This window comes from Vogesella sp. XCS3 (assembly GCF_020616155.1).
Classification (GTDB): domain Bacteria; phylum Pseudomonadota; class Gammaproteobacteria; order Burkholderiales; family Chromobacteriaceae; genus Vogesella.
Map to the genome: position 1 here is coordinate 2,417,721 of NZ_CP085530.1, position 94,780 is coordinate 2,512,500.

The following is a 94,780-nucleotide window of genomic DNA, read 5'->3' on the forward strand; positions in this document are numbered from 1 at the left end:
CTGTGGGAATGCTGCGGCGACGACGAATTCGGTTTTGAAGTACTGGCCGCCGACTACTTTGGCCACGCGCCCAGCGCGCTGGAAAACGCAGCCATCCTGCTGCGCCTGTACGCCGCACCGATGTACTTCTACAAAAAGGCCAAGGGCCGCTTCAAGGCTGCACCGGAAGAAACCCTGAAAGCCGCGCTGGCCGGTATCGAGCGCAAGAAGCGCGAACAAGAGCAGATCGACGCCTGGGCCGTACAGTTGGCCGCAGGCACCCTGCCAGACGCCATCCGCAGCCACTTGATGGCCATTTTGTACCGCCCGGACAAGAACACGCTGGAATTCAAGGCCTTCGACCAGGCCAGCCGCGCCACCAGCCTGCCGCCGCTGCGCCTGGCCGACAAGGTGGGCGGTATTCCGTCGGTGCCGGACTACATGATGGCCGGCTTCCAGATGGAGCACTTCCCCAAAGGCCTGGGCTTTGGCCAGTACGCGCCGGCCACCCTGCCTGACGAGCTGCCGCTGGCCGAAGTACAGGCGTTTTCCATCGACGACGCCGCCACCACCGAGATCGACGATGCGCTGTCGGTACAATGGCTGGCCAATGGCAATATCCGCGTGGGTATCCATATTGCCGCCCCGACGCTGGGTATCGCGCCAGGTAGTGATCTGGAAAAGATCGTGCACCAGCGCCTGTCTACCGTGTATTTCCCCGGCAACAAGATCACCATGCTGCCGGACGACGTAGTGGCGCAGTTCACCCTGCAGGAAGGCCAGGCGTGCCCGGCACTGAGCCTGTACGTGGACGTGACCCCGTCGTTCGAGCTGGTGGACTTTGAAAACCGCGTGGAACGCGTACACATTGCGGCCAACCTGCGCCACGACCAGCTGGAACAGGTATTCAACGAAGACACCTTGGCCGCGCCCGGCTTTGGCCCCGACTACGCGTTCAAGCGCGAGCTGGTCTGGCTGTGGCAGTTTGCCAATGCCCGCGAAGCCTTCCGCGGCAAAACGCCGGACCCGAACCGCCCGCCGCAGGTGGACTACAACTTTGCCGTGGAAGACGGCAAGGTGCGCATCACCATCCGCAAGCGCGGCTCGCCAATGGACAAGCTGGTTTCCGAGCTGATGATCCTGGCCAACAGCGAATGGGGCCGCATGCTGGCCGAGGCCGACATCCCGGCCATGTACCGCGCACAAAGCATGGGCAAGGTACGCATGACCACCCGCCCCGAGCCGCACATCGGCCTGGGCGTGGCGCAATACGCGTGGAGCACCTCGCCACTGCGCCGTGCGTCCGACTTCGTCAACCAGCGCCAGCTGGTGGCGATGATACGTGGCGACGAGCCGCAGTACCCGCAAGGCGACGCCATGCTGTTTGCGCTGCTGCGTGACTTCGACGCGGCCTACAGCGCCTATCTGGGCTTCCAGGACAAGATGGAGTACTTCTGGTGCCTGCGCTGGTTCAGCCAGGAAGGTATCAGCGAGCCGACAGCGACTTTCATCAAGGAAGATCTGGTACGCATCGACGGCGTACCGGTACGCCTGCGCATCCCGGGCCTGCCGGAGCTGGAAAACGGCGACCGCATCCAGCTGCAGATCATCCGTATCGACGAGCTGATGCAAGAGCTGGAATGCCGCTTTGTGTCGGTGATTTCGCGCAAGACCCCGCCGGCAGACGCTGCCGAACAGCCGGCCTGAGGCCGCTAAACGCACAAGGCCCCGCATAGCGGGGCCTTGTTACATGTACGGCCGGATCGCCGCTACAGCAAGCTGTCGATCTGGGTACTCATCTCTTTCAGATGGCTAATCGCCCCCTCCAGCTGCTCGGCGCTGATATTCAAAGCCGACACCACGCGCTGCGGCACGGTTTCCAGCATGTCCTGTTCGCTCATGCCGCGGTTGAAGCCCGCCACAATATACGATGCCATGCCGATCAGCAGCGCATACGGCGACGCGTCAGCCGGCGGCACCAGATTGTGCTGGTTGCGGATGGCGTCCTGGATGGCGTCAGGGAAGTTCCAGCGCCGTGCCAGCTCGGCACCGACTTCGGTCAGGTCCATACCCAGCACCATGCGCTCGGTCGCCAGGCGGTCGGCCCCGCCATCTACCACACGATCGATCTGCACGGCTTTTTCCGGCTCGGCCACGTGTAACACCAGCTCACCGATATTGGACATCAGCCCGCAGGTATAGCCCAGCTGGGTGTCCAGCCCCGCCAGCTTGGCCAGCGCCTTGCTGGTATTGGCCATCTCGAAGCTGCGCCCCCAGAAGCTTTTCATGTCGAAACCGGGAATGTTGGCCGTGGCACCGCTGACACCCGAGGCAATCACCAGCACGCGCAGGTTGTCAAAGCCCAGCATCACCACCGCATCTTCCAGCGAGCCGATCTTGCGGCTGCCACCAAAACGCGCGGTATTGGCCAGGCGCAGTACACGCGCGCTCAGCACCTGGTCGTGCGCCACCTTGTTGGCCACGTCGTCCATATTGATGTTTTTGTCGTTGAAGCTGGCAATCAGCTCCTGGACCACTTTGGGCACCATGGGTAGTTTGCCGGATGCCTTGTCGAACAGCTCTGCCACTTGCATAGTCGGTCTCCTTGTCGTGAGCGCTGGCGCATAGAGTGAGCTTAGGCAAGGATCGATAAAAAAACAGCCGGTATTTTCCCTGCGGCAAAAAATGTCGTGAACATGGCCTGTGCCTATCCGGGCCCGCCCCACTTTTTGCTGCAGGGCCCATACCGGCCCAAGTACATAACAACTCAGCACAGCCTGCTGCTCTACTACCACTGGCCGGGCAGGCTCGGGCCCGGCCAATGTCTTACACCAGCGTGTCTATCGTGCCGCCTATTGCCTTGGCAATGGCTTCACCACCCAGTGAAATACCTTCCATCACCGCATCACCGGCTTCTTCGATACCGCTGGTAACACCGCTGGCTACCGTCACCACGCCGCTGGCGATGTCACTCACCCCCGACGCAATTTTGCCTGCCCCACTCCCTACGGTGCTAAAGCCACCGTAAATGGTAGAACCGGCTGCAGAAAGGCCTGAAATACTCATAGCGTGCACCTCCTTGCCATACCGGCACACCGCGTACCGGCAGCACAAGGCTAGCGCAGGCCATGCGGCAAAATGCAGTCAGTTTGTATCAGCATGGCATGCACCCTGATACATGCCGCCACTGCCATCGCAGCCACGCACCCTGCCCCGTGCTGCGCTACACTGGCGGCCACTGACTAGCCGAAGCCATCATGCAAACCACTGCTGCCCCACTACTGCTACACCGCTTTCACAGCCCGCTGGGGCCGATGTTCGTCTGCGCCAGCGAACAAGGCGTCTGCCTGCTGGAATTTGCCGTCAGCCAGCGTAACGAGCGCGAGTTTGCCGACCTGCAGCGGCTGCTGGGCTGCCGCATCGTGGCCGGCGAAAACGAGCACACGCGCCAGGCCGAGCGCGAAATCGGCGAATATTTTGACGGCAGCCGCCAGCGCTTCGACGTGGCGCTGCACCTGCCCGGCACGGCGTTCCAGCAGCAGGTATGGCAAGCGCTGCAGACCATCCCCTACGGCGACACCAGCAGCTACCAGCAGCAGGCCGACCGCCTGGGCAAACCGGCCGCCATCCGCGCCGTGGCCGGCGCCAACGGTGCCAACCGCGTGGCCATCATCGTGCCCTGCCACCGCGTCATCGGCAAAGACGGCAGCCTTACCGGCTACGGCGGTGGCTTGCAGCGCAAGGCCTGGCTGCTGGCGCACGAGCAGCGCAGCCGCTTTGGCGACACCCAGCCGCAGCTGTTCTGAGCCTGCGGCCAACCTTGGCCGCAACCCCGAGACAGACCCTTTGACGACCGGAGCCACGCGTATGATCAAGCAAGTAGGCGACACCCTGATCCAGCCGGTACACACAGCGCGCTGCCACTGCGGCGGTGTGGTACTGGCGCTGACGCTGCCCAACGGCATAGACCGCCCGCGCCGCTGTGATTGCTCGATCTGCCGCCGCAAAGGCGCCATCGTGGCCTCGGTAAAGCTGGACGGCGTGCGCATCGTGCAAGGCGCCGAGCTGCTGCGGCTGTACCAGTTCAACACCCACACCGCCAAACACTACTTCTGCTCGGTGTGCGGCATTTACACCCACCACCAGCGCCGCTCGCACCCGGACGAATACGGCTACAACGTCGGCTGCCTGGACGGCGTGAACCCCTACCTGCTAGGTGATGTCCCGGTGTTTGATGGCATCAACCACCCGGCCGACCGCCAGGGCTAGGCCTGCGGCCAACGTTGGCCGCACATGAAAACGCCGCCCAGAAGGGCGGCGTTTTGCTGGCTGCATCTACCAGGTCATAAGGTCACGCGGGCGGCAGCAGCCCGTCGGCGCGGAACATGGTCTTGATGCCGCGGATGGCCTGGCGGATACGGTTTTCGTTCTCGATCAGCGCAAAGCGCACGTACTCGTCACCGTAGTCGCCAAAGCCTACGCCGGGCGACACCGATACCTTGGCCTTGTCCAGCAGCAGGTTGGCAAACGCCAGCGAGCCCAGCGCGCGGTAGTGCTCGGGGATGCGCGCCCAGATGTACATCGACGCCTTGGGCAGGTCCACCTGCCAGCCTGCCTCCATCAGCCCCTTGTACAGCACGTCGCGGCGCTTCTGGTAGGTGGCGGCAATGTCGCGCACGCATTGCTGGTCACCTTCCAGCGCGGCGATGGCGGCAATCTGCAGCGGGGTAAAGGTGCCGTAGTCGTGGTAGCTCTTGATGCGCGCCAGCGCGGCTACCAGGTCCGGGTTGCCCACCATGAAACCGATGCGCCAGCCGGCCATGTTGTAGCTCTTGGACAGGGTGAAAAACTCCACCGCGATATCCTTGGCGCCCGGTACCTGCATGATGGATGGCGCTTTCCAGCCGTCGAACACGATGTCGGCGTAGGCCAGGTCGTGCACCACGAAGATGTCGTGCTTCTTGGCCAGCGCGATCACGCGCTCGAAAAAGTCCAGCTCCACGCACTGCGCTGTGGGGTTGGACGGAAAGCCGATCACGATCATCTTGGGCTTGGGGTAGCTGCCGCGAATGGTTTTTTCCAGCTCGGCAAAGAAGTCCACATCCGGCGCCATCGGCACGCTGCGGATATCGGCGCCGGCAATTACCGCGCCGTAGATGTGGATGGGGTAGCTCGGGTCCGGCACCAGCACGGTGTCGCCGCGGTCCAGCGTGGCCAGCATCAGGTGCGCCAGGCCTTCCTTGGAACCGATGGTGACGATGGCCTCGCTGTCCGGGTCGATATCCACTGCGTAGCGCTGCTGGTACCAGCGCGCGATGGCGCGGCGCAGGCGCGGTATGCCCTTGGACGCCGAGTAACCGTGGGTATCGGGCCGCTGTGCGGCTTCAGTGAGCTTGGCCACGATATGCGGCGGCGTGGCACCGTCCGGGTTGCCCATGCTCATGTCGACGATATCGTCGCCACGGCGGCGGGCAGCCATCTTGCGTTCGGCGGTGATGTTGAAAACGTAGGGGGGTAGACGATCGATGCGCGCAAAGCGGCGCTTGCCGGTAGACGACATGGGAAACCTTTCAACGTAAGCGCCCGGAACCGTCCGAGCGACGCTCCCCCGACTCAGGGGATGGGTCATCGTAAGCGGCTGGCATGGCGGCTGTCCAGCCCCTTACGCCAGCGGCCAAAAAGAAAGCCGCCCGGGCGGCGGCTTGGCATCATGCGGGTAGGCTTAGCCCAGGCGGTTGTCGGCAATGTGGTAGTGCGGGTCGGCAAAGCTGTCTACCTCGACCATGTCCTTGGCGCGGCCCAGCAGCGCCAGGCAGTCCGGGCTGAGGTGGCGCAGGTGCAGGGTCTTGCCTTCCTGCTGGTAACGCGCAGCCAGCGTGTCGATGGCCTCGATGGCGGACTGGTCGGCCACGCGGGCATGGCGGAATTCCACCACCACGTGCTGCGGGTCGCCCTTGGGGTCGAACAGGGCGGCAAAACTGGCACAAGAAGCGAAGAACAACGTGCCGTCCAGCTCGTACACTTTCCAGCCCTGGGCGTCGGTATGGCTGTGGGCCGTCATGCGCTTGGCGTGCTGCCAGGCAAACACCAACGCGGCAAATACCACGCCGCACAGCACGGCTACCGCCAGGTCGGTCAGCACAGTAATCACCGTCACACCCACCACGGTCAGGGCATCCTGGCGCGGAATCTTGCGCAGGGTTTGCAGGCTGCCCCAGGCAAAGGTTTTTTGCGACACCACAAACATCAGGCCCACCAGTGCGGCCAACGGTATCTGCTCGATCCACGGCGCCAGAAACAGGATGAAGCCCAGCAGGAACACCGCCGCCACCACACCGGACAAGCGGTGGCGCGCGCCGTTATTAATATTGATCATGCTCTGGCCTATCATGGCGCAGCCGCCCATGGTGGCAAAAAAGCCGGCCACCACGTTGGCCGCACCCTGTGCCAGCGACTCGCGATTGGGTTGGCCGCGCGTGTCGGTGATCTCGTCTACCAGGTTCAGTGTCAGCAGCGATTCGATCAGGCCGATAGCGGCCAGAATGGCGGCGTAAGGCAGCACGATGTACAGCGTTTCCAGCGTCAGCGGTACCTGTGGCACGTGAAAAGTAGGCAGCCCGCCAGCAATGGAGCCCATATCGCCTACCGTCTTGGTGTCCAGCCCCAGCAAGGCCACCAGGCCGCTTACCAGTAGAATGGCCGCCAAGGCTGACGGAATCAGCGTGGTGACACGCGGCAGCAAATAGATGATGGCCATGGTTAGTGCGATCAGCCCGCCCATGATGGCCAGCTGCTGGCTGCCCATCCAGACGCCGTCCAGCTTGAAGTGGCCGAACTGGGCCAGAAAAATCACGACAGCCAGGCCGTTGACGAAGCCCAGCATCACCGGGTGCGGCACCATGCGGATGAATTTTCCCAGCTTCAGCAGGCCGAACAGCAGCTGCAATACGCCCATCAACACTACGCTGGCAAACAGGTACTCCACACCATGCTGCACCACGATGGACACCATCACCACAGCCAGCGCGCCGGTAGCACCGGAAATCATGCCGGGGCGGCCACCGAACAGCGCGGTGATCAGGCAGATGAAGAACGCCGCGTACAGGCCGGTAAGCGGGCTGACATGGGCAATCAGGGCAAAGGCTATGGCTTCTGGCACCAGCGCCAGCGCGACGGTCAGGCCACTCAGCACATCGGTACGGGCGGCTGCGGGGCTTATCTTGGCAAACACATGCTCTCCTGCAAAAAAATATGCCCCGGCGACATCGACGGGGCGAGGACGGTATTTTGCCACAAAATCAATATCTTCTCGCCAGGCCGTGCCATGAAAGTACCTGCCAACAAAGCTGCCACGGCCCCCAGCGGAGACCTGTCATGAAAAAACCCCGCATTCGCGGGGCAAGGCTTACGACACACAATTTTGTATTGCCTTACATCGCATCGTCGTAAGAGGCATGCGGCTTGCGCACGAATTTGTATAGAAAAACCAATACCACCAGAAAAGGCAGGCCGAATTTCAGGGTCATGTTGAATTCGTCGGTAAACAGCGTCGTCACCATGGTGGCCAGCATCAACCCCAGCCCCAGCAGGCTGGTAAACGGGTACAGTTTCATACGGAAAGCCAGCGGCGGGTTGCCGGCGGATTCGTATTGGCGGCGGAAAAACAGGTGCGTGAGAAAAATCATCATCCACGTGAACATGGCGCCAAACATCGACAGCGAAATCATCAGGATGAAGGCATCCTGCGGGTAGAGCACGTACAGCAGCGTGGCCACGGCAATACCCATAGACGACAGCATCAGCGCGTTCAGCGGCACACCCTGGCTGTTGACCCGGCCTAGTGCTTTGGGTGCATCGCCCCCCCTGGCCAGGCTGAACATCATGCGGGTGGTAATGTAAAGCTGGCTATTCATGGCAGACAGCGCCGCCACGATCACGACAAAGTTCAGAATATCTGCCGCATACGGTATGCCCAGCACCTGCATTACCGTCACAAACGGGCTGCTGCCTTCTCCCACACGCTCCCACGGCACAATGGCCAGGATCAAGGCCAGCGAGAGCAGATAAAACACCAGCAAACGCACAATGGTAGCGCGAAAAGCCTGCTTGACCGCCCGCTCCGGGTCTTCCGCCTCCCCCGCTGCTACCGCAATCATTTCTACACTGAGGTAACTGAAGATAGAAATGATCACGGCCAACCACATACCCCACCAGCCATGCGGCAAAAAGCCGCTGCCTGCGGTGTACAGGTGCACGCCGAATTCGGGGCGGTTAGTCCCCCACACCACCATGCTGCCCAGAAAGATGAAGCCCAGAATGGCGGCGATCTTGATACTGGAAAAGCCGTACTCAACCGCGCCAAAAGCTTTGACACTACTGGCATTTACCAGGATCAACGCCCCGGAAAACAGTGATATCCACCACCACGATGGCACGCCGGGAAACCAGTACGCCATATAGTCGGCGATTGCGGTAACCTCGGTCCCCACGGCCAGCACAATCGCCGACCAGTAGGCGTAACGCACCAGGAAGCCCGCCAACGGGTTGATATAGTGTTCGGCATAGGCGCCAAACGAGCCTGACGTGGCGTGCGCTACGGTCATTTCTGCCAGGCAGCCCATCAACAGCAGGGTAATCACGCCGCCGATAGCATAGCTAAGCAGCACACTGGGGCCGGCAAAGCCGATAGCAAACTTGCTGCCCAGAAACAAGCCGGTGCCGATAGCGCCGCCAATGGCGATCATGCTCATTTGCCCCGCGGTCAGGCGGCGTTGCAGCCCCTGTTCGCGGTCTTTGATTTTCTGAAAACTTCTGCTCATGTTCTGCTCCAATACTCTCCATGCGTGACAGAGCCCTGCCTGTCTACGCAGGCATCGTTGCTTGGCTCAAGGGAATACCACCCGGACGGGTAGCGCGGTTCCGGCACCCTGGTGCAGGCTAGGCCGGTGAAAACAAATCGTTGGGTGCACGAACAGGCAGGTCGCGCAAAATGGCGCGTACCGGGCTGGCATCGCCATGCATCAGCTTCAGCGGCAGGGCAATCAGCTCGTAATCACCCGGCGCAACCGTGTCCAGCACCAGGTTTTCCAGAATCGCCATACCGTGGCGTGCTACCGCGTGGTGTGCCGCCAGGGTTTTGCTATGGGAAGGGTCGAGCGAGGCCGTATCGACGCCAATCAGCAGCACGCCCTGGCTCGCCAGCCAGTCAATGGCGGCCGGGTCGATGCCGGGAAAATCCGCATCCCAGCGCTCATGCGGAAACCGTTCATAGGTGCGCAACAGGATGCGCGGCGGCAGTGGCCCGGTGCCGGCTAGCGCGGCCTGCAGCAGGGCCAGGCTGACCTGCAGCCCGGGTAACAGGCAGTGCACCACGCGGCACACCCCCAGATAAGGCTGCAGCGCCACCTCACCGATAGGCATACCGTTGGCCAGATAATGGTAGGGCGCATCCGCATGCGCACCGCTATGCGGCGATAAGGTAAGGCAAGCCACATTGACCGGGCAGCCAGCCTCCAATACCCAGTGGGGACGGGACTGGAAGGGTGTATCGCCAGGCCAGACCGGCATGCCGGTCGTCAAGGAGGGGCTGATATCGTAGAGCATGGTGCGCCTCGCAGCGGAAGAACTGTCGAAAGCTTAGCACCGGCCTAATCGCTACTTATTGCGAAGAAATAGCCGCTTTACATGGGTTTCTTGCGCATTATTACGCCATGCTTGCCTATTTTCGCAGAAAATTCGCCACACCCCCCTATCACAACAAATGCATGAAAACCGCCACCTGGCCTGGGCGGTTGCGGCATAAAAAAAGCGGCCCGAAGGCCGCGCAAGCAACGTACAACACAACAACGAACATCACGTTACAACAGAGAAAATCAGGCGACCTCGTCACCCCGCGCCGCTTGCAGCAACGCAAACCATTGCTGGCGGCTGAGCTTGAGGCGGGTGGCTGCGGCGGCATCGTCCAGCGACGCCAGGCGGCGCGAGCCGATAATGGGCAGCGGCATGCTCGGGTGCTGTAGCAGCCAGGCCAGTACCACCGTGGCCACGCTGACATCCAGCTCGACAGCCAGCTGCTGCAAGGCTGCGTACAGGCCAGGGTTGGCCGCAGCATCCAGCAGGCGGCCGCCGGCCAGCGGCGACCACAGCATGGGGCGTACCCGCAGCTGCTGGCACTGGTCAAACGTACCGTCGAACAGCGGATCCAGGTGCAGCAGCGAGGCCTCAATCTGGTTGGTCACCAGCGGAAAACGGCTGGCCAGCAAGGCGTACTGCGACGGCGTAAAGTTCGATACCCCGAAGTGGCGCACCTTGCCGGACTCGAACAGGCGGCGAAAGGTATCGGCCACTTCATCCGCATCCAGCAGCGGGTCGGGGCGGTGGATCAACAGCAGGTCGAGGTAGTCGGTACCCAGCTGGCGCAGCGAAGCCTCGACACTGGCGGTGATGTGCGCCGCCGAAGTGTCGTAGTGCTTCACCTGCCAGCCGCGCTCGGCCAGCGGCGGCTTGATGCCGCACTTGCTCACCAGCTGCAGCTCGTCGCGCCGAGAGCGGTTGGCCTTCAGCCAGCGGCCGAACAGCGCTTCGCAGGTGAAGCCGCCGTACAGATCCGCATGGTCGAAGGTGGTGATACCCAGCGCCAGGGCGTGTTCCACCCAGGCAGCCAGCGCGGCGTCGTCAAATTCCCATTCGTCCAGACGCCAGACACCAGCAGCCACCGGTGAGAGCAATGGCCCCGATGCGGCCAACCTTTGCAGGGCCAGTGCTGCCATTACACGATCCGGGCTTCGGTTTTCGGGTCGAACAGCACGGCTTTGGACACATCAAACACCAGCTCCATACTGTGCCCCGGGCGCTTGGCCTCGGTGGGGTGGGTACGGCAGCACACCTTGGTGTTGTTCAGCGAGACAAACACCAGGGTATCCGGGCCGGTAGGCTCGATGACATCGATGTGGCAGCTCATCACCGGCAGGCCTTCACGGTGCGCGGTGCGCGCGTCGGTGATCTGCTCCGGGCGAATGCCGAAGATCACTTCCTCGCCGACAAACTGCGCCAGCTTGGTTTTATCGTGCGGCAAGGGCAACACCACACAGCCATTGTCGTCGCAGATCTTCACACCGATGCTGTCGCCAGTCTGAATCACCGTGGCCGGAATAAAGTTCATCGATGGCGAGCCGATGAAGCTGGCCACAAACAGGTTGGCCGGGTTGTCGTAGATGTCTTGCGGGCTGCCGAACTGCTGCACGATGCCGTCCTTCATCACCGCAATCTTGTCGCCCAGCGTCATGGCCTCGATCTGGTCGTGGGTCACGTACACGATGGTGGACTTCAGGCGCTGGTGCATCAGCTTGATTTCGGTACGCATCTCCACACGCAGCTTGGCGTCCAGGTTGGACAGCGGCTCGTCGAACAGGAAGATGGACGGGTTGCGTGCCAGCGCACGGCCCATGGCCACGCGCTGACGCTGGCCACCGGACATCTGGCCCGGCTTGCGGTCCAGCAGATGGGTGATCTGCAGCATCTCGGCCACGCGGTTTACCGTGGCGTCGATTTCGGCCTGCGCTACCTTGCGGATTTCCAGGCCAAAGCTGATGTTCTGGCGCACGGTCATCGACGGGTACAGCGCATAGCTCTGGAACACCATGGCAATGTCGCGGTCTTTGGGCGACAGGTCGTTCACGCGTTTGCCGCCGATTTCGATATCGCCACTGCTGATATCGTCCAGGCCGGCAATCATATTCAGCAGCGTGGATTTACCGCAGCCGGACGGGCCAACCAGAATCAGGAACTGGCCATCTTCGATGGCGATGTCGATGCCCTTGAGCACGTCGGTGCCGTTGGCGTAAGTCTTGTACACATTGTTGATGGAAAGAGCGGCCATCGCATTAACCTTTCACGGCACCGGCTGTCAGGCCACGCACGAAGTAGCGGCCAGCAACCATGTAAACAAACAGAGTCGGCAGCGCAGCAATAATGGCTGCGGCCATGTCCACGTTGTATTCCTTCACCCCGGTAGAGGTGTTCACCAGATTGTTCAGCGCCACGGTAATGGGCTGGGCTTCGCCGCTGGCGAATACCACGCCGAACAGGAAGTCGTTCCAGATCTGGGTGAACTGCCAGATGATGCACACCACGAAAATCGGGCCGGAGATCGGCAGCAGGATGCGCAGGAAAATCGTCCAGAAGCCGGCGCCGTCGATACGGGCGGCTTTCACCAGCTCGTCCGGTACGGTGATGTAAAAGTTACGGAAGAACAGCGTGGTAAACGCCGTGCCGTACACCACGTGCACCAGCACCAGGCCGGTGGTGGTATTGGCGATACCCAGCATGCCCAGTACCTGCGCCATCGGCAGCAGCACAACCTGGAAGGGAATAAAGCAGCCAACCAGCAACATGGTGAACAACGCGTCGGAGCCACGGAAACGCCACATCGATACCACGTAGCCGTTTACCGCCCCCAAGATGGTGGAGATAGCGACGGCTGGCAGTGTCATCTTGATGGAGTTCCAGAAGAAGCCCTGCATGCCGTTGCATTCCACCCCGGTGCAGGCCTCGGCCCAGGCTTTCACCCACGCCCCGCCCTGCCAGGCTTGCGGCAGCGACAGCATATTGCCGGCGCGGATATCGTCCAGGCTTTTGAACGAGGTGGTCAGCATCACGTACAGCGGCAGCAAGTAATAGATGGCCATCAGGAGCAGCGCGGCGTACACCAGCGCGCGGCCAACGGTGAGGTTCTTAAACACGTTTGGCACTCCTTGTTTCCATATACATCAGGGGCACGAGGACGGCGACGATAGTGAACAGCATCATCATGGCCGAGGCGGCACCCTGGCCCAGCTGGCCACGGGTAAAGGCAAACTGGTACATGAAGATGGCGGGTACATCGGACGAGGTACCGGGGCCGCCGCCGGTTAGCGCCATCACCAGGTCGAAGCTCTTGATGGCGATGTGCGACAGGATCAGCAACACGCTGAAGAATACCGGGCGCAGGCTGGGAATCAGGATGCGGCGGTAGATGGTAGGCAGGCTGGCACCGTCTACCTGGGCGGCTTTGATGATGGAGTCGTCAATGCCGCGCAGGCCGGCCAGGAACAGCGCCATCACGAAGCCCGAGCTTTGCCACACACCGGCGATCACCACGGTGTAGATGGACATGTCCGGGTTCACCAGCCAGTCGAAAGTAAAGTTGGCAAAACCCAGGTCGTTCATCACCTTTTGCAGGCCCATATCCGGGTTCAGCATCCATTTCCACGCGGTACCGGTCACCACGAAGGACAGCGCCATCGGGTACAGGTAGATGGTGCGCAGTGCGCCTTCGGCACGGATTTTCTGGTCCAGCAGGATGGCCATCAGCAGGCCCACCAGCAGACAGAACAGAATGAACAGGCTGCCAAAAATGCCCAGGTTGGCCGCAGCAGTCCACCAGCGCTCGTTTTCAAACAACGCCTGGTACTGCAGCAGGCCCGCCCAGTCGTAACGCGGCATCAGGCGGGATTCGGTAAAAGATAGCCACCCCGTCCAGGCAATAAAGCCATAGACGAAGATCAGGCTGGCGGCCAGCGTAGGCGACAGCACCAGCTTGGGTAGCCAGCGGTCGGCCAGCGCGCTGAGGCGGCCTTGAGAGGGGGAGGCAGACATGTGTATTCCTTGCTGTCTCGGTCGGTAAACACGCTCTCTGCCCAATAGTTGGCCGCAGGCTTCCCTGCCGCGGGGCGCAGCATGGTGGCTAGACGGATAAGGGGGCAGAAACAGGCCGGGCGCGCCGGCCTGTGCGCAACATCAGACAACAGCCCTGCCAATGGGCAGCAGGGCCGTAGGGCTTAGCGTACGGCGCCGGCCTTGGCCAGACGCTCGGTCGCTTGAGCCGGGGTCATGTTCGAGTTCATGAACTGCGAAATCACGTCCACCATGGCACCTTCGGTAGCGGAAGGCATGGCCATTTTGTGCGCGAAGCTCGGTACCAGCTTGTTGCTCTTGGCAGCGACGTTCATGTCGAAGCTGGATTTCTTGGCGCAGTCGTCAAACTTGGCCATCGGGGTATCCAGGCGCGCCGGGATGGAACCCTTGTTCAGGTTGAACACTTCCTGGAACGACGGGCTCATGATGGTGGCAGCCAGGTCAGCCTGGGCTTTCACCGCAGCAGGGGACTTCTGCTGGAACATGGCCATGGAGTCGATGTTGAAGGTGAAGGCGTTCTGGGTACCCGGGGCATCGGTACAGATGAAGTCTTTGCCCGGTACTTTGCCGGCGGCGGTGAATTCGCCTTTGGCCCAGTCACCCATGAACTGCATGCCGGCTTTGCCGTTGATCACCATGGCAGTCGCCAGGTTCCAGTCGCGGCCTGCAGCGCCTTTATCGATGTAGGTCTTGATCTTGGCCATGGTCTCGAACACCTTCACGGTAGTCGGGCCGGCCAGTGTGGCTTTGTCCAGTTTGACGAAAGCCTTGTTGTAGTAGTCGGCACCGCCCACACCCAGAGCTACCGATTCAAACAGGGTGGCATCCTGCCAAGGTTGGCCGCCGTGGGCTACCGGCTGGATACCAGCCTTTTGCAGCTTGTCGGCAGCGGCAAAGAATTCCGGCCAGGTTTTCGGTACGGTGGCGCCGGCTTTCTTGAAGGCTTCCGGGTTAACCCACAGCCAGTTCACACGGTGTACGTTTACCGGGGCGGCAACGTATTTGCCTTTGTACTTCATCACATTGCTGACTACGGTTGGCAGCTGCTTGTCCCAGTTGCCGGCTTTAGCTACGGAATCGATGTCAGCCAGTACGCCTTCTGCACCCCATTCCTGAATGGCCGGGCCCTTGATCTGGGCGGCGGTTGGCGGGTTACCGGATACAACGCGGGTTTTCAGTGCGGTCATGGCGTTGTCACCACCACCACCAGCTACTGCGAAATCTTTCCAGGCGTGACCTTTGGCGGTCATCATCTTTTTCAGCTCGGCTGCCGATTTGGCTTCGCCACCGGAAGTCCACCAGTGCAGTACTTCCACGTCGCCGGCAAAAGCGGCAGCAGGCAACAGGGTAGCGGCCATTACGGCCAGGGTCAGGCTTTTCAGCTTCATGTTCATCTCCATGATTGTGATGCGTCTTTCCGCCTTGCCGGCCAAGCCTGGCGGCGGATTATTGGCTTAACTGCGGGCGCTGTTCTCCTCAGCACCCGGGCAGTTGGCTGAACTATAGCTGCAAGCCGTAAGAATTGTGTAAGTTTTAAGTGCAGCAGCTGTAAGTTTTGCACCAGGTCGGCACGCAAGGCAGCATGACATTCAGGCAAATCAAGCAGATACAAGGCATGGCACGCCTGCTGCGGCGCACCATGAAGGGGAAATCTAGTGTGTCAACTACACGACTGTGGTGCCGGCACAACCGTCTAAAGCGGCGCTTAGCCCGCCACAAGTTCCAGCTGCAGGCTGGCACTTAACCCGCCACCGGGGGTGTCGCCCAGTACGAGCTGGCTGCCGTGACGACGGGCGATTTCCTGCACGATGGCTAGCCCCAAGCCACAGCCTTTGCCTTTACCCTCGGCACTGCCACGGTAAAAACGTTCGAACACACGCTCGCGCTCGGCTGCCGGTATACCCGGGCCATTATCCTGTACGGCAACGTACACCTGCGGGCCACGGCGCTGCAGCAGCACGGTAACTTCGCCGTCAGCCGGGGTGTACTGCACGGCGTTATCCAGCAGGTTGGCCAGCAGCTCGCGCAGCAAGCCGGCATGACCGCGGATCATCATGCTACCCGCCTCGGCTTCCAGCCCCAGGTCGATACGGGCGCTCAGGGCGCGGGGCACTGCCTCTGCCGTCACCTCGCGCACCAGCAGGGCCAAATCCAGCGTTTGCAAGGTCAGGCCCGCTTCGGGTTCGGCGCGCGCCAGCGCCAGTAGCTGGTTCACCAGCCGGATGGAGCGCGCCACGCTGGTTTCTACTTGCGCTAGCTGGCGACTCACGCGCGGCAGGTCGGGTTCGCGCTCCCGCAGCTCGGTACGTACCAGCTCGGTTTGCGACTTCAGGCCAGCCAGGGGGGTGCGCAGCTGGTGAGCCGCATCGGCGATAAAGCGCCGTTGCTGCGCTACCTGACTGTGTACCTCGTCCAGCAGGCTGTTAATGGCAGCGGTCAGCGAGCGCACTTCATTGGGGGCGTTTTCTACCTCGATCGGGGCAAGGTCGCGGGCGCTACAGTCCTCCACACGGCGGCGCAGGCTACGTAGCGGTGACAGGCCACGGCTGATACCGGCCCACACCAGCACGCTCGTCAGCAGCATCAGGCCCAACAGCGGCAGCCCCATGTCCACCAGAATCTTGCGCGCCAGCTCGGCATTCAGCGCGCGGCTTTTGGCTACCTGCACCAACATCAGCTGCGGCCGCTCTTCAGTACCCGCCAGCAAATACTGTGCGGCCACGCGGACTTCCACGCCCTTCATGCGGGCATTGTAAAAAAAACTGTCCCCCGCCTTGGCCGCCACCCCCGCCGGTGGGCGCGGCATGGCAGGCTCGCCCAGCAAGAATGCCTCGGGCGGCGAACTCACCATATAGTGCACGCGGTCATCCGGATCCTGCTCCAGGATATCGCGCGCCGCCCGCGGGAAATCGACATAGAAACCACCGCCGAACGGTTTGACCTGGCGTGCCAGTGCACTGCTGGATTTGGCCAAGGTACGATCGATGACTTCACTGGTGTATACCAGCGCCATGTTGTAAGCGAGAAATGCCGCAGACAGCCACAAGACCAGCTGTGGCAACAGCAGCCACATCAGTAGCTGGCGGCGCAGGGAAAGCTCGCGGGGGCGGGACATGGTAGCTCCAGGGTTGGCCGCAGCCGGCTCAGGCATCGTCGGTAGCGGCCAGCAGATAACCCAGGCCGCGCACGGCCCGAATGCCCACACCGCAGCCATCCAGCTTTTTACGCAGGCGGTGTACGTAAACCTCTACCGCGTTGACACCGACCTCCTCACCCTCGGTAGCCAACTCGCCGGCAATCTGCTCTTTGGTGACCACCCGTTCACCGTTGGCCATCAGGATGTCCATCAGTTGCAACTCGCGCGCTGACAAATCCAGCGCTTGCTCCCCGGCCCACACGCGCTGGCCGGCACGGTCCAGGCGCAAGCCGGCAAAATGCAGCTCGTCGCGCACTGCCTCGGCAACTCGATGCCGACGCAGCAAGGCACGGATGCGTGCTTCCAGCTCGGGGAACTCGAACGGCTTGACCAGATAGTCGTCAGCGCCCGCGTCCAGCCCGGCCACGCGGTCTTCCATGCTATCCAGCGCGGTCAAGATCAGAATAGGTAAAGCCGGTTTATGCACACGCACATTACGCAGCACCTGCAAACCGTCCAGACCCGGCAGGCCTATATCCAGAATCACGGCGTCAAAGGACTCGGCCAGCAATAGCTGCTGCGCCAGCAGGCCATCGGCGGCGTGGGTGGTGCTAAAGCCCAGCCTGTCGAGCCGCGTCAACAGCGCGTCGGCCAGTACGGCGTCGTCTTCGGCAATCAGAAGCTTCATGCGAAATCCTTGCTAGAGCAGAGCAAGGCGTAACGATAGCGCCAAACGGCACCAAAGAGGAGGGTTTGCACGCGTAACGGCAACAAAACCACTGCGCACCCGCACCTGAACAAACCCGCGCAAGCCGTACAAATGGTACAGCCTGGCGGCACACGGCAAAGTCAGACGCGTTATTTAGCGGCGCTTAGTCAAACAGCTCGGCCGCAGCCAGCAAAGGCTGCACCTGGTCTTTGCCGGACAGCTGCAACGTACCGGCGTCCGGCCAGGCAATACCGATGGCAGGGTCGTTCCACAAGATCCCGCGGTCGTGGCTGGGTGCGTAGTACTGGGTAGTCTTGTACAAAAACTCGGCGTGTTCGCTGAGGGTGACAAAACCGTGGGCAAAACCTGCAGGAATCCATAGCTGACGCTTGTTTTCCGCCGACAGGTGCACGCCCACCCATTGCCCGAAGGTAGGCGAACTGCGACGGATGTCTACCGCCACGTCAAATACCTCGCCCACAGTGCACCGCACCAGCTTGCCCTGAGCATAGGGCGGTAGCTGGTAATGCAGGCCGCGCAGCACACCTCGTGCCGAACGGCTGTGGTTATCCTGCACGAAGTCAACGCGATGGCCCACGGCCTCGTCGAATAGGCGCTGGCTGAAACTTTCGTAGAAAAAACCACGCTCGTCGCCGAACACTTTGGGTTCGATGATTTTGACATCAGTAATGGCGGTATCGATGATGTTCATATCACAACCATAAAAATCGGCTGTGACATACGTCACAGCCTTGCATGAAGGACGAAGCCGCTCAACGTTGCTGCTGACGCAGCATGCTCAACAAATACTGGCCATAAGCATTCTTCTTGAGCGGGGCGGCCAGTTTTTCCACTTGGTTAACGTCAATCCAGCCAGCGTGATAGGCAATTTCTTCCGGGCAAGCCACTTTCAGGCCCTGACGGTTCTCCACTGTCGCAATGAACTGACTAGCTTCCAGCATAGACTCATGGGTGCCGGTATCCAGCCAGGCGTAGCCACGGCCCATGGTCTGCACATCCAGCGTACCTTGCTGGAGGTACACGGCATTCACGTCGGTAATCTCCAGTTCGCCACGATGCGACGGTTTGATCGCTTTGGCGATCTCCACCACTTGTTCGTCGTAGAAATACAGCCCGGTAACCGCGTAACTGGACTTGGGCTGGGCTGGCTTTTCTTCGATGCTGATAGCATGGCCAGTTGCGTCGAATTCTACAACGCCATAACGCTCGGGATCGTGGACGTGGTAAGCAAACACAGACGCCCCTTGTGCTTTCTCCGTGGCTTGCTTTAGCAAGCGCGGGAAATCATTACCGTAGAAAATATTATCGCCCAAGACCAATGCAGACGGCGCACCATCCAGGAAGGCCTCGCCCAGGATGAAAGCCTGCGCCAGGCCATCCGGGCTGGGCTGCACCGTGTATTCAAGGTGAATACCCCACTGGCTACCATCACCCAGCAGCTGCTGGAAGCGCGGCGTGTCTTGCGGGGTGGAAATGATCAGGATCTCGCGAATGCCTGCCAGCATTAGTGTGCTGAGCGGGTAGTAGATCATCGGCTTGTCGTAGATCGGCAGCAGCTGCTTGCTCACCGCCAAGGTAGCCGGGTACAGCCGGGTACCGGAACCACCAGCCAGGATGATGCCTTTGCGTGCTTTTGTGTTCATTTGAGATTATCCAGCGTATCGAAGATCTGTTTCATCGCCTGCGCCCAGTGCGGTAACTGCAGGTCGAAGGTCTGTATCAGCTTGCTGCAATCCAGCTGCGAATTGGCCGGGCGGTGAGCCTTTTGCGGGTAGGCGCTACTGGGAATGGCCTGTGGTGCGGCAGCCAACTGTAGCGGCCAACCGGATTCACGCGCCAGCCCGATCACGTAACTGGCGTACTCGTGCCAACTGGTACGCCCCTGCGCCGCCACGTGGTAGGTGCCGTAAGGCTGATCCGGTGCAACGCGGGCCCGCTGTACTAGGTTGGCCGCCACGTCTGCCAGCAGGCTGGCCGGCGTAGGCGCACCAAACTGGTCGGCGACCACGGACAGACTGTCGCGACTGGCAGCCAGGCGCAGCATGGTTTTCAGGAAGTTCTGGCCATACACGCCGGCTACCCACGAGGTACGCAAGATGAAATGGCGGCAGCCGCTGGCGCGGATGGCCTGTTCGCCCTGCCATTTGCTGCTGCCGTATACCGACTGCGGCTTGGCTGCATCGTCTTCGCACCAGGCGCCGGCTTTGCTGCCGTCAAATACGTAATCGGTGGAGTAATGCAGCAATAGCGCATTATGCGCCGCCGCCCACTGCGCCATCACCGCCACCGCCTCGGCGTTGATGGCCTGCGCCAGCGCCGGCTCGTCCTCCGCCTTGTCAACCGCCGTGTAGGCAGCCGGGTTGACGATAATGTCGGGCTGCCACGCATCCAGCGCCGCCACCAGGCTAGCCGGCTGTGACAGGTCGAAATCGTGCCGCGCCGGGCAGATCAATTCGCCCTGCAAAGCCAGCGCCCGTTTCAGCTCGAAACCGACCTGGCCACTGCTACCGGTGATCAGGATGCGTGTTGTCATGCTCAGGCTCCGTACTGCTGGTTTAGCCAGTCGCGGTAGCTGCCGCTGGTGACGCCGGCCACCCAGTCCTGATTATCGAGATACCACTGCACCGTCTTGCGGATACCGCTATCGAAGGTTTCCGCCGGCTTCCAGCCCAGCTCGCGTTCCAGTTTGCGTGCATCGATAGCGTAGCGGCGGTCGTGACCGGGGCGGTCTTGCACGTAGGTAATCTGGCTGGCGTAGGGCTGGCCGTCCGCGCTCGGGCGCAGCTCGTCCAGTAGCGTGCAGATGGTGTGTACCACCTCCAGGTTGGCTTTTTCGTTCCAGCCACCTACGTTATAGGTTTCGCCCAGTTTGCCCGCCTCCAGCACGCGGCGGATGGCGCTGCAGTGGTCTTTCACGTACAACCAGTCGCGTACTTGCTGGCCATCGCCATAGATAGGCAGTGGCTTGCCGGCCAGGGCATTAAGGATGACCAGTGGAATCAGCTTCTCGGGGAAGTGGTACGGGCCGTAGTTGTTGCTGCAATTGGTGGTGAGCACCGGCAGGCCGTAGGTGTGGTGCCAGGCGCGTACCAAATGGTCGCTGGCTGCCTTGCTGGCCGAATACGGGCTGTTCGGCTCGTAGCGGTTGTCTTCGGCAAACGGCGGGTCTTGTGGCGACAGCGTGCCGTATACCTCGTCGGTGGACACGTGCAGGAAACGGAACGCTTGCTTTGCCTCTGCAGGCAATTCGCTCCAATAAGCGCGCACCGACTCCAGCAAGTTGAACGTACCCAGCACATTGGTGTGGATAAAATCGCCCGGGCCATGGATGGAACGATCCACGTGGCTTTCGGCAGCAAAGTTCAGCACGGCACGCGGCTGGTATTGCGCCAGCAAACCAGCCACCAGCTCGCGGTCGCCAATATCACCCTGTACAAACACGTGGCGCGGGCTGCCCTGCAGGCTGGCCAGCGTTTGCAGGTTGCCGGCGTAGGTCAGTTTGTCCAGATTGACCACGGTTTCATCGTCTGCGTCTAACCAGTCCAGCACGAAGTTGCCACCAATAAAGCCAGCACCGCCGGTCACCAGAATTGTCATGTTCAATTTCCCAAAAATATTCAGCACTTGCCACAACAGCCATTGCGGTAGGCATCTTCAGTGCATAGCCGAGCCATTTTACACTTGTACGCTGATATTTTTACAGCATAGCAATAGCCACATAAAAAAAGGCTCTGCCGGGGAGAGTCGGCAGAGCCAGAAGAGAATGCAACAAAACGAACTTCAAAGCCTGTAAGCCATGTCGCTACGGCCAACAGGGATCACGGGGCAAGCGGACACAAGCAGGCGATGTGCCCTGCACGTTGGCCGCCACAGGCTACCCGCAGGCAGCTCCGGCCATAGTGCAGCACCGCCTGGCTATGCCTAGCGTACCACCAGCGCGCTGGCCGCGCGGGCCAGTGCAGTGATACGGTCCCAGTCCTGCGCCGCGATGGCGTCGTCCGGGGTCAGCCAGCTGCCACCGACAGCCAGCACATTGGGCAGCGCCAGATAGCTTGGCGCGCTGTTCACATCGATACCACCGGTGGGGCAGAAACGCAGCTCCGGCAGCGGGCCGGCCAGCGACTTCAGCAGCTTCACGCCACCCACGGCTTCGGCCGGGAACAGCTTCAGGATATGGAAGCCCTCGTCCTGCGCGTGCATGGCTTCGGACGGGGTGGCAATACCGGGGATGAACGGCACGCCCGAGGCGCGGGCGGCAGCGGCCAGCTCGGCGGTCAGGCCCGGGCTGATGCCGAACTGGGCACCGGCATCCAGCGCGGCTTCCAGATGGGCACGGGTACGCACGGTACCGGCGCCCACCAGCGCGTCGGGTACCTCGTCACGAATGCGGCGCATGGCAGCCAGCGCGGCCTTGGTGCGCAGGGTGATTTCCAGCGTACGGATGCCGCCGGCAACCAGCGCGTGCGCCAGGTCTACCGCCACGGCGGCGTCGTTGACCACGATAACCGGTACTACCGGGCCTTGGCGAAGCAGAGACAGTGCGTCCATTGTGTGTCCTTTGCTAGGGTTGGCCGCGGCCAACCCGGTAAATAATCGATGCAGTGTTTATAGCCCACCGCCGCACGGCAGTGGGCTCAGGCGCTTAGCGGCCCGCCCACAGCGGGTGGGCAAAGCTCATGGCGCCATCTTCGGCAGCGGTGGCCAGCTGGCGGAAACCGGCAAACAGGTCGCGGCCCACACCGTGCTGGTTGGCGCTCAGGTCAATCTGCACGTGTTCGCGGCTTGCCCATTGGGCCGCGTTCACCAGGATGCTCAGCTCGCCGGTATTGGCGTCCAGGCGCACCAGGTCGCCATTGCGTACCTTGCCGATATCGCCGCCCAGCAGCGCTTCCGGCGACACGTGGATGGCGGCCGGCACCTTGCCGGACGCGCCGGACATGCGGCCGTCGGTCACCAGCGCCACCTTGAAGCCGCGCTCCTGCAGCACACCCAGCGGCGGCGTCAGCTTGTGCAGTTCCGGCATGCCGTTGGCGCGCGGCCCCTGGAAGCGGATCACCGCCACAAAGTCTTTTTCCAGCTCGCCGCGTTTGAACGCCGCCAGCAGTTCGTTCTGGTCGTGAAACACCACCGCCGGCGCTTCTACCACGCGGTGCTCGGCCTTCACCGCCGACACCTTGATCACGGCGCGGCCGATGTTGCCGGTCAGCACTTTCAGGCCACCATCGGCCGAGAACGGGTTGGCCGCCGGGCGCAGCACGCCATCGTCGCCGGACACCGCCGGCGCGTCGCGGAAGGCGGCCTCGCCGTCTTGCAGCCAGGCTTCCTGGCTGTGGGCGCGCAGGCCACGGCCCATGATGGTGGTCACGTCGTCGTGTAGCAGGCCGGCGTCCAGCAGTTCGCGGATCACATAACCCATGCCGCCGGCGGCGTGGAAGTGGTTCACGTCGGCCTTGCCGTTGGGGTAGGCGCGCACGATTAGCGGCACCACGGCCGACAGTTCATCGAAATCGTCCCAGTTCACGTTGATGCCGGCCGCGCGGGCGATGGCATTGATGTGCAGGGTGTGGTTGGTAGAGCCGCCGGTGGCCAGCAGGCCGACGATGCCGTTGACGATGGCTTTCTCGTCGATCACCTCGCAAATCGGGGTGAAGCGGCTGCCCTGGGCCGAAATCTCGGCAGCCACACGGGCGGCACGGCGCGTCAGCGCGTCGCGCAGCGGGGTATTCGGGTTGACAAAGGCGGCACCCGGCAGGTGCAGGCCCATCACTTCCATCAGCATCTGGTTACTGTTGGCGGTGCCGTAGAAGGTGCAGGTGCCGGGGCCGTGGTAGGAGGCCATTTCGGACTCCAGCAGCGCGTCGCGGCCAACCTTGCCTTCGGCGTACAGCTGGCGCACCTTGGCTTTTTCGTCGTTGGCGATACCGGTAGTCATCGGGCCGGCCGGCACGAATACCGCCGGCAGGTGGCCAAAGGCCAACGCGCCGATCAGCAGGCCGGGCACGATCTTGTCGCACACACCCAGGTACAGCGCGGCGTCGAACATCTGGTGGCTCAGCGCGATAGCGGTACTCATGGCAATCACATCGCGCGAGAACAAACTGAGCTCCATGCCCTCGAAGCCCTGGGTCACGCCATCGCACATCGCCGGCACGCCGCCGGCAAACTGGGCGGTGGCGCCCACTTTCAAAGCCTCGGCCTTGATGATGGCGGGGAAAGTTTCCAGCGGCTGATGCGCCGACAGCATGTCGTTATAAGCCGACACAATGGCCAGATTGGGGCGGGCCGCTTCTTTCAGATGAATCTTGATGCCGTCCGGCATGGCAGCAAAGGCGTGCGCCAGATTGGTACAGGACAGCTGGGAACGCTCGACCTTGCCCTGGCGCATGGCGGCTTGGCTACCGGCCAGGTAAGCAGCGCGGGTGTCGCGGCTGCGTTCGATGATGCGCTGGGTAACAGCGTGCAGAACGGGGTGCAGACTCATTGGTATCGGCCCTGATGAAGGTGCTTGAATGGTAGTTTTACTACAGTCTGTTTGCAAGGCGCTACACGACAAAAAGCCGCTTTATTTTCTCAAAAATCCAACTTATCTTTTTATTATCATAAAGTTATGTAAGTGTTGGCCAGCAGCAACAATAAAAATCGCCAGCAAGCCTGCCCTACAATCGACGTAGACAAGCGAGCAGCGTTTGGTAATATAACTACATCACAACCTTGGGCGAGAATAATCAGGATGGAGAACGCAACCCTGCACACCCCGGCATTCGATATGGTGCTATTCGGGGGCACTGGCGACTTGGTCATGCGCAAGCTGCTGCCGTCGCTTTACCAGGCGCATGCTGCCGGCCTGCTGCACGAAGCCGGCCGTATCCTGGCGCTGGGCCGCCGCGACATGAGCCGTGACGACTACCTGGCCATGGTAGAAAAGAGCGCGCGTGTGCACGTGAAGGAACACTTCTCCGCCGAAGCCTGGAACAGCTTTCTCGCCCGCGTGCAGTACCTGAAAGTAGACGCTGCCACCCCGGAACACTACCCGGCGCTGGCCGAGGCCGTCAAAGCCGGCGGCGAGCGCGTAACCGTATGCTATCTGGCCACCGCACCCGACCTGTTTGAAGGCATTTGCGACAACCTGGCCGCTGTCGGGCTAAACCACGACCAGGTACGCGTGGTACTGGAAAAACCGCTGGGCCACGACCTGGATTCGTCCAACGAGATCAACGAAGCGGTGGCACGCCACTTCAAGGAAGAGCAGCTGTACCGTATCGACCACTACCTGGGTAAGGAATCGGTACAGAACCTGCTGGCTATCCGCTTTGCCAATGCGCTGTTCGAGCCGCTGTGGCGCCGCGAGTGGATTCACGACGTGCAGATCACCATTGCCGAAGACCTGGGCGTGGGCACGCGTGGCGACTTTTACGACGACACCGGCGCGCTACGCGACATGGTGCAAAACCACCTGCTGCAGCTGCTGTGCATCGTCACCATGGAGCCGCCGGCCAACCTGGGCGCCGACGCGGTACGCGACGAAAAACTGAAAGTGCTGAAAGCGCTGCGCCCGTTTACCGAGCAAGACGTTGCCAGCAAAACCGTGCGCGGCCAGTACAAAGCCGGTGCCGTGGCCGGCCAGCCGGTGACCGGTTATCTGCAGGAACAAGGCATCCCGGCCGGTAGCCAAACCGAAACCTTCGTCGCCATCAAGGCCGAAATCGACAACTGGCGCTGGGCCGGCGTACCGTTCTTCCTGCGCACCGGCAAGCGCATGCAGGAACGCCTGGCAGAAATCGTCATCAACTTCCGCGACGTACCGCACCACCTGTTTGCCAGCCCTACCGGCCAGAACACCGCCAACCGCCTGGTGATCCGTCTGCAGCCGGAAGAAAGCATCCGCCTGTACTTTCTGTCCAAGGAGCCGGGCGACACCCAGCGCCTGCAGCCGGTACACCTGAACCTGGACTTCCACGAATCGTTCAAGGCACGCCGTGCCGACGCCTACGAGCGCCTGCTGCTGGACGTGATCCGTGGCAAGCTGGCGCTGTTCATGCGCCGCGACGAGCTGGTAGAAGCCTGGCGCTGGGTGGAACCCATCATGGACAACTGGGCGCGCAGCACCATCCCGCCCAAACAGTACACCGCCGGCACCTGGGGCCCTGCTGCTTCCAGCGCGCTGCTGAGCCGTGACGGCATCAGCTGGCACGAAGAATGTTAATCAAGGTATAAGGCTGGCCCGGCCACCGCGCTGCGGCCAAGCTTGCCACCGGCTCTGCCGGGTAGTACCCCGGCGGCGCTCATGCCCCACCCCGACACGCATGAGCGCCGCCAGCATAGCTTTCGAGCCCGGACCACCGGGCCGACCAGGTCGCCGCAAGACGACCCCTGCATGGACGATACAGAGATGCATCTGAATGAATTTTCCCAGGCCGCCGACGCGAGTGCGGCCCTGGCCCAGGCGGTAGCCGCCGACCTGGCTGCCGCCATCGAAGCCCGTGGCCGTGCCACGCTGGCGGTTTCCGGCGGCCGCTCGCCGGTGCCGTTTTTCCAGGCGCTGGCACAAGCGCAGCTGAACTGGGGCCGCGTCACGATTACCCTGGTAGACGAACGCGTGGTACCGCCCGAACACGCCGACAGCAACGCCGGCCTGGTACGCCAGCACTTGCTGCAAGGCCCGGCCGCCGTAGCCGCCTTCCTGCCGCTGGTCAACAGCGCGGCCAACCCCGAGCAAGAACTGGCCACCGCGCACACGCTGTGGCAAACGCCGGACGTGGTGGTACTGGGCATGGGCGACGACGGCCACACCGCCTCGCTCTTCCCTGCTGCCGCGCAACTAGCCGCCGGGCTGGATGCGGCCAACCCGCACGCCCTGCTCACCGTGGTGCCCCCCGCCGCGCCGCATACCCGCATCAGCATGACGCTGGCCGAGCTGCGCCGTAGCGGCAAGCTGTACCTGGCCATTGCCGGTGCGAATAAACGCGCCGTGCTGGACACCGCCCTGCAAGGCGTCAACGACACCTACCCCATCAGCTACCTGCTGCAGCCTTCGGAGAAACCGCTTCATGTCTACTGGGCAGCCTAATCCCTATCCGCGCCTGCTCGCCGACATCGGCGGCACCAATGCACGCTTTGCGCTGGAAACCGGCCCCGGCGTGATTGAAGACATCGACGTGCTGCCGTGCAACAGCTACGCCACGCTGGCCGACGCCATGCGCAGCTACCTGGAAGGCGCCCATACCCGCGCGGTGCACCACGCTGCCATCGGCATTGCCAACCCGGTAAACGGCGACCGCGTGCAGATGACCAACCACCACTGGTCGTTTTCCATCGAGGAAACCCGCCAAGCGCTGGGCCTGCACACCCTGCTGGTGCTGAACGACTTCACCGCACTGGCGCTATCGCTGCCGCACCTGCCGGCCGACGAGCTGGTGCAAGTGGGCGGCGGCGAGGCCAAACCCGGCGCCAAGGCGCTGATCGGCGCCGGTACCGGCCTGGGCGTATCCGGCCTGCTGCCGGCAGGCAGCGACTGGGTGGCTATTGCCGGCGAAGGCGGCCACGTGGCGTTTTCGCCGCTGAACGACGACGAAGCTGCGCTGCTGCGCTACGCGCAGACCCGCTTTGGCGAGCACGTTTCCGCCGAACGCTTTTTGTCCGGCCCCGGCCTGGAGCTGATTCACGACGCCCTCAGCGTGCAGGCGGGTGAAGCCGCCGGCCAGCTGTCGGCCGCGCAGATCAGCGAACGCGGCCTGTCCGGCCGCGATGCGCGCTGCGTGCGCGTGCTGGAGCTGTTCTGCGCCATGCTGGGCAGCGCTGCGGCCAACCTGGCGCTGACGCTGGGCGCCGTCGGCGGCGTGTACATTGGCGGCGGCGTGGTGCCACGCCTGGGCGAGTTCTTTGCCCGCTCCGCCTTCCGTGCCCGCTTCGAGGCTACCGGCCGCTTTGCCGCCTACACCGGTGCCATGCCGGTGTATGTGATCCACAGCCCCTACCCCGCGCTAACCGGCGTGCGTGCCGCACTGCGCAGCCACCTGGGAGAGCACGATGCTTGAGAAAATCCGCAGCGACCTGGATAAACTGTCCGGCGCCGAACGCCGGGTAGCCGAGCAAGTGCTGGCGCAGCCGTATACCGTGATGCAGTCGGCGGTGTCCGACATTGCCGCCAGCGCCGGTGTCAGCCAGCCCACGGTGATCCGCTTCTGCCGCAGCATGGGCTTTTCCGGCCTGTCCGACTTCAAGCTCAAGCTGGCCGGCACCCTGGTAGGCGGCGTGCCCTACGTGCACTCCAGTGTGCGCCCGGAAGACCCGGTGTCGGAAATCACCGCCAAGGTGTTCGACAACACCGTCACCGCGCTGCTGAAGTGCCGTAACGACGTGAACCCGCAGGCGGTAGACGCTGCGGTAGACCTGCTGTCGCACGCCCGCCGCATCGAGTTTTACGGCCTGGGCAACTCCGGCATCATCGCCGCCGACGCCCAGCACAAGTTCTTCCGCTTCGGTATCCCTACCGTAGCGTACGCCGACAGCCACATCCAGATCATGGCCGCCACGCTGCTGACGCCGGACGACGTGCTGGTGGCCATTTCCAGCTCCGGCCGCTCGCGCGAGCTGATGGACGCCGTCAACGCCGCGCTGGAAAGCGGCGCCAAGGTCATTGCCATCACCGTGCCGGGCACGCCGCTGGCCGAACGCGCCACCGTGACGCTGGAAGTGGACTCGCCGGAAGACAACGAAACCTACAGCCCGATGCTCAGCCGCATCCTGCACCTGGTGCTGATCGACATCCTGACCGTGGGCGTGGCGCTCAAACGCGGCCCTGGCCTCGCCACGCAACTGGAAAAAGCCAAACGCAGCCTGAGGCAAAAACGGCTGCGCAACGACAACGACGACGAATAAGCTGCGCCCCACGTTGGCCGCAGCCACACAGAACCTGGAGAAAACATGAGCGCCCTCACCCAGCTCCCCGCCTGGCAAGCCCTGTGGGACCACTTTGCCGACGCCAAACATCACCATATGCGTGACCTGTTTGCCAGCGACCCGCAGCGTGCCGAACGCTACGCGCTGGAAGTGGGCGGCCTGTTCCTGGACTACTCCAAAAACCGCATCACCGACGAAACACTGGCCGGCCTGATGCAACTGGCGCGCGAAGCCGGCCTGCCGGCCAAGCTCAAGGCCATGTTCAAGGGCGAAAAGATCAACAGCACCGAAAACCGTGCCGTGCTGCACGTGGCGCTGCGCAACCGCACCAACTCGCCCATCCTGGTAGACGGCGAAGACGTGATGCCCAAGGTGAACTCGGTACTGGCGCGCATGGGCAAGTTCTGCCACGCCATCCGCAGCGGCGAATGGCTGGGCTACACCCACCAGCCCATTACCGACGTGGTCAGCATCGGCATTGGCGGCAGCGACCTGGGCCCGCTGATGGTGTGCAGCGCGCTCAAGCCGTTTGGCCACCCGCGCATGAACATGCACTTTGTGTCCAACGTGGACGGCGCACAGCTCAAAGAAACGCTGAAGAAAGTCCACCCGGAAACCACCCTGTTCATCGTGGAATCCAAAACCTTCACCACCCAGGAAACGCTGACCAACGCGCTGACCGCCCGCGAATGGTTCGTGGCCCGCGCGCGTGACGAAAAAGCAGTGGCCAAGCACTTTGTAGCGGTGTCCACCAACAAGAAAGCCGTGGCCGAATTCGGTATCGACCCGGCCAATATGTTCGAATTCTGGGACTGGGTCGGCGGCCGCTACAGCCTGTGGTCCGCCATCGGCCTGCCCATCATGCTGTACCTGGGCGAAGAGAACTTCACCGAGCTGCTGAACGGCGCCCACATCATGGACCAGCACTTCGCCAACGCCTCGTTCGAACAGAACATGCCGGTGCTGCTGGCCATGATCGGCATCTGGTACATCAACTACTACGGCGGCGGCAGCCACGTCATCGCCCCGTACGACCAGTACCTGCACCGCCTGCCCGCCTTCATCCAGCAGCTGGACATGGAATCCAACGGCAAGCAGACCTGTCTGGACGGCAGCCCGGTAGACTTTGAAACCGCGCCCATCATCTGGGGTGAAACCGGCATCAACGGCCAGCACGCCTTCTTCCAGCTGCTGCACCAGGGCACCCACATCTCGCCTATCGATCTGATCTGCTCGCTGCAAAACAGCTCCAGCCTGCCCGGCCACCACGAAATCCTGCTGGCCAACGTGTTTGCCCAGGCCGAAGCCTTCATGCGCGGCAAAACCGCCGAAGAAGTACGCGAAGAGTTGGCCGCACAGGGCCTGAAAGGCGACGCACTGGAAGCGCTGGTGCCGCACAAGGTGTTTGGCGGCAACCGCCCCACCAACACCCTGCTGATGGACCGCCTGGACCCACGCAACCTGGGCAGCCTGATTGCGCTGTACGAACACAAGATCTTCGTGCAAGGCGTGATCTGGGGCATCAACAGCTTCGACCAATGGGGCGTGGAGCTGGGCAAACAGCTGGCCAAAACCATCCACGCCGAGCTGGCCGGCAAGCTGGACGACGCCCCGCACGACAGCTCCACCAAAGCGCTGATCCGCCGCTACCGCCACGCCAACGCCGGCCTGTAAGCCTGCGGCCAACCCGGCCGCGCCACACGCAAAACGCCCCGTCGAGACGGGGCGTTTTTTGTTTGGGCGGTGACGCGGGTGGTTGGGCAACAGTGCACGTGGTGCACACCCGAGCCGTAGCCCGGATAAGCCGCAGGCGTATCCGGGGGGAATCAGCAACCAAGTGCAAACATGGTGCGGCCAACCTTTGCGGTGGGCAAGGCATGGGCTATTACATAGGCAAATAAGTAAGAAGAAGGAAAACCGACAGCTCGGGCGTGAAGGTCGTTAAGAGGCGAACCCACCGAGTCGGATTGCACGCGTGGGTTCGTAAAAACAGCAAACACGATAGTCATAAGCCATATGAACAACCAGCTTTTTTGAAGCAGGCATATTAAGTGCCGTACGAATTGCGAGAGCCTCCCGAGTAATGACGCTTTGCCAATAGTCGAGCTCTGAGAAGATCTTAACGCAGTTGACCCAATCCTCATTCGAGTCACCCGATGCAACCGTTCCACCGGTAGGCGGAAGATATACGGTGCCATCGCTAACTGTAATAGGAAAGTTAGCATTGTAGCCACGCAGTGAAGAGCGCTTGGCAGCTGGAAAATCTTCCGCGCGTAAACCACTATGCTTTCCATAAGCGATCAGATTGGGCCAGTTATCGTGCAGAATTTGAAAAAGTTGTGTATCGACCCAGAGATGATCCTTATTGTGAGGCAACGTCTGAATCATGAACACGTCGGATTCCGCTATTACGCAGAACAATAGTTGGTCAGTACCAGCAGGACGAAAATGCAGATGTTGAATTCCCCACGCGTTTAGCAAACCGTCGTTCTTGTCAGAACGCTTCTTCTTGAGGATATCGCGACTAAGGTATGGCTTGAGATCACCACCAGCTTGAATGAGTGCGACAAGACGCCCGTAATCTGACTGATATCTCGGGGGTATTAAAAGTTCGCGAGACTCATGTATGGAGCGGGGCTTGATTGCTGGGATACGGCCGTATGCATTGAGATAGCGTATGGTGTTTTGTTCTGGGCTGCTGGAGTCCTCGTACTTGAGGTCGCAAGCAGGAAGAGCGACAGATCGCAGGTACGTCACCCAATCATTTTTGAAATCTACGTCGATTTGGCTGGGTGAAGAATCGATATTGTTTTCCTCAATAGCAAAGTTATCTACATTCGGAATGAAACAATCGGAGACGCGAAAAAAAGGACCTGTCTCCTGGCTTCGAGCCGCCATCATTCCCATCGCAGCCGCAGCAATATAAGGATTATTGTTGGAATGGATAACGAACGTCCGGCTGAAGCCCTTAACGTTTGCAAGAAACTCGTCGCTCATCATTTTCACCCTGTGCTCAAGTTGCAATCTAGGTAGGCCTCCCCCGGATGCGCCTGCGGCTTATCCGGGCTACCAAAGCACCAAACGGCTACGCTTCCGCCTCGCGCGCCAGCAGCCATAGCCGCATGTCGAACTCCAGCTGGTGGTAGTGTGGCTCCATGTGGCAGCACAGCTGATAGAACGCCTTGTCGTGGTCTTTTACCTTCAGGTGGGCCAGCTCGTGTACCACGATCATGCGCAGGAAGGCTTCCGGTGCGTCGCGGAACAGGCTCCCGATGCGGATTTCGTTTTTGCTTTTGAGTTTGCCGCCCTGCACCCGCGACACAAAGGCGTTGGTGCCCAGCGTGCCGCGCATCGGGTGCAGGTTGTTGTCGTACACCACCTTGGCCAGCGCGCCGGCGTTTTTCATGTAGCGCTGCTTCAGCTCGATAACGTAGTCGTACAGCGCGCGGTCGGTCTGGATGTCGTGGCTGCCTGGGTAGCGGCTGGCCACCCAGGCGCCCAGCGTGCCGGCCTGCAACAGGCCGGCGACTTGTTCGATGAGGTGCGGCGGGTAGCCCGCTAGGTATTTGATGTCTGCCATGCGGCATTGTAGCGCGGTGGTGGCTGTTGGCCGCAGCGCGGGGGCGCTAGAATCGCCTATCCCCTTTTATTGCGGCCAACCTCATATGCAGATCACCGTGCTGTTTCCTACTGCCACCGAAGCCAGCCTGTTCCAGCGCGACGGCGTTACCACGCTGGTGAGCGGCGTGGGGCTGACCGCCACCGCCTACCAGACACTGAAAACGCTGCACACCGGGCGGCCGCACTGGCTGATTCTGGCCGGCGTGGCCGGCTACTACCCGCACGCCGACCTGGCCATTGGCGACGTGGTGCTGGTGGAAAGCGAAGTGGAGGCCGACCTGGGCTTTCACACGCCGGACGGCTTTGTGCACCTGGCGCACTTGCCGCTGGACATGGATTTCGAGCGCCGCCACACGCTGGCCTGCCCGCACCTGCCGGCGGACGGTGGCTGGCGCAGGGCGCGCAGCGCGTCGCTGAACGTGGCGATGGCGCCATTTATCGATAACAGCGCGGTGGAGATTGAAAACATGGAGGGCGCGGCGTTCTTCCACGTCTGCCTGCAGGAAGGGCAGCGCTTTCTGCAGCTGCGCGCCATCTCCAACGTGGTGCAGCCGGGCGACGATAACTGGGACCTGCCCGGCTCGGTACGCGCGCTAACCGACGCGCTGCACCGGCTGATCGACCAGCTGCAGGCGGCCTGAGCGGCGCTTGCGGCCAAGCTTGGCAAACAAAAAGCCGCTATCTGTGGATAGCGGCTTTTGCGTGGTAGCTGCCCGGCTTATTTGGCGGCCAGGCGCTGCAGGATGTTGGAAAACTCTTCCATGAACGAGTCAAAACGGCCGGCCAAGCGGTCCACATCGGCGGCAAAGCGGTTGTAGGCCACCACGGCGGGGATGGCGGCAAACAGGCCGATGGCGGTGGCGATCAGCGCTTCGGCAATGCCCGGCGCCACGGTAGCCAGCGTGGCCTGGCCGGCGTTACCCAGGCCGATAAAGGCGTGCATGATGCCCCACACGGTGCCGAACAGGCCGATGTAGGGGCTGACCGAGCCGACGGTGGCCAGAAAGCTGTTGTGGTGGTCCAGCGCGTCCAGCTCGCGCTGGGCAGCGGCGCGCATGGCGCGGCGGGCACCGTCCAGCTGGTCGGAGCTATCGACGCCAGGCTGGCGGCGCAGCTTCAGAAACTCGGCAAAACCGGCCTGGAACAGCTTTTCGGTGGCCACGGCGTCGCCGTTGGCGCGGTTTTTCTCGAACAGGCTGTTCAGGTCGGTGCCGCTCCAGAACTGCTGCTCGAACTCCTGCGTGGCGCGGCGGGCGCGGCCCAGCACGGCAATCTTGTTGAAGATGATGCCCCAGGACATCAGGGACAGCAGCACCAGGCCAGCCATCACCAGCTGCACTGGCAGGCTGGCGTGCATGATCAGGCTAAGGATGGAAATTTCCTGCACTCGTGGCTCCTTGCAGCGCTAGCGCAGTACGCGCCCGCTGTCGAGATCGATAATAGTGGAAGGCTTGCGGCGCTTGCCGATGCGGCCTTTGAGCGTCAGCACCTGTTCGCGGCCAAATGCCTGGCGACAGGCGCGTGCGGTTTTCAGCGACTTTTGCCCGGCGCGGTTGGCCGAGGTAGACACCAGCGGCGAGCCTAGCGCCTGGCACAGCGCAGCGGCTTCGCCATGGGCGCTGATGCGAACGGCAATTTTATCATGCCGCCCGCGTAGCAGCGTGGGCACACGGCGCGATGCCGGCAATAAAAAGGTGTACGGGCCGGGCCAGTAGCGTTGCACGGTGGCCAGCTGCGCCGGGGTGAGCGGGCGGATCAGTGGGCGCAGCTGCTCCAGGTTGGCCGCAATCACGATCAGGCCTTTGTGCGTGGGGCGCGCCTTGATGGCCAGAATGCGGCGGATGGCACGTACATTGAACGGGTCACAGCCCAGGCCAAAGCAGGATTCGGTAGCGTAGGCCAGCACGCCACCGGCGCGAAAGCGGCCACGGGCGGCGTCTATCTGGGCCTGCGCCGGCAGGCGGGGAAACGGTTTTTTCACGGTCAGCGCTATGGAATTCGGTAAGGGGACAGACCGGCCGCGCTGTGGCTTGGTTCCGTCTAGTCCTGATGGTATCGGGCAGTGATTTTAGCCACAGTGCCGTCTTTGCGCATCCGGTCTAGCGTGCTGTTGAGCAGGGCAACGGTGCGGTCGTCCATGCGCGGGTGGCACGCCAGGTACATGAAGGTGGTATTGAAGGTCATCACCGGGCGAATGTCGGCTGCTTTTTCGCGGGTAGCCAGCGTAGCTCCGCTGTATTTGCCGGTAGCCCAGAAGTCGATACGCCCGGCCACCAGCTTGCGTACGTTTTGCGCGTCGGTTGTCGTTAAATCTACCTCGAAATTCTTGCTGATCAGGTACTGCGCAATGGCGTCGCCACTATAACCGCCCAAACGGTAAGGGCGCACCGATTCCAGCGTGGTGACCACGGCTCTGTTATCGCTACGGGCGTACAACACCCAGGGGTTTTCCACGATGGGGCCTATCCATTTGAGCTGGTGCTCGCGCTGCTCGGTGCGCGTGGTGGAGTACACGCAGGTGCCGGGCTCCAGCACGGCGCGATTGAAGGCGCGCACCCACGGCAACAGCTCGATATCGTGGCTGATACCGGCGCGCTGCAATAGCTGGTGCACGATCTCGGTAGACAGCCCGGTAATGCGGCCGCTGGCGTCGGCCATATTGAAGGGCGGGTAGTCTTCGGTCAGCAGCTTCAGGTGCGCCGGGTCGGCGGCCTGCGCCGGTATCAGGCCAAGGCAAGCGCTGAACAGGCTTACCGATAGAAATTGCTTCATGGCGCACGCTCCCGAAACAAACACCTTGTTACCAGTGTAGGCGCTTCTGCCCGGGTGGCAGGGCAAGTTGCGATTTTTCTTGGCCGCTCGGCGGGCTGCGCTGCCAGGCACAGCAGCGGTCATAACGCGGGGGCTGGCGCGGCCAGTAAGCTACCTGGCACCCGCTGCGTTTTTCGCGGCGCCAGTATCGCCGTCAGCGTGGCCACCATCGGTTTGGCGTTGTGCAGGCCATGTTTTGCCTGTCACAGGATGCGCGAAGGGCAATCTGGCGGGCACGGCAAACAAAGCCTGACAAATACAGCCGGCGCGCTGTTAAACAGGCATAAAAAAACGGCACCTTGCGGTGCCGTTGGCGGGGCCGGTTACGCGGCTTACTTGGCGCGATTCAGCGCCTTGCCGCCGATATCGCGGCGCAGCTGCTTGCCGGCAAACTGGATCTGGTCTGCCACGGCGTAGGCTTTTTGCTGCGCCATCTTCACGCTATCGCCCAGGCCCACTACGCACAGCACACGGCCACCGCTGGTGACCAGCTGCTTGTCGGCATCGAAAGTGCTGCCGGCGTGGAAGGTCATGGTGTCTTCGGTGTGCGCCGGTATGCCGCTGATCAGGTCGCCCTTGCGCGGGGCTTCCGGGTAGCCATCAGCCGCCAGTACCACGCCCAGTGCCACACGGCGGTCCCAATCGGCTTCTACCGTGTCCAGCTTGCCGTTCACGCCGGCTTCCAGCAGCACGGTAAAGTCGGACTTCAGGCGCGCCATGATGGGCTGGGTTTCCGGGTCGCCAAAGCGGCAGTTGAACTCGATGGTGAACGGGTTGCCGTCGGCGTCTATCATCAGGCCGGCGTACAGGAAGCCGGTGTAGGTGTGGCCGTCGGCCTTCATGCCACGCACGGTAGGCATGATGATTTCGCGCATCACGCGGGCGTGGATTTCCGGGGTCACCACCGGTGCCGGGCTGTACGCGCCCATGCCGCCGGTGTTGGGGCCCTTGTCGCCGTCCAGCAGGCGCTTGTGGTCCTGGCTGGTGGCCATGGCCAGCACGTTGTCGCCGTCTACCATCACGATAAAGCTGGCTTCTTCGCCCTGCAGGAAGTCCTCGATCACCACGCGCGCACCGGCGTCGCCCATCTTGTTGCCTACCAGCATGTCGTCGATGGCGGCGTGCGCTTCGTCCAGCGTCATCGCTACCACCACGCCCTTGCCGGCAGCCAGGCCGTCGGCCTTGATCACGATAGGCGCACCCTTGCGGCCAACGTAGTCGTGGGCGGCAGCGGCGTCGCTGAAGGTTTCGTAGCCGGCGGTAGGGATACCGTGGCGCTGCATGAAGGCCTTGGCAAAGTCCTTGGAGCTTTCCAGCTGCGCCGCGTACTGTGTGGGGCCGAAGATTTTCAGACCGGCAGCACGGAAGGCGTCTACCACACCGGCGGCTAGCGGCGCCTCGGGGCCGACTACCGTCAGCTCGATTTTTTCGTCACGGGCAAACGCTACCAGCTCGGGGATGGCGGTAATGGCCACATTGGTCAGATTCGGGTCCAGCTCGGTACCCGCATTACCCGGCGCCACATACACTTTGGACACGCGGCGGGATTGGGCAATGCGCCAGGCCAGTGCGTGTTCGCGGCCACCAGAGCCGATTACCAGGATTTTCATCTGCTTTCCTCAAACATGGGTGTCGTCGTGCGGCTGCCTGCGGCAGCGCGCAAGGTTAATAGTGAATGCGGCCAAACAGGAAAAACACATTACCGTTGCCTTTGGGCCCCGGCATGAACGACGCCATCAGTGCGCTCTTGCGGTACTGCAAGGACGCCAGCGGCAGCACCACCGGTACCGGCAAACCTTTCAGGGTATCGGTACGGCTGGTGAGAAAGGCGGTAAAACCGGCCCCCACCTTCCACTCGCCCGCAATGGGCACCATTTTCTGGTAGGCATAGCCGGCAGTGGGCTCCACGTCTTTGTGCGAGTCCAGAAACGCCATGGCGTACACGCCATGCCAGTCGCCGTCTTCGTCGTACAGGCTTTTGCCCACGCCGCCGCCCCAAGCGCGCTCGTTGAACGACTTGATCTTCTCGGCGCTATACATGCTGCGCAAATGGTAGGCGTAACCGGTGGCGTAGATATCGGTTTCGCCGTCGTTCAGCACTTGGGTGGTGCGGCGACAGCCTTTATCCAGCCAGCTATCACTGCTACCGCATTCCAGCGCCTGTGCTGATGCTGCCACCAGCAGCAGGCTGCTCAATACAAAACTGTTTCTTATCAAAACTACTGCCTCTACAAGGTTGGCCGCAAGGACAGCGCGGCCAACCTTGCGGCAGAAAAGCTTAATGGCGGAAGTGACGTACGCCGGTGAGCACCATGGCAATGCCGTGCTCGTCGGCGGCGGCGAACACTTCGTCGTCACGCATGGAGCCACCCGGCTGGATGATGGCCTTGATGCCCTGCTCGGCGATCACATCGATACCGTCGCGGAACGGGAAGAAGGCATCGCTGGAGGCCACGGCGCCCTGCAGCGCCAGGCCAGCGTCTTGTGCCTTGCGCGCGGCGATGCGGGTGGAGTCCACACGGCTCATCTGGCCGGCGCCGATACCGGCAGTCTGGCCGTTTTTGCAGAACACGATGGCGTTGGACTTCACGTACTTGGCCACGCGCCAGGCGAACAGCAGGTCGGCCATTTCCTGTTCGGTCGGGGCACGCTTGGTTACCACGCGCAGCTCGTCCAGGCCCACGTTTCGGATATCCGGGGTTTGCACCAGCACACCACCGCCTACGCGCTTCAGTTCGAAACGGTTGGCGCCGTCGTGCAGCGGTACTTCCAGCACGCGCACGTTTTTCTTGGCGGCGATGATGGCTTTGGCTTCATCGGTAAACGACGGTGCCATCAGCACTTCCAGGAACTGGCCGGTTACCGCTTCCACGGTTTCGGCGTCCACCGGGCGGTTGAAGGCAATGATGCCGCCAAACGCGCTGGTGGTATCGGTAGCAAACGCCAGACGGTAGGCGGTAAGCGTGTCGGCAGCAATGGCCACGCCGCACGGGTTGGCGTGCTTCACGATGACACAGGCCGGGGCGTCGAAGGTTTTCACGGCTTCCCAGGCGGCGTCGGCGTCGGCGATATTGTTGTACGACAGCTCTTTACCCTGCAGCTGGCGGTAACCGGCAATGGTACCGGCAGCCGGGTCCAGGTCGCGGTAGAAGGCGGCGGACTGGTGCGGGTTTTCGCCGTAACGCATGTCCTGCACTTTCACGAACTGCACGTTCAGGCGGTCCGGGAAGGCGGCACGGTCCGGCACGCCGGCGTCTACGCCTTCGGCCAGGCTGGTCAGGTAGTTCGAGATGGCGCCATCGTAGGCCGCGGTGTGGGTGAAGGCCTTTTTGCACAGGCTCAGGCGGGTGAGCTTGGACAGCTGGCCGGCGTTGGCCTGCATTTCGGCTACCAGCGCGCTGTAGTCTGCAGCGTCGGTAACGATGGCCACGTGCTGCCAGTTTTTAGCAGCGGAGCGCACCATGGTGGGGCCGCCGATATCGATGTTCTCGATGGCGTCTTCCAGCGGGCAGTCGGCCTTGGCGATGGTGGCTTCAAACGGGTAGAGGTTCACGCACACCAGATCGATGTTGCCAATGCCGTGTTCTTGCATGGTGGCCACGTGTTCCGGCAGGTCGCGACGGCCCAGAATGCCGCCGTGTACTTTCGGGTGCAGGGTTTTCACACGGCCATCGAGCATTTCCGGGAAGCCGGTGTAGTCGGATACGTCAATTACCGGCACGCCGGCATCGCGCAGCAGTTTGGAAGTACCGCCTGTGGACAGGATTTCTACACCGAAACCCGCCAGGGCACGGGCAAACTCCAGTACACCGGTTTTGTCGGAAACGCTGATCAGCGCACGTTCGATCTTGGTCATGGTTCTCTACCGCTAGTCTAAAAAACAGTGGCCAGGCTACTGCCTTGCCGTGATAAATACTGGCCGTGCTGCTGTGCCGGCGTATGCCTGCACGGGCCGCTACGGCCTGGCTGAATGATCCCGTCCCCCGCCCCTGCCTTGCAGGGGAGTTAGCGGCAGTGCCAGTGCACTGCCACATGGTTTTATAGTGCCTGCCGCACCGTGCGACAGGTTTCAGGCAAAACAAAAGCCACCCGCTTGCACGGGTGGCTTGGCTGTCAGATCAGGTCGTAGGCCTTCATCTTCTTGCGCAGGGTGTTGCGGTTCAGGCCAAGCAGCTCGGCCGCCCGCGTCTGGTTACCCTGCGTGTGGTTCAGCACGACTTCCAAAAGCGGTTTTTCCACACACGCCAGCACCATATCGTAAATGGCAGCAGGCGCTTCGCCGTCCAGATCGCGAAAGTACTGCTCCATGGCCAGGCGCACGCTAAGGGAAATATCGTCGTTGTTTTGCATGATGTTATTGTTGTCTTGGTGGTTATGCCAGCGCGTCGGCTTCGGCGCTGGTGCTGCTGTCTGCTACGTATTGCAGCCGGTCCGAATGCCGGGCCAGGCTATCAAAATAATGCGCTACGGCTTGCTGCTGCTCGGCCGTGGTTTCCAGCTGGTACATCGCCTGGCGGAATTCGTTACTGCCGCGCAGCCCCTTGGTGTACCAGGCAATATGCTTGCGCGCGATACGGCTGCCGCTGTACTCCCCGTAAAAATCGTACAGCTCGGCCAGGTGCGCTTGCATGATGGCGCTGATCTCGGCGATACGCGGCGGCGGCAACAGCTCGCCGGTATCCAGATAATGCTGGATCTCGCGAAAGATCCACGGACGCCCCTGTGCCGCACGGCCGATCATGATGGCGTCGGCACCGGTGTAATCCAGCACGTATTTGGCCTTCTGCGGGCTGTCGATGTCGCCGTTGGCGATCAGCGGCATGCGCACGGCCTGTTTTACCGCGGCGATGGTGTCGTACTCGGCCGCGCCGCGGTACATGTCTTCGCGCGTGCGCCCGTGCAGGGCCAGGGCGGCGATGCCGGCATCCTCGGCCATGCGCGCTACCTGCAGCGCGGTTTTCACGTCCTGGCTCCAGCCGGTACGCGTTTTCAGCGTGACCGGCACGTCCACCGCCTTCACCACCGCTTCCAGAATGCGGCCAACGTTGTCCAGATCACGCAGCAAGGCGCTACCGGCGGCAACATTGCACACCTTCTTGGCGGGGCAGCCCATATTGATGTCGATGATCTGCGCGCCGTGTTCCACGTTCAGGCGGGCGGCGTCGGCCAGCATCTGCGCATCACCACCGGCAATCTGCACCACGATGGGCTCGACTTCGCCTTCGTGGTTGGCGCGGCGCAGCGTCTTGGGCGTGGTCCACAGTGCCTTGTTGGCGGTAATCATTTCCGATACCGCCATGCCCGCGCCCAGCTTTTTGCACAGCATGCGGAACGGCCGGTCTGTCACGCCCGCCATGGGGGCGACGATCAGACGGTTTTTCAGAACGTAAGGGCCGATTTGCATCGCAAAAAGAAGGACATGGGGTGAAAAGGGTCGCCATTGTACTGCCTTTTACGCGGCGGGTAAAAAGCTTTTTGCCTATTTTTTGAGCAATGACAATAGCAGAAAGAAATGCCCGTTCGCGGTGCAAAGGGCGGAGCCGCACCAGCATGTGGCGGGCGACAGGAATGGGGGGCGGGAAGTTGGCCGATAAGCCGGGTTTTGTCGTTGGACAGTCATTCCTCTAGTCTTGCCGTTACCGACAAGCTCAAGCAACCTACCCGGGTACAGCGCGGGCCACGCCAATGTACCCCTATTTGGTCTTGCTCCGGATGGGGTTTAGCCTGCCGTGCGCATTACTGCGTCCGCGGTGCGCTCTTACCGCACCTTTTCACCCTTGCCTGTGCTACAGCACCCTTGCGGTTACTGCGGCCATCGGCGGTTCAGCTCTCTGTTCCACTTTCCGTCGCCTCGCGGCGCCTGGCCGTTAGCCAGCATCCTGCCCTGCGGAGCCCGGACTTTCCTCCCCGTGCAAGCACGCGGCGACTGTCTGTCCAACTTCCCGGCGCGGATTGTACCGCAAACCGTGGCATAACGCCGCACGCACTGACAAATATCAATACCTGGCCTGCCTGCGTTTCTATAATGCACCCTCCCCCTCTCTGTACTAGGTGTTGCCGTGTCACGTTTGCCCGACCAGACCCGCCTCGCCCGCCTGCAACTGGCGGGTATGCTGAGCCTGGTAATTACCGTGGTGGTCTTGCTGGCCAGCTACTTTTTTTACCAGCAATGGCAGGATTACCAGAGCAACCGCCAAGCCGTGCAACAGCAAGCGCTGCAGCACGGGCAGACCTTCCTGCGCACCTGGGGTGACGACGCCATCATCACGCTGGACACGCTGGATAAGCAGACACATACCTTGCTGCGCCAGCGTATCCGCGAGCAAGTTGACCAGGCCCACGCCCTGGCTACCGCGCTGTATCTGACCCATGCGCACTCCAGCCAGCCTACCAGCCGCTCGCGGCGTGAAATCGTCGAGGCACTGCGCCCGCTGCGCTACTTTCATGGCCGCGGCTATTTCTTTATCGATACCTTGCAGGGCGACTGCGTACTACTGCCTACCACGCCGGCACTGGAAGGAACATCGCTACTGAATAACCGTGACGACGCCGGCACCTACATCATGCGCAGCCTGATCGCCGCCACCCAGAACGAAGCGGGGGCAGGCTTTGCCAGCTACCGCTGGTACCGCCCCGGCGAAAAGCGCATGGCCGAAAAAGTAGCCTACGCACGGCGTTTCGAGCCCTTGGGCTGGCTGATCGGTGGTGGCGAATACGTAGACAATGTGGCCAAAGACTTGCAAACGCAGGGCCTGGCGCTGCTGGCGCAAATGCGTACCGGCCAGCGCGGCGGCTTTATCGTGCTGGACCAGCAAGGCCGGCAACTGCAAGGTTTTCTGCCTGGCAAGACCACGCTTGAAACCCGCCTGCAGCAACGCCTGCAGCATGCACCACTTGGCAGCTTCGTCGATTTCAGCCTGCAAGGCGTGCCATACACCGCCTACGTTGGCCGCATGGCCGCCTGGGGCTGGCGCGTGATTGCCGTCGCCCCCAGCAGCATGCTGCTAGGGACGGACGACAAGCTGCAGCATCGCCTAGGCGAGCAAACCCAGGCCCGCGTACTGGCCACGCTGGGTATCTTTGTGGCTGCCTTGCTGCTGGCCGTGCTGTTCTCGCTGTATTTCTCGCGCTGGATGCGCCAGCTGGCCGATGGCTACCGCCAGCAAATTGAAAGCCGGCAAAACGCGCTGGAGCAAAACGCGCGCGAAATCGAGCTGACCCGCTACATGAGCGACAGTGCGGCCGACATCATCGTGCTGTGCGATGCGCAAGGCCAGGTGGCTTACCGCAACCAGCGCGCACGCGAATGTTTTGACGGCTGCGAGCAGGACACCCTGCAGCAATTGTTTGCCAGCACCCTGCCCGATGGCGATAGCGCCGAGCTGCAGCTGATGTGCTGCCACGGGCCGGTGATGCTGGAAGTGAAACTCAGCACGGTAGACTACCGGGGGGAGCAATACCGCTGCGCCACCGCCCGTGACATTGGCTCGCGCATCGAACAGGAACGCGAGCTGCGCCTGGCGTCCAAGGTATTTGAAGCCAGCACCGAAGCCATCGTGATTACCGACCCCGCCAGCCGTATCGTGGCGGTGAACCAGGCCTTTACCGCCATCACCGGCTACAGCGAAGCCGAGGCCCTGGGCCAGACCCCGGCCCTGCTCAGCTCGGGCAAGCACGACGCCGACTTCTTCCACGACCTGTGGAACCACCTGACGGCGCGCGGCCAGTGGGCAGGCGAGATCTGGAACCGCCGCAAAAGCGGCGAAGTCTACCCCGAGTGGCTCAGCATCAACGCCCTGCGCGATAGCCACGGCACGCTCACCAACTATATCGCGCTGTTCTCCGACATCAGCGAGCGCAAGGAAGCCGAAGCGCGCGTACAGCACCTGGCCGAGTACGACTACCTGACCGACCTGCCCAACCGCCTGCTGCTGATGGACCGCCTGCAGCAATCGCTGCGCGTGGCCGAGCGCAGCCGCCACAAGGTGGCCGTACTGTTCATGGACCTGGACCGTTTCAAGAACATCAACGACACCCTGGGCCACGCCACCGGCGACACCTTGCTGCAAGAAGTGGCACGCCGCACCCGCGCCGTAGTGCGCGAAATGGACACCGTTGGCCGCACCGGCGGCGACGAGTTCGTGATGATCCTGCCCGAGCTGGCCGACAACGCCCAGGCCGCACTGATCGCCGAGCGCGTACTGGACACCCTGCGCCAGCCCTTTGTGCTGGATGGCCACCAACTGGTGATTACCGCCAGCATCGGCATATCCATCAGCCCGGACGATGGCAAGGACGCCCAGCTATTGCTGAAAAATGCCGACATGGCCATGTACGAAGCCAAAGCACAGGGCCGCAACAACTACCGCTTCTTTACCGAACGCATGACCGCCGAGGTGCGCCAGCGCCTGCTGCTGGAAAACCGTCTGCGCGGCGCACTGGCACGCCAGGAGCTGCACCTGATGCTGCAGCCCAAGTTCTGGGTAGCCGACCGCCGCCTGTCCGGCTTCGAGGCGCTACTGCGCTGGACCGATGCTGACGGCGTAGCCACCTCGCCGGCCGAGTTCATCCCGGTGGCGGAAGAGTCCGGCCTGATTGTCGAAATCGGCAGCTGGGTGCTGCGCCAGGCCTGCCAGCTGGCTGCCAGCTGGCCCGCCCCGGCCAACGGTACCGCGCTGACCATGGCGGTGAATGTCTCCCCGCGCCAGCTGGCGCAGCCGGGCTTTGCCGAGCTGGTAGCCAGCATCCTGCGCGACACCGGCCTGGCGGCAGCGCAGCTGGAAATCGAAGTCACCGAAAGCGCCTTGCTGGAGCGCACCGGCAACGTGAAAGCGGCACTGGATGGCTTGAAAGCGCTGGGCGTGCGGCTGGCGGTGGATGATTTCGGCACCGGCTATTCCAGCCTGGCCTATCTGAAAGACTTTGCGCCCGACACGGTAAAAATCGACCGCTGCTTTGTGACCGACCTGCAAAACCGCCACGACAACGCCGCCATCGTGCTGGCCATCATCACGCTGGCCAAGAGCCTGAAGATGGAAGCGCTGGCCGAAGGGGTGGAAACCGAGGAAGAGTTGGCCGCACTGGCGCGGCTGGGCTGCGAAGCCGTGCAAGGCTACCTGACCGGCCGGCCGTTGACCCTGGATAGCGCCGCCGGGCTGGTAGCGGCTACCGCCCGGCCCTGACGCACCCGCCCCTGCCGTGCCAGGCTACTGCGGCCCGGCACGGCAAGGTAGCGGCGGCTAGTCAAAGCGCAGCGTATAGCGCAGCTCCGACGACACCTCGTAGCCCAGGCGCCCCACCAGCGACAGCTTCTGCGACAGCTGATAATTCAGGCGGATGGCTTGCTCCGCGCTGCGCAGACCGTACTCGTAGCCCACGTACAGCTCGCGCGTCAGCTGCTTGCCCAGCACCACCACCTGCTCGGCCGGGCTGACCGTGCCGGTGGCGCTGGTACTTTCGGCGCGCGACTGCACGCCCACATCGTCGAACAAGCCAACCTTGTCGTTCACCATCCCTGCCAGCAGGCCACCGGCCGAGGCGCCGGCAATATCGCTGTCGCGCTCGCCGCTGGTGGCGGCACGGTTCAGGATCAGCCAGGACAGCTTGTCTTTTTCCGACATGGCCTCGTCGGCCACCAGTTTTACCGTGGGCGTCAGCACCGAACCGGTGATTTCCACCCCGGCACCGACCTGCGACATGCGCCGCTTGGCGCGGATATCCAGCGACGGGTTATCCAGCGCGCCGGTAAAACTCACCACGCCACGGTTGATGTCCAGATCCTGGCCGTAAGCCTTGAAACGGCCCTTGTCCACGCGGATCTGCCCGCGCGCCTGCAGTTGGCCGCCAGGCTCGGCCAGCAGGCGGATATCGCCGCCCAGCCAGGCGTCCAGGCCATTACCGGCAAAACGCACGTCGTCCGACAGCGTCACCGTGAGATCCAGCCCCAAGGGCAGGGTCTTGCCGCCTTCGTCTACCGTGCGCCCTACCACGTAGACATCGGACGACAGCTGCGGGCCGCCCAGCTTGGGCAGGTCGAAGCGGCCGTGGTCTACGGTAAAGTTGCCACGCACCATGGCCCGGCCCTGCTCGATGCTGATCTTGCTGCTACCCGACACCAGCAGGCGCCGCCCGGGGCGGTCCAGCACGGCAAAGCGGTTCAGCTTCAGGGTGACGGCGGCCATGGGGGTATTGCCATCCAGCGCCAGCTCGCCGCTGGCCGACAGCTCCGCGGCGCGGCCAAACTGCAAGCGGTCGATCAGCAGGCTGCGGTTTTGCAGCCGCGCCGCCAGCACGCCTTCTTCCAGCCGGATGCCGTTCTTGCGCTCCACAAAGCGCAAGCCCTGGCCGCCGAGCGTACCGCCCAGCTGTGGCGCCAGTAAGGGGCCTGCCAGCGTGAGGTTGGCCGCCAGGCTGCCATCCAGCTCGGTACCGGCCGGCATGCGGCTTTGCAATATCGCCAGCGCGGGCACGGCGGCATTCAGGCGGCCATTGATGCTGGCACCATCCAGGCTGGTGCTGCCTGCCGGCAGATTGATGCTGCCTTCGCCGCCGACACGGCCAAAACGGGTATCCAGCTGCAGGCTGAAGGGGGCGTTTTCCCCCAGCCCCAGCTGCAGCATGGCACGGCTCAGCCCCAGGCTTTGTGCCGGGTGGCTGCCCTGCGCCGGCAGGATGAGGTCGCCACTGAGGCGCTGCAGCGCAATCTTGCCCTGCGGCAGGCCGTGCTGGCCGGCCAGCGACCATTGCCCGGCCAGCACCAGGTCTTGCTGCAGCGGGGGCGTCCACCACGGCGCCAGCGCCGAAAGCGCCAGGGCATTAACCTGCCCCTGGCTACGCCAGCCAGCTGCCTGCTGCCAGCTGGTATCGCCCAGCTGCCAGCTGCTGCCCAGCGCCTGCCAGCGGCTAGGCGCCAGCGTCACGCTGTCTTGTGCCAGCTGTAGCGCGGCCGGGGCGGCCAAACGTAGCGGCACGGTACCGTCTGCCTGCAAGCTGGCCAGCGTACCGCGCCAGCGCAGGGTGTGGGTATCCAGCCCGCCTTGCAGCGCCAGGCTCAGCGTTTGCGGCTTGCCTTGCAGCTGGCCACGCAAGGCCAAGCTCAGCTGGTGCGCGGCGCGTACGCCGCTGCTGTTCAGGGTGATGTCGTCCAGGCGCTGGCCGCCGGCCTGCAGGCCGCGCCCTTGCAGCATCAGGCGGAAGGGGCTGTCTTCGGCGGTACCACTGCGGCCGTCGGCGTCCAGGCTGGCCAGTTGTACCCCGCCGGGCAAGGCCAGGCGGCTAGCCTGCACTTGCGCGCTGATATCCGGCCGCGCCGGTGTGCCGGCCAGCGCCAGCCGGGCGTTAAGCTCGCCGGAGAAGGCGGGCCCCAGCGGGCTCAGGTCGGGTGCGGCCAACTGCAGCTTGAGGGTATCGCCCGCCACGCCGTAAGCGCCTTGCGCCTGCAGGCGGTTGCGGCCCAAGCTCAGGTCGGCGTTGACCGCGCTGATACGCTGCGTTTGCCATTTCAGCGCCAGCTGGCCACCCAGTGCGGCACCACCGAGCTGGCTGGGGGCAAATTTAAGCGATACATCACCCTGCGGCTGGCTGGCCAGGCGGGCGCTGGCCAAGAGTTGGCCGTTGATATTGCCACGTGGCAGGCGGGCATCCAGCAGGCCGGGGTCGAAGCTGATAAAGCGGCCGTCAAACCCCAGCGCCTTGTCGTCGATCAGGTATTGCCCCTTGCCCTGGAAACGGCCCAGCCCGGTGCGCAGCAGCAAGTCGTCCAGCTTTACCCGGCGCGGTTTCTCGGCCAGGGCCACGCGGCTTTCCACCGCCAGCTTGCCACTGGCCAGTTTCAGGGCCAGTGCCGGCAGCTGCGGGCTGCCGCTCACCGCCACGGTACCGGACACCTTATGCGCCGGCAGGCTGCTATCCACCGCCAGGCTATCCAGCCCGGACAAGCCCAGCTGCAGCGCCAGCGCACTGGCACTGGCCTGGCCGCGCAGGGTGACCTGGCCACCGGCCAGCTGCGCCGTCAGGCCGGGCAGCTGCAAGGTGTCTTTATGAATACGGAAATCGCCCCACAGCAAAGACAGCGGCAGGCGCTTGGCCGATAAGGCACCCGGCTGGCTGTTTACCAGGCTAAGGCCACCGGCAACCGTGTCGGCGTCTTGCGGCTTCAGCTGTACCGACAGCGCCAATGCCGCCTGCGGCCAGGCGGGCTGGAAGGCTTGCGGGTTGATGCCACCCACGCGCAAGTCCAGCTGGCGCAGGCGGCGCAGCGGGGTTACGTCAAACGGTGCCAGTTTGCCGTTCAGCGCAATCAAGAGGCCGCGGGCGTTGATCTCGCCCTGCAGCTGCGGCAGCAGCAGGCTGCCGCTCATGCCCAGCTGGCCCTGTGTGGCCACGTCGTCCAGCCGCCCCTGGTAATGCACTTTGCCTTGCAGGGCAAAGGGCGAGGCGTCGCCCAGTGCCAGCTGCCCGCCCAGCGCCCCCCACTGGGTGCCCAGCTGCGCGAGCTGCAGCTGGTGCTGCGCTGCCTGGTAGCGGTAACTGGCCTGCAGATTTTGCAGCTGCAGCTTTTGTGCCGGCAGCTGCAGCTGCGCCAGACTCAGGCTATCGAGGCGGATGGCCAGCGGCAGGCTCAGGTCAGCCGGCGGCTGCGCCGGTTTGGGCTGCGGGTCGGGCCGGCTTTGCCAGCTGACCGTGCCTAGCGCCAGCTGGCGGATGTGCAGCTGGCGCTGCCACAAGGCCTGCGGCTGCCAGTCCAGCGCCAGCCGGCTGATGCCAAGCTGGCTATCCGGTGTTTTCCAGCGCAGGTCTTGCAGGGTAAAGCCCTGCCACAGCGTGCCTTGCACGCGGCCAAGCTGTAGCTGGCCGGCGCTTAGCTGGCTGGCCCAGCGCCACAGCGTGGCAAAGCCGCTAGGGGTGGCAGTCAACCACCAGCCGCTGGCACCCAGCAGCAAGACCGGCAACAAACAAAGCAGCCAGAATAAGCGCCCCAGCAGGCGGCGGCGCGGCAGCGCCGGCATGGTGTCTTCTGGCGGCGTATCGGGGGTGGGGTGTTGCGGGTTCAAAATGCCAATCCCAGGTTCAGGTTCCAGCGCCAGCGGTGGTCGCGCTCGCCGCGGGCAATATCAAACGCCAGTGGCGCAATGGGGGTAAGCCAGCGCGCACCGGCGCCCCAGCCCTTGGCCACGCGCACGTCCTGCCAGCTGTTGGCCGCATCACCAGCGTCGTAAAACAGCGCGGCCCGCCAGTCACGCGTGACAGCGTACTGGTATTCCACGCTGGCCGTGGCCAGCACGCGCCCGCCGGTAATGGCACCAGTGCTATCGGAGACGCCCAGGCTCTGGTAGTTGTAGCCACGCACGCTGTTGACGCCACCGGCCTTGAACAGGCGCGAAACCGGCACTTCCGTGCTGTCTTGCGCCCAGACCTGGCCGGCTTCCACGCGGGTAACCAGTGTGCTGCGCGGCAGAAAACCCGGCGTCCAGTAATTGGACAGGCGCAGGTAGCCGCGGCTAAAGCGGGTATCGCTGGCCACATTCCCTACCGTGGTAGCCGCCTGCGCTTCGATCAGGTAGCCGCGGCCAGGGCGCAGGGCGTTGTCGATGGCGCGCTGCGTCCAGCCATAGGACACCAGGATGGCGCGGTTGTCGCGGGTCCGCGTCTGGGCCAGGGCTTCTTTTTCCACCAGATACTCCAGCCCCAGCCGCGACTCGATATTGCCGACCTGGCGGATACGGAAAACGCCCGCCTCGCTGGCGTCGGTCACGGTGTTGTCGGCTTCGGTATGACGCTGCTTCAGGCCGATGGCGTGGGAGTAGCCGCTAGCGGTACGCGGAAAGCCCAGGCCCAGGTCCAGCTGCTGGCGCGACTTTTTCCAGTCGTACACCACCGAGCCGGTGTAGCCGCGCTTGAAGATGTTGTAGTGCTCGTATCCCAGGCGGATACCGGCACCGTCGCCGGTACTGTAGTTCAGGCCGGTATCCAGCTTTTGCCTTTGCATCTCGGTCACCTTGACCTGGATAGGCACCCGGTCATCCTGGCGTTCTTCCCACAGCGGCGCCACCACCACATTGGTGTAGTGGCTGTCGCGCTCCAGGCTGGCCTGGTAGTCCAGCATATCGGCCTGCTTGTACGGGCCACCCTCGCGGAAGTTGGCCTGCCCGCGTATCACCTGTTCCGGGTAGCGCTGCGCGCCTTCTATCTGCAGCGGGCCGTAGCTAATGCGCGGGCCGCTATCCACCACTACATTCAGCTCGGCGCTATGCTTGGCAGGGTCGATATCCGCCCGAGCCTCGGTAATCTTAGCCAGTGGAAAGCGTTCCAGCAGCAGCGGGCGCAGTACACCTTTCTTGCTGCTATCCCAGTCGTCCTGGCGGAACTGGCCACCAATGGGCAGCACCCACTCGGCCAGCGCGGTACTGATGAAGCGCCCGTAGTCTTCTTCCTGCCGTACCGGCCCTTGCAGGCTGACGTTCACGTCGTAAACCATCACCGGCTCGCCCGGCTCCAGCTGCACCCGTACGGTATTACCCTCGCGCTGCACGGTAACGTTGGCCGCAAAATAGCCTTCGGTTTCCAGCAGCTTTTTCACTTCGTCCGGAGTGCTGGCAATCATGGCCTGCAGGTCGCTTTCGCGCAGCGCCTCGTCCTCGCGCAATTGCGTCAGGTCGAGGTTGTTTTGCAGCAGGGTTTTCAGGCTGTCAGGCGCAACAATTTCTACCTGGTAATCCAGAGCGGACCAGGCAGACGGGGACAGCAAGGCAAGCAATAGCAGGGCGCGGCGCATGATGACAGACGGGGGTGAGCAGGACGCTCCATGTTAGAGCAGATAGCGCTTAATGCAAAACCAGCCACTCGGTAATATTGCCATCCTGGCAATTTTCGATAATTGGCAATTGGCTTTTCAGCGATAAACTTCGCTATTGGCAACAAAACCCCTCTGACCATGGCAAAGGAGCCCTATGTCTACCCTGCTTTCACGCGTGGCCCTGGTGGTGCGCGACTACGACGAAGCCATTGCCTGGTTTACCGGCAAACTGGGCTTTAGCCTGCTGGAAGACACCCCCCAGGGCGATAAACGCTGGGTGGTGGTGGCGCCACCCGGCGGCAGCTGTGCACTACTGCTGGCACGTGCGGCCAACCCGGTGCAGGCCGGCTTTATCGGCCACCAGGCTGGCGGGCGGGTGTGGCTGTTTCTGGAAAGTGACGACTTCCACGCCGACTACCAGCGCATGCTGGCCGCCGGGGTACGCTTTTGCGAAAGCCCGCGCCACGAGGACTACGGCTGGGTGGTGGTGTTCGAAGATTTATACGGCAACCGCTGGGACCTGCAGCAACGGCACGCCCCTGCTGCGGGTGCGTAACAGCGCCGCCCTATCTGGCAAAGGTTGGCCGCCGCAGGGCACGGCGCCGCTGGCGCAGACGGTGTTGCGGCCAACCTTGCACAACGGTGTTTTACCAGCCGCCCGCCCCTGATCTGGCAATTGCTAGCTAACGCTGATAACGCAGCGCTTGCCCTTCCAGCTCCATCAGCAGGGCCTCGCCCTCTACGCGCAGGGTAGCCTCGCGAAATGCCTGCGGCAGCACATAGGCGGTGTCATCTACCGCAAAGGCGGCGATGCGCTCGCGACTGCGCGCCTCAGGTACCGCCAGCCATTGCGGTGCCGCCTGGCTACCGGCACGGCGCAGGCCTGCCCGCACCCAGCTATCACCGGCCGGCACCGTCACTTGTGCATCGCCATTGCGGTCGGTTACCGCGCGCAGCTCGCGGCCGCTCTGGCCGACAAAGTGCACCTCCACCCCGCTCATCGGCCCCACGCGCGGCATGCCCACAATCGCCACCCAGCGGCCATCTGCCGGGGGCTTGCGCAGGTTCAACTCGCCCTCATCGAACACGCGGTATACCGGCTCGGCCTCGGGCGCGCTGGCCTTCAGCTGCACCTTGTCGCCCTGGCGCTGCCAGCGCCCCTGGGCAAAGCGGTCGACCGAGCCGTAGCTGATCATCCACTGGAATGCGCCGTCGGGGCGCAGCAGCAACTCGGAACCCACCTCGCGCACGCCGCTCAGGTAGTAATGCCCCGCCACCTCCCCCGCCTGCACCGCCGCGGCCAGCAACAGCAAGCTCGTGCCCAACCATTTTTTCATGCGTGTCTCCCTGCGTTAGCCAGCAATTATGCCAATAAACTGGCAGAGCTGCGGCCAACATTCTGTCACCCTTGAAACTGTCGGGCCCGCACCGATATGCAAACCAGACAGCCCACGGAACCCCGCATATGACTACCAGCCCTCACCAGCACCTGGTGTGCCCTCACTGCGACGCCATCAACCGCCTGCCCGCCGCGCGCCTGCAAGACCAGCCCAAATGCGGCCAGTGCCACCAGCCGCTGCTGCACGGCAAACCGCTCACGCTCACGGTGGATAACGCCGAACGCCACCTCAGCCGCAACGACATTCCGGTCGTGGTGGACTTCTGGGCCCCATGGTGCGGCCCCTGCCAGATGATGGGCCCGGCCTTCGCCCAGGCCGCCGCCGCCATGCCGCAGCTGCGCTTTGCCAAGATCGACACCCAGAGCGAAACCACGCTGGGGCAGCGTTTCAACATCCGCAGCATCCCCACACTGATCCTTTTTGTGAACGGCCAGGAAGTACAACGCCAGGCCGGCGCGATGGATGCGGCCAACATACAGCGCTGGGTACAAACCGGGCTGCAAGCAGCCCGCTAGCTGGCCACACTGGCCGCTGTCGTCTAGCGCACCATGAGCGCAATGACGATAGGGATTAATCGATGGCGCCAGGCATCAGCACTGTTCATTTTCATACCACCTTGCCTTGTCTGGCTTTACGGCCAAGAACATGTGCTACCGCGTACTTACTCACGGCATCGGTCTACGCGTCATGCCGGTGCCCCATCCGCCATAGCGGGCTGCCAGACGTCAACAACCGGGTTGGCACGCTGCCCTGCTACATCCCATCCCGCTGCGTATTAGCGGTTCCCCTGGCATACCGTTTACCCACTGCATAACCGACGCGCCGACCGGCCCTGATTGGCACCCTGCTGCACCAGTCATCCAGCTCATACCCGCTCTCCGCCACGATTTGGCATCAATCCAAGCGGCGTGATAGCCGTTGTGCGACGCGGCCCTAGCCCGCCAAGCCACGTGTCGGCAAGACCTTTCGACATGGGTAAGTGGCGCGATATCGCACAAGTTAATTTGATTTCAGTTTAAATAGAACATATGTTTTTATACATTTTATTGAAATGTATCGATTCATTTTCTAGGCTGAAACATATAACAACACGCGAGTAACAACACGCGAGCCACTCCTGGAGATCCTGCATGAAACTCAAGACCATCGCCTTTGCCTGCTCCTTGGCACTCCCCCTGTCTGCTATGGCTGCCAATGTGCTGATCTACGATTACCGCGCTGCCGGTAACGAAGCCACGGGCCTTGCTTCGGTACAAACTGCTCAGGGTAATACGCCGACAACTATAGATATCAGCAGCAACTACGCGAGCTATACACCAACAGGCCTGTCGTCTTACGGCCAGGTTTGGGACCTTGGAGCAAACAAGCCGATCTCTACCGAGCAACGCGCGGCTTACACCAGCTACCTGAACAGTGGCGGTACGCTATTTCTGATGGGGGAAAACGCTGGTTTTGGTGCCACACGCAATGCAGCGATCGTCGAGCTCATCGCTAGTCTGGGTGGCGGTACGCTTGGTGCAATCACAGCCACTAGCACTACGGCGACAACTGTGAACGACGCGTTCCGTATCAACAACCAGACAAACAGTGTGAAGTTTCCTGCCAGTGGGCTATTTCCCTCGGCAGGTACCGGCACCTGTATTACTGCCGATTGTGCCGCAGTTGCTTGGGGGGTAGGCACGCTGGCCAACGCACCGACCGGCACCGTAATTTCTGTACTGGACGTAAATTTTCTGCAAACCAACTACCTGGATAACCCGAACTACCCTGGCATCAGCGACTTTGTGAAAAACCTGATTGCCTACCTGGCACAACAGGGTCAGATCGCCAGCGGCGGCGGCGGCGGCGGCAGTGGTTTGCGTGTACTGGTAGCCAGCAACAACACCAAAAACAACCCGGCTTTTGGTGCAGCCGCGGTGATCGATGCCAACTCCAACCTGCTAGCCATCTTTACTAATGCCAATCTGTCTGGCGACCAAGCAGTCTCCAACGCGGCATCACAAGTATTGCCGCTACTCACCGGCGGCTCGATGGCAGCTACAGGCAATGCTTTGGCCGGCATTAACCGTGTCATCCAGTCTCGTCTGGACTCTAGTCGTGGCTTGTCATCTGGCGAACAATTCTTTGGCGATAAGTATGTCTGGGTAAAACCTTTTGGCTCCTGGGCCAAACAGGATGACCAGCAGGGTGTATCTGGCTTCAAATCCACGACCACAGGCATGGCGTTTGGGGTGGATGGCAGCCTGAATGACCGACTGCGCCTGGGGGTGGCAGCCGCCTACGCCAACGCCAACGTGGACAGCAATTCGTCTATTGCCAAACAAAGTGCCGACGTAGAGGTGTTCCAGTTGGTAGGCTATGGCAGCTACAGTTTGGGCACAAACACCGAGCTGAACTTCCAGGCTGACGTGGGGCAAAACAACAGCAAGGGACAACGCACGATTGCCTTCACCAACACGACAGCAAAATCGGACTTCCGCAGCTATACCAGCCACTTGGGAGCCAGTATCGAGCGCGCCTATCAGCTAAACGCAAAAACCACACTCTCGCCATCGCTGCGCGCAGACTATACATGGATCAAGGATCAAGCATATAAAGAAGCCGGAGCCGGTCTACTGAACCTCAATGTGGACAGCCGCGATACAGAGGAGCTGGTACTAGGCTTTGATGGCAAACTCAGCCATCAACTTAATGACCACACCAGCATAGCGGCCAACCTGGGCGTGGGGTACAACACCCTGGCCAAACGCTCCAGCATTACTGCCAGCTTTGCCGGTGCCAGTAGCGCGGCCTTTACCACCTACGGTCTGGACCCGGACCCGTGGACTGCGCGCGCCGGGCTGGGTATCACGCACGTAACTAGCCAAGGGACGGAAATCACCCTGCGCTATGATGCTGAACACCGTGAAGCCTTCCTGAACCAGACTGCATCGCTCAAAGCTCGCTGGTCTTTCTAAACACCTTAGCAAACCGGCCACAGCCCTCTACGCTGTGGCCGTTGCCGCTTACCCTGCCGCCCATGAATGCTCGCCGTGCGCTGAAACACCTGTTGACCTGCGTGCTTCTGCCGATGCTGGCAGCCTGTCAGAGCTTGCCAGACCTGGCAGTACGCACAAACACTGCGCAACAACTGGCCAAGGCCAAGGACTGGCAAACCATCACCCTGCCCAGCACCACCTTTACCCTGCAAGGCTTCGGGCCGCATCCTGGCCAAACGTATCAGACACTGAGCATCTACATAGAAGGTGACGGCTTGGCCTGGCTCTCCGCCAGACAACCTTCGTTCGACCCTACTCCGCTGAATCCGCTAGCCCTGCGGCTGGCACTGGCCCAACCACAAGGCCAGGCCGCCTACCTGGCAAGGCCATGCCAATACCAGGCCAGGCCAGACCCGCTGTGCCAGATGCCATACTGGACCCACACCCGCTTTGCCAACGAAACCGTCGATGCTACCAACCAGGCCATCAGCCAGCTCAAGGCACGTTACGGCGCCACACGCTTGATACTGGTGGGGTACTCCGGCGGGGGGGCGATCGCCACGCTAGTGGCGAGCCGACGGTACGATATTGCCGCGTTGGTAACCGTGGCTGGCAACCTGGAAACACAACAATGGGTGGCACACCACCGTATCAGCCCGCTGGATAGCTCGTTGAATCCGGGGGACGTCGCCGCCTCGCTACACAACACCCTACAGTGGCATCTGGTGGGGCAGCAAGATGCGGTGATGCCGATACAAATTGCACAGGCTTTCGCCCAACGGGCACCCGCCAGACAGCAATCCATCATGGTCATTCCCGGTACTGATCACAGCTGCTGCTGGGCCGAACAATGGCCGGAACTGTGGCGCAGACTGGGGTTAAGCACTAGCGACGACACGCCCTGACAGACAGCCACAGCACAAACAGCCTGCATGAAAAAGGGCAAGCCCGTGGGCTTGCCCTTTTTGCCTGGCCGTGCGGCCAAGGTTGGCCGCAGGCGCGGGGTTTACTTCTTGCGTTGCGGCGGCAGGTCGGTGCAGCTGCCGTGTGCCACTTCGGCGGCCATGCCGATGCTCTCGCCCAGGGTCGGGTGCGCATGGATGGTTTTGCCGATGTCGGTGGCGTCGCAGCCCATTTCGATGGCCAGGCAGATCTCGCCCAGCATGTCGCCGGCGTGGGTACCCACGATGGCGCCGCCGATCACCTGATGGGTCTCGGCGTCGAAAATCAGCTTGGTGAAGCCCTCGTCGCGACCGTTGGCGATGGCGCGGCCGGAGGCAGCCCACGGGAACACCGCTTTTTCGATCTTGATGCCGTCACGCTTGGCGCTCTCTTCGGTCACGCCTACCCACGCTACTTCCGGGTCGGTGTAGGCCACACCCGGAATCACGCGGGCGTCGAAGTAGGCTTTGTGGCCGGCGCAGTTTTCCGCTGCCACGTGCGCCTCGTGCACCGCCTTGTGCGCCAGCATAGGCTGGCCAACGATGTCGCCGATGGCGTAGATGTGCGGCACGTTGGTGCGCTGCTGCTTGTCTACTTCGATAAAGCCACGGTCGGTCACGGCGATACCGGCGTTTTCGGCGCCGATCAGCTTGCCGTTCGGCGCACGGCCGGCGGCAACCAGTACCAGGTCGTAACGCTGCGGCTCTTTCGGGGCTTTGGCGCCTTCAAAGGTCACGTAGATGCCGTCTTCCTTGGCTTCTACCGCCACGGTTTTGGTGCCGGTCATGATGTTGTCGAAGCGATGGGCGTTGTACTTTTCCCATACCTTCACCAGATCACGGTCCGGGCCTTGCATCAGGCCGTCCATCATTTCCACCACGTCCAGGCGCGCGCCCAGCGTGGAGTACACGGTGCCCATTTCCAGGCCGATGATGCCGCCACCGATCACCAGCATCTTGCCGGGGACGGTTTTCAGCTCCAGTGCGCCGGTGGAATCCACGATGCGCGGGTCTTGCGGGATGAACGGCAGGTTCACCACGCGGCTACCGGCGGCGATGATGGCGTTCTTGAACTTGATCACCTGCTTGGCGCCGGTCTTGTCCTGACCGCTGCCTTCGGTGGTTTCCACCTGCAGGTGGTACGGGTCCAGGAACTGGCCGACACCGCGCACCACTTGCACCTTGCGCGCCTTGGCCATGCCAGCCAGGCCACCGGTAAGTTTGCCGATGACTTTTTCCTTGTAGCCACGCAGCATGTCGATGTCGATTTCCGGCGCGGCAAACTTGATGCCGTTGGCGGCCAGGTGTTTCACCTCGTCGATCACCGCCGCGTTGTGCAGCAGCGCCTTGGACGGGATGCAGCCTACGTTCAGGCACACGCCGCCCAGGGTGGCGTAACGCTCGACCAGGACCACTTTCAGGCCCAGGTCGGCCGCGCGGAAGGCGGCAGAGTAGCCGCCAGGGCCGGCGCCCAGGACCAGCACGTCGCACTCGATATCGGCGGCGCCAGCGTGGCTGGCTGCTACCGGGGCAGCGACCGGCGCGGGGGCGGGGGCTGCGGCGGGCGCAGCCGCAGCCGGGGCGGCCACAGGTGCAGGGTTGGCCGCAGCGGCAGCACCAGCGGCTTCGATGATGACGATCACGTCACCTTCGGAGATCTTGCCGCCCACAGCGGTACGCACTTCTTTCACCACGCCGGCTTGTTCGGCCGGGACTTCCATGGTGGCTTTGTCGGTTTCCAGCGTGATCAGGCTATCGTCTTTGGCAACGGTGTCGCCTACTTTCACGAACACTTCGATCACGTCCACATTGCTGTGGCCGCCGATGTCCGGCACTTTCAGTTCAATCAGATTGCTCATGGTTTTCCATCCGCAATGGCGGGCAGGTTGGACGCGGCCAACCTGCGCCAGGCATGATTACAGGATCAGGCGACGTACGTCGGACAGCAGCTTGCCCAGGTACACGGTGAAGCGGGCCGCAGCGGCGCCGTCGATCACGCGGTGGTCAAAGGACAGCGAGAGCGGGCACATCAGGCGCGGTGCGAACTCTTTACCGTTCCATACCGGCTTGATCTGCGACTTGCACACGCCCAGGATGGCCACTTCCGGCGCATTCACGATCGGGGTGAAGCTGGTGCCGCCAATGCCGCCCAAGGACGAGATGGTGAAGGTGGCACCCTGCATGTCGGTAGGCTTCAGCTTGCCGTCGCGCGCCAGCGCGGACAGCTCGGTGAGTTCCTTGGCGATCTGCTTGATGCCCTTCTGGTCCACGTTCTTGATCACCGGTACCACCAGGCCGTTCGGCGTGTCGGCGGCAAAGCCAATGTGGTAGTACTGCTTGAGCACCAGGTTGTCGCCGTCCAGCGAGCTGTTGAAGGCAGGGAAAGCCTTCAGCGCTTCGGCGGCGGCCTTGATGATGAAGGCCAGCGGGCTGATCTTCAGGCCGGACTTTTCCCACTCTTTGCCGATGGTCTTGCGGAAGTCTTCCAGCTCGGTGATGTCGCACTCGTCATTGAATGTAACGTGCGGGATCATCACCCAGTTGCGGCTGAGGTTGGCGCCAGAAATCTTCTGGATGCGCGACAGCGGCTTGGTTTCGATCGGGCCGAACTTGGCAAAGTCCACCTTCGGCCACGGCAGCAGGTCCAGACCCACGCCGCTGCCTGCCGGTGCGGCAGCAGCCGGTGCCAGCGCAGCCGGGTTCTGCAGCACGGCTTTCACGAAGCCCTTCACGTCGTCTTCGACGATACGGCCTTTGCGGCCGGAGCCCTTCACCTTGGACAGGTCCACGCCCAGCTCGCGCGCCAGTTTGCGTACCGACGGGCCGGCGTGCGACTTGGCAAAACCGGCTTCGTTGAACGCAGCAGCCACAGCAGCGGCTACCGGAGCCACCACAGGTGCAGCAGCCGGGGCGGCTACGGCGGCTGGCGCGGCTGGGGCGGCTGGCGCGGCAGCAGGCGCCGGGGCGGCAGCAGCCGGTGCAGCAGCAGCGCCGGCACCTTCTACCACCACGATCAGGTCGCCTTCGCTGGCCTTGTCGCCTACTTTTACTTTCACTTCTACCACACGGCCTGCGGCGGTAGCCGGCACTTCCATGGTGGCTTTGTCGGTTTCCAGGGTGATCAGGCTGTCGTCTACCTTGATCTCGTCACCCACTTTGACCGATACCTCGATCACGTCCACGCCGCTGTGGCCGCCGATATCCGGGATACGGATCTCGCTGCGGCCAACGTTGGCTGCAGCGGCAGGGGCTGCAGCAGGAGCGGGTGCGGCTACCGGGGCCGGCGCAGCCGCAACAGGGGCAGCTACGGCAGCAGCCGGGGCCGGGGCTGCAGCGCTGGCGCCCACTTCGATAATGGCGATCACGTCGCCTTCGGAGATCTTGCCACCCAGTACGGCGCGCACTTCTTTCACCACGCCGGCGGTTTCGGCCGGTACTTCCATGGTGGCTTTATCGGTTTCCAGCGTGATCAGGCTGTCGTCTACGGCAACGGTCTGGCCCGGCTGGATGAATACTTCGATCACGTCTACATTGCTGTGCCCACCAATGTCGGGCACTTTCAGTTCGATCAGATTGCTCATGGCTTTATCCACATCGTGGGGCAGCGGGCGGGTAAACGCCGGCTGCCACTATTCGGCTTGTGCAGGGCGCGCCGTGCGGCGCGCCCTTCCCCAAGGTTGGCCGCAGGCGGCTTATACCTTCCAGCTCGGCAGCTTGTTCACGTTGATGCCGTACTTGGTGATGGCTTCCTGTACGCGGGCGGCGTCGATCTTGCCTTCGCGTGCCAGCGCCGACAGGGCGGCTACCACCACGTAGTAACGGTTCACTTCGAAGAACTCGCGCAGCTTGGCGCGGCTGTCGGAGCGGCCATAACCATCAGTACCCAGTACCACGTAGCGGCCTGGTACGTATTCGCGGATCTGGTCGGCGTAGTTGCGGATGTAGTCGGTAGAAGCCACTACCGGGCCGGTACGGCCTGCCAGCTGCTGTTCTACGTAGGACAGGCGCTGTTCGCCCAGCGGGTTCAGCAGGTTGTGGCGGGCGGCTTCCATGCCGTCGCGACGCAGCTCGTTGAACGAGGTCACGCTCCAGATGTCGGACGCGATGCCGAAGTCGTTGCGCAGCAGGTCGGCCGCGGCGATCACTTCGCGCAGGATGGTACCGGAGCCCATCAGCTGCACTTTCACCTCGGCGTCGCCGCCGTCCTTGAACAGGTACATCCCCTTCAGGATGCCGTCTTCGGCGCCCTGCGGCATGGCCGGGTGGGTGTAGTTCTCGTTCATCAGGGTGATGTAATAGAACACGTCCTGCTGTTCTACATACATGCGGCGCAGGCCATCCTGCAGGATCACGGCCAGCTCGTAGGCGAAGGTCGGGTCGTAGCTGATGCAGTTCGGGATCAGGCCGGCCTGGATGTGGCTGTGGCCGTCTTCGTGCTGCAGGCCTTCACCGTTCAGGGTGGTACGGCCGGCGGTGCCGCCCAGCATGAAGCCGCGTGCGCGCATGTCGCCCGCAGCCCAGGCCAGATCGCCAATGCGCTGGAAGCCGAACATGGAGTAGTAGATGTAGAACGGAATCATCGGGATGCCGTGGTTGGCGTAGCTGGTGGCTGCCGCAATCCACGAGGACATCGCGCCCGGCTCGTTGATGCCTTCCTGCAGCATCTGGCCGTCTTTGGATTCCTTGTAGAACATCAGCTGGTCGGCATCCTGCGGTACGTAGTTCTGGCCCTGGGTGGACCAGATGCCGTACTGGCGGAACATGCCTTCCATACCGAAGGTGCGGGACTCGTCCGGCACGATAGGTACGATCTGTTTACCGATGTTCTTGTCTTTCAGCAGGATGCCCAGCTGACGCACAAACGCCATGGTGGTGGAAAACTCGCGCTCGCCGGAATCGCTGAACTGGCTGTCGAACACGTGCAGGCCAGGTACGGCCAGCGGGGTTTTCACCGGTTTGCGGGCTGGCAGGTAGCCACCCAGCGCGGCACGGCGCTCGCGCATGTACTGCATTTCCGGGCTGTCTTCCGCAGGCTTGTAGTACGGTACTTTTTCCAGGTCTTCGTCGGACACCGGAATGGCAAAGCGGTCGCGGAACTTGCGCAGGTTTTCCAGCGCCATTTTCTTGGCCTGGTGCGCCACGTTTTGCGCTTCGCCGCTGGAACCCATGCCGTAACCTTTGATGGTCTTGGCCAGGATCACGGTCGGGCGGCCGTTGGCATTGTGGGTGGCTTCGTGGTACGCCGCGTACACCTTGTGCGGGTCGTGGCCGCCGCGGTTGAGGTTGAAGATCTCCTCGTCCGACATATTGGCCACCATCTCGCGCAGCTCCGGATATTTACCGAAGAAGTGCTCGCGAACATAGGCGCCGTCTTTGGACTTGAAGGTCTGGTAGTCGCCGTCCACGCACTCGTCCATGCGCTTTTTCAGCAGGCCTTTGGTGTCCATGGCCAGCAGCGGGTCCCAGCGCGAGCCCCAGATCACTTTCAGCACGTTCCAGCCGGAACCGCGGAAGTCGCCTTCCAGTTCCTGGATGATCTTGCCGTTACCGCGTACCGGGCCGTCCAGACGCTGCAGGTTGCAGTTGATCACGAATACCAGGTTGTCCAGGCCTTCGCGGGCAGCCAGGGCGATCGCGCCCAGGGATTCCGGCTCGTCCATCTCGCCGTCGCCGCAGAAGCACCACACTTTACGGCCAGGGGTCTTGGCCAGGCCGCGGCTTTCCAGGTACTTCAGGAAGCGTGCCTGGTAGATAGCCATCAACGGGCCCAGACCCATGGATACGGTAGGGAACTGCCAGAAGTCTTCCATCAGCCACGGGTGCGGGTAGGACGACAGGCCACCGCCGTCCACTTCCTGGCGGAAGCTGTCCAGCTGCTCTTCGTTCAGGCGGCCTTCCAGATAGGCACGGGCGTACACGCCCGGGGAAATATGGCCCTGGAAGTACACCAGATCGCCTTCTTGCTCGTCGTTATGGGCGCGCCAGAAGTGGTTGAAACCTACGTCGTACAGGGTGGCAGACGACTGGAAGGAGGCGATGTGGCCACCCAGCTCCAGGTCTTTCTTGCCGGCACGCAGCACCAGGGCCATGGCGTTCCAGCGGTTGATCGAGCGGATGCGGTGCTCCATCTCGTGGTTGCCCGGCGACTTTTGCTCTTTGCCTACCGGGATGGTGTTCTGATAAGCCGTAGTGGCTTCGAATGGCAGGTGGGCGCCGCGACGACGGGTACGCTCAACCATTTTTTCCAGCAGGAAATGGGCGCGTTCAGCGCCATCGCTGTCCAGTACGGACTCCAGCGCATCGGTCCACTCATGGGTTTCAATCGGGTCGATATCGTCAGGGTAGATTGCTGCCATCTCACATCCTCACATTATTGTTAGGGGCATCTTGTGGCGACGCCCTGCATGTCGTTTCAGCCCCGGGTAGAGGCCGCTTCAGGTCAACACGGATTATAAGCGAACATTTTCGCAAATAAAATTTGCGGAAACGAAAACTTTCTTACACGGTGCAGAGTGTAAATCCTGCCTGTGATCGGGCGGAATAGGCTATTGGGGTTTTCACTCAAAACCAGCTTTAAAATCAGGGATATTGCGCCGCATCATGTTGTATTTTTGCGATTGCGCTGTGCCATTGTCATGTTGTCACAACACTACGCCCGGCGCAGCTGGCAAGCTTTTGCCCGGTATAGCGCACCCCGCGCCAAAATGGCAGGGCAAAGACGGCTCCACCGTGCACTCAAGGGCTGGTTTTGAGCAGGGTGTCGAGCTCGCGCAGCCGCGCTTCAATCGATGAACGCAAATAGAAGTCTTCACCGCGTGCGCGGCTGGCCAGCTGGTACTGCACGCGTGCGGAATCGAACTTTTGTTCGAAAAAGAACGCATTGCCCAGCGCGGCATGGTAGCGCAAGGCGTCGGCCTCGCCGTAGCTGCGTGCCGACAGCCGCCACAGCTGGGCGTCGTCACCGTAGCGCAGCAGCGCCGCGTCTATGGCCTGACGCGCGTCGCTACTGCGACCGGCCTGCAACAGGGTGTCGATCTCGGCCAGACGCAAGGCACGGCGGGCCGGCCAGGTTTGCAAGGCTTGATGATAGGTCTGGATGGCCGCCGGCAGGTTGGCCGCAGCGCGCTGGATATCCCCTTCCAGCAACAAGACAGACGGGTGGCTACCCAGCTGTTGGCGTACCGCAGGCAGCAATGCCTGGGCTGCAGCAGTCTGGCCCTGCGCCAGCAGGGCACGTGCCTGCCCGTACAGTGCCGCGCCGCGGTTCAGATAACGGCCGCTGGCCAATGCCGTCTGGTAGTACGCCAAGGCATCCTGCGCACCCAGCGTCACGATGCGCAGCTTTTCGCGCATCAGCACAAAGTCTGTACTGTTGGCACGCATCTTCACCGGGTAACTTTGCGCGCGGCCCTGGCCCTCGCTAATGCGCTCGCCAGTGAGCGGGTGCGTGCGCAAAAAGCCTAACGCGTTGTTGTCGTTGTGACGCTGCTCCTGCTGCAGTCGCTCGAAAAACGCCGGCATGGCGCGCGGGTCGAAACCGGCCGCGGCCAGATACTGCATGCCCAGCCGGTCAGCTTCGCGTTCGAAATCGCGGCTATAGGCCAGCTGGCGGCTGATAGACAGGCCCACACCGGCGTTCAGCGCGCCAAACGTGGCATCACCATTACTGCTGCGCGAGGCCGCCAAAGCACCAGCCAGCACGGCGGCCAACAGCCACAGCTGGTTCTTGCCCTGGTTCTCCTGCATGCGCGCCAGATGGCGTTGGGTTACGTGGGCAATTTCATGCGCCAATACCGAAGCGAGCTCCCCTTCGCTCTGCGCCACCATCAGCAGGCCACTGTGTACACCGATCACCCCGCCGGGCAGGGCAAAAGCGTTGATACTGCGATCGTTCACGGTAAAAAAGCTGAAGCGCAGCAAAGGCGCCTGTGCCGTGGCTGCCAGATTTCCGCCCAGGTCGGCCAGATAGTCGCCGACTTCAGCGTCATCTATCACGTCGCCATCGTCACGCAGGCTACGCAGGATATCGCGGCCGATACGGTTTTCTTCGGCCTGGGGCAAGGCAGACTCGGCAACCGTACCCAGATTGGGCAGGTCATGGGCGGTACTGGGGGCGGCTGGCCAGATCAGAGCCAGTGAGGTCGCCAGGGCGACAAGACGGGGGCGCAAGGTCATGCCGCTATGATAGGGCCCCTGCGGCAAAAGTTGCACGCAAGATAAACAGCCCGATGGCGCTACCCATGCAAAACGCCAGCCCGGACAAGGCTGGCGTACAGAGGGCATATGCGGCGTACCAGAACTGGATTGCCTGGCTGCTAGGCGGCGGAGGGGGGCAGCTCGCAGACCGGGTTGTCCTGCTGGGCACCACAATACAAGCCGTAGAGTGTTTCCAGAATGGCCATGGCCTCCTGGCTGGCCACGCGGTAGTAGATCCATTTGCCTTCACGCCGCGTGCTGACCAGCGCTTCGTTACGCAGCACGCCCAGCTGCTGCGACAGGGTAGGCTGGCGGATACCGGTGAGCTTTTCCAGCTCGGATACCGTGCGCTCGCCGGCTACCAGTTGGCACAACAGCAGCAGCCGGTCCTGGTTTGCCAGGCTTTTTAGCAGGCTGGCGGCACGGTTTGCGTTATCGTGCAACACAGTCAAATCCATGTGATGACCCTCTAATGTCTGTTTTTGTCGTTCTGACGGAACGCAAATATTATTTATTTATTGATAGTGTAAAAGAAGCCGCTTGCCAACACTATCGCCTGCTGCTGCACCTGGCCGCGCGGTACAGCAGCAAGTCTGGCCACAATGTAACAAATTATGGCAAAGCGCCACACCTGACATGTGCACAACACTGCCCGGCACCTGCGCCAGCGGTCAGGCTCCGTGTCGCAAGCGGGCAACACCTCTGGCGCCAGGCCACCACATACTGCCGCCATCTTGCGCGCTTTGGCGGCCAACATGCTGCCATCGCGCGCAGCAGGCGCAATGTGCGCTAGACTCGGGTGTCCTCTTACACATGGGCGGCAGTCCGCCCCGGCCTGATGGCAACCAGCTCACTTCCCCCTGCGCCGGCACGCCTGGTACACGAACGCGGCATACCGGCTTTTGGTACTTACCAGGGCATTGTCAAGCAGCTTGGCTGGCAAGCTTTACGCATGCCGCCCCTCCGGCAGCTGCTACGCCCGCTACACCACAAGCGCTGGCAATACGCCGCCTTGGCCCACGAGCATTACTTTATCGGTGTGGCCGTGGTGGATGTAGGCTGGATCAGCAGCGCCTTCGCCTACCTGTTTGACCGCCGCCAGCGCACGCTGCTGGCCAGCTTTAGTTCCGATGGCTTGCCGCTGCTGGCTACGCAAATGGAAAACCGCGCCTTTGGCGATGCCACCTTCCAGCGCGGCAAACAGCGCATCGCCTTTCGCCGCGCCGATAACCGCCTCGAGCTCACCATCAATACCGATGCGCTCAAGTTGGCCGCACACATTGCCCTGCCCGACCCGGCGCAGACGCTGGCCGTGATCGCCCCGGCCAACTGGCAAGCCCACGCCACCCACAAAAGCAGCGCCCTAGCGGTAAGCGGCTTTGCCGAGTGCGCAAGCCAGCGCTTCTCGCTGGACGGTGCCGTCGCCAGCCTGGACGCCTCGAACGGCCTGCTGGCTCGCGAAACCAGCTGGCGCTGGGCCAGCGCGCACAGCCCGACGCTAGGCTTTAACCTGCAAGCCGGCTATATGGGCGACGCGGAAAACGCCATCTGGCTGGATGGAGAACTACTGGCTGTCGGCCCCGCCCACTTTTGCTACGATGCGGCCAACCCGCTGGCACCGTGGCGCATCCATACCGAAGATGGCGCGGTAGACCTGCAGTTCTACCCCGAAGGTGCACGCGGCGAAAACAAAGACCTGTTCATTGCCGCCAGCCGCTATATCCAGCCCATCGGTACCTTTGAAGGTACCCTGATCCACCCCGAGAGCGGCCACGCCTATCCGGTGAGCCAGCTGGTGGGCGTTACCGAAGACCACTACGCCAAATGGTAAACCTGCGCCCCGCCCGCCCTGACGATATCGCCGCACTGGCCCCGCTATGCGGCGAGCTGGGCTACCCGGCCAGCGCCGGGCAGCTGGCCCCCAGGTTGGCCGCATTACTCGCCCAGCCTGCCACCCACCTGTTGCTGGTGGCCGAAAACGATAGCGGCCTGTGCGGCTGGATACACGGCTACATCCGCCCGCTACTGGAATCAGACCCGGCACTGGAAATAGGCGGGCTGGTGGTGGCAGAGCGTGCACGCGGCCAAGGCATTGGCGCCCAGCTGCTTACCGCGGCCGAAAGCTGGGCACGCCAGCAAGGCGTAGCACTGGTCTCGCTGCGCAGCCACGAACAGCGTACCGACGCGCACCGCTTTTACCAGCAGCAGGGCTACCACGTGGCCAAACGCCAGCTATGCCTGCGCAAGCGGCTGACACCATAAAACACCCTGCCCGTGGTAGCATGGCGCCCGCCAGATATAGAGCAAACATACCAACATCCCGTAGCGGCAGCCGCCATCCGCGGCCTGCCACGTGCTGCAACACGGCACCCCACCTGGCTGCCGTGGCGTGAACCAAGCCAGCTGTCCGGCCTGCCATGCGTCGCCTGCCCCGCGACGAGAGCCGGGTAACTGTCACACTGGAGACCCCGATGGGACTGCTGAATACCCTGCTGGAGCACAACCGTGCCTTCGTTGAAGCGCGCGAATACGAACAATTCGAAACCGACAAATTCCCCGATAAAAACCTGGCCGTACTGGCCTGCATGGATGCGCGCCTGGTAGAGCTGCTGCCCAAGGCCATGGGTCTGAAAAACGGCGACGCCAAGCTCATCAAAAACGCTGGCGCACTGGTCACCCACCAGTGGGGCTCGGTCATGCGCAGCCTGCTGGTAGCGGTATACGAGCTGCGCGCGGAAGAAATCTGCGTGGTTGCCCACCACGACTGCGGCATGCGCGCCATCGACCCGGCCCGTATTCTGGCCAATGCGCAAGAGCGCGGCGTCAGCGCCGACACCATCAACACCCTGCGCGGTGCCGGTATCGACCTGGACGGCTGGCTGAAAGGTTTTGACAACGTGCAGGACAGCGTACGCCACACCGTGCACACCATCCGCAACCACCCGCTGATGCCCAAAGACATCCCGGTACACGGCCTGGTGATCCACCCTGCCACCGGCCAGCTCGACCTGATTCTGGATGGCTACGCCAGCTAAGCACACCACATGCTGCGTGGGCGTGTTTGGCGGCACCTTCGACCCCATCCACGCCGCGCATCTGCGCATGGCTGACGCGTTCTGGCAGCAATGCGCGCTAACGCGCCTGCACCTGATCCCCGCCGGCCAACCCTACCACCGCCAGCAAGGCCCCGTCGCCAGCGCCACGCAGCGTCTGGCCATGGTGCAGCAGGCCATAGCCGGCCGGCCCGGCTGGCTGGCTGACGGGCGCGAAGTACAACGCGGCCGCCACGCCTATACCATTGAAACACTGGAAGAAATCCGCGCCGAGCTGCCGCCGGGCAGCACACTGTGGTTTCTGGTGGGCGGCGACTCGCTGGAAAAACTGCACACCTGGCACCGCTGGCACGCACTGCTGGACGTCGCCAACCTGGCAGTGGCCATCCGGCCGGGCTTCGACCCGGCCCGCCTGCACCCCGATATCGCCAGCCGCTGGCAGGCTGCGCAAGTATCTGATTTTTCAAACAGCGCGCCTTCCGGTACAATCCGCGCCCTGACCTTGCCACCCGTCCCCCTCTCTGCCACCGAACTGCGAGCCCGCCTCGCCAGTGGCAGCGACTGCAGCGGGCTGATTGCCAAGCCGGTACTGGCCTATATCCGCCAGCACCAGCTATACCGGTAGACGGTGGCAGGCTATTGATTGCACGTGCCGCCGTCCCGCGGCCGTTTGCTCTTTACGGGACCTCTGTTGGCACCGGACGCTGACGTGACATTACGTCCCCGACACACTACTCAAGGAATACCATGCAAGTTCAAGACATCGCCAAGCTGGCTGTAGAAGCCCTGGAAGACGTAAAAGGCAAAGATATCGTTGAGCTGGACACCACCCAGCTGACCTCGCTGTTTGCACGCCTGATCGTGTGCACCGGCGACTCCAACCGCCAGGTAAAAGCCCTGGCCAATAACGTGGCCGTGACCCTGAAAGAAAAAGGTATCGACCTGGTGGGTACCGAAGGCCACGAAAGCGGCGAATGGGTACTGGTAGACGCCGGCGACGTAGTGATCCACGTGATGCTGCCCGCCGTACGCGACTACTACGATATCGAAGCACTGTGGGGCGGCGAAAAGCCATCCTTCGTGCCGGTAGGCGGCCGCCCATGGAACGCTGCAGTCTAAGCTAAGCCCATGCAGTAAACCGTTGGCCGCAGCCCCGCAAGGCGCTGCGGCCAACCTTTTTTGGGGATGCACCCATGAAAATCACCCTGCTAGCCGTAGGCAGCAAGATGCCACGCTGGGTAGACGACGCCTTTGGCGACTACGCCAAACGCTTTGGCCGCGACATCCAGTTCGAGCTCAAAGAAATCAAGCCGGAAAAACGCGGCGGCGGCGTCACCGCCGAAAAAGGCATTGCCGCCGAACACGAACGCATCGTGGCCGCCATTCCGCCGCGCAGCAAGCTGGTCATCCTGGACGAACGCGGCAAAAACTGGACCTCGGTACAGCTGGCGGGCGCCATGAAAGAGTGGATGGCCGGCGGCGACGATATCTGCATCGTCATCGGCGGGGCCGACGGCCTGTCGCAAGCACTGAAAGCCCGTGCCGACATCATGCTGCAGCTATCTGCCATGACCCTGCCCCACGGCATGGTGCGCGTGCTGCTGGCCGAACAGCTGTACCGCGCCTACTCCATCCTGAATAACCACCCTTACCACAGGGAGTAGGTGATACAAGGCAGCATTGCGTCGTGTACTAAAGGTTTTGCTTACGAGGTCCTGCCAACTATTGCATCCAACCCGTGGCCAGTAGGTAGCCAGGGGTGCACATGAAAAAGCCCCGCCTACTGCGCGGGGCCAGGACACATCATGCCGGCAACAGCCGGGCAACCTCAGCGGGCTTGATCAATCAGGTAATGCAGGTAGTTGGTAATGCTGCCGGATCTTGGCAAACGCGGAAGCATTCATCCATACCCAATCGAAGCCAAGCGCTTGCCTGCGGGTACCTTGGTACACTTTTCCGTTATGCAGGGTATAAATCGGGTCGCGCCCCTGCTGGATACCCAAACGGGCTTTCAGGGCTTCAGGGACGGTGAGCGTCAACACGGGCACACCCGCCACGGTTTCTTCTTTCCAGCTACCCTCTTCAGCAAGTGTCGCTTGATACTGGACGCTGTAGCCACCACCCGGGTTAGCCGTCTTCTTGATCTGGTAGAAGGCAAGTTTGTTACCGTTAAATCCCATCACCAGATCACGCTTATCATCAAAGCTACTGAATGCCAGCCAGTTAAAACCGGTAACAGTCTGGCCATTCATAACGATACCCGAGAAACTCTGACGCAAGGCGGCAAATGAAGCGCAATCAGAACCGTTCCCTTGGCTATCATGACAACTCATCGGATTCCGGCCAGACATACTGTACTTGTACGCTACTTGCTTGGGCGACATGTACATCGGATAAGCGACGTCTTCTGCCGCAAAGCCGACTTTGGGAAACCAGGCTTGCGGCGAGACAGCACCCTTGGTCTTCATGACGTAACTCAGCTCGGTAGGCAACGCTACGCTCGGTTGCATCAATAGCGTGCTACTCGTATCCGGCTGGTAATCATAAAGCCAACCGTAACTGTCTGGCAGCCATCCCTTCGTAGTCAGGATCGAAGACTGATCTTCAATACGCCAGTTGGCCCACTTGCCCTGCGCGTCCAGGTTGGTGTTAAAGCAAGTGCTGGCCGTCTTGCCATTAGCCAACGGGTCGCGACAGACCGAGGCATAGCTACCGTCCACCGTCACGTCGAAGAAGGTTTGGCCGATCAGTTGGTTGATATTGAACGACGCCGATGGCGCTGCGGCAAGCTGCGCCTGTTTCGTCAGGTGATCCGTCGATTGCAAGTCTTGTAGCTGCGTTTTCAAGGTTGTACTCAACAGCGACTGTACTTTTGCCGGATCAATCTTCTGCCCGTCAGTCAGTGTCTCCAGGCTGGTGCCACTACCGAGCAAGGTACTGAGCATTTGTCGCGCGGCCATTACTTCCACACGCAACTGCTCTGCTGGTTTGACGATGCCTGGCTTGGCAACAAGCGTCGTGGAAACCGTTTTTTTGACTTCCCCAAGCAATACGGCGGTGGTCTGTGCCAACTTTTGCAACTTGGGATCCTTGGCTGCAACAAAGTCTGCTTGCTGGCCGAGCAGCGACGTGCCACTACCTAGCGCCAGCGTACCGATAATCTTGGTTTCTGCCTCTGCAGCTGTCAGCCCGTTGCTTAGCATGTCTTCCGAAACCAGAGTCGTCAGGGGTGAAACAACCTGGGGATGCGCTGCAGGTGCAAGCAGCTCGAAAGCAGCCTTGCCGGCTTCTTTCAGGGTTTTGCCGCCATCGTCAGCATCTTTGGCAGTGTCGGGAACCTGCACCAGCACATGAGCAGCTGCCAGGGCAGGCCCAGTCAACTTGTGGGTTATGCTGTAGTTACCGCTTGCGTCAGTCAATACCTTGTCGGTATCACAAACTTTATCCGCATTGGTATCCAGGCATACCTCGGCACCTTGCAGATACCCGTCCACTACCTTACCGCTCAAACTGACTGATCCAGTTTCCTGCGTCGCGGGACCGCCTACCACACCACCACCACCACCGCCACAAGCACTGAGGCCTGTTGCCACCGCTAGCGCCATCAACGTCATTCGAGTCATTTACTGGTCTCCTGCAATCAAAATTGCCAAAGTCATAAAATTGGGGTAGATACCGCTCATGGCAATTTAAGCCAAAAAGAATAAATTGTAATTTGATAAATGACAAATGCAATAAAAATGATCAACTCATCATACTGGACCAGTACAAACCGTATCCTGCCAGGCAAATGGCTCCGTGCGAACTTACGTATTTTGGTTAAGTAGAACCAGAAACTGCACTGAAATGCTGCCGCTAGGACTTAAACAGAGTAGCGCCACGTTGCAGCTATCCGCATGACTCTACTGGGCGATGGAGTGGGGCGCATTGCCACGCTGCATCGCTGTAACACAAGCAAACCTGCGACAATTTGCCGCATGGCCAGCCGGTACCATGCAGACTAGACTGCGACGCCAAACCGATCCGTTTGGAGCCCATTCAATGAAAATCCTGCTGCTTGGCGCCGCGCTGGCGTTCACCACCATGCCCGCCCTGGCCCACGTCACCCTGGAAACCCAGCAAGCCGTTGCCGGCAGCGGCTACAAGGCTGTGCTACGTGTGCCGCATGGCTGTGATGGCAGCCCCACCACCAGTATCCGCGTACTGCTGCCGGAAGGCTTCCGCCTGGCCAAACCCATGCCCAAGGCGGGCTGGCAGCTGAGCACGGTCAAGAAAACGGTGGAACCGTTCGACAACCACGGCACCACCGTGCGTGAAGATGTGAGTGAAATCGAATGGCGTGGCGGCAATCTGCCCGACGATTTCTACGACGAATTTGTTTTCCGTGGCACGCTGCCGGCCGGGGCAGGTGAAACCGCCTGGTTTAAAGTGGTACAAAAATGCACGAAGGGCGAGACTCGCTGGGATGAGATTCCAGCCGATGGCAAAGCGGCGGCCAAACCCGCGGCAGGGGTAAAACTGACCCCGCCCGCCAGCCCGGCGCATAGTCACTAAGCCAGCCTGATCCGGTCAAAAAAGGGTGCTTCGGCACCCTTTTGCCTTTTTTTTAGGCAAAAAAATTTTGCCCAGGCAACACCCCGCAAAGCCAGCTATAGCAGGCTTTAAGCCATAAGAATGCCCCTTAGCTACAGACCCTGTCTTTATAAATTCACCCAAAAACTGGAAATTCACCAAGATAATCAGTAACATGCATGTTCCGCCCGCAAGGGCATTGGTTCTTTACTCATGACTATACGACCGATACTGGCCGGGCTGATCGCCTTTGCCACCCTGCCTGCGGCCTATGCCGACAGCTGGAGTGATATCCAAACCGATCACGCTTTAGGCCTTTACCGCGAGCTGGATGACGCCATTGCGCCGGGCTTGGGTACCAAGCTAAACCCGGAGGCAGTACCGCCTTTCCGTAAGCCACCGGCCGTCAAAGCCATCAAAGCGCTCGATATCCCGGTAGTCAAAGCGCCATCTTTCGATGCGCGCCAGGCTGCCACTTTTAACAAACTGATCGCAAAAGTTGCCCGCGAGCAAAAAGTCGATCCCCAGCTGCTACACGCCATCATTGCGGTGGAATCCGGTTACGATCCGGAAGCCCTGTCGCCCAAGGGTGCGCAAGGCCTGATGCAGCTGATGCCGCAAACTGCTGCCCGTTTTGGCGCCAGTAACCCGGCAGACCCGCTGGACAATCTGCGAGCCGGTGCGCGCTACGTGCGCTTCCTGCTGACAGAGTTCAAGCACGATATGCCCCTGGTCATCGCCGCCTATAACGCCGGCGAGGGCAGTGTCAGCAAGTACCGCAACAGTATCCCGCCCTACCCGGAAACACGGATGTACGTGGCCAAGGTACTGGCTTCCTACGAGAAGCGCACAGGCCAGAGCCTGCTGCCTGCAAGCACCGCCACTGTAGGCGGCCGGGTACGCGTGACCTTCCCGGCGGATACACCGCTGTAAGCCAGCTTGCGCCCTGCGCAACAAAAAGGCCGGATCTTTCGATCCGGCCTTTTTATTTTCTCGCGCTAGCGTGCCGCCAGACTGGCGGCCAACCTTTTCAGGCTATGCCAGGCATCGCCCTGCTCTACCCCCTTGATCTGGCGGTCGATGCGCGCACAGGTGGCCAGCGCATCGGTCAGACGGCGCGGGCCGATACGCTGCACCGCCGGCGCTGCCAGCTTTTGCTTATCACCCCACAGGCGCAGCTCGCCCGCCATGTCGCGCACCTGGCGGCCATCTTTCAGGCCACGACCCAGCTTGATCAGCATGCGCACGTCTTCGGTAAACGACCACAACACCAGCACCGGCGCTTCGCCCTCGGCTTCCAGCCCGTCCAGCATTCGGGTCGCACGGGCGGCATCGCCAGCCAGCCAGCTTTCGGACAGGTGGAATACGTCAAAGCGCGCCACGTTGGCCACCGCATCGCGGATATCGGCCAAGCTCAGCTCGCCTTTGGGGTACAGCAGCGCCAGCTTGTCGATTTCCTGCTTGGCGGCCAGCAAGTTGCCTTCTACTCGATCGGCAAAGAACGCAGCGCTGTCGTGCGCCACGCTCTGCCCCTGCGCTTTCAGCCGGCGGCTGATCCAGGCGGGTAGCTCGTTGCGGCCAACCGGGCGCGCCTCTACCAGTACAGCGTGTTTTTCCAGCGCGGCAAACCACTTGGCTTTTTGCTGGGTCTTGTCCAGACGCGGCAGCTGGATCAGCGTGATGGTGTCCTGCGGCGGCTGCGCGGCCAACTGCTGTAGCGCCTCGGCACCTTCGACACCCGGTTTGCCACCCGGGATGCGGATTTCCAGCAGCTTGAGGCTGGCAAACAGCGACACGCTGCTCATGGCATCACGCAGGCGAGACCAGTCAAAATGGCCGCCCTCTACCGTCAGTACCTCGCGCTCCAGATAGCCTGCCTGGCGGGCGCTGGCGCGCAGGGTATCTGCCGCCTCCAGCGCCAGCAACGCCTCCTCGCCATACACCACATAAAGCGGTGCCAGCGGGCCGCGTGCCAGCTGCTCTTTCAGGGCATCAGGGCTGAGTGCTGGCATTGGCAGGCTTGGCAGGCGTCACCGCCGGCAGATAGGACAGGCGGCGCACCAGCTGCTCGGCGGCGTCGCGGCGCATATCGGCCCACAACAGGGCTTCTTCGCGCTCTTTGCCCAGTACCGCGGCATCGCTATAGCTCATCTCGCGGCGCACCACCACAGACATGGGCACAGGCGCGCTGTCAGTCAGGCGCTGTACGGTGGCGTTCACACGGTAGATCAGCAGGTATTCGTTGACCTTGCCACCACGGTTGATGGTGAGAATGTCCTTGCGGCTTTCTTCGTCTTCCACTCGCAGCGTGGCCTGTGCCGTACCCGTTTGCAAGGTCAGGCGGCCATCGCGTTGCAGCGCTGCGCGCAGGGCCTCATCCAGCGAGCCGGTGTTTTGCAGGTTCAGGCTGCTGAACGACAGCGGCCCCAGCGGGGCGGACATGCCGCGCAGATGAAAGCCGCAGCCCGCCAGCAGGCTGATACCCACGGCCAGAACAGCACAATGCAAAGTTCGCTTCATGGCGTGTTACCGATGAAAACGGCGCGGGCCAGGCCGCGCCGTGCACCCGCCCCGGCAGCGTATGCCAGGGCCTGGGTACGGGTTTAAACCACGATGTTGACCAGGCGGCCGGGCACCACGATGATCTTCTTGGCAGGCTTGCCTTCCATGAACTTGATCACGTTCTCGTGCGCCAGCGCAGCGGCTTCGATCACGTCCTTGCCGGCGTCGGCAGCTACGGTCACGCTGCCACGCAGCTTGCCGCACACCTGCACCATCAGTTCGATCTCGCTCTTCACCAGCGCGCTTTCGTCCACCTGTGGCCAGGCCTGGGACAGCAACTCGGTACCCGGTTTCAGGGCGCTCCAGATCGCGTCGGTGATGTGCGGCACGATAGGCGACAGCAAGATCGTGGCGGCTTCCAGCACTTCCTGCGCCACGGCGCGGCCAACGTCACCGCTGGTATCGGCCTTGTCGTAGGTGTTCAGCAGCTCCATCACCGCGGCGATGGCGGTGTTGAATTGCAGGCGGCGGCCGTAGTCGTCGGCCACTTTCTGGATGGTGCTGTGCAGCTTGAAGCGCAGCTCTTTCTGGCTGGCGTTCAGCTCGCCCGCGCTGTACGGCGCGGTGATGCCGGCGGCCACGTGTTCACGGCTCAGCTTCCACAGGCGTTTCAGGAAGCGGAACGCGCCTTCCACACCGGCGTCAGACCATTCCAGGCTCTGCTCCGGCGGGGCGGCAAACATCATGAACAGGCGCGCGGTGTCGGCGCCGTAGTTTTCGATGAATTCCTGCGGGTCCACGCCGTTGTTCTTGGACTTGGACATTTTCTCCACGCCGCCCACCACTACCGGCTGGCCGTCTACGCGGTGGGTCGCGCCGATGATCTTGCCCTTGGCGTCGCGTTCCAGTACCACGTCTTGCGGCGCGATCCAGTCCTTGCTGCCGTTAGGCAGGTCGCGGTAGAAGGTTTCGCAGATCACCATACCCTGGGTCAGCAGGCTCTTGAATGGCTCGTCGCTGTCCACCAGGCCTTCGTCGCGCATCAGCTTGTGGAAGAAGCGCGCGTACAAGAGGTGCAGGATGGCGTGTTCGATGCCGCCCACGTACTGGTCTACCTGCAGCCAGTAGTTGGCCGCAGCCTTGTCCAGCATGGCGGTGTCGCACTGCGGGCTGGCATAGCGGGCGTAGTACCAGCTGGACTCCACGAAGGTATCCATGGTGTCGGTTTCGCGACGGGCTTCGCCACCACACTTGGGGCAGGTGGTTTCGTAGAAGGCCGGCATCTTGGCCAGCGGGCTACCGGCGCCGTCCGGAATCACGTCTTCCGGCAGTACTACCGGCAGGTCTTTTTCCGGCACCGGCACGTCGCCGCAGCACGGGCAGTGGATGACAGGAATCGGGCAGCCCCAGTAGCGCTGGCGGCTGATACCCCAGTCGCGCAGGCGGTACTGGGTTTTCTTGGCGCCGGCAGCTTTGGCTTCCAGGTCGGCCACGATGGCGTCGAAGGCGGCGGCAAAGGCCAGGCCGTCGTACTTGCCGCTGTTGCGGGTGATCAGGCCTTCTTTGGCGCCGTACCAGTCTTGCCAGGTAGTCGCGTCGAAGTTGTCGTCGCCGCTAGCCGGGGCATACACCTGGGTAATCGGCAGGCTGTACTTGTTGGCAAACTCGAAATCGCGCTCGTCGTGCGCCGGTACGGCCATCACCGCGCCTTCGCCGTAGCCCCACAGCACGTAGTTGGCAATCCATACCGGCAGCTTGGCGCCGGTCAGCGGGTGCACCACGAACAGGCCGGTGTCCACGCCTTTCTTTTCCATCTTGGCCACGTCAGCCTCGGCCACGGAGCCGGCTTTGCATTCGGCAATAAATGCCTGCAGCGCAGGGTTGGCCGCGGCGGCCTGGGTGGCCAGCGGGTGCTCGGCAGCCACTGCCACATAGGTGGCACCCATCAGGGTATCCGGACGGGTGGTGTACACCTTCATTTCGCCGGCGTGGCCGATGCTGTCTACGTCGTAGGCAAAGGACACGTCGGAGCCGAAGCTCTTGCCGATCCAGTTGCGCTGCATGGTTTTCACCTGCTCTGGCCAGCCATCCAGCTTGTCCAGGTCGTTCAGCAGCTCGTCGGCGTACTTGGTGATGGCGAAGTAATACATCGGGATTTCGCGCTTTTCCACCAGTGCGCCAGAGCGCCAGCCACGGCCATCCACTACTTGTTCGTTAGCCAGTACGGTCTGGTCTACCGGGTCCCAGTTCACCACGCCGTTTTTCTTGTAGATGATGCCCTTCTCGAACAGGCGGGTGAACAGCCACTGTTCCCAGCGGTAGTAGTCGGGCTTGCAGGTGGCCAGCTCGCGCTCCCAGTCCAGGGCAAAGCCCAGGCTGTCCAGCTGCTTTTTCATGTACTCGATGTTGGCGTAGGTCCACGCGGCCGGTGCGCCACCGTTTTTCATGGCGGCGTTTTCTGCCGGCAGGCCAAAAGCATCCCAGCCCATGGGCTGCAGCACATTGAAGCCTTGCGCGCGTTTGAAGCGGGCCAGCACGTCGGTAATGGTGTAGTTACGCACATGGCCCATGTGCAGCTTGCCGGACGGGTACGGGAACATCGACAAGGCGTAGTACTTGGGGCGGGTGCTGTCTTCCACGGCCTTGAAGGCCGCGGTTTTTTGCCATTTCTGCTGGGCGGCGGCTTCAAGCTCGCGCGGGCTGTATTGTTCTTGCATGGGGATCTCTTGGCGCAAAAAAGCGTGAAAATTCAATCGGGACATTATAACGACGCAGGCTGCCAGTGCCTACACGGCAGCTGGCAGCCTGGCGAAAAAGACCATAGCCGGCCGGCACTCAGGGGCAGGGCTTGCGCTGCCAGCCCTGCGGGCCACGGTAGCAGCGCTGCTCGGCCAGCTGTCGGGTGATGTACCAGCGGCTATCGGCACCACGAATCAGCTGCAGCGACCAGCGCCGCGCGCGCACGCTGTCGTCCAGCAAGCCATCTTGCTGGACGCTCATGCTAACGCGGTCGAACGATTCCGGTTGGCTGCGCTGGCTGATGCGCAGGCGGGCGTACTCGAACTGGCCATCGCGGCCCATGTCGGGCGCCAGGTAGGCCAGCGCCACTTGTACCGGCAGCTCGCCCGGCTGCCCGGTATACAGCGGCCCGCTATCGGCCTGGGCGGTGCCTGCGGCCAAGCCGGCCAGCAGGCACGCGATCAACGTGCGCTTCATGGTGTGTCCTTTCAGCCGTGGCGCAGCAGCGTCCACAGCATTTCGCTGGCCATCACCACCATCAGCACGGCGAAGGCCTTTTTCAGTTTTGCCACCGGCAAGGTATGCGCGGCACGGGCACCCAGCGGGGCGCACAGCACGGTCATCAACATCAATGCCAGCATGGCCGGCAGGTAGATAAAGCCCAGGCTGCCCCACGGCAAGCCCGCCACACTCCAGCCGCTGGACAGGTAACCCAGCGCGCCGGATACCGCAATCGGCCAGCCCAGCGCGGCGCTGGTGGCTATAGCTGTATGCACCGGCACGTTACACCAGCTCATGAACGGTACGCTCATGGAGCCGCCGCCGATACCCACCCAGCTGGACACCATCCCGATGACGCCACCGGCGGCGCCTTTACCCACCAGGCCTGGCATATTCCGGCTGGCCGGCGGCTTGGCGCCGAGAAACATTTGCGCGCCAATGGCGTAGGCGTACACCACAAAAAACCACTTCAGGCCATTACTGGGAATAAACCCTGCCAGCAGGCTGCCGGCAAAGGTGCCCAATACCATGGCCGGCGCCATGCCACGCACGATGGCCCAGCTTACCGCGCCCTTTTTATGGTGCTCGCGTACGCTGGCCACGCTGGTAAACACCATCACCGCCAGCGAGGTACCCACCGCCAGATGCTGTACATAATTGCCGCCCAAACCTGCGGCCTCCAGCACGCCAACCACCACCGGCACAATTACCAGCCCACCGCCCACACCCAGCAAGCCGGCCAGAAAGCCGGCAATGGCACCAAAACCCAGCAGTACGGCAAACATCGTTAAAGACAACATCAGAAAACGTGCTCCTGCAGATAGGCCCATTGTTCGGGCGTGACGGGGGTAATAGACAAACGGTTGCCGCGCGCCAGCACGGTCATGTCCTGCAAGGACTCATGCTGACGCAATTCAGCCGGTGACACCAGCCGGGTTTTGCGCACGAAACGTACGTCTACGCATTGCCAGCGCGGCTTGTCGGGCGGGGATTTGGGGTCGAAGTAAGGGCTGGCCGGGTCGAACTGGCTGGGGTCGTCGTGCGCAGGCGCCACCACCTCGGCAATGCCGGCAATACCCGGCTCGGGGCAGGACGAGTGCCAGAACAGCAGCAAATCGCCCGGCTGCATCTGGTCGCGCATGAAGTTGCGCGCCTGGTAGTTACGCACACCGGTCCACACAAAGTGGCGCTGCGGCGCGGCTTGCAGGTGGTCGATGCCCACATCGTCGGGCTCGGATTTCATCAGCCAGTAGGCCATGAGGGTCCTTTCACGCGCGGCATGCGCTCAGGCAAAACGATGCAGGCCGCTTTCGGTCAGAAGGTAGTCGAGGCGAACGTCCCACGGCTCGCGCGGCACACGGGCCACGCGCTGGCAGTCGTAGGCCACACCCACCAAAAGCGGCTTGCCATAGCGCGGGTGACGGCGGCGGAAGGCCAGCGTGCTGTCGTAGAAACCGCCGCCCTGCCCCATGCGGTAGCCGTCGGCGTCGATGCCCAGCAAGGGCACAAACAGTACGTCCAGCCGCTCGGCGCGCAGCTGCGGGCCGGCGTACTCGGCAATGCCGTAGCGCGGGTGGGTATACCAAAGGTTGGCCGCACCCAGGCGGGCAAACCACAGCCGGCGCCCGCGCTGCGGGATCACCGGCAGGTACAGCGCCGCACCACGGCCGCGCGCGGCGGCCATCAGCGGCGCCATGTCCAGCTCGCTGCCGGCGGCGATATAGGCACCCAGGTGCTTGCCGCGGCATAACAAGCGCGAGGCATGGCGGGCAATGGCGCGGGCGGCCTGCTGGCGATAGGCACGCGGCAAGGCCATACGGGCGCGGCGCAGCGTTTTGCGCAGCTGTGCCTTGGCGCTAAGCAGGTCGGCGGCTGTCATCGGGTATCAGAGGGAAAACGGGGGGAGTCCCCCGCGAGTGTCGATCCGGCAAAATTCGCTTGTACCCTGTTTCCAGGGTGGTCGCCCGCCCGTTGCTTCGGGCACATCCGGCTAAGGGACGCGGCACACCTGCAACCATGGCTAGCAACCGTAGCGAACGCATTGGTACAAAGGAATTTGGGAGCCTTCTCGAACACCGCAGGGGGTAGACGGATGTTCTGTACTACGAGAGCAGGCCTTGCTGGCCGGCGCTTAGCGCCTGGTCTGCTGCCTCGCTCATACTGCGTATTTTACGCTGGATTGCGGCCATCTCCAAGCCACCATCGCCTACTTTCACTTTCAACAGATCGTGGGCAATGTTCAGCGCAGCCATGATGGCGACCTTGTCAGTATCCATCACGCGGCCAGTGGCTTGAATACTATCGATTTTTTCGCCCAGCAGGCGCACGGCCTGCTCCAGCGTTTCGCGCTCTTCTGCCGGGGTGCCAATGGAAAAATGGCGGCCCAGCAGGGTAACGTCCACCTGAACCACGTCGCTCATGCTTCGTTCTCCTTCGGCAAGCGGTCAATCAGAAGGGTCACGCGGTGGCGCGTTTCTTCCAGATTGAACTTCATCTCGGCGTTTTCACGCATGGCTTCGGCCAGCGCCGAGGCAAAGCGGCTATTTTGGGTTTCCAGCTCGTGAATGCGCGCAATCAGCGCAGCGACACGGCCTTCCAGATATTCGAGTTCGTGTTCCATGGCGGCGAGAATAGCCAAGCGCTACGGGGGCGTCAAACCCAGCTTGCGCCTGGCATGATCCAGAGTGCTACACAGTTGTTCGGCAGCCCCGGCCAGACGCGGGCCGGGACGGCTTATCGTGTCCTGATCCAGGGTAAGTTGCAAGCCTTGCGCGACGGCGGGCAGCTGCGGCCAACGTTGCCAGCGGGCATGGTTGGCCGCATTAAACGCCAGCATGACCTGCGGGCGCGCCAGTACTACCGCCTCGATACTGACCTGCGGCGCAGGCAGGGCAGCCCCGGCAAACACATTGTGGCCACCACACAGGGTAATGAGCGAGCCCAGAAAACTGTGCTTGCTCACGGTAAAAACGGGGTTGTCGCCTATTTGCATAAATACCGACACTGGCGCGCTACGGCGATAACGCTGCTGCAGGCCGGCGATGCGGCGCTCGAACGCCGTGGCCTGCGCGTCGGCCTGGGCGGCGTGGCCGGTCAACTGGCCCAGATCGCGCATCTCACGCGGAATGTCAGCCAGCTGCAGCGGGGCGCTGATATACACCGGCACACCCATATCGCGCAGCTTTTGCACGGTGCGCGGGTTGCCGCCATCGCGCCAGGCCACGATCAGATCCGGCTGTTGTTGCAGGATGGCTTCGATGCTCAGACCGCTATAGCCGCCGACACGCGGCAGCTGGCGCGCGGCTGGCGGGTAATCGCTGTAATCCACCGCCGCCACCAGCTGGCTACCCGCGCCAATGGCGTACAGGTTTTCCACCGCGTGCGGCACCAGCGCCACCACACGGCGCGCGGGTGCGGGCAGTACCACACTATTGCCCTGCGCATCGCGCACCGATACCGCCGCCATGGCCGGCGCCGCCAGCCATAGCGCAGCCGCCCATAGCCGCCACCTCATGCCGCGCCTTTCAAGACCAAAGGTTGGCCGCAGGCCACCAGCGTGACGCGCTGGCATACCGCTGCCACGTCCTGGTTCAGCCGCCCCAGCTCGTCGACAAAATGGCGGGTTTCCGCCCCCAGCGGCACCACGCCCCAGCCCACCTCGTTGCTCACCAGCACGATCTGCGCCGGCGGCGCGGCCAACACCGCCAGCAAGCTGCTGCGTTGCTGCTGCCAGGCGTCGGCGTCGAACTGGCCGTGCTCGTCGAAAAAGCGCATCAGCCACATGCCCAGGCAATCCACCAGCACCAGGCTACCCGGGGCGGCCTGCTGCAGCGCCTCGCCCAGCTTGCGGCCAACCTCGGCCAGGCCCCAGTGCGCCGGACGTCGCGCCCGATGGTGGGCGATGCGCTCGGCAAAGGCCGCATCGCTACGGCGCTCGGCGGTGGCCACGTAGCACACGGCGCCGGCGTGCTGCAGCGCCAGGCTTTCGGCGTAGCGGCTTTTGCCGCTGCGGGCACCGCCGCTGATCAGGTGGGTAGTGGTCATGGTGTGTATTCCTGTCAAAACCGGCTCGGGGCGGGCAAGGTAAGACAAACCCCGCTGCCAAGGCAAGCGGGGCGGGGTTGGCCGCACACGGGCGGCCAGCAGGCAAGACCCCGCGCCAGCGGGGTGCAGGCACGTGGGCTTACTGGGCGTAGCGTACGCCGACAAACCAGCCACGGCGCGGCTGATTGTAGTCTTTTACCGTTTCGTAACGCTTGTCACCCACGTTGGTCAGCTTGGTATTCAGCGTCCACTGCTTGTCCAGCTGGTAGTCGGCACCCAGGTTCACCACGCCGTAGCCGCGCAGGTACTCGGTATTGGCCGTGCTGGTAGGGCGCTTGCCGGCGGCACGCAGCTCGGCGCTCAGCGTAGTGCGGTCCAGCGCCAGACTGGCGGTAACGCCACCGTGCAGCTTGCTGCGGTACTGCAGTATCTTGCCGGTTTTCTCGTCGCGCGCACGCTGCGAGGTCACGTTGGCCGCCAGGTTGATACCGGCGATCACGGTGCTGCCTTCCAGCGTCTGGCCGGTGATGTGGGCTTTATCGATATTGATCACGCTGGAATAGTCGGCGTTACCGGCGATCAGGTTTTCAATACGGTTATCAAAGGCGGTGAACTTCACGCTGTTGCTACCCTGGCGCCACTGCGCGGACAGCTCGCGGTTACGCGCTTCTTCCGGTTTCAGCTTGGGGTTGCCCTGGTAGCCAAAGGACAAAGGCCAGTACAGGTCATTGAAGCTTGGCGCCTTGAACGCTGTACCGTAACCCACGCGCAGCAGCCAGCCGGCAGCAGGAACAAAGCCGTAGCCGACCTGGCCGGTACGATGGCCGCCAAACTGCGAGTTGTCGTCATAACGCACGCTACCCTGCAGGCGGTGGGCACCAAACTCGCCCTGATAGCCGGCAAACGCGGCGTTCACACTACGGCGGGTCTGGGTGAAGGCCGTGCTGCTGAGGACGTGCTGCTCGGTGTTGACCAAACCCAGCGCCAGCAGGCCGGCACTGCCCAGGCTCAGATCATTCTGCCACTGCCACTCATTCTGGCGGGTTTCATAGTAGCTACTGGGCTTCACGAAGTTGCCGTTGGTATAGTTCAGCGACTTGTCGGCGCTATAGCTGTAACGCAGGCTACTGTTCCAGTGTTCGCCCAGACGGTTTTTCAGCTCCAGGCTCTGGCCTACCAAGCGGGAGTTGGCTTCGTCCTGCGCCTTGGCCGAACCGTCGTATTCGTTAACGCTTTCCGACTGGAACGCCGTCAGGTTCAGGCTGTGGCCAGGCGCCAGCTGGTGCTGCACGCTGGCGTTGTAGGTGGTGTTCTCGTAGCCGTCACGGTCCGGGTTATAGGTAGGCAGACGGTTGCTGCGCGCCGAAATGCCTTCGGTACGATTATGGCTAAAGGCCAGGTTGAACGCGGTACGGTCTACCTTGCCGGAGATACCGGCGCCCACGACACGCTTGCCTTCGGCACCCACGCCCACGTTGGCCGACAGCGCTGGCGCGCCGCTGCCGCGCTTGGTAAAGATCTGCACCACGCCGCCGATGGCGTCGGCACCGTACAGGCTGGATGCCGGGCCGCGCAGGATCTCGATGCGCTCGATGGCGTCCGGGTTCAGGTATTCCAGCGAGGTCGTCCCTGCTGTAGCCGAAACAACGCGCACGCCGTCAATCAGCACCACGGTCTGTTTGGCCGTAGCGCCGCGCAGCATCAGGCTGCTGCTCTTGCCTTCGCCACCGTTGCTGTAGAACTCCACGCCAGCTTCGCGACTGAGCAGCTCGGCGACGGTGAGGTTGCCGGACTGCGCGATTTCCTCGCGGCCCAGCACGGTGATATCGGATAGCACTTTGGCCACCGGGGTGGTGGTACGCGTGGCGGTTACGACCACTTCATCCAGGGTGACAGGCTGGTTGGCCATGGCGGCCTGGGCACAGGCCAGCGCTACCAGCGTGGCCAGGGGTTTGCTTTTGAACATGTAGACACACTCCGTAATGACAAAAAGGGAGTGCGGAGAAATAAAAGGACACAAGCGCACTGCCGGCAGGCACCGGTAGCAGGCTGTCTTATCGCCTCCCCGCGATACTCCAGCAAGACGCGATTCCGCCGCGTCTATTGCAGGCCGGTCTCCGGGCTGGGCCATTCGGCATCGTGCCTTCCCACCCTGCGGGGCAGTGGCTTGTACGATGCCTGGAGCGCGTACGCTCAGGCCTTACCGTTGCGGGGGCAGCGCCGGTCTTTCACCGGCTTCCCGTTTCACCTGCCCACGCCGTCTGGGCGTGGCAGGCACCTGCAAGCGACCATTATAACGGGATGCTGCGCCGCAGAACGCCAGCGCGGGAAATTAAACCATCTGCATGAAGCCCCCATTGCCAGCTGCGCTGCGCTGTCGTATGGTCTGCCCGTTCGCCTGCCCTGCAGGCCAGGAAATCATGCAAGGACCCCACATGCCACGTATCCCCGCCCCCAATCTGTCTACCCGCCAAGCCGCCGAAGCCCGCCAGCAGCAGCTGACCAAACCCGCCGGCAGCCTGGGCAAACTGGAGCAGCTCGCCATCACCCTGGCCGGGCTGCAGGGGCGCGACATCCCGCTACCGCTGTCGCCGGCCATTACCGTGTTTGCCGGCGACCACGGCGCCTGCGCCGAGGGCGTATCGGCTTTCCCGCCAGAAGTCACCGGCGCCATGGTGGCCAACTTCGTCCACGGCGGTGCCGCCATCAGCGTACTGGCGCGTGCCAACCAGGCACGGCTGGAAGTGGTGGATGCCGGCGTGGCCAGCGACCTGTCCGCCCTGCCCATCGTGCACGCCAAGGTACGTGCCGGCAGCGGCAACCTGCGCCGTGAAGCGGCCATGAGCCGCCAGGAGGCCGAAGCCGCGCTGCAGGTTGGCCGCGACGCCGCCCGCCGCGCCATAGCCGACGGTGCCACGCTGCTGATTGCCGGCGACATGGGTATTGGCAACACCACGCCGTCTGCCGCGCTGATTTGCCGCCTCACCGGCCACAGCGTGGAGGCCATTGTGGGCCGCGGCACCGGCGTCAGCGATGCCGGCCTGGCGGTAAAACGCCAGGTCGTGGCCGATGCGCTGGCCCGCGTGGCCGGGCAAACGCTGGACGGCCACGGCGTACTGGCCGAGCTGGGCGGGCTGGAAATCGCCGCCATGGCCGGTTTTTATCTGGAAGGCGCGCGCCAGGGCGTACCGCTGTTGCTGGATGGCTTCATCAGCACCGCTGCCGCGCTGGTAGCCCACGCCATCGACGCCGATATCGCCCCATGGCTGCTGGCCAGCCATTGCTCGCAGGAAACCGGCCACGCGCTGGCACTACAGGCGCTGGGCCTGAGCCCGCTGATCGACCTGGGCTTCCGCCTGGGCGAAGGCAGCGGCGCCGCCGCCGCGCTGCCACTGCTACAGCAAGCCATCGCGCTGCACGCCGGCATGGCCACCTTTGCCGAGGCCGGCGTGGCGGGCAAAAGCGCCTGATAACCGCCACAAGGCCATCGCCCGGGTGGCCACTGACGGGTATCCTTGCCAAAGCTGCGCCGCAGGCGGGCCCAAAATGCCTGCTGCGGCGAGTCGGCGTTTCTCATGTACTTTTGTGGCCAGGAGGCTTGCTGCATGAACCCCTATACCCTCACCCTGCTGCGCCACGGCGACATCGACCACCAAGGGCGGCTGATCGGCCACACCGACCTGCCGCTCACCGCACAAGGCCAGGCCGATATGGCGGCCAGCTGGCAGCGCATCGTGCAGCTGGCGCCGGTCAGCTGCATGGCCACCTCGCCACTGCTGCGTTGCCGCGAATTTGCTGTACAACAAGCGCTGGCCAGCCGCGTGCCCTTGCACGTGGCCCCGGCCTTGGCCGAGTGCCACTTTGGCGCCTGGGAAAACCGCCCGCTGGCCGATATCAGCGCCACCACGCCAGACTGGCAAACGTTACTGGCGCGCGGCCTGCTCACGCCGGAAGGCGGGGAAAGCTTCGATGCTTTCCGCACCCGTGTGCTCACCGGCTTTGCCGAGTGGATGCAGCAGGCACGCGGCAGCCACCGCGTACTGGTGAGCCACGGCGGCGTCATCAATGTGCTGCTGGCCGAGCTGCTGGGCACCGAGTTCAACGTGGCCCGGCTGATGGCGGTACAGCGCGGCGGCTTTGCCCAGCTATCGATTCTGGATGGCCACCCGGCCTACCTGACACGGCTGGAATCGCCGCAGCCAGCCAGCTAGCCCACAAGCCACACACAGGCTACCCACGGGCAGCCCACCGCTTACCCACAACCTTATCCACAGCTTATTGCCCATGCGCACCCTCATCCTGGCGATCCAGTTTCTTACCCGCCTGCCCACGCCGCAGCTGAAAACCTTCGACCCGGCGTGGCTGGCCGACGCCGCGCGCTGGTTTGCCCCGGTGGGTGTGCTGGTGGGTGCCATCGTATGGCTGGCGGTGCTGGCGGGCAGCCTGGTGGATCCCTGGTTGGCCGCATTGGCCGGCCTGCTGGCCTGGCTGTGGGTCACTGGCGGCCTGCACATCGACGGTCTGGCCGACCTGGCCGACGCGCAGGGCGCAGCGCACCGCTCGCGCGAACGCTTTCTTGAGGTGCTGAAAGACCCGCATCTGGGCAGCTTTGGCGTACTGAGCCTGGCCACGCAGCTGATAGTGAAACTGGTGTTGCTGATGCTGCTGGTGAAGCTGGGCGCGACTGGCCTGGGCGGCTTGCCGGGTACGCTGGTTTCCCCGGATGTGTCTGCGGCTTATCCGGGCTACCACGGCGCCCAGGACGGCATCGCAGCGTTGAAAAGGTTGGCCGCCACGCTGGGCGGGCTGGTACTGGTACCAGCCTGGGCGCGGCTGTTCACCGTGGCGTGGTCGGCCACGCTGCCAAGCCTGGCGGCGGGTAGCGGCGAACGCTTTGCCTGGCGCCCGCACTGGCTGAGCTTCTGGCTGTGTGGCCTGCTGTTGGCAGCCGCCAGCGCCTGGCTGGCACCGGTACTACTGCTGGCACCACTGGCAGGGGTGTTCTGGTGGGCCTACCTGAAGCGCAAACTGGGCGGCATGACCGGAGACTGTCTGGGTGCCGGCATCGAGGTATGCGAAAGCCTGCTGCTGCTGGCGCTGGTGGTGGCAGCACACTGATCGCATTGACATGAAACATGTCATCATGATGAGATATTGAAAACCATTCTCAATATCCAGCATGAAACTCGACAGCTTTGGCCTGGCGGCCGTCATCGTCATCCCAGTCAGCACCGTGCTCGTGTGGGTGGTAGCGCACTTCGCGCTGCCTGCCCTGCCCGTCTTGCTCGGCGGCGTTTTGCTCAGCCTGCTGCTGGCGCTGCGCATCAAACCGCTGCCATGGTCAGCCTTGCCCGCCGCGCCGTCACGCTGGCAGCAAGCGCTGAACCTGGCCGTGTGGCCCATCCTGACGCTGCCGTGGCTGCTACCGCAAGCCACGCTGCTGTTCGATGTCGTGTTCAGCTGTTGGATAGTCACCACGCAAACGCTGGCCTGGCGTCAACAGGGCACGCTGGCGCTAGGTTGGCCGCAACGCACGCTATGGCTGATCGCGGCCGCCTTGTTTCTGCTGACCAGCCTGCTCGCCAGTGATAGAAGCGTACTGGCGCTGGTATTCGGCGTCTTGTTCGGCTGGGTAGGCCTCAGCGGCCGCCGCCCGCGCTGGGGCAGCCCGCCACCGCAGGCATGAAAAACCGCGCCGGGCAGGCTGCCGGGCGCGGTGCGGGTAGTGCGGCCAACCTTGGCCGCCGGGTCTAGCGTCAGAGCTGGCCCGCTACCTTCTTGTTGCGCATCAGGCACAGCATGTCACAGGCGATGTGCGCCGCCGCAATGGCGGTGATTTCGCTCTGGTCGTAGCTAGGCGCTACTTCCACTACGTCCATGCCGACGATGTTGAGGTCGCCCAGGTTGCGGATGATCTTCAGCGCCTGCGCGGTGGTCAGGCCGCCCGGTACCGGCGTGCCGGTGCCCGGCGCGGCGGACGGATCCAGGCAGTCGATATCGAAGGTGACGTACACCGGCGCGTCGCCGATGGTTTTCTTGATCTCGGCGATGGTAGCGTCCACGCCGTTATCGTGTACCCACGGCGCGCCCAGCACGTTCAGGCCCATGAAGTCGTCGTTCCAGGTGCGGATGCCGACCTGTACCGATTTGGCCGGGTCGATCAGGCCTTCTTTCACCGCCTTGTAGAACATGGTGCCGTGGTTCAGGCTGTCCGGCTCGTCGTCCGGCCAAGTGTCACAGTGCGCATCGAAGTGCAGCAGCGCCAGCGGCTTGCCGTACTTTTCGGCGTGTGCAATCAGCAGCGGGTAGGTGACAAAGTGGTCGCCGCCGAAGGTCAGCATCTTGGCGCCGCTGGCCAGGATGGTACGCGCGTGTTCGATGATGGACGGCTTGATGGTGAGCGGGTTGTGCGCATCGAACCAGCAATCGCCGTAATCCACTACGGCCAGGTCTTCAAACGGGTCGAAGCCCCACGGGTAGGGCTTGAGCTCGGCCAGCTGCACGCTGGCGGCACGGATGGCCTGCGGGCCCATGCGCGCACCGCTGCGGAAGGTCACCGACAGGTCCAGCGGAATGCCGGATACCACCACGTCCACGCCTTCCAGGTTGCGCGTGTAGTTGCGGCGCATGAAGGACAGCACGCCAGCGTAGGTGTTTTCGATGGAAGAGCCGTACAGGCTTTGGCGGCGGATGGCACCGTCGCCACGGATTTGATCGTCAGACATGTTCGCTCCACAAAAAGAGCACGCCGTAGTGACGCCACGGCGATTACCGTCCATCTGTACAGCCGACGGTTTGAGGCTGGCGCACCCCGCGGCACGCAGCGCGAAGTGTGACGCCAGCGGCGCCACACGGCAAGTTTTATCACCATGATCGCCACAGCATCCATCCTGGCCTGTTGATGGCAGACACACCCCGGGCGCTGGCCATGCGTGGCGTGCCCTGATGCTGGCACGCGGCCATGAAAAAACCGCCCCGATCTCTCGGGGCGGTCTGCCTTTGCGCTACGGTAGACTTAGCTGCCGATCACACCACCATCGAGCTTGCGCACCACCACGGTGGCGGCGCGTGGACGGCCGGCTTTCGGGCCATCCGGCCAGCTGGAAATGGCCAGCGGCTTGGCCGGGTCATTGCGCTCGTCAGCCGGTTCGCCCGGGTGCTGGATGTTGACGAACATGGTCTTGTTGTCCGGGGTAAAGGCCAGACCGGTGATTTCACAACCATTCGGCCCGGTAAGGAAGCGGCGGAATTCGCCGGTTTCCGGCACCACGGCCAACATCTGGTTGTTGCCCATGTCCTTGTATTCTTTCATGTTGACGGTAGAGGTCGACACGTCGGTTTGCACCCACAGCACGCCCAGCTGGTCGAACTTCAGGCCGTCCGGGCTACCGAAGGCATCGCCCTTGATATTGCCCACGTGTTCTTGCTTGGCTGCGTCCGGGCGGCCGGCCAGTGCAAAAATATCCCACTTGAAACCAGCGCTGGTGGCATCGCCGCCGTTTTCTTGCCAGCGGATGATATGGCCGAACAGGTTGGCATTACGCGGATTGGCCGCATCGGCACCCGGCTTGCCTTCCTTGCCGCGATCGCTGTTGTTGGTCAGTGTGCAGTACACCTCGCCAGCTTTGCGCGGGTTAACGGCAATCCACTCCGGGCGGTCCATCTTGGTGGCGCCGGCAATGTCGGCAGCCATACGGGCCTTGATCACCACGTCGCCCTGGTTGGCAAAGCCCTTGTCGGCGGTCAGGCCGTTCTGGCCGGCCACCAGCGGCAGCCAGCTACCGCTGCCGTCCGCGTCGAAACGCGCCACGTACAGCGTACCTTCTTCCAGCAGCTGCATATTGGCCTTGCGGTTTTTCGGGTCGTACTTGTTCTTGGAAACAAACTTGTAGATGTATTCGAAGCGCTGGTCGTCGCCCATGTACACCACCACATGGCCGTTGGCCGCGATGGTGGTGGTGGCGCCTTCGTGCTTGATACGGCCCAGTGCGGTGCGCTTCACCGGCTTGGCTTTCGGGTCGAACGGGTCGATTTCTACCACCCAGCCAAAGCGGTTGGCTTCGTTGGGGTTCAGCTGCAGGTCAAAGCGGAAGTCTTCCCACGCCCACTTATAGCCGGCACCGGTAGGGGAAATGCCGTAGCGTTTTTCCAGGTCGGTCAGGTTGCCGGACTCGTTGGCAAATACGCCGTCGAAGTTTTCTTCGCAGGTGAGGTAAGTGCCCCACGGGGTCGGGCCGCTAGCACAGTTCTGGAAGGTACCCAGGATTTCTACTGCTTGCGGGTCCGCTTCGGTTTTCATCAGGTCGTGGCCACGTGCCGGGCCGCCAATGGCGATCGGGGTATTGGCGGTAATGCGGCGGGCGTACTTGGACGGACGCACAACTTGCCAGCCTTTGCCGGTGGCTTCCACTTCAACAATGGAAACACCCACCGCGGCCTGGGCTTTCTTCACTTTATCGCCGCTCCAGCCGTTCATGCCGTTTACGTGCAGCAGGCCGTCGTCGGTGTATTCGTGGTTAATCGCCAGCAGGCCGTGCTTGGAGCCGGTGGCACCCAGTGGCAGCGGGTAGTAGTGCATGCCGTCGTGGTGCATGCCGGCCTGGGCTTCTTGCTCGGCGGCGGTATTGGAGGCGTCTTGCTTGAACGCCGGCATATTGCCGGGAATACCCACCGGGTCGCCCCAAGCGTACAACACTTCAGCGGTGTAGCCTGCCGGTACGACTACCTTGTCTTCAAAACCGAATGGCACGGGTGCAAAACCCAGCTTGGGTGCCGCCAGGGTACCGACACCCTGTGCTGCTTCGGCCAGCGTGGTAAATGTGCCGGTAAACAAGCCGGCCATACCCAGTGCGCCGGTACCTTGCAACAGGCCGCGGCGCGACAGGCGCGCTTCCAGCACATCGGACAGTGCCGGGTTATTACAGGTATTGGCGGTGTCATTCACACCGTGGTGTTTGATTTTGTAGCCGTCTGACATGTGGGACCCCATCGCTGCAAGCGTTGAAATGAACGTTGCAACCTTAAGGTATCTTTGTGACAGTACGATCAAGGCAATATGTCCATAACATGACACGTCATGGTTGGCCGCAATAAAAAAGGCAGACTCTCGTCTGCCTTTGTCTCCCGCCTAGCGGCACGCCTGGACCGGTATGCCTGGTAGCAGCCGCTTTTGTAGCGCTTTGAGTTTGCTGGCGGTAGCCTCGTCCAGCTGGCGGAAGCTCAGCGTGGTGACTTTCACCACATCACCGCGACTATCCACTTTGGCCTTGTCGTAACCGGCGGCCTTCAGACGCTTCACCAGTGCCTGCGCGCCCTCTTCGCGGCCAAACAGGCCCAGCGACAAATGGCCCTTGAACTCGCCGGCGGTCTGCACGATGTAGCTGTCAAAACCTTTGGCCTTCAGCTCGGCTACCAGTGTCTGGGTTTCTGCCTGTGTGGCTAGCGGCGGGTAGAACACCCAGGTCTTGCCCGAGCCACGGCGCTGGTCTACGACGCTGGCCTGTGGCGGGCTGGACAACTTCAGCAAGGGCACACCACCTTGCACACGCGCCAGCTGTTGCGGGTCCAGCCCACCCCAGCTGTAGCACAGTGTCGCGGCGGCCGGTTTGGCATCAGCGACTTTGGTCTCGGCCGGTTTCGCAGCCTTGTCATCTGCTTTAGCTTCCTGCACTTTGGTTTCAGGCTTGGCGGCCAGCACTGCGGGCTTGGTCTCTTTCGGCGCAGCTACCGTTGCAGTGGCACTGGCCACAGCGGGTGGCGCCGGCATGGCCTCGGCCTGCGGCATGCTGCTGGCGATATCGGTCGCCGGCGCGCTGGCTTCTGGCGCACTGGCTAGCAGCGGCTTCCAGTTAGCCGGCAGCATTTTCAGCTGTGCTGCATTGACTTCCTGCGCGTGAATATCCACTTCGGGCTTTTGTTTCAGCGCGCCATACAGCGCGGCCAACAGGTTGACCACTACCAGCGTTCCAATAAACCACTTCATGAGCCGTTCGCCACGTTTGCTAAACCATAGATGACAAGATTATCCACGATACGGGCATCAAACGGGAGGTGTGGCCGCAACAAAGCCGCGTCACCACCGGTGAGCAGCACCTGCGGTGCCTGCTGCCGCTGTGCGGCCAACCTGCGTACCACACGCTCTATCGCCCCGCACAAGGCATCGACCACCCCGGTAGCCAATGCGTCTTCCGTACCCTGTGGAAAGTCACACACCTGCCCTGCCGCTCGATCCAGTTGCGCAGTATTGTGCGCCAGTGCCTGCAGCATCAGGCGGTAGCCCGGCAGGATGTCACCGCCCAGATAGTCACCGTCGGCCGTCAGCACTTCAATCGTCAGCGCGGTACCTGCACTGGCAATCACGACATCATCCGCACAGAGCTGACGGGCACCCAGCACGGCTAGCCAGCGGTCGGCCCCCTGCTCGGCCACTTGCCGGTAGTGATTGCGCACACCCAGTGCGGCCGGCTGTGCGCGCTGCCATTGCACGGCACAGGGTGCGGCGTCTGTAATAGCTGCACGCACGCTGCTACTGGCCACATTGGCTGCCAATACAGCGTCTACTGCCAGGCTGTGCCAATGCGCGGCCAACTGGCCCAGATCCGCATGCGGCAAGGCTTGTACCGGGGACAAGGTTTCACCATCCCACAGCGCCCACTTGACCCGGCTGTTGCCCGCGTCGATCAGCAGCTTCATGGCTGCGGCCTCAGGCTGACTTCACCTACGTGGAACACGCGCGGCCCGTCGGCGGTATCCACCTGCAAGGCACCGCTCTCATCCACCCCGATAGCCATACCGTCCACCGGCTGCCCGTGGCTGAAAGTCAGCCGTACCGGTTGCTGCAGGTAGGCGGCCAAACCCAGCCACTCGTCGCGGAAAGCAATAAAACCCTCGCGGTCAAACTGGCTCAATACTTGCGCCAGCTGGTTCAATAGCGCCGCCATCAGTTCATTGCGGCCAACCTTGATGCCGGCATCCGCCAGGTTAGCCACCGGCTGGTCAACCTCACCCGGGTTAGCCACATTCAGGCCGATACCAATCACCACGGCTGCCGGGCCTAAGGCATCGCCAGACAGCTCGATCAGGATACCCGCCAGTTTGCGGCCATCCAGCAATACATCGTTAGGCCACTTCAGGCTCACCGGGGCGCCAAACTCGCGCAGAGCACGCACCATGGCAATCCCCACCACCAACGACAAGCCGGCCAAACCGGACAAACCCCGCTCGAAGCGCCACAGCAAGGAGAAGGTCAAGCCTGCGCCCAGGCGCATCTGCCAGCGCCGCCCCAGCCGGCCACGGCCAGCCGTCTGCCTCTCGGCGGCCAGCACCAGACCATGCGGCGCACCTTGTGCGGCACGGGTCATCAGCTGGGTATTGGAGGAGTCAATCTGCTCGGCCAGTGCCAGGGTAAACACGTTGGCCGCATACTCATCCAGCGCGGCACGAATGCTGGCCACATCCAGCAAGGCAAAGGGCTGTGGCAAACGATAGCCCTGACCACGCACGCTGAATACTGTCAGGCCGAACTCGTTTTCCAGCTGGTGCACCGCCTGCCACACCAAAGTGCGCGAGCAGCCCAGCTGCTGTGCCATGGCCTCACCGGAATGGAACTTGCCATCTGCCAGCGTACGCAATACCGCAAAAGCCAGGTCGCTCATTGGCCTTCCACGGTACGGATTTTCTTGATGGTTTCGGTAGTAGAGGTCGCAAACAAAAACGGGATGGAATGCACGCTACCGCCACGTGCCAGCGTTTCGGCACTACCGACGATCTTGTCCGGCGCCCAGTCACCACCTTTTACCAGCACATCCGGCTTGACCAACTCTATCAACTCGGCCGGGGTATCGCTATCAAACCAGGTCACCAGATCCACGCTTTGCAAGGCGGCCAGCACCGCGGCGCGATTCAGTTCGTTATTGATGGGGCGATCATCCCCTTTGCCTAGGCGCTTGACCGAGGCATCGGTATTCAGGCCCAGCACCAGGCTGGCACCCAGCGCCCGGGCCTGCGCCAGGTAGGTCACATGGCCGCGGTGCAAAATATCAAAGCAGCCATTGGTAAATACCACCGGCCGTGGCAAAGCCGCCAGCTTTTCAGCGAGCTGCTCCGGAGGACAGATTTTTTGTTCGAAATCCGGCGAGGGGTACGACATGCTCATCCTTTCTGCCACTTGTGCACACCACAGGCTACACAATGGCCATCGTCTCTTTGTAATCGCGCAAGCATACCACCCGTATGGCGCCGTACCCAATGCAAAAAGCCCGGACCATAGGGTCCGGGCTTCGTCATGGGGTTCTGGCAATGTCCTACTTTCACACCGGCAATCGGCACTATCATCGGCGCTAGAGCGTTTCACGGTCCTGTTCGGAATGGGAAGGCGTGGAGCCACTCTGCTATGGTCACCAGAAAAACTGTTTGTTTACCTCGCTGGGTAAACCAACGCCCAGACCTATGGTCTGGGCGTCTGTATGGGGCGTCTGGCGGTGTCCTACTTTCACACAGGAATCTGCACTATCATCGGCGCTGAGGCGTTTCACGGTCCTGTTCGGAATGGGAAGGCGTGGGACCACCTCGCTATGGCCACCAGACATAAACTGTCACAAACTTGAAGAAGCCAGGCTGGAAACCTTCCAGCCGGTAGAATTTTCTTGTATCAACCAGCGCTTCATCATCAACAAAGCAACTCAAATGATAGGATCAAGCCTCACGAGCAATTAGTATCGGTTAGCTTAACGCCTCACAGCGCTTCCACACCCGACCTATCAACGTCCTGGTCTCGAACGACTCTTCAGGGAGGTCAAGCCTCCAGGGAAGTCTCATCTTCAGGCAAGTTTCCCGCTTAGATGCTTTCAGCGGTTATCTCTTCCGAACTTAGCTACCCGGCGATGCGACTGGCGTCACAACCGGTACACCAGAGGTTCGTCCACTCCGGTCCTCTCGTACTAGGAGCAGCCCCCGTCAAACTTCCAACGCCCACTGCAGATAGGGACCAAACTGTCTCACGACGTTTTGAACCCAGCTCACGTACCACTTTAAATGGCGAACAGCCATACCCTTGGGACCGGCTACAGCCCCAGGATGTGATGAGCCGACATCGAGGTGCCAAACTCCGCCGTCGATGTGAACTCTTGGGCGGAATCAGCCTGTTATCCCCGGAGTACCTTTTATCCGTTGAGCGATGGCCCTTCCATTCAGAACCACCGGATCACTATGTCCTGCTTTCGCACCTGCTCGACTTGTCGGTCTCGCAGTTAAGCTACCTTTTGCCATTGCACTATCAGCACGATTTCCGACCGTACCTAGGTAACCTTCGAACTCCTCCGTTACACTTTGGGAGGAGACCGCCCCAGTCAAACTGCCTACCATGCACTGTCCCCGATCCGGATCACGGACCAAGGTTAGAACCTCAAACACACCAGGGTGGTATTTCAAGGACGGCTCCACTGAAACTAGCGTTCCAGCTTCATAGCCTCCCACCTATCCTACACAAGTCTGTTCAAAGTCCAATGCAAAGCTACAGTAAAGGTTCACGGGGTCTTTCCGTCTAGCAGCGGGTAGATTGCATCTTCACAAACATTTCAACTTCGCTGAGTCTCAGGAGGAGACAGTGTGGCCATCGTTACGCCATTCGTGCGGGTCGGAACTTACCCGACAAGGAATTTCGCTACCTTAGGACCGTTATAGTTACGGCCGCCGTTTACTGGGACTTCAATCAAGAGCTTGCACCCCATCATTTAATCTTCCAGCACCGGGCAGGCGTCACTCCGTATACGTCCACTTTCGTGTTGGCACAGAGCTGTGTTTTTGTTAAACAGTCGCAGCCACCTATTCTCTGCGACCTCTACTAGCTTCGGACGCGAAGTCCTACACCAACAGAGGCACACCTTCTCCCGAAGTTACGGTGTCAATTTGCCGAGTTCCTTCTCCTGAGTTCTCTCAAGCGCCTTAGAATTCTCATCCTGCCCACCTGTGTCGGTTTGCGGTACGGTTCTTATGCAGCTGAAGCTTAGTGGCTTTTCCTGGAAGCGTGGTATCAGTTACTTCAGGTCCGTAGACCCTCGTCATCACCTCTCGGCCTTAAGGTGCAGCGGATTTGCCTACCGCACCAGCCTACCGGCTTAAACGACCTATTCCAACAGGCCGCTAACCTAACCTTCTCCGTCCCCACATCGCACTGCATAAAAGTACGGGAATATTAACCCGTTTCCCATCGA

At 62.2% G+C, this 94,780-nt stretch carries 83 protein-coding genes, 3 rRNA genes, 2 other RNA genes and 1 riboswitch (2 of these 89 only partly in view); of the genes, 26 read left to right on the forward strand and 62 right to left on the reverse strand.

Translation table 11 applies throughout. From position 1 onward, the window contains the following. Positions 1 to 1,686 carry the 3' portion of a ribonuclease catalytic domain-containing protein gene (locus LCH97_RS11590; RefSeq protein WP_227301820.1) on the forward strand. Its footprint begins 201 nt before the window's first position, so the window shows 1,686 of its 1,887 coding nt (coding positions 202–1,887); its start codon lies off the left edge, out of view; it ends in the stop codon at positions 1,684 to 1,686. 62 nt (positions 1,687 to 1,748) lie between these two features. Here the strand turns inward: LCH97_RS11590 and LCH97_RS11595 are convergent, their stop codons facing one another. After that, positions 1,749 to 2,573, reverse strand: a complete 825-nt coding sequence (locus tag LCH97_RS11595) for an HDOD domain-containing protein (RefSeq protein ID WP_227301821.1) — start codon at positions 2,571 to 2,573, stop codon at positions 1,749 to 1,751. 232 nt (positions 2,574 to 2,805) lie between these two features. Further along, on the reverse strand, positions 2,806 to 3,045 hold the full coding sequence (locus LCH97_RS11600) for a hypothetical protein (RefSeq protein ID WP_227301822.1): 240 nt from the start codon (positions 3,043 to 3,045) through the stop codon (positions 2,806 to 2,808). Positions 3,046 to 3,236: 191 nt separating this feature from the next. Between LCH97_RS11600 and LCH97_RS11605 the strand changes: the two genes are divergently transcribed. Further along, on the forward strand, positions 3,237 to 3,785 hold the full coding sequence (locus tag LCH97_RS11605; protein ID WP_227301823.1) for a methylated-DNA--[protein]-cysteine S-methyltransferase: 549 nt from the start codon (positions 3,237 to 3,239) through the stop codon (positions 3,783 to 3,785). 61 nt (positions 3,786 to 3,846) lie between these two features. After that, on the forward strand, positions 3,847 to 4,248 hold the full coding sequence (locus LCH97_RS11610; protein WP_227301824.1) for a GFA family protein: 402 nt from the start codon (positions 3,847 to 3,849) through the stop codon (positions 4,246 to 4,248). An 82-nt stretch (positions 4,249 to 4,330) separates the two neighbouring features. On the opposite strand, the gene alaC is transcribed toward LCH97_RS11610, so the two are convergent. The 17 genes from alaC to edd form a co-directional block, all read right to left on the reverse strand. Beyond that, positions 4,331 to 5,539 carry an alanine transaminase gene (alaC, locus tag LCH97_RS11615; RefSeq protein ID WP_227301825.1) on the reverse strand — a complete coding sequence of 403 codons (1,209 nt, stop codon included), beginning with the start codon at positions 5,537 to 5,539 and terminating at the stop codon, positions 4,331 to 4,333. 162 nt (positions 5,540 to 5,701) lie between these two features. Next, positions 5,702 to 7,210, reverse strand: a complete 1,509-nt coding sequence (locus tag LCH97_RS11620) for a SulP family inorganic anion transporter (RefSeq protein WP_227301826.1) — start codon at positions 7,208 to 7,210, stop codon at positions 5,702 to 5,704. Between the two features lie 199 nt (positions 7,211 to 7,409). Next, entirely contained in the window at positions 7,410 to 8,798 is a 1,389-nt protein-coding gene (locus LCH97_RS11625) for an amino acid permease (RefSeq protein WP_227301827.1), read from the reverse strand. A 118-nt stretch (positions 8,799 to 8,916) separates the two neighbouring features. Further along, positions 8,917 to 9,582, reverse strand: a complete 666-nt coding sequence (gene kynB / locus LCH97_RS11630; protein WP_227301828.1) for an arylformamidase — start codon at positions 9,580 to 9,582, stop codon at positions 8,917 to 8,919. Between the two features lie 269 nt (positions 9,583 to 9,851). Then, a complete protein-coding gene (locus LCH97_RS11635) occupies positions 9,852 to 10,748 on the reverse strand; it encodes an aldo/keto reductase family oxidoreductase (RefSeq protein WP_227301829.1) in 897 nt (298 codons plus the stop codon). Beyond that, positions 10,748 to 11,857: an ABC transporter ATP-binding protein gene (locus LCH97_RS11640; RefSeq protein WP_227301830.1), complete on the reverse strand. Its 1,110-nt coding sequence runs from the start codon at positions 11,855 to 11,857 to the stop codon at positions 10,748 to 10,750. The genes LCH97_RS11635 and LCH97_RS11640 overlap by 1 nt, the downstream gene beginning before the upstream one ends. 4 nt (positions 11,858 to 11,861) lie before the next feature. Beyond that, a complete protein-coding gene (locus LCH97_RS11645; RefSeq protein ID WP_051028581.1) occupies positions 11,862 to 12,665 on the reverse strand; it encodes a carbohydrate ABC transporter permease in 804 nt (267 codons plus the stop codon). Between the two features lie 46 nt (positions 12,666 to 12,711). After that, positions 12,712 to 13,614: a carbohydrate ABC transporter permease gene (locus LCH97_RS11650; RefSeq protein WP_227301832.1), complete on the reverse strand. Its 903-nt coding sequence runs from the start codon at positions 13,612 to 13,614 to the stop codon at positions 12,712 to 12,714. A gap of 182 nt (positions 13,615 to 13,796) precedes the next feature. Next, on the reverse strand, positions 13,797 to 15,041 hold the full coding sequence (locus LCH97_RS11655; RefSeq protein WP_227301833.1) for an ABC transporter substrate-binding protein: 1,245 nt from the start codon (positions 15,039 to 15,041) through the stop codon (positions 13,797 to 13,799). Positions 15,042 to 15,358: 317 nt separating this feature from the next. Then, a complete protein-coding gene (locus LCH97_RS11660) occupies positions 15,359 to 16,768 on the reverse strand; it encodes a sensor histidine kinase (protein WP_227301834.1) in 1,410 nt (469 codons plus the stop codon). 28 nt (positions 16,769 to 16,796) lie between these two features. Then, on the reverse strand, positions 16,797 to 17,477 hold the full coding sequence (locus LCH97_RS11665; RefSeq protein ID WP_227301835.1) for a response regulator transcription factor: 681 nt from the start codon (positions 17,475 to 17,477) through the stop codon (positions 16,797 to 16,799). A gap of 184 nt (positions 17,478 to 17,661) precedes the next feature. Next, the gene (rfbC, locus tag LCH97_RS11670) at positions 17,662 to 18,210 is read right to left on the reverse strand and encodes a dTDP-4-dehydrorhamnose 3,5-epimerase (protein ID WP_227301836.1); all 549 of its coding nucleotides are present in this window, start codon (positions 18,208 to 18,210) and stop codon (positions 17,662 to 17,664) included. 61 nt (positions 18,211 to 18,271) lie between these two features. Continuing rightward, entirely contained in the window at positions 18,272 to 19,162 is an 891-nt protein-coding gene (rfbA, locus tag LCH97_RS11675) for a glucose-1-phosphate thymidylyltransferase RfbA (RefSeq protein ID WP_227301837.1), read from the reverse strand. Beyond that, positions 19,159 to 20,052, reverse strand: a complete 894-nt coding sequence (gene rfbD / locus LCH97_RS11680) for a dTDP-4-dehydrorhamnose reductase (protein WP_227301838.1) — start codon at positions 20,050 to 20,052, stop codon at positions 19,159 to 19,161. Before rfbD ends, rfbA begins: the two co-directional genes overlap by 4 nt. Positions 20,053 to 20,054: 2 nt before the next feature. Next, positions 20,055 to 21,116: a dTDP-glucose 4,6-dehydratase gene (gene rfbB, locus LCH97_RS11685; RefSeq protein ID WP_227301839.1), complete on the reverse strand. Its 1,062-nt coding sequence runs from the start codon at positions 21,114 to 21,116 to the stop codon at positions 20,055 to 20,057. Positions 21,117 to 21,440: 324 nt separating this feature from the next. After that, positions 21,441 to 22,067, reverse strand: a complete 627-nt coding sequence (locus tag LCH97_RS11690) for a bifunctional 4-hydroxy-2-oxoglutarate aldolase/2-dehydro-3-deoxy-phosphogluconate aldolase (protein WP_227301840.1) — start codon at positions 22,065 to 22,067, stop codon at positions 21,441 to 21,443. A 94-nt stretch (positions 22,068 to 22,161) separates the two neighbouring features. Continuing rightward, positions 22,162 to 24,000, reverse strand: a complete 1,839-nt coding sequence (gene edd, locus LCH97_RS11695; RefSeq protein ID WP_227301841.1) for a phosphogluconate dehydratase — start codon at positions 23,998 to 24,000, stop codon at positions 22,162 to 22,164. Positions 24,001 to 24,249: 249 nt separating this feature from the next. On the opposite strand from edd, the gene zwf reads away from it, so the two are divergent. The 5 genes from zwf to pgi all read left to right on the forward strand — a co-directional run bounded on the left by zwf (position 24,250) and on the right by pgi (position 30,092). After that, positions 24,250 to 25,722, forward strand: a complete 1,473-nt coding sequence (gene zwf / locus LCH97_RS11700) for a glucose-6-phosphate dehydrogenase (RefSeq protein ID WP_227301842.1) — start codon at positions 24,250 to 24,252, stop codon at positions 25,720 to 25,722. Between the two features lie 186 nt (positions 25,723 to 25,908). Next, the gene (gene pgl, locus LCH97_RS11705) at positions 25,909 to 26,586 is read left to right on the forward strand and encodes a 6-phosphogluconolactonase (RefSeq protein WP_227301843.1); all 678 of its coding nucleotides are present in this window, start codon (positions 25,909 to 25,911) and stop codon (positions 26,584 to 26,586) included. Next, on the forward strand, positions 26,567 to 27,553 hold the full coding sequence (locus tag LCH97_RS11710; protein ID WP_227301844.1) for a glucokinase: 987 nt from the start codon (positions 26,567 to 26,569) through the stop codon (positions 27,551 to 27,553). Before pgl ends, LCH97_RS11710 begins: the two co-directional genes overlap by 20 nt. Then, positions 27,546 to 28,397: a transcriptional regulator HexR gene (gene hexR / locus LCH97_RS11715; RefSeq protein ID WP_227301845.1), complete on the forward strand. Its 852-nt coding sequence runs from the start codon at positions 27,546 to 27,548 to the stop codon at positions 28,395 to 28,397. Before LCH97_RS11710 ends, hexR begins: the two co-directional genes overlap by 8 nt. A gap of 45 nt (positions 28,398 to 28,442) precedes the next feature. Continuing rightward, positions 28,443 to 30,092: a glucose-6-phosphate isomerase gene (gene pgi, locus LCH97_RS11720; RefSeq protein ID WP_227301846.1), complete on the forward strand. Its 1,650-nt coding sequence runs from the start codon at positions 28,443 to 28,445 to the stop codon at positions 30,090 to 30,092. 267 nt (positions 30,093 to 30,359) lie between these two features. Here the strand turns inward: pgi and LCH97_RS11725 are convergent, their stop codons facing one another. Together LCH97_RS11725 and LCH97_RS11730 are read right to left on the reverse strand one after the other, a co-directional pair. Then, positions 30,360 to 31,415, reverse strand: a complete 1,056-nt coding sequence (locus LCH97_RS11725) for a hypothetical protein (protein ID WP_227301847.1) — start codon at positions 31,413 to 31,415, stop codon at positions 30,360 to 30,362. A gap of 88 nt (positions 31,416 to 31,503) precedes the next feature. Next, a complete protein-coding gene (locus tag LCH97_RS11730) occupies positions 31,504 to 31,998 on the reverse strand; it encodes a M48 family metallopeptidase (RefSeq protein ID WP_227301848.1) in 495 nt (164 codons plus the stop codon). Positions 31,999 to 32,095: 97 nt separating this feature from the next. Here LCH97_RS11730 and LCH97_RS11735 point away from each other — a divergent pair, with 97 nt between their 5' ends. Continuing rightward, positions 32,096 to 32,680 (forward strand): purine phosphorylase, encoded by a 585-nt coding sequence (locus LCH97_RS11735; RefSeq protein ID WP_227301849.1) that lies wholly within the window; start codon positions 32,096 to 32,098, stop codon positions 32,678 to 32,680. 77 nt (positions 32,681 to 32,757) lie between these two features. Here LCH97_RS11735 and tolQ read toward each other — a convergent pair whose 3' ends face one another. The 9 genes from tolQ to rnpB all read right to left on the reverse strand — a co-directional run bounded on the left by tolQ (position 32,758) and on the right by rnpB (position 40,792). Continuing rightward, positions 32,758 to 33,417: a protein TolQ gene (gene tolQ, locus LCH97_RS11740; RefSeq protein ID WP_370630732.1), complete on the reverse strand. Its 660-nt coding sequence runs from the start codon at positions 33,415 to 33,417 to the stop codon at positions 32,758 to 32,760. Positions 33,418 to 33,444: 27 nt separating this feature from the next. Continuing rightward, the gene (locus LCH97_RS11745) at positions 33,445 to 34,020 is read right to left on the reverse strand and encodes an L-threonylcarbamoyladenylate synthase (RefSeq protein ID WP_227301851.1); all 576 of its coding nucleotides are present in this window, start codon (positions 34,018 to 34,020) and stop codon (positions 33,445 to 33,447) included. Positions 34,021 to 34,079: 59 nt separating this feature from the next. After that, a complete protein-coding gene (locus tag LCH97_RS11750; protein ID WP_227301852.1) occupies positions 34,080 to 34,811 on the reverse strand; it encodes an ABC transporter substrate-binding protein in 732 nt (243 codons plus the stop codon). 371 nt (positions 34,812 to 35,182) lie between these two features. Beyond that, the gene (gene purD / locus LCH97_RS11755; protein WP_017507563.1) at positions 35,183 to 36,460 is read right to left on the reverse strand and encodes a phosphoribosylamine--glycine ligase; all 1,278 of its coding nucleotides are present in this window, start codon (positions 36,458 to 36,460) and stop codon (positions 35,183 to 35,185) included. A gap of 55 nt (positions 36,461 to 36,515) precedes the next feature. Continuing rightward, positions 36,516 to 37,046 carry a lipid IV(A) palmitoyltransferase PagP gene (gene pagP / locus LCH97_RS11760; protein WP_255619206.1) on the reverse strand — a complete coding sequence of 177 codons (531 nt, stop codon included), beginning with the start codon at positions 37,044 to 37,046 and terminating at the stop codon, positions 36,516 to 36,518. A gap of 82 nt (positions 37,047 to 37,128) precedes the next feature. Further along, the gene (purH, locus tag LCH97_RS11765) at positions 37,129 to 38,706 is read right to left on the reverse strand and encodes a bifunctional phosphoribosylaminoimidazolecarboxamide formyltransferase/IMP cyclohydrolase (RefSeq protein ID WP_227301854.1); all 1,578 of its coding nucleotides are present in this window, start codon (positions 38,704 to 38,706) and stop codon (positions 37,129 to 37,131) included. A gap of 257 nt (positions 38,707 to 38,963) precedes the next feature. Then, positions 38,964 to 39,200 (reverse strand): helix-turn-helix domain-containing protein, encoded by a 237-nt coding sequence (locus LCH97_RS11770; protein ID WP_017507566.1) that lies wholly within the window; start codon positions 39,198 to 39,200, stop codon positions 38,964 to 38,966. Positions 39,201 to 39,222: 22 nt separating this feature from the next. Beyond that, the gene (gene dusB, locus LCH97_RS11775) at positions 39,223 to 40,254 is read right to left on the reverse strand and encodes a tRNA dihydrouridine synthase DusB (RefSeq protein ID WP_227301855.1); all 1,032 of its coding nucleotides are present in this window, start codon (positions 40,252 to 40,254) and stop codon (positions 39,223 to 39,225) included. Between the two features lie 171 nt (positions 40,255 to 40,425). Continuing rightward, positions 40,426 to 40,792: RNase P RNA component class A (gene rnpB / locus LCH97_RS11780), an RNA gene on the reverse strand. Between the two features lie 117 nt (positions 40,793 to 40,909). On the opposite strand from rnpB, the gene LCH97_RS11785 reads away from it, so the two are divergent. Beyond that, positions 40,910 to 44,032 carry an EAL domain-containing protein gene (locus LCH97_RS11785; RefSeq protein WP_227301856.1) on the forward strand — a complete coding sequence of 1,041 codons (3,123 nt, stop codon included), beginning with the start codon at positions 40,910 to 40,912 and terminating at the stop codon, positions 44,030 to 44,032. Between the two features lie 57 nt (positions 44,033 to 44,089). Here the strand turns inward: LCH97_RS11785 and LCH97_RS11790 are convergent, their stop codons facing one another. Beyond that, positions 44,090 to 47,902 carry a translocation/assembly module TamB domain-containing protein gene (locus LCH97_RS11790; RefSeq protein WP_227301857.1) on the reverse strand — a complete coding sequence of 1,271 codons (3,813 nt, stop codon included), beginning with the start codon at positions 47,900 to 47,902 and terminating at the stop codon, positions 44,090 to 44,092. After that, on the reverse strand, positions 47,899 to 49,623 hold the full coding sequence (locus LCH97_RS11795; protein ID WP_227301858.1) for an autotransporter assembly complex family protein: 1,725 nt from the start codon (positions 49,621 to 49,623) through the stop codon (positions 47,899 to 47,901). Before LCH97_RS11795 ends, LCH97_RS11790 begins: the two co-directional genes overlap by 4 nt. Positions 49,624 to 49,798: 175 nt before the next feature. Here LCH97_RS11795 and LCH97_RS11800 point away from each other — a divergent pair, with 175 nt between their 5' ends. After that, positions 49,799 to 50,200: a VOC family protein gene (locus LCH97_RS11800; protein WP_227301859.1), complete on the forward strand. Its 402-nt coding sequence runs from the start codon at positions 49,799 to 49,801 to the stop codon at positions 50,198 to 50,200. A 127-nt stretch (positions 50,201 to 50,327) separates the two neighbouring features. Here the strand turns inward: LCH97_RS11800 and LCH97_RS11805 are convergent, their stop codons facing one another. Next, entirely contained in the window at positions 50,328 to 50,981 is a 654-nt protein-coding gene (locus tag LCH97_RS11805) for a hypothetical protein (protein WP_227301860.1), read from the reverse strand. Positions 50,982 to 51,109: 128 nt separating this feature from the next. On the opposite strand from LCH97_RS11805, the gene trxC reads away from it, so the two are divergent. The 3 genes from trxC (at position 51,110) to LCH97_RS11820 (ending at position 54,927) form a co-directional block, all read left to right on the forward strand. Next, a complete protein-coding gene (gene trxC / locus LCH97_RS11810; protein ID WP_227301861.1) occupies positions 51,110 to 51,559 on the forward strand; it encodes a thioredoxin TrxC in 450 nt (149 codons plus the stop codon). Between the two features lie 615 nt (positions 51,560 to 52,174). Further along, a complete protein-coding gene (locus LCH97_RS11815; RefSeq protein WP_227301862.1) occupies positions 52,175 to 54,001 on the forward strand; it encodes an autotransporter domain-containing protein in 1,827 nt (608 codons plus the stop codon). A gap of 62 nt (positions 54,002 to 54,063) precedes the next feature. Continuing rightward, positions 54,064 to 54,927, forward strand: coding sequence for an alpha/beta hydrolase (locus LCH97_RS11820; protein WP_227301863.1), 864 nt, complete (start codon positions 54,064 to 54,066; stop codon positions 54,925 to 54,927). A gap of 101 nt (positions 54,928 to 55,028) precedes the next feature. Here the strand turns inward: LCH97_RS11820 and lpdA are convergent, their stop codons facing one another. The 5 genes from lpdA to LCH97_RS11845 all read right to left on the reverse strand — a co-directional run bounded on the left by lpdA (position 55,029) and on the right by LCH97_RS11845 (position 63,617). Then, on the reverse strand, positions 55,029 to 56,822 hold the full coding sequence (gene lpdA, locus LCH97_RS11825; RefSeq protein WP_227301864.1) for a dihydrolipoyl dehydrogenase: 1,794 nt from the start codon (positions 56,820 to 56,822) through the stop codon (positions 55,029 to 55,031). 57 nt (positions 56,823 to 56,879) lie between these two features. Further along, positions 56,880 to 58,544, reverse strand: coding sequence for a dihydrolipoyllysine-residue acetyltransferase (gene aceF / locus LCH97_RS11830; protein ID WP_227301865.1), 1,665 nt, complete (start codon positions 58,542 to 58,544; stop codon positions 56,880 to 56,882). A 111-nt stretch (positions 58,545 to 58,655) separates the two neighbouring features. Further along, positions 58,656 to 61,319 carry a pyruvate dehydrogenase (acetyl-transferring), homodimeric type gene (gene aceE / locus LCH97_RS11835; protein ID WP_227301866.1) on the reverse strand — a complete coding sequence of 888 codons (2,664 nt, stop codon included), beginning with the start codon at positions 61,317 to 61,319 and terminating at the stop codon, positions 58,656 to 58,658. Positions 61,320 to 61,698: 379 nt separating this feature from the next. Next, complete coding sequence (locus LCH97_RS11840) at positions 61,699 to 63,138, reverse strand: M48 family metallopeptidase (protein WP_227301867.1); 1,440 nt, start codon at positions 63,136 to 63,138, stop codon at positions 61,699 to 61,701. A 140-nt stretch (positions 63,139 to 63,278) separates the two neighbouring features. Further along, positions 63,279 to 63,617, reverse strand: coding sequence for a helix-turn-helix transcriptional regulator (locus tag LCH97_RS11845; RefSeq protein ID WP_227301868.1), 339 nt, complete (start codon positions 63,615 to 63,617; stop codon positions 63,279 to 63,281). A gap of 380 nt (positions 63,618 to 63,997) precedes the next feature. On the opposite strand from LCH97_RS11845, the gene LCH97_RS11850 reads away from it, so the two are divergent. From LCH97_RS11850 to rlmH, 6 genes are all read left to right on the forward strand, one after another. Beyond that, complete coding sequence (locus LCH97_RS11850) at positions 63,998 to 64,990, forward strand: DUF2804 domain-containing protein (protein WP_227301869.1); 993 nt, start codon at positions 63,998 to 64,000, stop codon at positions 64,988 to 64,990. Next, positions 64,984 to 65,421, forward strand: a complete 438-nt coding sequence (locus tag LCH97_RS11855; RefSeq protein WP_227301870.1) for a GNAT family N-acetyltransferase — start codon at positions 64,984 to 64,986, stop codon at positions 65,419 to 65,421. Before LCH97_RS11850 ends, LCH97_RS11855 begins: the two co-directional genes overlap by 7 nt. A gap of 209 nt (positions 65,422 to 65,630) precedes the next feature. Then, on the forward strand, positions 65,631 to 66,194 hold the full coding sequence (locus tag LCH97_RS11860) for a carbonic anhydrase (RefSeq protein WP_227301871.1): 564 nt from the start codon (positions 65,631 to 65,633) through the stop codon (positions 66,192 to 66,194). Beyond that, positions 66,178 to 66,837, forward strand: a complete 660-nt coding sequence (nadD, locus tag LCH97_RS11865; RefSeq protein WP_227301872.1) for a nicotinate-nucleotide adenylyltransferase — start codon at positions 66,178 to 66,180, stop codon at positions 66,835 to 66,837. Before LCH97_RS11860 ends, nadD begins: the two co-directional genes overlap by 17 nt. A gap of 122 nt (positions 66,838 to 66,959) precedes the next feature. Further along, positions 66,960 to 67,331 carry a ribosome silencing factor gene (rsfS, locus tag LCH97_RS11870; RefSeq protein ID WP_017507585.1) on the forward strand — a complete coding sequence of 124 codons (372 nt, stop codon included), beginning with the start codon at positions 66,960 to 66,962 and terminating at the stop codon, positions 67,329 to 67,331. 74 nt (positions 67,332 to 67,405) lie between these two features. Beyond that, complete coding sequence (gene rlmH / locus LCH97_RS11875; protein ID WP_227301873.1) at positions 67,406 to 67,876, forward strand: 23S rRNA (pseudouridine(1915)-N(3))-methyltransferase RlmH; 471 nt, start codon at positions 67,406 to 67,408, stop codon at positions 67,874 to 67,876. 177 nt (positions 67,877 to 68,053) lie between these two features. On the opposite strand, the gene LCH97_RS11880 is transcribed toward rlmH, so the two are convergent. Then, positions 68,054 to 69,835: a hypothetical protein gene (locus LCH97_RS11880; RefSeq protein WP_227301874.1), complete on the reverse strand. Its 1,782-nt coding sequence runs from the start codon at positions 69,833 to 69,835 to the stop codon at positions 68,054 to 68,056. A gap of 418 nt (positions 69,836 to 70,253) precedes the next feature. On the opposite strand from LCH97_RS11880, the gene LCH97_RS11885 reads away from it, so the two are divergent. Further along, a complete protein-coding gene (locus tag LCH97_RS11885; RefSeq protein WP_227301875.1) occupies positions 70,254 to 70,766 on the forward strand; it encodes a YcnI family protein in 513 nt (170 codons plus the stop codon). A 15-nt stretch (positions 70,767 to 70,781) separates the two neighbouring features. Here LCH97_RS11885 and LCH97_RS11890 read toward each other — a convergent pair whose 3' ends face one another. Next, positions 70,782 to 70,961, reverse strand: a complete 180-nt coding sequence (locus LCH97_RS11890) for a hypothetical protein (protein ID WP_227301876.1) — start codon at positions 70,959 to 70,961, stop codon at positions 70,782 to 70,784. A gap of 36 nt (positions 70,962 to 70,997) precedes the next feature. Here LCH97_RS11890 and LCH97_RS11895 point away from each other — a divergent pair, with 36 nt between their 5' ends. Further along, positions 70,998 to 71,717 carry a lytic transglycosylase domain-containing protein gene (locus LCH97_RS11895; protein ID WP_227301877.1) on the forward strand — a complete coding sequence of 240 codons (720 nt, stop codon included), beginning with the start codon at positions 70,998 to 71,000 and terminating at the stop codon, positions 71,715 to 71,717. A gap of 65 nt (positions 71,718 to 71,782) precedes the next feature. Here LCH97_RS11895 and holA read toward each other — a convergent pair whose 3' ends face one another. The 13 genes from holA to LCH97_RS11960 all read right to left on the reverse strand — a co-directional run bounded on the left by holA (position 71,783) and on the right by LCH97_RS11960 (position 82,536). Further along, positions 71,783 to 72,796: a DNA polymerase III subunit delta gene (holA, locus tag LCH97_RS11900; protein WP_227301878.1), complete on the reverse strand. Its 1,014-nt coding sequence runs from the start codon at positions 72,794 to 72,796 to the stop codon at positions 71,783 to 71,785. Beyond that, complete coding sequence (gene lptE / locus LCH97_RS11905) at positions 72,777 to 73,304, reverse strand: LPS assembly lipoprotein LptE (RefSeq protein WP_227301879.1); 528 nt, start codon at positions 73,302 to 73,304, stop codon at positions 72,777 to 72,779. The genes holA and lptE overlap by 20 nt, the downstream gene beginning before the upstream one ends. 83 nt (positions 73,305 to 73,387) lie before the next feature. Then, a complete protein-coding gene (gene leuS / locus LCH97_RS11910) occupies positions 73,388 to 76,003 on the reverse strand; it encodes a leucine--tRNA ligase (protein WP_227301880.1) in 2,616 nt (871 codons plus the stop codon). Between the two features lie 118 nt (positions 76,004 to 76,121). Further along, complete coding sequence (locus LCH97_RS11915) at positions 76,122 to 76,502, reverse strand: hypothetical protein (RefSeq protein WP_227301881.1); 381 nt, start codon at positions 76,500 to 76,502, stop codon at positions 76,122 to 76,124. Positions 76,503 to 76,513: 11 nt separating this feature from the next. Next, positions 76,514 to 77,326, reverse strand: a complete 813-nt coding sequence (locus LCH97_RS11920; protein ID WP_227301882.1) for a sulfite exporter TauE/SafE family protein — start codon at positions 77,324 to 77,326, stop codon at positions 76,514 to 76,516. Continuing rightward, complete coding sequence (locus LCH97_RS11925; protein ID WP_227301883.1) at positions 77,326 to 77,784, reverse strand: EVE domain-containing protein; 459 nt, start codon at positions 77,782 to 77,784, stop codon at positions 77,326 to 77,328. Before LCH97_RS11925 ends, LCH97_RS11920 begins: the two co-directional genes overlap by 1 nt. Before the next feature lie 27 nt (positions 77,785 to 77,811). Continuing rightward, positions 77,812 to 78,405 carry a 5-formyltetrahydrofolate cyclo-ligase gene (locus tag LCH97_RS11930; RefSeq protein WP_227301884.1) on the reverse strand — a complete coding sequence of 198 codons (594 nt, stop codon included), beginning with the start codon at positions 78,403 to 78,405 and terminating at the stop codon, positions 77,812 to 77,814. A 24-nt stretch (positions 78,406 to 78,429) separates the two neighbouring features. After that, a non-coding RNA gene (ssrS, locus tag LCH97_RS11935) (6S RNA) lies at positions 78,430 to 78,613 on the reverse strand. A 15-nt stretch (positions 78,614 to 78,628) separates the two neighbouring features. Next, positions 78,629 to 78,946: a cell division protein ZapA gene (locus LCH97_RS11940; RefSeq protein ID WP_017507599.1), complete on the reverse strand. Its 318-nt coding sequence runs from the start codon at positions 78,944 to 78,946 to the stop codon at positions 78,629 to 78,631. Then, positions 78,943 to 79,146, reverse strand: coding sequence for a hypothetical protein (locus LCH97_RS11945; protein ID WP_227301885.1), 204 nt, complete (start codon positions 79,144 to 79,146; stop codon positions 78,943 to 78,945). The genes LCH97_RS11940 and LCH97_RS11945 overlap by 4 nt, the downstream gene beginning before the upstream one ends. A gap of 21 nt (positions 79,147 to 79,167) precedes the next feature. Then, positions 79,168 to 80,040: a cobalamin-binding protein gene (locus tag LCH97_RS11950; RefSeq protein WP_227301886.1), complete on the reverse strand. Its 873-nt coding sequence runs from the start codon at positions 80,038 to 80,040 to the stop codon at positions 79,168 to 79,170. Next, positions 80,037 to 80,570 (reverse strand): bifunctional adenosylcobinamide kinase/adenosylcobinamide-phosphate guanylyltransferase, encoded by a 534-nt coding sequence (gene cobU / locus LCH97_RS11955; protein ID WP_227301887.1) that lies wholly within the window; start codon positions 80,568 to 80,570, stop codon positions 80,037 to 80,039. Before cobU ends, LCH97_RS11950 begins: the two co-directional genes overlap by 4 nt. Positions 80,571 to 80,709: 139 nt before the next feature. Further along, entirely contained in the window at positions 80,710 to 82,536 is a 1,827-nt protein-coding gene (locus tag LCH97_RS11960) for a TonB-dependent receptor domain-containing protein (protein ID WP_227301888.1), read from the reverse strand. A gap of 124 nt (positions 82,537 to 82,660) precedes the next feature. Further along, positions 82,661 to 82,867: riboswitch (cobalamin riboswitch) on the reverse strand. Between the two features lie 138 nt (positions 82,868 to 83,005). Between LCH97_RS11960 and cobT the strand changes: the two genes are divergently transcribed. From cobT to LCH97_RS11980, 4 genes are all read left to right on the forward strand, one after another. Next, a complete protein-coding gene (gene cobT, locus LCH97_RS11965) occupies positions 83,006 to 84,040 on the forward strand; it encodes a nicotinate-nucleotide--dimethylbenzimidazole phosphoribosyltransferase (protein ID WP_227301889.1) in 1,035 nt (344 codons plus the stop codon). A gap of 135 nt (positions 84,041 to 84,175) precedes the next feature. Continuing rightward, positions 84,176 to 84,781: a histidine phosphatase family protein gene (locus LCH97_RS11970; RefSeq protein ID WP_227301890.1), complete on the forward strand. Its 606-nt coding sequence runs from the start codon at positions 84,176 to 84,178 to the stop codon at positions 84,779 to 84,781. A gap of 73 nt (positions 84,782 to 84,854) precedes the next feature. Further along, entirely contained in the window at positions 84,855 to 85,688 is an 834-nt protein-coding gene (locus tag LCH97_RS11975; RefSeq protein ID WP_227301891.1) for an adenosylcobinamide-GDP ribazoletransferase, read from the forward strand. A gap of 61 nt (positions 85,689 to 85,749) precedes the next feature. Next, positions 85,750 to 86,256 (forward strand): hypothetical protein, encoded by a 507-nt coding sequence (locus LCH97_RS11980; RefSeq protein WP_227301892.1) that lies wholly within the window; start codon positions 85,750 to 85,752, stop codon positions 86,254 to 86,256. Between the two features lie 70 nt (positions 86,257 to 86,326). On the opposite strand, the gene speB is transcribed toward LCH97_RS11980, so the two are convergent. From speB to LCH97_RS12025, 9 genes are all read right to left on the reverse strand, one after another. After that, positions 86,327 to 87,295, reverse strand: coding sequence for an agmatinase (gene speB, locus LCH97_RS11985; RefSeq protein ID WP_017507608.1), 969 nt, complete (start codon positions 87,293 to 87,295; stop codon positions 86,327 to 86,329). Between the two features lie 290 nt (positions 87,296 to 87,585). Continuing rightward, positions 87,586 to 89,547: a PhoX family phosphatase gene (locus tag LCH97_RS11990; protein WP_227301893.1), complete on the reverse strand. Its 1,962-nt coding sequence runs from the start codon at positions 89,545 to 89,547 to the stop codon at positions 87,586 to 87,588. 150 nt (positions 89,548 to 89,697) lie between these two features. Next, complete coding sequence (locus LCH97_RS11995) at positions 89,698 to 90,552, reverse strand: SPOR domain-containing protein (RefSeq protein ID WP_227301894.1); 855 nt, start codon at positions 90,550 to 90,552, stop codon at positions 89,698 to 89,700. After that, positions 90,549 to 91,262 carry a type III pantothenate kinase gene (locus tag LCH97_RS12000; protein ID WP_227301895.1) on the reverse strand — a complete coding sequence of 238 codons (714 nt, stop codon included), beginning with the start codon at positions 91,260 to 91,262 and terminating at the stop codon, positions 90,549 to 90,551. Before LCH97_RS12000 ends, LCH97_RS11995 begins: the two co-directional genes overlap by 4 nt. Further along, positions 91,259 to 92,224, reverse strand: coding sequence for a biotin--[acetyl-CoA-carboxylase] ligase (locus LCH97_RS12005; RefSeq protein ID WP_227301896.1), 966 nt, complete (start codon positions 92,222 to 92,224; stop codon positions 91,259 to 91,261). Before LCH97_RS12005 ends, LCH97_RS12000 begins: the two co-directional genes overlap by 4 nt. Continuing rightward, positions 92,221 to 92,724 (reverse strand): D-glycero-beta-D-manno-heptose 1-phosphate adenylyltransferase, encoded by a 504-nt coding sequence (rfaE2, locus tag LCH97_RS12010; protein ID WP_227301897.1) that lies wholly within the window; start codon positions 92,722 to 92,724, stop codon positions 92,221 to 92,223. Before rfaE2 ends, LCH97_RS12005 begins: the two co-directional genes overlap by 4 nt. 135 nt (positions 92,725 to 92,859) lie before the next feature. Beyond that, positions 92,860 to 92,973 (reverse strand): 5S ribosomal RNA (gene rrf / locus LCH97_RS12015). 68 nt (positions 92,974 to 93,041) lie between these two features. Next, a 5S ribosomal RNA gene (rrf, locus tag LCH97_RS12020) occupies positions 93,042 to 93,154 on the reverse strand. 105 nt (positions 93,155 to 93,259) lie between these two features. Next, positions 93,260 to 94,780, reverse strand: a 23S ribosomal RNA gene (locus LCH97_RS12025); it runs 1,370 nt beyond the window's last position.

Bases quoted from the DNA above. Each gene is read 5' to 3' on its own strand.
- LCH97_RS11595 (WP_227301821.1), bottom strand. From the start codon at position 2,573: ATGCAAGTGGCAGAGCTGTTCGACAAGGCATCCGGCAAACTACCCATG.
- LCH97_RS11600 (WP_227301822.1), bottom strand. From the start codon at position 3,045: ATGAGTATTTCAGGCCTTTCTGCAGCCGGTTCTACCATTTACGGTGGC.
- LCH97_RS11605 (WP_227301823.1), top strand. From the start codon at position 3,237: ATGCAAACCACTGCTGCCCCACTACTGCTACACCGCTTTCACAGCCCG.
- LCH97_RS11610 (WP_227301824.1), top strand. From the start codon at position 3,847: ATGATCAAGCAAGTAGGCGACACCCTGATCCAGCCGGTACACACAGCG.
- alaC (WP_227301825.1), bottom strand. From the start codon at position 5,539: ATGTCGTCTACCGGCAAGCGCCGCTTTGCGCGCATCGATCGTCTACCC.
- LCH97_RS11625 (WP_227301827.1), bottom strand. From the start codon at position 8,798: ATGAGCAGAAGTTTTCAGAAAATCAAAGACCGCGAACAGGGGCTGCAA.
- kynB (WP_227301828.1), bottom strand. From the start codon at position 9,582: ATGCTCTACGATATCAGCCCCTCCTTGACGACCGGCATGCCGGTCTGG.
- LCH97_RS11635 (WP_227301829.1), bottom strand. From the start codon at position 10,748: ATGGCAGCACTGGCCCTGCAAAGGTTGGCCGCATCGGGGCCATTGCTC.
- LCH97_RS11640 (WP_227301830.1), bottom strand. From the start codon at position 11,857: ATGGCCGCTCTTTCCATCAACAATGTGTACAAGACTTACGCCAACGGC.
- LCH97_RS11645 (WP_051028581.1), bottom strand. From the start codon at position 12,665: ATGGCCATCTATTACTTGCTGCCGCTGTACGTGATGCTGACCACCTCG.
- LCH97_RS11650 (WP_227301832.1), bottom strand. From the start codon at position 13,614: ATGTCTGCCTCCCCCTCTCAAGGCCGCCTCAGCGCGCTGGCCGACCGC.
- LCH97_RS11655 (WP_227301833.1), bottom strand. From the start codon at position 15,041: ATGAAGCTGAAAAGCCTGACCCTGGCCGTAATGGCCGCTACCCTGTTG.
- LCH97_RS11660 (WP_227301834.1), bottom strand. From the start codon at position 16,768: ATGTCCCGCCCCCGCGAGCTTTCCCTGCGCCGCCAGCTACTGATGTGG.
- LCH97_RS11665 (WP_227301835.1), bottom strand. From the start codon at position 17,477: ATGAAGCTTCTGATTGCCGAAGACGACGCCGTACTGGCCGACGCGCTG.
- rfbC (WP_227301836.1), bottom strand. From the start codon at position 18,210: ATGAACATCATCGATACCGCCATTACTGATGTCAAAATCATCGAACCC.
- rfbA (WP_227301837.1), bottom strand. From the start codon at position 19,162: ATGAACACAAAAGCACGCAAAGGCATCATCCTGGCTGGTGGTTCCGGT.
- rfbD (WP_227301838.1), bottom strand. From the start codon at position 20,052: ATGACAACACGCATCCTGATCACCGGTAGCAGTGGCCAGGTCGGTTTC.
- rfbB (WP_227301839.1), bottom strand. From the start codon at position 21,116: ATGACAATTCTGGTGACCGGCGGTGCTGGCTTTATTGGTGGCAACTTC.
- LCH97_RS11690 (WP_227301840.1), bottom strand. From the start codon at position 22,067: ATGGACGCACTGTCTCTGCTTCGCCAAGGCCCGGTAGTACCGGTTATC.
- edd (WP_227301841.1), bottom strand. From the start codon at position 24,000: ATGAGTCTGCACCCCGTTCTGCACGCTGTTACCCAGCGCATCATCGAA.
- zwf (WP_227301842.1), top strand. From the start codon at position 24,250: ATGGAGAACGCAACCCTGCACACCCCGGCATTCGATATGGTGCTATTC.
- pgl (WP_227301843.1), top strand. From the start codon at position 25,909: ATGCATCTGAATGAATTTTCCCAGGCCGCCGACGCGAGTGCGGCCCTG.
- LCH97_RS11710 (WP_227301844.1), top strand. From the start codon at position 26,567: ATGTCTACTGGGCAGCCTAATCCCTATCCGCGCCTGCTCGCCGACATC.
- hexR (WP_227301845.1), top strand. From the start codon at position 27,546: ATGCTTGAGAAAATCCGCAGCGACCTGGATAAACTGTCCGGCGCCGAA.
- pgi (WP_227301846.1), top strand. From the start codon at position 28,443: ATGAGCGCCCTCACCCAGCTCCCCGCCTGGCAAGCCCTGTGGGACCAC.
- LCH97_RS11725 (WP_227301847.1), bottom strand. From the start codon at position 31,415: ATGAGCGACGAGTTTCTTGCAAACGTTAAGGGCTTCAGCCGGACGTTC.
- LCH97_RS11730 (WP_227301848.1), bottom strand. From the start codon at position 31,998: ATGGCAGACATCAAATACCTAGCGGGCTACCCGCCGCACCTCATCGAA.
- LCH97_RS11750 (WP_227301852.1), bottom strand. From the start codon at position 34,811: ATGAAGCAATTTCTATCGGTAAGCCTGTTCAGCGCTTGCCTTGGCCTG.
- purD (WP_017507563.1), bottom strand. From the start codon at position 36,460: ATGAAAATCCTGGTAATCGGCTCTGGTGGCCGCGAACACGCACTGGCC.
- purH (WP_227301854.1), bottom strand. From the start codon at position 38,706: ATGACCAAGATCGAACGTGCGCTGATCAGCGTTTCCGACAAAACCGGT.
- LCH97_RS11770 (WP_017507566.1), bottom strand. From the start codon at position 39,200: ATGCAAAACAACGACGATATTTCCCTTAGCGTGCGCCTGGCCATGGAG.
- dusB (WP_227301855.1), bottom strand. From the start codon at position 40,254: ATGCAAATCGGCCCTTACGTTCTGAAAAACCGTCTGATCGTCGCCCCC.
- LCH97_RS11795 (WP_227301858.1), bottom strand. From the start codon at position 49,623: ATGCGCCGCGCCCTGCTATTGCTTGCCTTGCTGTCCCCGTCTGCCTGG.
- LCH97_RS11800 (WP_227301859.1), top strand. From the start codon at position 49,799: ATGTCTACCCTGCTTTCACGCGTGGCCCTGGTGGTGCGCGACTACGAC.
- LCH97_RS11805 (WP_227301860.1), bottom strand. From the start codon at position 50,981: ATGAAAAAATGGTTGGGCACGAGCTTGCTGTTGCTGGCCGCGGCGGTG.
- trxC (WP_227301861.1), top strand. From the start codon at position 51,110: ATGACTACCAGCCCTCACCAGCACCTGGTGTGCCCTCACTGCGACGCC.
- LCH97_RS11815 (WP_227301862.1), top strand. From the start codon at position 52,175: ATGAAACTCAAGACCATCGCCTTTGCCTGCTCCTTGGCACTCCCCCTG.
- LCH97_RS11820 (WP_227301863.1), top strand. From the start codon at position 54,064: ATGAATGCTCGCCGTGCGCTGAAACACCTGTTGACCTGCGTGCTTCTG.
- lpdA (WP_227301864.1), bottom strand. From the start codon at position 56,822: ATGAGCAATCTGATTGAACTGAAAGTGCCGGACATCGGCGGCCACAGC.
- aceF (WP_227301865.1), bottom strand. From the start codon at position 58,544: ATGAGCAATCTGATCGAACTGAAAGTGCCCGACATTGGTGGGCACAGC.
- aceE (WP_227301866.1), bottom strand. From the start codon at position 61,319: ATGGCAGCAATCTACCCTGACGATATCGACCCGATTGAAACCCATGAG.
- LCH97_RS11840 (WP_227301867.1), bottom strand. From the start codon at position 63,138: ATGACCTTGCGCCCCCGTCTTGTCGCCCTGGCGACCTCACTGGCTCTG.
- LCH97_RS11845 (WP_227301868.1), bottom strand. From the start codon at position 63,617: ATGGATTTGACTGTGTTGCACGATAACGCAAACCGTGCCGCCAGCCTG.
- LCH97_RS11850 (WP_227301869.1), top strand. From the start codon at position 63,998: ATGGCAACCAGCTCACTTCCCCCTGCGCCGGCACGCCTGGTACACGAA.
- LCH97_RS11855 (WP_227301870.1), top strand. From the start codon at position 64,984: ATGGTAAACCTGCGCCCCGCCCGCCCTGACGATATCGCCGCACTGGCC.
- LCH97_RS11860 (WP_227301871.1), top strand. From the start codon at position 65,631: ATGGGACTGCTGAATACCCTGCTGGAGCACAACCGTGCCTTCGTTGAA.
- nadD (WP_227301872.1), top strand. From the start codon at position 66,178: ATGGCTACGCCAGCTAAGCACACCACATGCTGCGTGGGCGTGTTTGGC.
- rsfS (WP_017507585.1), top strand. From the start codon at position 66,960: ATGCAAGTTCAAGACATCGCCAAGCTGGCTGTAGAAGCCCTGGAAGAC.
- rlmH (WP_227301873.1), top strand. From the start codon at position 67,406: ATGAAAATCACCCTGCTAGCCGTAGGCAGCAAGATGCCACGCTGGGTA.
- LCH97_RS11880 (WP_227301874.1), bottom strand. From the start codon at position 69,835: ATGACTCGAATGACGTTGATGGCGCTAGCGGTGGCAACAGGCCTCAGT.
- LCH97_RS11885 (WP_227301875.1), top strand. From the start codon at position 70,254: ATGAAAATCCTGCTGCTTGGCGCCGCGCTGGCGTTCACCACCATGCCC.
- LCH97_RS11890 (WP_227301876.1), bottom strand. From the start codon at position 70,961: ATGTTACTGATTATCTTGGTGAATTTCCAGTTTTTGGGTGAATTTATA.
- LCH97_RS11895 (WP_227301877.1), top strand. From the start codon at position 70,998: ATGACTATACGACCGATACTGGCCGGGCTGATCGCCTTTGCCACCCTG.
- holA (WP_227301878.1), bottom strand. From the start codon at position 72,796: ATGCCAGCACTCAGCCCTGATGCCCTGAAAGAGCAGCTGGCACGCGGC.
- lptE (WP_227301879.1), bottom strand. From the start codon at position 73,304: ATGAAGCGAACTTTGCATTGTGCTGTTCTGGCCGTGGGTATCAGCCTG.
- leuS (WP_227301880.1), bottom strand. From the start codon at position 76,003: ATGCAAGAACAATACAGCCCGCGCGAGCTTGAAGCCGCCGCCCAGCAG.
- LCH97_RS11915 (WP_227301881.1), bottom strand. From the start codon at position 76,502: ATGAAGCGCACGTTGATCGCGTGCCTGCTGGCCGGCTTGGCCGCAGGC.
- LCH97_RS11920 (WP_227301882.1), bottom strand. From the start codon at position 77,326: ATGTTGTCTTTAACGATGTTTGCCGTACTGCTGGGTTTTGGTGCCATT.
- LCH97_RS11925 (WP_227301883.1), bottom strand. From the start codon at position 77,784: ATGGCCTACTGGCTGATGAAATCCGAGCCCGACGATGTGGGCATCGAC.
- LCH97_RS11930 (WP_227301884.1), bottom strand. From the start codon at position 78,405: ATGACAGCCGCCGACCTGCTTAGCGCCAAGGCACAGCTGCGCAAAACG.
- LCH97_RS11940 (WP_017507599.1), bottom strand. From the start codon at position 78,946: ATGAGCGACGTGGTTCAGGTGGACGTTACCCTGCTGGGCCGCCATTTT.
- LCH97_RS11945 (WP_227301885.1), bottom strand. From the start codon at position 79,146: ATGGAACACGAACTCGAATATCTGGAAGGCCGTGTCGCTGCGCTGATT.
- LCH97_RS11950 (WP_227301886.1), bottom strand. From the start codon at position 80,040: ATGAGGTGGCGGCTATGGGCGGCTGCGCTATGGCTGGCGGCGCCGGCC.
- cobU (WP_227301887.1), bottom strand. From the start codon at position 80,570: ATGACCACTACCCACCTGATCAGCGGCGGTGCCCGCAGCGGCAAAAGC.
- LCH97_RS11960 (WP_227301888.1), bottom strand. From the start codon at position 82,536: ATGTTCAAAAGCAAACCCCTGGCCACGCTGGTAGCGCTGGCCTGTGCC.
- cobT (WP_227301889.1), top strand. From the start codon at position 83,006: ATGCCACGTATCCCCGCCCCCAATCTGTCTACCCGCCAAGCCGCCGAA.
- LCH97_RS11970 (WP_227301890.1), top strand. From the start codon at position 84,176: ATGAACCCCTATACCCTCACCCTGCTGCGCCACGGCGACATCGACCAC.
- LCH97_RS11975 (WP_227301891.1), top strand. From the start codon at position 84,855: ATGCGCACCCTCATCCTGGCGATCCAGTTTCTTACCCGCCTGCCCACG.
- LCH97_RS11980 (WP_227301892.1), top strand. From the start codon at position 85,750: ATGAAACTCGACAGCTTTGGCCTGGCGGCCGTCATCGTCATCCCAGTC.
- speB (WP_017507608.1), bottom strand. From the start codon at position 87,295: ATGTCTGACGATCAAATCCGTGGCGACGGTGCCATCCGCCGCCAAAGC.
- LCH97_RS11990 (WP_227301893.1), bottom strand. From the start codon at position 89,547: ATGTCAGACGGCTACAAAATCAAACACCACGGTGTGAATGACACCGCC.
- LCH97_RS11995 (WP_227301894.1), bottom strand. From the start codon at position 90,552: ATGAAGTGGTTTATTGGAACGCTGGTAGTGGTCAACCTGTTGGCCGCG.
- LCH97_RS12000 (WP_227301895.1), bottom strand. From the start codon at position 91,262: ATGAAGCTGCTGATCGACGCGGGCAACAGCCGGGTCAAGTGGGCGCTG.
- LCH97_RS12005 (WP_227301896.1), bottom strand. From the start codon at position 92,224: ATGAGCGACCTGGCTTTTGCGGTATTGCGTACGCTGGCAGATGGCAAG.
- rfaE2 (WP_227301897.1), bottom strand. From the start codon at position 92,724: ATGAGCATGTCGTACCCCTCGCCGGATTTCGAACAAAAAATCTGTCCT.